108 protein-coding genes and 2 pseudogenes (2 of these 110 cut by a window edge) are annotated in these 114,399 nt (G+C 69.0%); 35 read left to right on the top strand and 75 right to left on the bottom strand.

All coding sequences use genetic code 11. The features are described from left to right. From ACFSXZ_RS10500 to ACFSXZ_RS10485, 4 genes are all read right to left on the bottom strand, one after another. On the bottom strand, positions 1-373 hold the 5' end (the start) of the coding sequence (locus ACFSXZ_RS10500; RefSeq protein ID WP_378263828.1) for an enoyl-CoA hydratase family protein. The gene continues 374 nt to the left of window position 1, outside the view; the window shows 373 of its 747 coding nt (coding positions 1-373); the start codon lies at positions 371-373; the stop codon falls past the left edge of the window. Beyond that, the gene (locus ACFSXZ_RS10495; protein WP_378263826.1) at positions 373-1,278 is read right to left on the bottom strand and encodes an SDR family oxidoreductase; all 906 of its coding nucleotides are present in this window, start codon (positions 1,276-1,278) and stop codon (positions 373-375) included. Before ACFSXZ_RS10495 ends, ACFSXZ_RS10500 begins: the two co-directional genes overlap by 1 nt. A 49-nt stretch (positions 1,279-1,327) precedes the next feature. Further along, positions 1,328-2,095 carry an SDR family oxidoreductase gene (locus tag ACFSXZ_RS10490; protein WP_378263824.1) on the bottom strand — a complete coding sequence of 256 codons (768 nt, stop codon included), beginning with the start codon at positions 2,093-2,095 and terminating at the stop codon, positions 1,328-1,330. Between the two features lie 101 nt (positions 2,096-2,196). Then, positions 2,197-3,705 carry an FAD-dependent oxidoreductase gene (locus tag ACFSXZ_RS10485; RefSeq protein WP_378263822.1) on the bottom strand — a complete coding sequence of 503 codons (1,509 nt, stop codon included), beginning with the start codon at positions 3,703-3,705 and terminating at the stop codon, positions 2,197-2,199. 135 nt (positions 3,706-3,840) lie between these two features. Here ACFSXZ_RS10485 and ACFSXZ_RS10480 point away from each other — a divergent pair, with 135 nt between their 5' ends. After that, entirely contained in the window at positions 3,841-4,452 is a 612-nt protein-coding gene (locus tag ACFSXZ_RS10480) for a TetR/AcrR family transcriptional regulator (RefSeq protein ID WP_378263820.1), read from the top strand. On the opposite strand, the gene ACFSXZ_RS10475 is transcribed toward ACFSXZ_RS10480, so the two are convergent. Beyond that, positions 4,449-6,605 carry a transglycosylase domain-containing protein gene (locus tag ACFSXZ_RS10475; protein WP_378263818.1) on the bottom strand — a complete coding sequence of 719 codons (2,157 nt, stop codon included), beginning with the start codon at positions 6,603-6,605 and terminating at the stop codon, positions 4,449-4,451. The two genes, ACFSXZ_RS10480 and ACFSXZ_RS10475, sit on opposite strands and share 4 nt — an antisense overlap. A 137-nt stretch (positions 6,606-6,742) precedes the next feature. On the opposite strand from ACFSXZ_RS10475, the gene ACFSXZ_RS10470 reads away from it, so the two are divergent. Then, complete coding sequence (locus ACFSXZ_RS10470; protein WP_378263816.1) at positions 6,743-7,909, top strand: glycosyltransferase 87 family protein; 1,167 nt, start codon at positions 6,743-6,745, stop codon at positions 7,907-7,909. Positions 7,910-7,999: 90 nt separating this feature from the next. Here the strand turns inward: ACFSXZ_RS10470 and ACFSXZ_RS10465 are convergent, their stop codons facing one another. After that, the gene (locus ACFSXZ_RS10465) at positions 8,000-8,362 is read right to left on the bottom strand and encodes a hypothetical protein (RefSeq protein ID WP_378263814.1); all 363 of its coding nucleotides are present in this window, start codon (positions 8,360-8,362) and stop codon (positions 8,000-8,002) included. Then, the gene (locus tag ACFSXZ_RS10460; protein WP_378263812.1) at positions 8,359-8,814 is read right to left on the bottom strand and encodes a DUF4383 domain-containing protein; all 456 of its coding nucleotides are present in this window, start codon (positions 8,812-8,814) and stop codon (positions 8,359-8,361) included. Before ACFSXZ_RS10460 ends, ACFSXZ_RS10465 begins: the two co-directional genes overlap by 4 nt. A gap of 111 nt (positions 8,815-8,925) precedes the next feature. Here ACFSXZ_RS10460 and ACFSXZ_RS10455 point away from each other — a divergent pair, with 111 nt between their 5' ends. The 4 genes from ACFSXZ_RS10455 to ACFSXZ_RS10440 all read left to right on the top strand — a co-directional run bounded on the left by ACFSXZ_RS10455 (position 8,926) and on the right by ACFSXZ_RS10440 (position 11,187). After that, on the top strand, positions 8,926-9,297 hold the full coding sequence (locus tag ACFSXZ_RS10455) for an ArsR/SmtB family transcription factor (RefSeq protein WP_378263810.1): 372 nt from the start codon (positions 8,926-8,928) through the stop codon (positions 9,295-9,297). Beyond that, positions 9,294-9,767, top strand: coding sequence for an SRPBCC family protein (locus ACFSXZ_RS10450; RefSeq protein WP_378263808.1), 474 nt, complete (start codon positions 9,294-9,296; stop codon positions 9,765-9,767). The genes ACFSXZ_RS10455 and ACFSXZ_RS10450 overlap by 4 nt, the downstream gene beginning before the upstream one ends. A gap of 66 nt (positions 9,768-9,833) precedes the next feature. Continuing rightward, on the top strand, positions 9,834-10,505 hold the full coding sequence (locus ACFSXZ_RS10445) for a type IV toxin-antitoxin system AbiEi family antitoxin domain-containing protein (protein ID WP_378263806.1): 672 nt from the start codon (positions 9,834-9,836) through the stop codon (positions 10,503-10,505). 154 nt (positions 10,506-10,659) lie between these two features. Beyond that, on the top strand, positions 10,660-11,187 hold the full coding sequence (locus ACFSXZ_RS10440) for a nucleotidyltransferase domain-containing protein (protein WP_378263804.1): 528 nt from the start codon (positions 10,660-10,662) through the stop codon (positions 11,185-11,187). Positions 11,188-11,794: 607 nt separating this feature from the next. On the opposite strand, the pseudogene ltrA reads toward ACFSXZ_RS10440, so the two are convergent. The 4 genes and pseudogenes from ltrA to ACFSXZ_RS10420 form a co-directional block, all read right to left on the bottom strand. Further along, positions 11,795-13,099 (bottom strand): annotated as a pseudogene (gene ltrA / locus ACFSXZ_RS10435) (group II intron reverse transcriptase/maturase); the annotation flags it as partial. 134 nt (positions 13,100-13,233) lie between these two features. Continuing rightward, positions 13,234-13,911: a nuclear transport factor 2 family protein gene (locus ACFSXZ_RS10430; protein ID WP_378263802.1), complete on the bottom strand. Its 678-nt coding sequence runs from the start codon at positions 13,909-13,911 to the stop codon at positions 13,234-13,236. Between the two features lie 17 nt (positions 13,912-13,928). Continuing rightward, positions 13,929-14,981, bottom strand: coding sequence for an amidohydrolase family protein (locus ACFSXZ_RS10425; RefSeq protein WP_378263800.1), 1,053 nt, complete (start codon positions 14,979-14,981; stop codon positions 13,929-13,931). Next, the gene (locus tag ACFSXZ_RS10420) at positions 14,981-16,441 is read right to left on the bottom strand and encodes a carotenoid oxygenase family protein (RefSeq protein ID WP_378263798.1); all 1,461 of its coding nucleotides are present in this window, start codon (positions 16,439-16,441) and stop codon (positions 14,981-14,983) included. Before ACFSXZ_RS10420 ends, ACFSXZ_RS10425 begins: the two co-directional genes overlap by 1 nt. A gap of 83 nt (positions 16,442-16,524) precedes the next feature. Between ACFSXZ_RS10420 and ACFSXZ_RS10415 the strand changes: the two genes are divergently transcribed. From ACFSXZ_RS10415 to ACFSXZ_RS10405, 3 genes are read left to right on the top strand one after another with little or no spacing between them, the layout of a single operon-like run. Further along, positions 16,525-17,307, top strand: a complete 783-nt coding sequence (locus tag ACFSXZ_RS10415; RefSeq protein WP_378263796.1) for an IclR family transcriptional regulator — start codon at positions 16,525-16,527, stop codon at positions 17,305-17,307. Positions 17,308-17,316: 9 nt separating this feature from the next. Continuing rightward, on the top strand, positions 17,317-18,675 hold the full coding sequence (locus ACFSXZ_RS10410) for a carboxylesterase/lipase family protein (protein WP_378263794.1): 1,359 nt from the start codon (positions 17,317-17,319) through the stop codon (positions 18,673-18,675). 44 nt (positions 18,676-18,719) lie between these two features. Continuing rightward, entirely contained in the window at positions 18,720-19,811 is a 1,092-nt protein-coding gene (locus ACFSXZ_RS10405; protein WP_378263792.1) for a glycoside hydrolase family 3 N-terminal domain-containing protein, read from the top strand. A 24-nt stretch (positions 19,812-19,835) separates the two neighbouring features. Here ACFSXZ_RS10405 and ACFSXZ_RS10400 read toward each other — a convergent pair whose 3' ends face one another. Next, positions 19,836-20,741 carry a proteasome assembly chaperone family protein gene (locus tag ACFSXZ_RS10400; RefSeq protein WP_378263790.1) on the bottom strand — a complete coding sequence of 302 codons (906 nt, stop codon included), beginning with the start codon at positions 20,739-20,741 and terminating at the stop codon, positions 19,836-19,838. A 258-nt stretch (positions 20,742-20,999) separates the two neighbouring features. On the opposite strand from ACFSXZ_RS10400, the gene ACFSXZ_RS10395 reads away from it, so the two are divergent. After that, positions 21,000-22,508, top strand: a complete 1,509-nt coding sequence (locus tag ACFSXZ_RS10395; protein ID WP_378263788.1) for a prenyltransferase/squalene oxidase repeat-containing protein — start codon at positions 21,000-21,002, stop codon at positions 22,506-22,508. Between the two features lie 44 nt (positions 22,509-22,552). Here ACFSXZ_RS10395 and ACFSXZ_RS10390 read toward each other — a convergent pair whose 3' ends face one another. From ACFSXZ_RS10390 to ACFSXZ_RS10375, 4 genes are all read right to left on the bottom strand, one after another. Beyond that, a complete protein-coding gene (locus tag ACFSXZ_RS10390) occupies positions 22,553-23,329 on the bottom strand; it encodes an SAM-dependent methyltransferase (protein WP_378263786.1) in 777 nt (258 codons plus the stop codon). 299 nt (positions 23,330-23,628) lie between these two features. Continuing rightward, positions 23,629-24,516 carry a homocysteine S-methyltransferase gene (mmuM, locus tag ACFSXZ_RS10385; protein WP_378263784.1) on the bottom strand — a complete coding sequence of 296 codons (888 nt, stop codon included), beginning with the start codon at positions 24,514-24,516 and terminating at the stop codon, positions 23,629-23,631. Next, positions 24,477-25,106, bottom strand: a complete 630-nt coding sequence (locus tag ACFSXZ_RS10380; protein WP_378263782.1) for a TetR/AcrR family transcriptional regulator — start codon at positions 25,104-25,106, stop codon at positions 24,477-24,479. The genes mmuM and ACFSXZ_RS10380 overlap by 40 nt, the downstream gene beginning before the upstream one ends. Positions 25,107-25,328: 222 nt before the next feature. Continuing rightward, positions 25,329-26,456, bottom strand: coding sequence for a glycoside hydrolase family 1 protein (locus tag ACFSXZ_RS10375; protein ID WP_378263780.1), 1,128 nt, complete (start codon positions 26,454-26,456; stop codon positions 25,329-25,331). Positions 26,457-26,670: 214 nt separating this feature from the next. On the opposite strand from ACFSXZ_RS10375, the gene ACFSXZ_RS10370 reads away from it, so the two are divergent. From ACFSXZ_RS10370 to ACFSXZ_RS10355, 4 genes are all read left to right on the top strand, one after another. Then, positions 26,671-27,723 (top strand): terpene synthase family protein, encoded by a 1,053-nt coding sequence (locus tag ACFSXZ_RS10370; RefSeq protein ID WP_378263778.1) that lies wholly within the window; start codon positions 26,671-26,673, stop codon positions 27,721-27,723. 192 nt (positions 27,724-27,915) lie between these two features. Next, positions 27,916-29,013 (top strand): hypothetical protein, encoded by a 1,098-nt coding sequence (locus ACFSXZ_RS10365; protein ID WP_378263776.1) that lies wholly within the window; start codon positions 27,916-27,918, stop codon positions 29,011-29,013. A gap of 19 nt (positions 29,014-29,032) precedes the next feature. Next, positions 29,033-29,686: a YdcF family protein gene (locus ACFSXZ_RS10360; RefSeq protein ID WP_378264772.1), complete on the top strand. Its 654-nt coding sequence runs from the start codon at positions 29,033-29,035 to the stop codon at positions 29,684-29,686. 12 nt (positions 29,687-29,698) lie between these two features. After that, positions 29,699-30,409, top strand: a complete 711-nt coding sequence (locus tag ACFSXZ_RS10355; RefSeq protein ID WP_378263774.1) for a WbqC family protein — start codon at positions 29,699-29,701, stop codon at positions 30,407-30,409. A gap of 402 nt (positions 30,410-30,811) precedes the next feature. On the opposite strand, the gene ACFSXZ_RS10350 is transcribed toward ACFSXZ_RS10355, so the two are convergent. Together ACFSXZ_RS10350 and sthA are read right to left on the bottom strand one after the other, a co-directional pair. After that, entirely contained in the window at positions 30,812-31,072 is a 261-nt protein-coding gene (locus tag ACFSXZ_RS10350) for a DUF6924 domain-containing protein (RefSeq protein WP_378263772.1), read from the bottom strand. Positions 31,073-31,117: 45 nt separating this feature from the next. Continuing rightward, the gene (sthA, locus tag ACFSXZ_RS10345; RefSeq protein WP_378263770.1) at positions 31,118-32,530 is read right to left on the bottom strand and encodes a Si-specific NAD(P)(+) transhydrogenase; all 1,413 of its coding nucleotides are present in this window, start codon (positions 32,528-32,530) and stop codon (positions 31,118-31,120) included. 546 nt (positions 32,531-33,076) lie between these two features. Between sthA and ACFSXZ_RS10340 the strand changes: the two genes are divergently transcribed. Continuing rightward, positions 33,077-35,149 (top strand): transglycosylase domain-containing protein, encoded by a 2,073-nt coding sequence (locus tag ACFSXZ_RS10340; RefSeq protein ID WP_378264770.1) that lies wholly within the window; start codon positions 33,077-33,079, stop codon positions 35,147-35,149. Here ACFSXZ_RS10340 and ACFSXZ_RS10335 read toward each other — a convergent pair. Then, on the bottom strand, positions 35,136-36,329 hold the full coding sequence (locus ACFSXZ_RS10335; protein WP_378264768.1) for a phosphodiester glycosidase family protein: 1,194 nt from the start codon (positions 36,327-36,329) through the stop codon (positions 35,136-35,138). The two genes, ACFSXZ_RS10340 and ACFSXZ_RS10335, sit on opposite strands and share 14 nt — an antisense overlap. Before the next feature lie 79 nt (positions 36,330-36,408). Further along, a complete protein-coding gene (locus tag ACFSXZ_RS10330) occupies positions 36,409-36,789 on the bottom strand; it encodes an SsgA family sporulation/cell division regulator (protein ID WP_378263768.1) in 381 nt (126 codons plus the stop codon). Positions 36,790-36,916: 127 nt separating this feature from the next. Between ACFSXZ_RS10330 and ACFSXZ_RS10325 the strand changes: the two genes are divergently transcribed. Continuing rightward, a complete protein-coding gene (locus tag ACFSXZ_RS10325; RefSeq protein WP_378263766.1) occupies positions 36,917-38,395 on the top strand; it encodes a YibE/F family protein in 1,479 nt (492 codons plus the stop codon). A 32-nt stretch (positions 38,396-38,427) separates the two neighbouring features. Next, positions 38,428-38,712, top strand: coding sequence for a hypothetical protein (locus ACFSXZ_RS10320; protein ID WP_378263764.1), 285 nt, complete (start codon positions 38,428-38,430; stop codon positions 38,710-38,712). Here ACFSXZ_RS10320 and ACFSXZ_RS10315 read toward each other — a convergent pair. Continuing rightward, positions 38,684-39,361 carry a hypothetical protein gene (locus ACFSXZ_RS10315; RefSeq protein WP_378263762.1) on the bottom strand — a complete coding sequence of 226 codons (678 nt, stop codon included), beginning with the start codon at positions 39,359-39,361 and terminating at the stop codon, positions 38,684-38,686. The two genes, ACFSXZ_RS10320 and ACFSXZ_RS10315, sit on opposite strands and share 29 nt — an antisense overlap. A gap of 99 nt (positions 39,362-39,460) precedes the next feature. Here ACFSXZ_RS10315 and ACFSXZ_RS10310 point away from each other — a divergent pair, with 99 nt between their 5' ends. Continuing rightward, a complete protein-coding gene (locus tag ACFSXZ_RS10310) occupies positions 39,461-40,315 on the top strand; it encodes a peptidylprolyl isomerase (protein ID WP_378263760.1) in 855 nt (284 codons plus the stop codon). 59 nt (positions 40,316-40,374) lie between these two features. Here ACFSXZ_RS10310 and ACFSXZ_RS10305 read toward each other — a convergent pair. The 13 genes and pseudogenes from ACFSXZ_RS10305 to pdxS all read right to left on the bottom strand — a co-directional run bounded on the left by ACFSXZ_RS10305 (position 40,375) and on the right by pdxS (position 53,552). Next, a pseudogene (locus ACFSXZ_RS10305) lies at positions 40,375-41,141 on the bottom strand (enoyl-CoA hydratase/isomerase family protein). 250 nt (positions 41,142-41,391) lie between these two features. Then, on the bottom strand, positions 41,392-43,719 hold the full coding sequence (locus ACFSXZ_RS10300; protein ID WP_378263758.1) for a RelA/SpoT family protein: 2,328 nt from the start codon (positions 43,717-43,719) through the stop codon (positions 41,392-41,394). A gap of 132 nt (positions 43,720-43,851) precedes the next feature. Beyond that, positions 43,852-44,370 carry an adenine phosphoribosyltransferase gene (locus ACFSXZ_RS10295; RefSeq protein ID WP_378263756.1) on the bottom strand — a complete coding sequence of 173 codons (519 nt, stop codon included), beginning with the start codon at positions 44,368-44,370 and terminating at the stop codon, positions 43,852-43,854. A 40-nt stretch (positions 44,371-44,410) separates the two neighbouring features. After that, a complete protein-coding gene (gene secF / locus ACFSXZ_RS10290; protein ID WP_378263754.1) occupies positions 44,411-45,613 on the bottom strand; it encodes a protein translocase subunit SecF in 1,203 nt (400 codons plus the stop codon). Between the two features lies 1 nt (position 45,614). Next, positions 45,615-47,192, bottom strand: a complete 1,578-nt coding sequence (secD, locus tag ACFSXZ_RS10285; RefSeq protein WP_378263752.1) for a protein translocase subunit SecD — start codon at positions 47,190-47,192, stop codon at positions 45,615-45,617. 196 nt (positions 47,193-47,388) lie between these two features. Continuing rightward, positions 47,389-47,784, bottom strand: coding sequence for a preprotein translocase subunit YajC (gene yajC / locus ACFSXZ_RS10280; protein WP_378264766.1), 396 nt, complete (start codon positions 47,782-47,784; stop codon positions 47,389-47,391). Between the two features lie 278 nt (positions 47,785-48,062). Beyond that, on the bottom strand, positions 48,063-49,118 hold the full coding sequence (gene ruvB / locus ACFSXZ_RS10275) for a Holliday junction branch migration DNA helicase RuvB (protein ID WP_378263750.1): 1,056 nt from the start codon (positions 49,116-49,118) through the stop codon (positions 48,063-48,065). Next, the gene (gene ruvA / locus ACFSXZ_RS10270) at positions 49,115-49,708 is read right to left on the bottom strand and encodes a Holliday junction branch migration protein RuvA (RefSeq protein WP_378263748.1); all 594 of its coding nucleotides are present in this window, start codon (positions 49,706-49,708) and stop codon (positions 49,115-49,117) included. Before ruvA ends, ruvB begins: the two co-directional genes overlap by 4 nt. Continuing rightward, positions 49,705-50,310 (bottom strand): crossover junction endodeoxyribonuclease RuvC, encoded by a 606-nt coding sequence (ruvC, locus tag ACFSXZ_RS10265; protein ID WP_378263746.1) that lies wholly within the window; start codon positions 50,308-50,310, stop codon positions 49,705-49,707. Before ruvC ends, ruvA begins: the two co-directional genes overlap by 4 nt. A gap of 99 nt (positions 50,311-50,409) precedes the next feature. Further along, positions 50,410-50,931 (bottom strand): DUF4262 domain-containing protein, encoded by a 522-nt coding sequence (locus ACFSXZ_RS10260; protein ID WP_378263744.1) that lies wholly within the window; start codon positions 50,929-50,931, stop codon positions 50,410-50,412. A gap of 112 nt (positions 50,932-51,043) precedes the next feature. Continuing rightward, positions 51,044-51,793, bottom strand: a complete 750-nt coding sequence (locus ACFSXZ_RS10255) for a YebC/PmpR family DNA-binding transcriptional regulator (RefSeq protein WP_378263742.1) — start codon at positions 51,791-51,793, stop codon at positions 51,044-51,046. A gap of 90 nt (positions 51,794-51,883) precedes the next feature. Further along, a complete protein-coding gene (gene pdxT, locus ACFSXZ_RS10250; RefSeq protein WP_378263740.1) occupies positions 51,884-52,495 on the bottom strand; it encodes a pyridoxal 5'-phosphate synthase glutaminase subunit PdxT in 612 nt (203 codons plus the stop codon). A 142-nt stretch (positions 52,496-52,637) separates the two neighbouring features. Then, positions 52,638-53,552: a pyridoxal 5'-phosphate synthase lyase subunit PdxS gene (gene pdxS, locus ACFSXZ_RS10245; protein ID WP_378263737.1), complete on the bottom strand. Its 915-nt coding sequence runs from the start codon at positions 53,550-53,552 to the stop codon at positions 52,638-52,640. Between the two features lie 182 nt (positions 53,553-53,734). On the opposite strand from pdxS, the gene ACFSXZ_RS10240 reads away from it, so the two are divergent. Together ACFSXZ_RS10240 and ACFSXZ_RS10235 are read left to right on the top strand one after the other, a co-directional pair. Beyond that, positions 53,735-55,852 (top strand): elongation factor G-like protein EF-G2, encoded by a 2,118-nt coding sequence (locus ACFSXZ_RS10240; RefSeq protein ID WP_378263735.1) that lies wholly within the window; start codon positions 53,735-53,737, stop codon positions 55,850-55,852. A gap of 33 nt (positions 55,853-55,885) precedes the next feature. Further along, positions 55,886-56,410: an XdhC family protein gene (locus tag ACFSXZ_RS10235; RefSeq protein ID WP_378263733.1), complete on the top strand. Its 525-nt coding sequence runs from the start codon at positions 55,886-55,888 to the stop codon at positions 56,408-56,410. A 49-nt stretch (positions 56,411-56,459) separates the two neighbouring features. Here the strand turns inward: ACFSXZ_RS10235 and ACFSXZ_RS10230 are convergent, their stop codons facing one another. The 8 genes from ACFSXZ_RS10230 to ACFSXZ_RS10195 form a co-directional block, all read right to left on the bottom strand. Beyond that, complete coding sequence (locus ACFSXZ_RS10230) at positions 56,460-57,164, bottom strand: alpha/beta fold hydrolase (RefSeq protein WP_378263731.1); 705 nt, start codon at positions 57,162-57,164, stop codon at positions 56,460-56,462. Between the two features lie 68 nt (positions 57,165-57,232). Then, entirely contained in the window at positions 57,233-57,808 is a 576-nt protein-coding gene (locus ACFSXZ_RS10225) for a TetR/AcrR family transcriptional regulator (RefSeq protein ID WP_378263729.1), read from the bottom strand. Between the two features lie 51 nt (positions 57,809-57,859). After that, a complete protein-coding gene (locus ACFSXZ_RS10220; RefSeq protein ID WP_378263726.1) occupies positions 57,860-58,927 on the bottom strand; it encodes a glycosyltransferase in 1,068 nt (355 codons plus the stop codon). A gap of 188 nt (positions 58,928-59,115) precedes the next feature. Then, positions 59,116-59,610: an NUDIX hydrolase gene (locus ACFSXZ_RS10215; RefSeq protein WP_378263724.1), complete on the bottom strand. Its 495-nt coding sequence runs from the start codon at positions 59,608-59,610 to the stop codon at positions 59,116-59,118. Then, complete coding sequence (locus tag ACFSXZ_RS10210; RefSeq protein WP_378263722.1) at positions 59,607-60,755, bottom strand: glycosyltransferase family 4 protein; 1,149 nt, start codon at positions 60,753-60,755, stop codon at positions 59,607-59,609. The genes ACFSXZ_RS10215 and ACFSXZ_RS10210 overlap by 4 nt, the downstream gene beginning before the upstream one ends. Beyond that, the gene (locus ACFSXZ_RS10205) at positions 60,752-61,645 is read right to left on the bottom strand and encodes a phosphatidylinositol mannoside acyltransferase (protein WP_378263720.1); all 894 of its coding nucleotides are present in this window, start codon (positions 61,643-61,645) and stop codon (positions 60,752-60,754) included. Before ACFSXZ_RS10205 ends, ACFSXZ_RS10210 begins: the two co-directional genes overlap by 4 nt. Then, the gene (gene pgsA / locus ACFSXZ_RS10200; protein ID WP_378263718.1) at positions 61,642-62,250 is read right to left on the bottom strand and encodes a phosphatidylinositol phosphate synthase; all 609 of its coding nucleotides are present in this window, start codon (positions 62,248-62,250) and stop codon (positions 61,642-61,644) included. The genes ACFSXZ_RS10205 and pgsA overlap by 4 nt, the downstream gene beginning before the upstream one ends. 148 nt (positions 62,251-62,398) lie before the next feature. Continuing rightward, positions 62,399-62,938, bottom strand: coding sequence for a MarR family winged helix-turn-helix transcriptional regulator (locus ACFSXZ_RS10195; RefSeq protein ID WP_378263716.1), 540 nt, complete (start codon positions 62,936-62,938; stop codon positions 62,399-62,401). A gap of 110 nt (positions 62,939-63,048) precedes the next feature. Here ACFSXZ_RS10195 and ACFSXZ_RS10190 point away from each other — a divergent pair, with 110 nt between their 5' ends. Then, positions 63,049-63,597 (top strand): YceI family protein, encoded by a 549-nt coding sequence (locus ACFSXZ_RS10190; protein WP_378263714.1) that lies wholly within the window; start codon positions 63,049-63,051, stop codon positions 63,595-63,597. A gap of 104 nt (positions 63,598-63,701) precedes the next feature. Here the strand turns inward: ACFSXZ_RS10190 and ACFSXZ_RS10185 are convergent, their stop codons facing one another. From ACFSXZ_RS10185 to ACFSXZ_RS10075, 21 genes are all read right to left on the bottom strand, one after another. Continuing rightward, the gene (locus tag ACFSXZ_RS10185) at positions 63,702-64,247 is read right to left on the bottom strand and encodes an HIT family protein (protein ID WP_378263712.1); all 546 of its coding nucleotides are present in this window, start codon (positions 64,245-64,247) and stop codon (positions 63,702-63,704) included. After that, a complete protein-coding gene (gene thrS / locus ACFSXZ_RS10180; protein ID WP_378263710.1) occupies positions 64,244-66,280 on the bottom strand; it encodes a threonine--tRNA ligase in 2,037 nt (678 codons plus the stop codon). Before thrS ends, ACFSXZ_RS10185 begins: the two co-directional genes overlap by 4 nt. Before the next feature lie 89 nt (positions 66,281-66,369). Further along, positions 66,370-66,996, bottom strand: coding sequence for a malonic semialdehyde reductase (locus ACFSXZ_RS10175; protein ID WP_378263708.1), 627 nt, complete (start codon positions 66,994-66,996; stop codon positions 66,370-66,372). Positions 66,997-67,109: 113 nt separating this feature from the next. Beyond that, positions 67,110-67,931: a glycoside hydrolase family 16 protein gene (locus ACFSXZ_RS10170; protein ID WP_378263706.1), complete on the bottom strand. Its 822-nt coding sequence runs from the start codon at positions 67,929-67,931 to the stop codon at positions 67,110-67,112. Between the two features lie 123 nt (positions 67,932-68,054). Continuing rightward, positions 68,055-68,891: a glycosyltransferase family 2 protein gene (locus ACFSXZ_RS10165; RefSeq protein WP_378263704.1), complete on the bottom strand. Its 837-nt coding sequence runs from the start codon at positions 68,889-68,891 to the stop codon at positions 68,055-68,057. Positions 68,892-68,961: 70 nt separating this feature from the next. Beyond that, a complete protein-coding gene (locus tag ACFSXZ_RS10160; RefSeq protein WP_378263702.1) occupies positions 68,962-69,192 on the bottom strand; it encodes a hypothetical protein in 231 nt (76 codons plus the stop codon). Further along, the gene (locus ACFSXZ_RS10155) at positions 69,189-69,767 is read right to left on the bottom strand and encodes an acyltransferase (protein ID WP_378263700.1); all 579 of its coding nucleotides are present in this window, start codon (positions 69,765-69,767) and stop codon (positions 69,189-69,191) included. The genes ACFSXZ_RS10160 and ACFSXZ_RS10155 overlap by 4 nt, the downstream gene beginning before the upstream one ends. A gap of 107 nt (positions 69,768-69,874) precedes the next feature. Then, positions 69,875-72,937, bottom strand: coding sequence for a hypothetical protein (locus ACFSXZ_RS10150; RefSeq protein WP_378263698.1), 3,063 nt, complete (start codon positions 72,935-72,937; stop codon positions 69,875-69,877). Further along, the gene (locus ACFSXZ_RS10145) at positions 72,934-74,142 is read right to left on the bottom strand and encodes a lipopolysaccharide biosynthesis protein (RefSeq protein WP_378263696.1); all 1,209 of its coding nucleotides are present in this window, start codon (positions 74,140-74,142) and stop codon (positions 72,934-72,936) included. The genes ACFSXZ_RS10150 and ACFSXZ_RS10145 overlap by 4 nt, the downstream gene beginning before the upstream one ends. After that, on the bottom strand, positions 74,139-74,603 hold the full coding sequence (locus ACFSXZ_RS10140) for a hypothetical protein (RefSeq protein WP_378263694.1): 465 nt from the start codon (positions 74,601-74,603) through the stop codon (positions 74,139-74,141). Before ACFSXZ_RS10140 ends, ACFSXZ_RS10145 begins: the two co-directional genes overlap by 4 nt. Positions 74,604-74,634: 31 nt before the next feature. Then, on the bottom strand, positions 74,635-76,809 hold the full coding sequence (locus tag ACFSXZ_RS10135; RefSeq protein WP_378263692.1) for a glycosyltransferase: 2,175 nt from the start codon (positions 76,807-76,809) through the stop codon (positions 74,635-74,637). After that, a complete protein-coding gene (locus ACFSXZ_RS10130; RefSeq protein WP_378263690.1) occupies positions 76,806-77,693 on the bottom strand; it encodes a glycosyltransferase family 2 protein in 888 nt (295 codons plus the stop codon). Before ACFSXZ_RS10130 ends, ACFSXZ_RS10135 begins: the two co-directional genes overlap by 4 nt. Positions 77,694-77,923: 230 nt before the next feature. Next, positions 77,924-78,943 (bottom strand): NAD-dependent epimerase/dehydratase family protein, encoded by a 1,020-nt coding sequence (locus ACFSXZ_RS10125; protein ID WP_378263688.1) that lies wholly within the window; start codon positions 78,941-78,943, stop codon positions 77,924-77,926. Then, complete coding sequence (locus ACFSXZ_RS10120; RefSeq protein WP_378263685.1) at positions 78,940-79,737, bottom strand: glucose-1-phosphate cytidylyltransferase; 798 nt, start codon at positions 79,735-79,737, stop codon at positions 78,940-78,942. The genes ACFSXZ_RS10125 and ACFSXZ_RS10120 overlap by 4 nt, the downstream gene beginning before the upstream one ends. A 223-nt stretch (positions 79,738-79,960) precedes the next feature. Next, entirely contained in the window at positions 79,961-81,277 is a 1,317-nt protein-coding gene (locus tag ACFSXZ_RS10115) for a class I SAM-dependent methyltransferase (RefSeq protein ID WP_378263683.1), read from the bottom strand. A gap of 193 nt (positions 81,278-81,470) precedes the next feature. Continuing rightward, the gene (locus ACFSXZ_RS10110) at positions 81,471-82,550 is read right to left on the bottom strand and encodes a class I SAM-dependent methyltransferase (RefSeq protein WP_378263681.1); all 1,080 of its coding nucleotides are present in this window, start codon (positions 82,548-82,550) and stop codon (positions 81,471-81,473) included. A gap of 169 nt (positions 82,551-82,719) precedes the next feature. After that, a complete protein-coding gene (locus ACFSXZ_RS10105) occupies positions 82,720-83,376 on the bottom strand; it encodes a PIG-L deacetylase family protein (protein WP_378263679.1) in 657 nt (218 codons plus the stop codon). Between the two features lie 9 nt (positions 83,377-83,385). Beyond that, positions 83,386-84,867 carry a sugar transferase gene (locus ACFSXZ_RS10100; protein ID WP_378263676.1) on the bottom strand — a complete coding sequence of 494 codons (1,482 nt, stop codon included), beginning with the start codon at positions 84,865-84,867 and terminating at the stop codon, positions 83,386-83,388. A 251-nt stretch (positions 84,868-85,118) separates the two neighbouring features. After that, the gene (locus tag ACFSXZ_RS10095) at positions 85,119-85,964 is read right to left on the bottom strand and encodes an LLM class F420-dependent oxidoreductase (protein WP_378263674.1); all 846 of its coding nucleotides are present in this window, start codon (positions 85,962-85,964) and stop codon (positions 85,119-85,121) included. Between the two features lie 34 nt (positions 85,965-85,998). After that, the gene (locus tag ACFSXZ_RS10090) at positions 85,999-86,688 is read right to left on the bottom strand and encodes a response regulator (protein WP_378263672.1); all 690 of its coding nucleotides are present in this window, start codon (positions 86,686-86,688) and stop codon (positions 85,999-86,001) included. Continuing rightward, positions 86,685-88,283, bottom strand: coding sequence for an ATP-binding protein (locus ACFSXZ_RS10075; RefSeq protein WP_449224272.1), 1,599 nt, complete (start codon positions 88,281-88,283; stop codon positions 86,685-86,687). The genes ACFSXZ_RS10090 and ACFSXZ_RS10075 overlap by 4 nt, the downstream gene beginning before the upstream one ends. A 384-nt stretch (positions 88,284-88,667) precedes the next feature. Between ACFSXZ_RS10075 and ACFSXZ_RS10070 the strand changes: the two genes are divergently transcribed. Genes ACFSXZ_RS10070 through ACFSXZ_RS10060 form a run of 3 tightly spaced genes read left to right on the top strand, consistent with a single transcriptional unit; the run spans position 88,668 to position 91,371 of the window. Next, the gene (locus ACFSXZ_RS10070; protein WP_378264760.1) at positions 88,668-89,429 is read left to right on the top strand and encodes an ABC transporter ATP-binding protein; all 762 of its coding nucleotides are present in this window, start codon (positions 88,668-88,670) and stop codon (positions 89,427-89,429) included. Continuing rightward, a complete protein-coding gene (locus tag ACFSXZ_RS10065; protein ID WP_378263670.1) occupies positions 89,426-90,286 on the top strand; it encodes an ABC transporter permease in 861 nt (286 codons plus the stop codon). The genes ACFSXZ_RS10070 and ACFSXZ_RS10065 overlap by 4 nt, the downstream gene beginning before the upstream one ends. A gap of 47 nt (positions 90,287-90,333) precedes the next feature. After that, positions 90,334-91,371, top strand: a complete 1,038-nt coding sequence (locus ACFSXZ_RS10060) for an ABC transporter substrate-binding protein (RefSeq protein ID WP_378263668.1) — start codon at positions 90,334-90,336, stop codon at positions 91,369-91,371. A gap of 31 nt (positions 91,372-91,402) precedes the next feature. Here ACFSXZ_RS10060 and ACFSXZ_RS10055 read toward each other — a convergent pair whose 3' ends face one another. From ACFSXZ_RS10055 to ACFSXZ_RS10045, 3 genes are read right to left on the bottom strand one after another with little or no spacing between them, the layout of a single operon-like run. Continuing rightward, the gene (locus tag ACFSXZ_RS10055) at positions 91,403-91,564 is read right to left on the bottom strand and encodes a hypothetical protein (RefSeq protein WP_378263666.1); all 162 of its coding nucleotides are present in this window, start codon (positions 91,562-91,564) and stop codon (positions 91,403-91,405) included. 41 nt (positions 91,565-91,605) lie between these two features. Next, on the bottom strand, positions 91,606-92,655 hold the full coding sequence (locus tag ACFSXZ_RS10050; protein ID WP_378263664.1) for a YeiH family protein: 1,050 nt from the start codon (positions 92,653-92,655) through the stop codon (positions 91,606-91,608). Further along, positions 92,652-94,016, bottom strand: a complete 1,365-nt coding sequence (locus ACFSXZ_RS10045) for an MBL fold metallo-hydrolase (protein WP_378263662.1) — start codon at positions 94,014-94,016, stop codon at positions 92,652-92,654. The genes ACFSXZ_RS10050 and ACFSXZ_RS10045 overlap by 4 nt, the downstream gene beginning before the upstream one ends. A 92-nt stretch (positions 94,017-94,108) precedes the next feature. Between ACFSXZ_RS10045 and ACFSXZ_RS10040 the strand changes: the two genes are divergently transcribed. From ACFSXZ_RS10040 to fxsT, 5 genes are all read left to right on the top strand, one after another. After that, positions 94,109-94,900, top strand: a complete 792-nt coding sequence (locus tag ACFSXZ_RS10040) for a GntR family transcriptional regulator (RefSeq protein WP_378263660.1) — start codon at positions 94,109-94,111, stop codon at positions 94,898-94,900. Between the two features lie 213 nt (positions 94,901-95,113). Next, positions 95,114-96,178, top strand: coding sequence for a lysylphosphatidylglycerol synthase transmembrane domain-containing protein (locus ACFSXZ_RS10035; protein WP_378263658.1), 1,065 nt, complete (start codon positions 95,114-95,116; stop codon positions 96,176-96,178). 204 nt (positions 96,179-96,382) lie between these two features. After that, complete coding sequence (locus ACFSXZ_RS10030; protein WP_378263656.1) at positions 96,383-98,158, top strand: VMAP-C domain-containing protein; 1,776 nt, start codon at positions 96,383-96,385, stop codon at positions 98,156-98,158. Positions 98,159-98,171: 13 nt separating this feature from the next. Then, on the top strand, positions 98,172-99,272 hold the full coding sequence (locus ACFSXZ_RS10025) for an AAA family ATPase (RefSeq protein WP_378263654.1): 1,101 nt from the start codon (positions 98,172-98,174) through the stop codon (positions 99,270-99,272). Between the two features lies 1 nt (position 99,273). Then, on the top strand, positions 99,274-103,662 hold the full coding sequence (gene fxsT / locus ACFSXZ_RS10020) for an FxSxx-COOH system tetratricopeptide repeat protein (protein ID WP_378263652.1): 4,389 nt from the start codon (positions 99,274-99,276) through the stop codon (positions 103,660-103,662). Positions 103,663-103,669: 7 nt separating this feature from the next. Here fxsT and ACFSXZ_RS10015 read toward each other — a convergent pair whose 3' ends face one another. The 3 genes from ACFSXZ_RS10015 to ACFSXZ_RS10005 all read right to left on the bottom strand — a co-directional run bounded on the left by ACFSXZ_RS10015 (position 103,670) and on the right by ACFSXZ_RS10005 (position 106,504). Next, positions 103,670-105,475, bottom strand: coding sequence for an HEXXH motif domain-containing protein (locus ACFSXZ_RS10015; protein WP_378263650.1), 1,806 nt, complete (start codon positions 105,473-105,475; stop codon positions 103,670-103,672). 30 nt (positions 105,476-105,505) lie between these two features. Continuing rightward, positions 105,506-105,703: a hypothetical protein gene (locus ACFSXZ_RS10010; protein WP_378263647.1), complete on the bottom strand. Its 198-nt coding sequence runs from the start codon at positions 105,701-105,703 to the stop codon at positions 105,506-105,508. Positions 105,704-105,844: 141 nt separating this feature from the next. Continuing rightward, a complete protein-coding gene (locus ACFSXZ_RS10005) occupies positions 105,845-106,504 on the bottom strand; it encodes a peroxiredoxin-like family protein (protein ID WP_378263645.1) in 660 nt (219 codons plus the stop codon). Positions 106,505-106,600: 96 nt separating this feature from the next. On the opposite strand from ACFSXZ_RS10005, the gene ACFSXZ_RS10000 reads away from it, so the two are divergent. Then, positions 106,601-107,236: a TetR/AcrR family transcriptional regulator gene (locus ACFSXZ_RS10000; RefSeq protein WP_378263642.1), complete on the top strand. Its 636-nt coding sequence runs from the start codon at positions 106,601-106,603 to the stop codon at positions 107,234-107,236. A 7-nt stretch (positions 107,237-107,243) separates the two neighbouring features. On the opposite strand, the gene ACFSXZ_RS09995 is transcribed toward ACFSXZ_RS10000, so the two are convergent. Together ACFSXZ_RS09995 and ACFSXZ_RS09990 are read right to left on the bottom strand one after the other, a co-directional pair. Continuing rightward, positions 107,244-107,648 (bottom strand): hypothetical protein, encoded by a 405-nt coding sequence (locus tag ACFSXZ_RS09995; RefSeq protein WP_378263640.1) that lies wholly within the window; start codon positions 107,646-107,648, stop codon positions 107,244-107,246. 26 nt (positions 107,649-107,674) lie between these two features. Next, positions 107,675-108,340, bottom strand: coding sequence for a class I SAM-dependent methyltransferase (locus ACFSXZ_RS09990; RefSeq protein ID WP_378263638.1), 666 nt, complete (start codon positions 108,338-108,340; stop codon positions 107,675-107,677). A 76-nt stretch (positions 108,341-108,416) separates the two neighbouring features. Between ACFSXZ_RS09990 and ACFSXZ_RS09985 the strand changes: the two genes are divergently transcribed. Next, positions 108,417-109,313 (top strand): helix-turn-helix transcriptional regulator, encoded by an 897-nt coding sequence (locus tag ACFSXZ_RS09985; RefSeq protein ID WP_378263635.1) that lies wholly within the window; start codon positions 108,417-108,419, stop codon positions 109,311-109,313. Here the strand turns inward: ACFSXZ_RS09985 and ACFSXZ_RS09980 are convergent. The 3 genes from ACFSXZ_RS09980 to ACFSXZ_RS09970 all read right to left on the bottom strand — a co-directional run bounded on the left by ACFSXZ_RS09980 (position 109,310) and on the right by ACFSXZ_RS09970 (position 111,747). After that, on the bottom strand, positions 109,310-109,822 hold the full coding sequence (locus ACFSXZ_RS09980) for a DUF5990 family protein (protein ID WP_378263633.1): 513 nt from the start codon (positions 109,820-109,822) through the stop codon (positions 109,310-109,312). The genes ACFSXZ_RS09985 and ACFSXZ_RS09980 overlap by 4 nt on opposite strands. Positions 109,823-109,831: 9 nt before the next feature. Further along, positions 109,832-110,407 (bottom strand): chorismate mutase, encoded by a 576-nt coding sequence (locus tag ACFSXZ_RS09975; RefSeq protein ID WP_378263631.1) that lies wholly within the window; start codon positions 110,405-110,407, stop codon positions 109,832-109,834. Positions 110,408-110,676: 269 nt separating this feature from the next. Further along, entirely contained in the window at positions 110,677-111,747 is a 1,071-nt protein-coding gene (locus ACFSXZ_RS09970) for a hypothetical protein (RefSeq protein WP_378263628.1), read from the bottom strand. Positions 111,748-112,144: 397 nt separating this feature from the next. Here ACFSXZ_RS09970 and ACFSXZ_RS09965 point away from each other — a divergent pair, with 397 nt between their 5' ends. From ACFSXZ_RS09965 to ACFSXZ_RS09950, 4 genes are read left to right on the top strand one after another with little or no spacing between them, the layout of a single operon-like run. Next, positions 112,145-112,420: a hypothetical protein gene (locus ACFSXZ_RS09965; RefSeq protein WP_378263626.1), complete on the top strand. Its 276-nt coding sequence runs from the start codon at positions 112,145-112,147 to the stop codon at positions 112,418-112,420. A 14-nt stretch (positions 112,421-112,434) separates the two neighbouring features. Continuing rightward, positions 112,435-113,316: an NAD-dependent epimerase/dehydratase family protein gene (locus tag ACFSXZ_RS09960; RefSeq protein WP_378263624.1), complete on the top strand. Its 882-nt coding sequence runs from the start codon at positions 112,435-112,437 to the stop codon at positions 113,314-113,316. Positions 113,317-113,358: 42 nt separating this feature from the next. Beyond that, positions 113,359-113,796 carry a hypothetical protein gene (locus ACFSXZ_RS09955; RefSeq protein ID WP_378263623.1) on the top strand — a complete coding sequence of 146 codons (438 nt, stop codon included), beginning with the start codon at positions 113,359-113,361 and terminating at the stop codon, positions 113,794-113,796. After that, positions 113,793-114,125 carry a transcriptional regulator gene (locus tag ACFSXZ_RS09950; RefSeq protein WP_378263622.1) on the top strand — a complete coding sequence of 111 codons (333 nt, stop codon included), beginning with the start codon at positions 113,793-113,795 and terminating at the stop codon, positions 114,123-114,125. Before ACFSXZ_RS09955 ends, ACFSXZ_RS09950 begins: the two co-directional genes overlap by 4 nt. 18 nt (positions 114,126-114,143) lie before the next feature. Here ACFSXZ_RS09950 and ACFSXZ_RS09945 read toward each other — a convergent pair whose 3' ends face one another. After that, a protein-coding gene (locus tag ACFSXZ_RS09945) for an oxidoreductase (protein WP_378263621.1) crosses the window boundary here: on the bottom strand, positions 114,144-114,399 show its 3' portion. The gene runs 683 nt beyond the window's last position; only the last 256 of its 939 coding nucleotides appear in the window; the start codon falls outside the window, past its right edge; it ends in the stop codon at positions 114,144-114,146.

Here is a 114,399-nt window from a genome sequence, read left to right as displayed (position 1 = left end):
CGTCGTCGGAAGCCACCACCACGTCGGCGTTGCCCACCAGGCCGATCCCGCCGCCAAGGCAGAAGCCGTGCACCGCCGCGATCACCGGCACCGCGCATTCGTAGACCGCGCCGAACGCCGCGTAGCAGCCCTTGTTCGCGCCGACCAGGGCGTCGAATCCGGACGAGCGCTGGATTTCCTTGATGTCCACGCCCGCGTTGAACCCGCGGCCTTCGGCCCGCAGCACCACGGCGTGCACCTCCGGGTCCTCCCCCGCCCGCCGCAGCGCGCCGGCCAGATCGAACCAGCCGCGCACCGGCAACGCGTTCACCGGCGGGAAGTCCACGGTGATCACTTCGATGTGGGCGTCCACCCGCTCGCACGAAATCGCCATCAGCTCGCTCCGTACACAGGTTCGGGTTCCGGTGCCTTCGCCAGCAGTTCGCCGACCACCGGGCCGAGCTCGGCCGGTTCCCACCGGGCGCCCTTGTCGGCGGCGGGGCCGTGCTCCCAGCCCCGGGCGAGGGAGACCTTCCCGCCCTCGACCTCGAAGACCCGGCCGGTCACCGCCGCCGACTCCTCGCTGCCCAGCCACACCACCAGAGGTGACACGTTTTCCGGCGCCATCGCGTCGAAGCCCGAATCCGGTTTGGCCATGTCGGAGGCGAACACCTCCTCCGTCATGCGGGTCCGCGCGGAGGGCGCGATCGCGTTGACCGTCACGCCATAGCGGCCCAGTTCGACGGCGGCCACCACGGTCAGCGTGGCGATCCCGGCCTTCGCGGCCGAATAACTCGACTGCCCGACGCTGCCCAGCAAGCCGGCGCCGGAGGTGGTGTTGATCACGCGGGCCTGGGGCGTCCGGCCCGCCTTGGCCTCGGCGCGCCAGTACGCGGCCGCGTGCCGCATCGTGGCGAAGTGGCCCTTCAGGTGCACGCGGATCACCGCGTCCCACTCCTCTTCGCCGAGGTTGACCAACATGCGGTCCCGCACGAATCCGGCGTTGTTCACCAGCACGTCCAGCCGGCCGAATTCCCCGATCGCGGTCCCGATCAGGTCGCGGGCGCCGTCGAAGTCGGCCACGTCGTGCTTACTGGCGACCGCCCGGCCGCCGCGTTGTTCGATCTCGGCCACGACCTGGTCGGCCGGTCCGTCCCCGGTCACGCTGCCGTCCAGCGCGACGCCGATGTCGTTGACCACCACCAGCGCGCCCTCGGCGGCGAAGGCGAGCGCGTGCGCCCGCCCGATCCCGCGGCCCGCGCCCGTGACGATCACGACCCGGTCCCGGCACAAGCTCATCGCTGTCCCTTCCTCTTTCCCGCGAGTTCGTCGCCGCGGCATGGGGCTCTCATGGCTGCTCCTTGTTGACATCGCTGGCCGCCAGGAAGGCGGGAACCTCGCCACCGCCGTGCACGAGCAGCGTGGCGCCGGAAACGTAGGAAGCCAGTGGTGAAGCCAGAAAGACGGCGCAGTCACCGATCTCGCCGGGTTCGGCGAGCCTGCCCAGCGGCACGGTCGCCCCGACGGCGCGCACCCCGGCCTCGCTGCCGTAGTGCGCTTCGGCCCGCTCCGTGCGCACCATCCCGACGTCAAGAGCGTTCACCCGCACCTTGGGCGCCCACTCGATGGCAAGGCTCGCGGTCAGGTTGTCCAGACCGGCCTTCGCCGCGCCGTAGGCCGCGGTCCCCGGCGACGGCCGGGTGCCGCTGACGCTGCTCACCATCACGATCGAGCCGCCCGAGTCCTGGCGCTGCATCACGGCGTTCGCGTGCTGGGACACCAGCAGCGGAGCGAGCAGGTTGAGCCCGACGATCTTGTCGTGGAAACGCGGCGACGCCTCGGCCGCCCGCGCGAACGGCGCACCGCCCGCGTTGTTGACCAAGACGTCCAGCCGCCCGTAGCGGGCCACGATCGCGCCGATCAACTCTTCCACCTGGCCGGGGTCGCGCACGTCACAGGCGTGGAAATCGCCGAGCGGCCGCTCCGGCGGGGTACGCGCGCAGGTGACCACGGTGGCCCCCCGCGCGAGGAACGCGCGGGTTATCCCGGCGCCGACGCCACGGACGCCGCCGGTCACCAGTACCACGGCACCGTCCTGCCGAAGGTCGCTCACCACCCCCCAAAACTAGAACACGTTCTCAAAATGAACAAGGCCCGCCCGCGCGGGTCGCACGCCATCATGCGACCGGCTGAGCGGTGGGGAAACTGGAACACGATCTACCGTGACGTCAGCTGAAGGCAGTCCGCTTGGCCGATCGCGGCGAGATAGCGCGATACCGCCGAGGCATCACCGGCGTCGGAGATCAACGCCACATAACCATCGGGACGGATCAGCACGAGGGTGGCCTCGCCCGCGCCGTAGGCATCGGCAAGATGGCCTTCGGTGTCGGCGATGTCGTCGGGGCCGGTCGGTCGTCCGACGACATGGAGAGTCCTGGTGCCGGCTTCGACCGCAGGCGTGGCCCCGAAGTTCAGCAAGGTGAAGCGCCCATCGCGCGTCAGGTCGAACAACCGGCTTTCGCCTTCTACTGTCATCAGATGGGTCGCATCGGGGGCGCGGTCGCCGGCGCGCAGCAGCGCGGTCTCGTCGCGATCATCGCGCGCCAAGACAGAGCCACGATAGGTCAGGTGGAGCTGTAACGTACTCGCATCGCGGCGGGTGTCGACGCCCTTCTGGTCCATCCAACGCTTGAGGAGCGTGTTGGAGAGCGGTATCACATCGCGACCGGCGACGGATCGCCGTTCGGCCTCGTAACTGTCGAGTAGCACCGGCGAGGCGCCCTTCGCGACCGCCGCGAGCTTCCAGCCAAGGTTGTGCGCATCCTGGATACCGGTGTTCATCCCCTGGCCGCCGGCCGGAGAGTGGACGTGCGCCGCGTCGCCGGCGAGGAACACCCGGCCCACCCGATAACGGTCGGCGAGGCGGATGTTGGCACGCCACAGCGTCGACCACTCCGGCTCGTGGAGACGGATGTCGGTGCGGCCACTCCGCCGCTCGAGGATCGCCTGCAGGTTCGCGAGGCTGAGCCTGGAGTCCTGTTCCAGCCCGATGGTGGCCTGGTATTGGAAAACGGTGGTCGAGGGCAGCGGGCAGAGACCGCAGAAGCCCTCCTCGTGCCGCCACATGTGCCAGGCATCGCGATCGAGGCCGTCGACCTCGACATCGGCGACGATCATCCGGACCTCGTCGCGGGTCTCGCCCTCGAAGGCGATACCGGCGTGCTTGCGGACGGTGCTGCGGCCACCGTCGCAGCCGACCAGCCAGCACGCGGTGACCGTCTCGGCATCGCCGCCCTTGACGACCACCGCCGACACGCCCTCGTCCGACTGCTCGAAGCCGACCAGCGTGGTGCCGAACTCGACCGTCCCGCCGAGCTCCGCGAGCCGCGACCTCAGCGCTTCTTCGGTGCGCCATTCGGGGGTGATCAGGCTCGTCGTATACGGGATGTCGGGACGATTTCTCAACGACTCGGGTTCCTCGCCACCCACCGTCACGCGACCATCGACACCGGTCGAACGCAGCGGCATAGCCATCCGGCCTCCCGCGAGGACACGGTCGACGATGCCGAGATTGGTGAACACCTCGAGCGTACGCGGCTGGATGCCCTTGCCCCGCGAGCCGGGCTGCGGCCCGGAACAGGCATCGATCAGGCGGAAGGCGACGCCGCGGCGGGCGAGTTCGCACGCCAGCGTCAGGCCGGTTGGGCCCGCGCCGACGATCAGCACCGTCGGTCCGTCCTGGGTTCGCGGCGAAAGTTTCGTTGTCTCGGTCATGACCTCAACCCCAACTAAGAAAGGAATCACTTTCTAACCACGATAGACCCGGTTGCCAAGAAAGGAAAGACTTTCTACCGTGAGGCGATGGTCACCGAGGCGCCCGAACCCGCCCGCCGTCGCCGGCACGGCAAGGAACTCGAAGCCGCGCTGCTCTCAGCCGCTTGGGACGAGCTGGTCGAGGCCGGATACGCCCGCCTGACCATGGAATCGATCGCCGTACGCGCGCGCACCAGCGAGGCGGTGCTCTACCGCCGTTGGGCCAACAAGGACCAGCTCGTGCTCGCCGCGATCGAGCACCACCGGAACGCCAAGCCGGTCGCGATGCCCGACACCGGCACCCTGCGCGGTGATCTGCTCGCCTACCTGACCGCCGTCAGCGAAGCCCGTGCCGCCTTCTTCGCCGTCGCCGCGGCCGCCGCCTTCTCGGGGCTGAGGGCCGACACCGGCCTGACCCCCGCGCAGGTCCGCGAGAAGGTCATGGGCGGCCGGCGGCTCCCGCACGAACGAACCATCTACCAACGCGCGCACGAGCGCGGCGAAATCGACCTGACCCGCATCCCCGCCGCGGTCCTCGCCATGCCGTTCGACCTGGTGCGCCACGACCTGCTCATGGACCTCGAACCCCCGGAGCCCGCGCGCGTCCGGTCGATCGTCGACGAACTCTTCCTGCCCCTCGTGCGGCCCCGAGACCGCTAGCCCCGGTGCCGCCGTCCGCTGGACGTCGTCGAGGACGGGAAGCAGTCGAACTGGAAGGCGCAACTCGGGAACGCCGAGTCCGGGAAGGACGGGAACGTCGGCCCACCGTTGCGGCGGCTGGGCGACGGCTGGCCGGTCGTGCTCGGCTGGCCGGACCCGTCGTCGGTCTGGTCCCCGTTGTCGCCCTGCCCCGGCGTCCCCATGATCAGGTTCCCTTCGGGGAACTGCTTGGCCGGCTTCCCGTTCAGGTACGAGTCCATGAAGGCCTGCCAGATGTAACCCGGCTCCTCACGGCCGTAGACGTCGTACCCGTGTTCCTTTCCGATGCCATTGTGGTAGTTGCCGTAGATCGGCGCGGGCTGTTTCTTGTTGCCGAACCACACCGCGGTGACCACCTGCGGGGTGTACCCGACCATCCACGCCTCCGAGTTGTGGCCCGTGTTCTGGAACTGGGCCGTGCCGGTCTTGGAGGCGGTCGGGCGGCCGCCGGACAATCCGTCCTTGGAGTGGGTCGCGACGTCGCTCATCGACGCGGTCACGGTCCGGGCGATCGCGGAATTCGTCGAGGCGTCGGTGCTGAACGCCGGTTTCGGCGCGGCGACGAACTGGAACAGACTGCCGCCACCGGCGTCGGTGATCCGGCTGACCAGATGCGCGGGAACGTATTTTCCGTCGTTGGCGAAGGTGGCGTAACCCTGCGCCTGATCCAGCGGGCGCACCGGGTACTGCCCGATCGAAATACCGAGTTCGGTGTTGCCGGTGCCCTGGCCGGTACGGGGATCGGTGTTCTGCAGGGAGTCGAAAGTGGACCCGAGCGAGGAGGTGATCTGTTTCGGGATACCGGCCGACCACGCCGCCTGCCGCACCGTGCCCACCCCGATCTGGGCACCCATCTGGTAGAAGACCGTGTTGATCGACTGCGTCATGGCGTCCTTGACGCTGACCTGTTGCGCGCTTTCCCCGTCGGAGTTGTGCACCACCTGACCCTGGATGGTCTGGTTGTCACTGCCGTCGTACATGGTGTTCAGGCCGATGGTGTCCGGGCTCTTCTGCAACGCGGCGGCGAACACGTAGGGCTTGAACCCCGATCCCGGCTGTTGCGGCGTCTTCGCCAGGTCGTAGGAGGTCGACCCGTCACCGCCGTAGTAGGCGAGGATGCCGCCCGTGCCCGGATCCACCGACACCAGGGCGGAACCCTCGTCCGGGTACTCCTTGTCCGCCGCCATGATCTTGTTCACGGCGTCCTCGGCGTCCTGCTGGGCCTTCGGGTTGATGGTGGTGTAGATCTTCGCGCCCGAGTTGTAGAGTTCGTCTTCCGGATGACCGCTGGCCGCCAGTTCGTCGAACACCGCGGAGACGATGTACTGGCGGACCGGCGAAATGCCGGAACCACCGCCGGTGTCCTGGATCGGCGTGGGGAACTGGGCGGTGTCGAACTCGGCCTGCGTGATCCAGTGGTTCGCCAGCAACCTGCCCATGACGTAGTCGTAGCGCCGGTGCTGATACGTGGCGTTGTTCGCGGCCGCCGGGCTCTGCACCATCCCGGCGAGGAACGCGGCCTGCTCGGTGTTGAGCTTGGCGACGTCGATGCCGTAGAAGGCATGCGCGGCCGCCTGGATGCCGTACGCCCCGCGTCCGAAGTAGACGGTGTTGAGATACGCGGTGAGGATGTCCTGTTTCGAGTAGGTGCGGGTCATCTTGAACGACTCGACCATTTCGACGAACTTGCGCTGAAGGGTGTCCTGGGCATTGCCGGTGGCGTTCTTGACGTATTCCTGGCCGATGGTGGAACCACCACCGGTGCCGCCGGAAAGCCGGTTCCACACGGTCCGGAGAATCGCCGACACGTCGAAGCCGTTGTTCGTCATGAACGTGGCGTCCTCGGCCGCCATCTGCGCGTTCTTCATCGCGTCCGGGATCTGGTCCCAGGAGACCATCTGGTGGCTGCCCGACGCCGACTTGGTGTACATCACCGAGCCGTCCGAGTAGTACAGGGTCACCTGCTGGTTGTGGCTTGCCGCCAGTGAACTCGGGTCCGGCACGACCACCGACGAGTAGGTGATGAGGAACGCGACCACGGGCACCACCAGCCCCACGCCGGTCAGCACGTAGAGCGTGCGGCGCGCGCGACGCCAGAACACCTTGTTCCGCATGGCCGAAGACTCTAATGGCGACCGGGTGGGATCGGCGTTGGGCGGTGGTGTAGAACAACAGCAGGGAAATCCGGAATTCCACGGGCGGGCCATTGACCTCGGTAAACAGACGTGGCGTACGAACGCGCGCTGACGTTGTGCTCACCGCGTTGTTACTGATCGTGCTCGGCTGTCTGGCCAACGGACTGCCCAAACTCTACGCCGATGTGGACGTCTACCGGCTCGGCGCGCTGACCTTTCTCGACGGCCACTCCGTCTACCACCAGCTCCCGGTGTCGGACATCGGCGGGCCGCTCCCCTACACCTACCCGCCGTCGTCGGTGCTGCTGTTCGTGCCGCTGGCGCTGGTACCCACCTGGCTCGGGTACCCGCTCGTCACCGCCGTCACCGCCTACGCGCTGGTCCCGCTGGTGAAGGTCTACGCCTCCGGCGCGCCCGAACTGCGCCGGCTGCTCGGCCGCCCGTGGGTGGTGGCCCTGGCCGCGATCGCCCTGCTGCTCGGGCATCCGGTGGCGAACACCGTCTACTGGGGCCAGATCAACGTCGTCCTGATGACGATGGTCGCCCTCGACGTACTCTCACCGAACCCGCGCTGGCCACGCGGCCTGCTGATCGGCGTGGCCGCGGCGGTCAAGCTGACCCCCGCCGGGTTCGTGCTGATCTTCCTGCTGCGCCGGGACCGGCGCGCGCTGTTCACCGCGGCCGCCGGTTTCGTGGGCGCCACCGCTCTCGCCTTCGTCTTCATGCCTGCCGATTCGGTGTTCTACTGGACCGACCGCGTGTTCAACGCCACCTCCATGCGGATCGGCGGCCCGCTGGCCAACGAGTCCCTGTTCGCCAGTCTGGAGAAGCTGGGCCTGGACGGTCTCCCGCTCACCGTTCTCGGTGCCGTGGGCCTCGTGGCGATCCTGGCGATGACCTGGTTCGGCACCCGGCGCGCGCTCGCCGACGCGGACCCGGCGATGGCGCTGGCCGTGACCGCGGCCGGGGACCTGCTGCTGTCGCCGATTTCGTGGTCGCACCACTGGGTGCTCGCGCTGCCCACCGCCGCGCTCGTGCTCGTACGCGGCTACCAGCGCCACGACGGCCCCCTGCTGCTCGCCGGATGGCTGGCGGTGGTGATCGTGTGGCTCGCGCCCCACTACGCCCTGCCTCCGGTGGCCCAGTGGGGCACACTGGAGAAGATCGTCGGCAGCAGCTACCAACTGCTGGCGCTGGCTTTGCTGGCCGTGATGGCGGCGCGCTGGTTCACCCGCAGGCCCGGCCCCACGGTGACCCGTTGGGACCTGGAAACCGTGGCCTGACGGCAGGGCTGCGGTACCCCCGTCATCCCCTAGCGTTATCTTGTTCGAACAGTCGGCGCGACGGAAAGGGATGCTCATGGACCGGGGCCCTCAGCGTTCGCCCGCGCGAGGAAAGAAGTTCGGCCGCATCGACCCGTTCTGCTGGATTCCGGTCGTCTCGCTGGTGACCATCGCGGCGCTGATGATCGTCAGCGGCGCCGCCCCCATCGGTGCCGCTCTCGTGGGCGTCGCCGGCCTGCTGCTGCTCTTCGACTCCTGGGTCAACCGCCCGGATCCGGAGGCGGACGCCCGTCCCGCGCGCGCCAGCCGTCCCCCCGCTCGCCCCCCGGCCCGGCCGGAGAGCCGTCCTCGGCCCCCGCGCGCCGACCCGTCCCGCGGTGCCGCGCCTCCCCCGCCTCCGATGCGCAACCGCCCGCCGCACCAGCCGCCCCGCGCGGACGGCAGGCCGGTCACGCGTCAGGTTCCGCCGCCTCCTCCACGTCGTCCCGGTCCTCGCTCGGGCGCGGGAGCCTGACCACTCCCACGCCGACCAGGAGTGCCCCCGCCAGCACGTGCAGCACGTTGTCCGGGTGGTTCACGGCGAGCAGGTTGACCGGCGCGTGGAGCAGGAAGAACCCCGCCAGCCCGACCAGCAGGTAGACGCCGCCGATCAGGGTGTTGGCCGCCTTCGCCCAGCCCGCCCCGATCCCGGCCGCGCCCGCGAGCGCGATCCCCACCCCGGCATGCACCAGGTCGTGCGTCGGATTGAGCTCGAAGAAAAGCAGCATCTTGCCGTGAGTGGCAGTGAAGGGCGTCTCCGTGGTGATCGCGAACCCGATCACACCGACCAGCAGGAAAACCGCCCCGAAACCGAAGCCGGCGATCCGGTTGACCGTGCCACTCGCCGGAACCGTGGTGGTCGTCATGCCGAGAGTACGGCCCGCGGAACGTGTGGGTTCAACCTCGGCAGAGACCTTGACACAGGTCACAGCGGCGCTGATACTCAACCAGAAGGTTGATTAACCAGAAGGTTGAATATGACCGAGGACGAGCTCAGCGCGACGTTCGCCGCACTCGCCGATCCCACCCGGCGCGCGATCCTGGCTCACCTGGCCAAGACCGGCGAGGCGACGGTGAACGAACTCGCGGCCCCGTTCGAGGTCAGCCTCCAGGCGATTTCGAAGCACCTGAAGGTGCTGGAAAACGCGGGCCTCATCACGCGAGGCCGGGACGCCCAGTTCCGGCCGTGCCGCCTCGAAGCGGCGCCGCTCGAGGTGGCCTCCAGGTGGATCGAGAGCCACCGGCTGCTCTGGCAGGGCCGCTACGACCGGCTGGAGGAGAAGCTTCGCGAACTACAGGGAAAACCGAATCACCGGGCGCCGAAGCCCGTGGGAAACGAGGAGCCATGAGCCGCACCAGAATCGTCGCAGAGCCCGGCAAGCAGGAGATCGTGCTCGTCCACGAGTTCGACGCTCCGCGCGAGCTGGTGTTCGCCACCGCGAACGACCCGGAACTGCTGCCCGAGTGGTGGGGCCCGTCGTCCCTGACCACCATCGTCGACCGGATGGAGGTCCGGCCCGGTGGCTCCTGGCGCGTCGTGCATCGCGACGCCGACGGCAACGAATTCGCCTTCCGCGGTGTGCATCACGATGTCACTGAACCCGAGCGGGTGATCCGTACCTTCGAGTTCGAAGGCGCACCGGGTCACGTCTCGCTGGAAACGGCCGTTTTCGCCACCGTGGCCGGAAAGACCCGGCTGACCACGACATCGGTGTACCAGTCGATCGAAGATCGGGACGCCGTGCTGGCCTCCGGCATGGAGGGCGGCGCCCGGGAGACGATGGAGCGACTCGCGGCGCTCGTCGCGAAAGTGCACTAGTTGTGCAGCGTCGGGGGACTTGTCAACGGCACGCCGTGTCCTTACCCTCAACCGAGGGTGATGAAAATGACACGTGCAGTGTACGATCCGTTGCCTTCCCTCCTCCGCCGCGCCGTGAGGGTGGTCGCGCTTCAGGAAGCCGCCACCGAAGCACCTCCCGCGAATCCGGAAACCCCGGATCTCCGGGAGGCGATGCCCACGCATCAGGCCTACGCCACCCTGGTACGGCGTGGTCTGCTCCACCGCATCGCCGCCGGGTATTACGCCCTCGTGCCCGGCGACGAAGTGGGTAAGTCCTGGAAACCCGTCCTCGAAGCCGCCGCCTGGGGCATCGCCGCCGCGGACGACGGACCTCGCTCGGTATCCCTGATGGGCCTGTCCGCCGCCAAGGAATACGGTGCTCTCGACGAAACCCTGAGCACCGCGGTGATCGCGACCACCCGCAACCGGCCCGCGATCCGTTTCACCGACCGCCAGGCGACGGTCTCGTTCATCCGGCGGGATCCGAACCGGATGCGCATCAAACGGCACACCACGCAACTCGGCCAGGGCTGGATCACCACGGTCGAGCAGACGATGCTCGATCTGGCCCAGTATCCGCAACTGGGCGGGCGCCCCGACCTCGCGACCGCCGCGATCAGCGGCCTCGTCGACCAGGCCGACCCGCACGTGCTCAACAGCCTCGCCATCGCGCACCGACGGCAGGGCGCACTGGACCGCATCCTGGAAATGATCTGACCGCTTGCCTGCCGCTGTTCGCCGATTCCAGCACACGGTCGACACCCGATCGCGCGGGGAAGAAGGTGGGTTCACCGCGGATGGTCCGTAGTGAACCCACCTGGGAATCGCCATGTCCCACCACCACGACGGCCGGCCGGCACACGACTCGGCCATGATCACGCCCGAACGCGCCGCGGAAATCAAGGATGTCGTCCACCGCGTCACACGCTGGGTCTCCGACCGCAGCGACGTCGTCGGCCTGCTGCTGGTCGGCTCCTGCGCCCGCGGCGCCGCACGGCCCGACTCCGATATCGACCTCGTCCTGCTCACCCGCGACACCACCCACTACACCGACAGCACGTGGACCGACAGCACCTGGACCGGCGAACTCGGCATCGGCGAGCTGATCAGAACCCGAACCTGGGGCGCCATCACAGAACAACGATTCGTCACAGCCTCCGGGCTGGAAGTCGAGATAGGCATCGGCCACCCTCGCTGGGCCAGCGTCGCTCCCGTCGACCCTGGCACGCACCGCGTCGTGAGCGACGGAGCCCGCATCCTGCACGACCCCACAGGAATCCTGGCCGACCTGTTGCGCGCGTGCCGGCGCCATGCGACCCGTTCCTCTGATGAGGACGCTATTCGGCGAACGTCCGATGGGCAGTCGGAACTGCCATCCCGAACGCGGGGGCCGCAGTGAGCGGCCACCCTGAGGGGCCTTGCGGGACAGACCCGGCCTTGCCCACCGCTGGGATTCCGAGACCGAGACGGGGCACGGCCTGTGCTCGTAGCGGATGGCGAGGCGCCGATATCCGGGCAACCACGCGATCGTGCTCTCGATCACGCAGGGCGCGTGCAGCTTGCCGGGTTTGCTGCGGCGAGGACCGCGTGATAACGACGCGGAGGCCTTTGTCCACATGCGACGGTTCTAGAATCGTGGGTCGTCAGGGGGATTGTCGTTGAAGGGGTTGGTGCGGGGTGGGTGGAGTGGCTCGGGGTTGCTGGTGTAGTGGTTGTTGGTAGGGGTGGTCACTGTGAAGGTCCCGGTGTTTTTGTTCAACTGGTAGGACCAGCCGGGGAGGTCTTTGGTGTGGTGGTCTCGGGTGCATAAGGCGGTGAGGTTGGTGTCGGCGGTGTCTCCGTGGAGGGCGTACCAGTCGTCGACGTGGTCGGTTTCGCAGTGCTGGGCGGGCCGGTGGCAGTAGGGTCGGCCCTGGGCGCGTTACCCGGATTTCTCCGGGCACGTTTCCCAAGGCCGCCCGCCGAACCGGACGTGCGACTTTCACCGCATCCGGCTCTCCACGGAGTTATGCCTGCTGGGCTGTGTCCAATAGTTCCGCCAGGCTGGTCCATGGTGTTGGGATCGAGTAACCCCGCCATTTGTAGCGTTCGATCGCTATTTCGCCTGGGTTATAGAGCTGGATCCCGTTTTCCGTTGGATAGGAGCACGGGCCGGTGAGAAATCGACGTTTGATCGCTCGCCAGCCCAGTTTGGGGTGTCGTGCGTAGAGCCATTTGACCACCCGTTGCCACGTGGAATGGCCCAGGTAGCTGAACGTGGCCGAGGACACCCCGTGCCGGAAGTAATGACACCATCCCCTGATCACCGAGTTGAGGTGCATCAGAAGTTGCCTGAGAGAAACATAGGGTGACCCTGATCTGCGGGTAATCACACGCACCTTCCTGGTGATCGCTTTCAGCGATTTCTTGGATGGATACGTGTAGACCTTCTTCGAGGTTGTCCCCGCCTTGAAGCGCCGCTGGATGCGCCACCCCAGGAAGTCGAACCCCTCATCTATGTGCACGACACGGGTTTTCTCCGCCGACAGGGACAACCCGATCGGCGCGAGAACCCGGGCGACCTCGTCCCACAGGCCCTCGGCATGATGCCGCGACCCGCTGACAAGCACCACAAAATCATCCGCGTAGCGGACCATCTTGAACACCGCCCCACCCGCACGGCGAAGACGCTTCCTCCGCTGCCCCGGCGTTTTCGTGCCGACACCGAACGCATCCCACTTCGCTTGGAAGTGTTCGTCCAGTACCGACAACGCGATATTCGCCAGAAGCGGTGAAAGAATCCCGCCTTGCGGGGTACCCGTGAGGGTTTCCTGATCCCGGCCGTCCTCGGTGAAAATCCCGGCCTTGAGGAAAGCCTTGACCAGCGCCAGAACGCGTTTATCCCCGACCCGCCGACGCACCCGCTCCATCAGGAACCGGTGATCGATGTTGTCGAAACACGCCTCGATGTCCGCCTCGAACACCCACTCATACCGCCGGGAGGTGAAATGATGGACATCAGCGACCGCGTCCTGCGCCCGATGCTTCGGACGGAACCCATGACTGGACGGGGTGAAATCCGCCTCGAACACCGGCTCCAGCACCAGCTTCAGCGCCGCCTGCACGACACGGTCCGCCGCCACCGGAATACCCAGCCGCCGCTTCTTGATACTACCCGGTTTCGGGATCAGCCGTTCCCGCACCGGCAACGGCCGGAACGTCCGATCCTTCAACTCCAGCCGTATACCGGCCAGGAGATTGACAGCCTCCCGCGGAAGATCGAGCGGGACAACCCCGTCAACCCCCGCGGTCCGACCACCCTTGTTTCCCCGGACCCGGCTGCCCGATCGATTACTTCCGTTACGGGATCTGGCGGCTGAACACCGCCCGTGCCGTCACCGCCCCGTGCCGTGCCTTTCTGCCGCCCCATCCCGTGCTGTGGCACGCGGTCTCCCAATCACGCGAACTACGCTCCCACCGCCTTCCCGGTCACCGGGTGCGGGTAGTGGAACGGGACGGTCTCCGTCTCCGGGAACATCCGCCAGTCGCCGACGATTTCGTCCGGGCCGTAAGGATCCTTGGGATAAGGGGTCGAAAGGTAACCGTCGTAGTCCGGATTCGCCCTCATCCAGCCCTCGTCGAACTCCGCCCGCCAGACCGGCCGCCAGTTGAGCACCTTGATCTTCCACACGTCGCCCTCGCGGACGTAGGTGTTCTCGTAGACGCCACCTTCCCACCACTGCCTCGGGGACTTCAGTGTCTGATGGCTCCCCGCCTGCATGATGGACCGGAACCGTCCGTTGGCGCTGAGCAGGTCCGGCGCGACGGTGATCACCGGTTGCATCTGGGGGTGGTCGAGCAGGCGGCCGTAGGAGGGACCGTTGACGGCTTCGGTGAAGCGCTTGGCGAACCGGCCCGCGTAGAGGCGTCGTACGCCATCCTTGCCGTTGAACAGACCGTGGAGGAAATACACCGAAGGATCGTCGTCGGTGAACAGGTCCACCACCTCGTCGTAAAAACACTTGTCGAGGTAGTAACCGTACTGGTGGTGCAACCGCTCGACCGCGTGGGCGGCTTCGAGCGTGCCCAGCCGGTGCTCCAGTCGCGATATCCGGTCCAGCAGTTCCGAAGTCGTCGTGCTCACCGATCCCCTCCTCGTGCTCAAAGGTGGAAAAGCCGCTCCGCGTTGGTCTGGAAGAATGCCTTCTTCTCCTCGGCGGAAAGGGGCAGCGCGTCCTGGGTGACGACCTCGTCGGCCTCGTATTCGTAGGGATAGTCCATGGAATACAGCACGTGGTCCGCACCCAGTACCTCACGGCAGAACTGGATCGCGGGCGCCCAGGCCATTCCGCTGGTGGTGAACCACACGTTCTCACGCAGGTATTCGCTCACCTTGCGGCGCAACGGCTTCATGCGCTCGTACCGCTTGGCCCGCACCGTCGCGGCGTGCATGTAGTCCAGCCGGTACATCCAGAACGGCAGCGCTTCGCCCAGATGCCCGACGACCATCTTGAGGTTCGGGAACCGGTCGAACACCCCCGAGGTGATGATCCGGAGCAGGTGCATCCCCGTCTCCACCGCGAAGCCGTAGATCGCGCCGTCGAGCCCCGCCTCCAGCAACGGGCCGATCATCGTCTTCGGCGGTGTGGTCGGATGCAGGTAGATCGGGGCGTCCAGCGCCTCGGCGGCCTCGAAGATCGGCCAGAACTTCTCGTCGTCGAGGTACTCGCCGTGGGTGTGCGAATTGATGATCACGCCCTTGAGCCCGAGCTGCCGGACCCCTCGTTCGATCTCCTTGGCCGCGTGCGATGGATCCTGCGGCGCCACGGCGGTCAGCCCGGTGAAGCGGTCGGGATGCCGGCGGCACGCCTCGGCGAGCTGGTCGTTGGCCAGGGTCGCGAAGCCGACGGCGCGGTCGGCGCCGAAGACCTGCGTGCCCGGCGCGGTCAGCGAGATGACCTGCCGGTCGATCCCGGTGGCGTCCATGTCGGCCAGCCTGCGCTCCCCCAGGTCCTGCAGGCGCTCGCTGATCGCGAGGGCACGCTCACTGGAATGCGTCTGGTAGAAGCCGACCAGGCTGACGAACCCCGGATCGTCGGACTCGCCCCCGGCGATCATCTCCCGCCAGGCGGCCGCGATCTCCGGTGGGCAGAACGCCTCCTCGGTGGCGATCCGGAGATAACCCTGCCCGCCGCCGGTCTGAAGTTCCGTCATCAAGCTCCCTTTCTCAACTCGGTCGCCGTAACCCAGTTTCCGTGCAGTCCATAGGGAATGCGAATCGGCAGCTTCACGGTCGCCACCGGGGGCACGTCGATCCGTTTCGCGTCGAGGATCAGCAAATCGCTCCGGTTCTCTTCGTGCCGCCCCACGACCGCCATGACATAACCTTCGCCTGGCCCCGCCTCGTCGTGAGCGGGCACGAACAGTGGCTCACCGGTCGTCGAGGCGTCACCGACGTAGTGGGTCCTGGTCGTCCTGGCCGCGAGATCCACCGTGCCGATCCACCGGAAGCCACCGCCGGGGCGCCGCTGTCCCGGCACCTCGTACATGCCCAGCACGCCCCACGAGTAGGGCAAGGTCTCGAACCGGTCGTCCATCCGGGGGAATTCACCGGCGTGATCGGTCAACCGCTCCTCGGTGAAGGTCCGCGACTCCCCCATCGTGTCGATCGTCCACCGCGACAGATATCCCTTGACCCGTTCGGGATCACGGGGAGCGCCGCTCACGTCGGGAAAGAACGGGAAGTAGTTCGACTCCGACACCGGGGTGTCGACGAAGATGTGCCTGCCGTCGTCGTAGGCACCGAGAATGTGGCTCGCGAACCGGGTGGAGGCGCGGTACCAGCGCAGGTCCTCCGTCCGGCCCTTGCGCGGCAGCACACCGAGGTAGACGTCCTTGCCCGGGTCCCACGCGAACAGCGGCTGCCCCACCCGGAGCCGGTCCGCGTCGGCGACCAGCGGGATGATCGGGAAGATCACGAAGTTCTGGGTGACCGCGAAGTCGTGCAGCATGCTCGAATACGGTGCCTGGAACCAGGTTTCGTGCACCAGGTTCCCGTTCCGGTCCGCCTCGTAGTAGACGATGTCGGGCGTCCCTTCGCCTTTCGCGGCGTAGCCGAAGAACACCATCTCGCCGGTGCGCGGATCGAACTTCGGGTGCGCGGTCGAGGTCGGTGACGTCAGGGCACCGTCGAAGGTGTGCATGCCGACGGTTTCCAGCGTGTCCGGGTCGATCTCGAACGGCAGGCCGTCCTCTTTGGACGCCAGCAGGCGGCCCGCGTGCCAGAAGACGTTCGTGTTCGCCAGCGTCCGGTTCATCCCCGTCACCGACGGGTCGTCGGTGTAGGCATTGCGGTAGGCGCCGAACAATGCCCGCCGCGCCTCGCGTTCGGCCTTGAACCGGGGTGTGCGCACATACCGGCTCCTGAAGTCGACATGTCCCCCGGTGAACCGGAACGACATCACCATGCCGTCGGCGTTGAACGGGATGTCGTCGGCCGACCGAGGGGGCCATTGCCGGTCGGCCACCACGCGGTAGTAGGTTCCGTCCAGCTGACCGGGAACCTCGCCCTGAGCGACTTCGAGATCGTAGATCTCGGCTTCCACCCGCATCGGCGCGTTGAAGCCGGCGAAGAGGGGTTCGTCGGGAAAGGTCGTCGGCACCTGGGACACCATTGTCTCCTTCGCCTCGGGCGAACGTGGCTCAAGCGAAGCACCGGATCTCGCGTAGCGGCAAGGACGTCCGATAACGTTCCGCTATGAGGAAATCGGGTCCTCAGGTCCTGCGCTCGGCCGAACACGCGCTGCGCGTGGTGATGCTCGTGGCCGCCCGCGGGTCGGTCACGGTCAGCGAGGTGGCGGCGGAACTGTCGGTGGGCGTGTCCACCGCGCACCGGCTGCTCGCCACCTGCAAACACGCCGGGTTCGTCCGCCAGGACCGTGCCGGTGGTCCCTACCTGATCGGCCCCGCCATCCACGAGCTGACCCTGGCCACCACCGCCGCGGTTTCGCTCAAGGACGCGGGCGGTCCGGTCCTGCGCGATCTGCGCGACGAAATCGGCGAGACGACGAGCATGCTCATCCTGGAAGGGCGCAACGTCCGCTTCGTCGAGTCGCTGGCGGGACGCGGCCGCGCCCGGCTCGCGGCTCCTCGTGTCGGCGCCGTGCTGCCCGCGCACTGCACGTCGGGCGGCAAGGCGATGCTTTCCTGCCTGCCGGGGGACGAACTCCGCCGCCGCCTGCCCGGCCAGCGGCTGGAAGGTGTGAGCGAACGCTCGATCCGCACCTGGCCCGCGCTGGCCGCCGAGCTGACCCGGATCCAGCGGCGTGGCTGGGCCGCCAACATCGGCGAGGCCTCCCCCTCGATCGGCGCGGTGGGCGCCGCCATCCGGTCCGGGACCGGCGAGCCCCGCGCCGCGGTGGTCGTCGCGGCACCGCTGTCCCGGCTCGGCACCGCTCCCGAGCTGTCCGCGCTGGCCCCGGCGGTGATGGCCGCCGCCGCGCGCGTCCAGGAAAGGCTGCGCGGAGCGCCGGGCGATTAGAGTTGCCCTGTGAACACAGAGCTACAACTCGCCTCGGGCACGATCCGTGGTGAACGAGGTGCCGACGGGCTGACCGTCTTCCGGGGGGTGCCCTACGCCCACGCGGCACGGTTCACGCCGCCCAAGCCGGTCGAACCCTGGACGGGGGTGTTCGACGCGACCCGGCCCGGGCCGATCAGCCCGCAGCCGCCGGTTCGCCCGGACGCCGTGATGGGTCCCCCGCAGGCCGGCCTGCGGCAGGACGAGGACTGTCTGAACCTCACGGTGGTCACGCCCGGTGTGAACGGTCCGCGCCCGGTCATGGTCTGGATCCACGGCGGCGCGTATGTCACCGGGGCGTCGTCGTTCGGGTTCTACGAGGGGCGGCGGCTCGCGGCCGAAGGCGGCATCGTGTTCGTCGCGATCAACTACCGGCTCGGCGCGCTGGGTTATCTGAAGCTGCCCGGTGTCGCGCCGGGCAATCTCGGGCTTCTCGACCAGGTGGCCGCGTTGCGCTGGATCCGGGAGAACATCGGGAACTTCGGCGGTGACCCGGACCGGGTCACCGTGTTCGGGCAGTCGGCGGGCGCGCACTCCGTCGCGTGCCTGATGGCTGCCCCGGCCGCGCGAGGGCTGTTCCGGCAGGCGATCCTGCAGAGCGCGCCGCTGGGGCTCAAGCTCGCGACCCCGGCCAGGGCGGCCCGGGTCGCCCGCCACTTCACCACCGCGCTGCGGGCGGAGGTGACCACCGCGCCGGTCGAGGCCATTCTCGCCGCGCAGGACGCCGCCATCCAGCGGGTCTCCGGTCCCGGCGGGCTCGCGTCGCCACCGTTCTGCCCGACCGCGGGCACCGATGCGCTGCCCGGCGCCGACCGCTGGACGGCCGAGGCCGCCGGTGCCGGAGTGGACGTGATGATCGGAACCACGAGCGCGGAGATGAACGGCTTCCTCAACGGCAAACCGTTCAGCGAGCGGATCGAGCGTGTCCCGCTGGTGGGGCGGCGCGGGCTGGAAACGGTCAAACGGCTGGCCACGCGGCGGGTGTTCGAAACACCGTCGCTGCGCTTCGCCGACACGCTGGCCCGGGCAGGCCGCCGGGTCTTCACCTACCGGTTCGGCTGGGCGGCGTCCGGGTCGATCTTCGGGGCGTGCCATTGCGTCGAGCTTCCGTTCCTGCTCGGCGAACGCGAGGCGTGGGCCGGGGCGCCGATGCTGGCGGGCGCGGACTGGGACGACATCGAGGAGATCGGGCGGCCACTGCGGCAGGCGTGGATTTCCTTCGCCCGTGGCGGTTCTCCCGGTTCGGCGGCCCACGTTCCGGGCTCCGGACCGGGCCGGATCTGGACCGGACCGGTTCCTTCCCCCGACAGTCCGGCGGAGGTAATGTGACGTATTCACCCATTATCCGCTGGATTGGGGGAGTACTGACCACAATGGGACTCTATCTTCGGTCGACCGTCGCGGCGCTGCTCGCGGCCACCTGCACCGTGCCCGTGGCGGGGACCCCCCACGCCGCACAGCTGGATCCGCAACAGCTCGCCGGGGAACGGGTGATCTATTCCTATTCCGGCCTGACTCCGCCGCAGAGCCTGCTGGACCGGATCAGCGCGGGCGAAGCGGCCGGGGTGATCTTCTTCCGCGACAACATCTCCAGTCCCGCGCAGATCTCCTCGGTGATCGGGCAGCTGAAACAGGCGAACGCGACGAGCCCGGTGCGGGCGCCGCTGCTGCTCATGACCGACCAGGAAGGCGGGCAGGTCCGGCGGCTGCCGGGTGAACCGGCGCTGTCGGAAAAACAGATCGGTGAGTCCGCCGACCCGCGAGCCGCCGCCACCCAGGCGGGCAACGGAGCCGCACAGAACCTGTCCGGTGTCGGCATGAACGTCAACCTCGCGCCCGTGCTCGACGTTTACCGCACCGAGGGCGACTTCGCCGACCAGTACCAGCGCTCCTACAGCAAGGATCCCGCGGTGGTCTCCGACCTCGGTCAGGCGTTCATCTCCGCCCAGCAGCAGGGCGGGGTCGCCGCGACCGCCAAGCACTTCCCGGGTCTGGGATCGGCCCCAAGAGGCGCGAACACCGACAACGAGCCGGTCACCCTGAACGTGCCGCTGTCCACCCTGCGCTCGGTGGACGAGGCACCGTATCCGGCGGCGATCGGTGCGGGCGTGAAGCTCGTGATGATGTCTTGGGCGATCTACCCGGCGCTGGACGCGGCTCGTCCGGCCGGGCTTTCACCGATCGTGGTGCGCCAGGAACTGCGGGAGCGCCTGGGCTTTCCCGGCGTGACCGTGACCGACGCGCTGGAAGCGGGCGCGCTCCGGCAATTCGGCGACACCGGGCAGCGCGCGGTGTCCGCCGCCTCGGCGGGGATGGACCTGATCCTGGCCTCCGGCCACGACCCCGCCCAGGGCGACGCCGCCGCGAACGCCCTGGCCGTGGCCTATCAGTCCGGCAAGCTCGACCAGGCCGACTTCACCGCCGCCGCCGACCGGGTCACCACCCTGCGCTCATCCCTGCGCTGACCCGCCCGGTCCCTCCCCCCGGGCTCAGTCGCCGCGTTCCTGACGCTCGGCGAGGAACCGCTCGAACTCCGCGCCGAGTTCCTCGGCGGTGGGCACCGCCATGTCCTCGGCGAGCAGGCTCCGGCGGTCCATCGCCTCGACGAAGGTGTCGTACTGCTGTTCCAGCGCGCGCACCACGTCCGCCACCTCGTCGGATTCGGCGACCTGCCGCGCGATCTCGTCGTCGGTGCGACGGGCGGCCTCCCGCAGCTTTTCGTCCGGCAGGGACAGGCCGGTGATCCGGGAAATCGAACCCAGCAGCGTCAGGCCCGCCGCCGGATAGCGTGACTGCGCCAGGTAATGCGGCACATGCGCGGCGAACCCGGCCGCGTCATGGCCCGCTTCGCCGAGCCGCAGTTCGGTCAGCGCGGAGGCGGATCCGGGCACCTGAAGACGGTTGAGCACCGGATCGAACTCACCGATCAGCTCGGCGCGGGTCGCGTGGGCGGTCACGCCCAGTGGCCGCGTGTGCGGCGCGCCCATCGGAACGCCGTGGTAGGACACGGTCATCCGCACGCCCCAGCGTTCGACCAGGCCACGCACCGCGGCGGCGTAACGTTCCCACTCGTGGTCCGGTTCGGGGCCGGTCAGCACCAGGAACGGCGTCTCCCCGTCGTCATGGCACAGCCGCACGGCCAGTTCAGGGGTCTCGTACCCCGCCCAGTGGTCGGCCTCGAAGGTCATCATCGGCCTGCGGGACCGGTAGTCGATCAGCCGGTCCACATCGAAGCGGGCGACGACCTGGCTCTCCCGCCCGGACAACAGATGTTCGGTGACGATCTTGGCGGCGCCGCCCGCGTCGATGAAACCGTCGAGTTGGTGCAGCAGTACCGCACCGTCCAGTTCGGGCAGCCCGGAATCCACCTCGTAGAGATCGTGCGGGTCTAGCACCTTAGCCTCCTGCTGCCTTTGTGTCTGTCTTCCCCGAGAGTGAACGTCGCAGGGCGGTGAATCCATCCCGCTCACGTCATCACCGCCGAGACCGCCAAGCGAGCGAACAGGCTCGGCCGTCCGGACGAAACCCCGCTCCGCAGACAGGTCATCATGATACTTTTGGTGAACTTTCCCACTGTCGTTCGCGGTTGATCCGATATCGGGGGGACACCGATGGATGGAACAGCCGGCGTTTGCGCACGTGTGCTCGCCGACATGTCAGCAGACCCGCATGGACAGTTCTCCCCTTCCGTCTACGAAACGGCCAGGCTCGTCACGCTGGTTCCCGGCCTGGCCGGCCACGGGGGCCGGATCCGGTTCCTGCTCGCCGAACAGAACGCCGACGGAGGATGGGGCAGGCCGGATTCCTACGGACTGCTGCCGACGCTGAGTGCCACCGAGTCCCTGCTCGCCGAGTCGCGCCGTGCCCGGAACCCGGTCGTGGGCCTGGCCGCGGGCCGTGGCCTGCAAGCGTTGTACACGCGCTGGTCCGATGGCGAAATCACGCTTCCGGACACGGTAGCGGTGGAAATCCTCGTGCCCGCCCTGATCGCCGACATCAACGCGCACCTCGAAGCGCTCGACGCGGAATCCTCGCCGGTACTTCAAGGACGTCGTCTGCCCGATCCCCCGGGCACGAATTCGGAACTCCTGGCCGGCCTGCGGGAAACAGTCCGGCGTGGACAACCGTTGCCCCCCAAGGTCGTGCACTCCCTGGAGGCGGTCGGCCCGGCGGCACAAGGGGTTTCGTTCGCGCGAGCCGGCGAAGACGGTGTCGGCTGTTCTCCTGCCGCGACAGCGGTCTGGCTCGGAAACCCCGCCCCGGAAGGGCCGGCACGGCGATACCTCGAGACGGTGCAGGCGCGGCACGACGGGCCGGTCCCGGTGGCCGCACCGCTCGACGTCTTCGAGCGGTCATGGGTGCTGGCCACCTTCGCCGGCGCGGGAATCGACGTCCCCGTTCCGCCCGGGATCGTGACCGGCCTGCGGAACGCCTTCGGAGAATCCGGTGTGCCCGGTGGTGCCGGCCTGCCGCCCGACGCGGACGACACGGCCACCGCGCTCTACGCGCTGGCCGCCCTCGGCCGTCCGCGCTCACTGGACTGCCTCTGGCCGTACCAGCAGGACGATCACTTCGTCACCTACCCCGACGAGCGCACGCCGTCGGTCACCACGAACGCGCATGTGCTGCAAGCCTTCACCAGCACCGAGACCACGAAGCCCGGCGTCGGAGAAACGATGCGCGTCCTGGCCGCGTGGCTGTGCGGGCAACAGCGCGCCGACGGGTCTTGGATGGATAAGTGGCACGCTTCCCCTTACTACGCCACGTTCTGCTGTGTCGCCGCACTGTCCGGATGCGGGGAAAGCACGCCGGCGGTACGCAAGGCGATGCACTGGGTCGTCGGTACGCAACGCCGGAACGGGTCGTGGGGCCGCTGGGAGGGCACGTCCGAGGAGACCTCCTATGCGGTGCGGATCCTTTTACAGGCCAACGGAAACCGGCCGGACCCGACGGTCGAGCAGGCCGCGGCCCGGGGCTGCGCGTACCTGCTCGGCAAGGACGGCGAGGCCGACCCTCCGCTGTGGCACGACAAGGACCTCTACACCCCGGGCAGGATCGTGCTGGCCCAGCGGATCGCGGCGCTGCGGGCCGCGGACGCGAACCCGCGGGTCGGCCGGCTCGTCGGCCCCTGGATCTCGGTCGGCGCGGGCCGGACGGCCTGACCCGCCAGCATTGTCCTTTGTGGACAAAGGGAGTCCGGGAGGACTCAGGGTTTACGGCCGAGACCCACGAACATGCCGCCGAGTTCGGCGTTGTGGTCGATCTTGGTGCCGGGTTCGGGCTTCCACAGTTGCACCGGGGTGATACCCGGCTCGACCAGCTCCAGGCCGGTGAAGAACTCGGCCTGCCTTTCCCGGTCGCGGAGGAAGACCGACGGCGGTGCGAGGTTGAACATCCGTTGCGAAAGGGCGAGCGCTGATTCGAGCGCTCGCGTACTGTTCGCCTGCGAGACCCCCACATAGCTACCGGAAGTGAGGGCGTCGGAGTAGGCGGCGACCAGCCCGTACGGGTCGTCGGTGTCCGGGAGGAGCGTCAACGACTCGATGAACAGCAGGGCGACGGGACGGCCGAAATCGATCAGCCGGCGCGTTTCGGGAGCATCGAGAACGTCGGCCGGGCACCGGAAGTCGACACACAGGTAGGCGACCTGGTCGTCGCCCGCCACCAGATCCCGGCCGTCGGCGGCGATTTCGGGCTCGCGGTCCACGTACACCACGCGGCTGTCCGGGGCGGCCCCGCGGGCCACCTCGTGCACGTTGCCGCGGGTGGGCACGCCGGAACCGAGGTCGAGGAACTGCCTGATCCCCTGGCTCACCAGATAGCGGACCATCCGCCCGAGCATCGCACGCTGAGCGCGCACCAGATACGGGATGTGCGGCGCGACCAGCTCCACCTGCTGGGCGAAGTCCAGGTCCGCCTTGGTGCTGCGGTAGGTACCGCCCAGCCAGTGGTTCATGACCCGCGCGATCATGCCGAAATCCATGCCATGCTCACCTGGAGCTATGGGCGGCGCCACTCCTGGTTCGCCTCCTCGCCATGCTGTCCCTTGACGCCGACGGATTCACCGACCGCGCCGGGCGCCGAGTCTACTGTAAGTGCCGCGCCATGACGCACTCGGAAGCGGCGGGTCTCATCGGGTGTTTCCGCAGCGTGCAAGGGGTTTGCGCCGAATCAGCCGATCAGGCCACTCGCCCGCCCGGGCAGCTACCCTCAGCAACTGGGCTCGCCCACAATGATCGCGCTCGCGGCCAGGGTGAACCCTCCACGTGATCACGGATTTCACTACGCGGCGTAACTGTCCACCGTGCGCCGGACCATCGCGATATCAGCGGGACGAATCCGGCAGCAACCGCCCACGAGGTCGGCCCCCGCCCGGATCCAGCGCGGGACCAGCTCCGCGGTGAAGCGTGACGGAGGTGTCCAGGCCCTCCGGGTGGCGTCCCACTCCTCGCCGCTGTTCGGATAGACGATGACGGGCTTCCGCGCGGCCCGGCGGGCGAGCCTGATCGCCGGTTCGACGTCCCCGGGCGCGCAGCAGTTCACCCCCAGTGCCACGAGCCCAGGGTGGTCCGCCGCCACGGCGAAGGCCTCCCCGAGCGGCTGGCCCGCGCGCGTACGATCACCGGAGATCGTGTAGGAGAGCCACGCCGGGATGCCGATGCCCTCGATCGCGGCGAGGAGCGCGGCCGCCTCGTCGATGTCGGGAACGGTCTCCAGCGCCAGCAGGTCGGGCCCCGCTTCGGCAAGCGCTTCCATCCGGGGCCGGTGAAACCGGGTCAGCTCGGCGACGCTCAGTCCGTACCGGCCGCGATACTCCGAGCCGTCGGCCAGCGTCGCGCCGTACGGACCCACCGAAGCCGCGACCCAGCGCCGCCCGCCGACCCGTTCGCGGGCCACCTGCGCCAGTTCGACACTCCGCCGCATCATCGCGGCGGCGTTCTCACCGAACGCTTCGAAGCTCGCCTGGTAACTCGCCGTCGTCGCGACTTCGGCACCGGCCCGGAAGAACGTCTCGTGCGCCGAGACGATCTCCTCGGGCTCGTCGGCGAGCAGCCGCGCCGACCACAACGGGCCGGACAGGTCGTGACCACGCGCCTGCAGTTCGGTGGCCAGGCCCCCGTCGAGCACGATCACGGGCCCGCGCGCAGAAACTCCAGTTCCCGGAACCATAGATCAGCGAGGATATCGAGCATCATTTCGCGGTCGTGGGGGACTCCACGGACGAGCCAGTGGTAGCACAGCCGTTCCAGTTGCAGGATCAGCAGGAGCGCCCGGGTCAGGGCGACCTGCTCCTGCGCCCCGGTCCACTTCTCCAGGTAGGGCCGCAGTTCGCGGGCCGCGTCCACGCCCCACTGGTAGTGCCGCGCGGCGACGCCCGGGTCCGCGGCCATCGCGTCGTTGACGACCATGACCTCGACGTCGTACCGGGACCAGAACCCCAGCACGTGCTCGTCGAGCCAGGCGCGGACGGCGGCCCGGGTCAGTTCGGGGAATCCGGCCGCGAGGCGGTAGATCTCGGCACCGGCGGGCAGCGCGCGCTCGAACAGGCCCGCCGCGATATCGGCCTTGTCGCGGAAATGCGCGTAGAAGGTGGCACGGCTGCCGTTGGCGGCCTCCACGATGTCGCCGACCGTCGAGGCGTGATAGCCGGACCCGGCGAAAACCTTGCGGGCGCAATCCAGATAGCGCTCATGCGCCTCACGCCACTGCTGCTCGCGGAAGGCATTGCGTGGCGACAGTTCCGTTTGGGTGCCGGTCATCTTTTCCATCATAGTGTCGCCGGCCCGGGCGCTAAACCGTCCACCCGGGCAAAGCCGTTCCGGCATGTCATCGCCATCCGGGCGGAGCCGGTTTCGCACAACGAACGCGCTTTACCAGCGCCGCGCCCGGGAAATAAGGACCGCGGCACGGCGGAAACCCGGCCGGTCCGGGCGCGGATTCCACCCACAGAAACGTTGCTCCCGGACAGGAAAACGTGAAACTTACGCGACCACTCCGCCGTCGGCGATGATGGCGCGGAAGGTCTCCACGGCCTCGGTGGGACGGCGGGTCAACTGGGGATCGGTTTCGACATCGACGGCGTACAGACCGAAGCGGGGACGGTAGGAACCCCATTCGTAGTTGTCCGTCAGTGACCAGTACAGGTATCCGAACACCGGCACTCCTTCGTCACGGGCGCGCTGGAGCCAGTAGACGCTCGCGGCGAGTTGCGCCGCGCGGGTCCAGCCGTCCGCGCGCGGGCGGCCGTTGTCGGTGGCCATGCCGTTCTCCGTCACGACGAGCGGAAGCCCCCGGTAGCGACGCGCGTAGTACCGCAGGACCCGATACAGGCCGCGGGGCCGGTACGGGACCCGCCACGGTCTCGATCGGGCGAGATGCGCCAGGCCCGCGGGCCCGAGGTCCTGGTAGTAGTAGTCGATCGCGATAAAGTCGATCTTGTCGAGGACACGGTCGAGGAAGAACCTGTCGGCGAAGGCGCGCGCCGCCCGCGGCAGGTTCGCGGTGGCCTCGGTGGAGGACACCATCGCGCGGGGATCGGCCCGGTGGATCAGGTCGTAGACGCGACGATGGGCCCGGACCAGGTGGTCGTACATGCGCCGCACGCGGGCGCGGCGGAACCGGAACTCGAGCATCGCGTAGACGCTGGGCTCGTTGAAGATCAGCCAGGAGCCGCACTGGTCGGCATACCGCTCGACGATCATTCCGGCGTAGCGGACGAATGCGCCGACGGTGGCCGGATCGTCCCAGCCACCGAGCCATTCCGGGTAGACGAAATGGTCCAGTGTGATCATCAGCCGCAGGCCGTGACCACGAACGCTTTCCACGAGGTCGTCGTAAAAGGCCAGCTCGCGCTGATCGATCTCACCCCGTACGGGCTCGATTCGGGCCCAGTCGACACTGATGCGGAAGGTGTTGAGGCCCAGGCGCACGGCGAGTGCGATGTCTTCCAGATAGCGGTGCCGGAAGTCGGCCGAGGTGCCGTAGGGGGCGAGCCCGTTTCGCTCGACGTAGGCGTGCCAATTGCTGTTCAGCCGGCCGCCTTCCGCTTGGAAGGCCGACGTCGCGGTCCCCCAGAGAAAGTCGTCGCTGAGCGGGCTCACCGGCTTCATGCCGACACTGTAGTTCGCGGAAGGGCATTCCTCGCGCACTCTCGTGACTCCGCGAGCGGCCGTCCGTCGCGCATCACACGATCGTGAGTTGCTCCTACCTGTTCGGCCCTTCCCGAGGGTTTCCCACAGCCGGACACTCGGAAAGCATGGGCCCACCCCCGAGTTCCGCCGCCGGAGACGCGGCAGGCCCGTGTGGCCCCCGGCGCGGTGCCCGGTGATCGCGCCGTTGCCGAGGTTCTACTGCCCGATCGAACCGGCCGTGCATCCGCGGGCCGCCGCCATCGAGCGGCGCGCGATCGACTGGATGGACCAGACCGGCCTCTACCGCGACGCGCGCGAGCGCGCCTGGGGAGTGGCCACACGCAGCGCCGAACTGGCGTGCCGGGTCCTGCCCACCTGCCCGGAGGACAAGGCATGGCTGTTCGGTGCGTGGAACTACTGGTCCTTCGCGCTCACCGACCGGATCGAAGACGAACGCGAGCCCTCGGCGCGCGGCATCGCGGACCTCACCGTCCACGTGCTGCGAGCACTGGAAGAACCCGGCTACCGGCCGCCGCGGAACCGATGCGGGGAGGCGCTGGCCGACCTCGTCGACCGGACCCGCGGCTGCACCACCACGGTCCAGTTCCGCCGCTTGGCCGACGGCGTGCGAGACTGGTTGCTCGCCGCTTCCTGGCGAGTCGCCAACGCGGCCCGCCACACCGTCCCCCCGCTCGACGACTTCGCGGCGATGCTGCCCTCGCTGGCCGCCGCCCGGCTGTTCGCCGCATGGCTGGAAATCGCCGAGGGCACCGAAGTGCCGGCGAAAAGCCGGTGGTCGAACGCGGTCCAGGCGCTGACCTCCGCGGCGGGGTTCGTCGTCGGCTGCGACAACGCTCTCGTCGGTCACCTCACCGGCCACGCGGGCACCGACCACGGACCGGACATGATCACCGTGCTGATGACCCACCGGCAATGCTCCGCCGCGGCGGCGGTGGCCGGAACGATCTCCGCTCGCGACCGCGTCCTGACGCGTTTTCTCGGTCTGCGAAATCGGCTGGCGAAAGGCGCGACTCCCGGTCTCCGCCGTTACCTGAAAGGGCTGGGTCATTATGTGCGCGGCTGCCTGGACTGGATGAATACCGCACCGCGTTATGCCACCCCGAGCCGGCACCATGTCCTGCCGGTGACCGGCGCGAGCCTGAATTTGGTGATCAGCCGTTTTCCGGGGGAGCTGGCCATCGAACCTCCCGGGATGGCACCGGTGGACCAGTGGTGGCGACTATGAGGCCGAACGGAGCAACGTATTGTGCGGCAAATGGTGGAACGGCACCCGGCGTCGGGGATCGGCCCGGGACAAAGGAGTCAACCCGGCGTCGGATGCCTGACTTCGATATTGGCGGATCAATTTGGTGACGGAAATGAACCAACGTTGCACTTTTGGTGTACTTGGCCCATCCGGACGAGTTAACCTCGTCAGGTGTCCGTAGGGGACGGAAATCACTTCGCCGCGACCGCCCATCATTGGAGTGGTCGCGAAGCACGATTGCTGAGACGCGCGCTCCGGCTGTCGGTCCGCGCCTTCGCCGGCTATCTCGGCGTGGCGCCCCGCACCGTGGCGAAATGGGAAAGCGGCGGCACCGCCACGGTGCCGCGGCCCGACACCCAGGCGATCCTCGACACCGCACTGGCCCGCGCCGATCCCGACGCCCAGCGCCGCTTCGATCTGCTGCTGCACGCCGGTGGCGAGGACGCCACGACCGAGCAGCCGCAGTCGGCGCTCTATGACTACGAAGCCTGGGCCGACGACCTCGACCGCACGCTCGCCTGCCTGGGGCGCCAGGAGTTCCCGCAGGCGCGCATGCTGCTCGACCGGTGGCTGAACCGGTTCGAGCCGCGCAGCAACGACACCCGCGGCATGTATCTCTACGGCCGCTCGCTGCGCCTGTTCGGGGAAATCCAGCAGGATCAGGGCGCGATCCAGGGTCCCCTGTCGGCGCAGCAGACCTACCGCAAGGCGCTGAACGTGTTCAGCGAACTCGGTACCACGCGGCGGGTGGCACAGCTCGAACTCCAGCTCGTCGTGCTCGACGAAATGTCGGGACGGCTGGAATCGGCGGCCCGGCGTTACGAATTGCTGACCAACGACGATCGGCTGAGCGAGCACGACCGGGCCCGCGCCCGGCTCTGGGTCGGCACCGCGCTGAGCAAACGTGGTCTGAACGAATCCGCCACCCGGCACATCGTGCCGGCCATCCACAATTTCGAGGCCATGGAAGAACCGGCGGACTGGTCGATCGCGCACCAGAAACTCGCCCTGGCCCACCGGGGTGCCGGAAAGCTGGGTGACGCTTCCCGCGCCATCGAAGTCGCCCTCGAACACCGGGTCGGTGACACCCCCATGCAGAAGGTGCGGCTGGAAACCGCGCACGCACATATCCTGTTGTCCGACCGGGCCACCGCGGAAAGCGGAATAGCACTGCTCGAACGGTGCGCCCAGATTTCCTCGGATTATGGCATGATGCATCAACTGCAGAGCATCGACGGAATTCGCCGGAACTATGAACGGCAGGCGTGAAGAAATAAACATCGAAACCATGCGGAAAAACTCGATCGATAGTTTCTGGGACGATGCCGAGACCATCTGGGAGTACCACCGCCTTGGCCACCCGCTCCGGCGGTGCAGCGCGGCCGTCGCCCTCGGGTGCAACGACCTCGGCGTCGCGGCCTACGCGGCGGAGCTCTATCACCGGGGAATCTTCCCGGTCATGGTGTTCACCGGAGGCAACAGCCGGGAAACGTCCCGGGCCTTCCCGCGGGGCGAGGGGGTGCATTACCGCGAACGCGCGCTGGAACTCGGCGTCCCCGACGACGCCATCCTGGTCGAACCCCGGGCGTCCAACACTGGCGAAAATATCGCCCTTTCTCGTGAAGTCCTCGCCGCCGCGGGAATTCGGGTGACGTCACTTGCGCTCGTGTCGATGCCGTACATGGAAAGAAGGGCCTACGCGACGACCCGGAAAGTGTGGCCGGAAGTCGAACCGATCTGCTCGTCGGCGCCATTGTCGCTGGCCGAGTACGTGGCCGTGCGCCGTCATGGCACGGAACTCATCGACATGCTTGTGGGTGATCTCCAACGGGTGATTGAATACCCCGGTCAAGGATTTGCGATCCCTCAGGAAGTTCCCCCGATCGTGTATGAAGCTTATCACAGACTCGTGTCGGCGGGCTTCAAAAGCCGGATGCTGTGATGTCATCCGCGCGTGATTTCCTGTGCTATTCACCAGCCGAATTTCTTCCCCCGGCCGTCCACCCTGGCCAAGCTTCTCCAAGCCGACGTCTGGGTAGTGCTCGACAACGTCCAGTTCAACGCCCGCGACTACCAGCACCGCACCCGCCTGGCCGCCCTGGCCGACCCCACCGCCCAACAATGGCTGAGCCTGCCCGTGTCCCGCCCGAACGGCCGCGCCAGCCTGATCAGTGAACTGCGCCTGGCCGACCGGGAAACCGGCCGGCGCCGTGTCGAACAGCTCATCCGCCAGTACTACCGCCGTGCCCCGTACTGGTCCGCCATCGGCGACTGCGTCGAAAAGGTCGGTTTCGCCCTCGAATTCGTGGACGGGCTGTCCGAGGTCGCCGAACAGTCCACGCTCGCGCTGCTTTCCCTGCTCGGCTGGCAGGGCCGGGTCGAGCGCAGCAGCGCGCTCGAAGCCCGGTGCGGCAGGTCGGTACGGCTGGCCGACCTGACCAAGGCGGTCGGCGCCGAAACCTATGTCTGCGGCCCCGGTGGGTCCAGATACCTCGACAAGCGTCCGTTCACCGAACTCGGCATCTCGGTTTCGTTCCAGGCGCCGCCACCCTGGACACGCAAGCCCGAAACCCGTGCCGTCAGCGCACTACGGGTGCTGGCGTCGTACGGGCCCGAAGCGGTCCGGGAGTGGCTGGCGCCGCCCGTCCACCTCTCGGCCGTCTGACCGGCATGCCCTTCGTGGTGCCGCGCACCGCATCGCCACGGAGGGCTTTCCCCCGCACGGAAAATCCCGATACCACGAACCGGACGGGCCGGCAAAACCCCTCAAGCCACCGGACATCGGCGATCATGGACTGCCAGGCTGAACGGGTGATCGCGGGAGACGACTACGCGCTCGTGTTGTGACCGGGCGAGCACCTGACCCGGCGGGCGGTGAGCTGCCCCACCGGCGAACACAGCGAGCGACCGGGCCCCCAAGCGGTGGGATGGCTGGAACAACGTGACGGACGGCAGGCGGCTGCGGCGCGGCCAGTGCCTGCGAAACGGTTCGCTGGTCTCCGACAACGGCGAATACGGATCTCCGAGTCCACCGCCGCGGCCGCGCGTTCCCGCGGGCGTGCCACCGCTACCCGACCATGAGCAGGTGACGCTCCGGCGAGGCCATGGTCCACGCGTCTGCCACGACGAGCATCGGCCATTGGTCGTTCGACGCCAGAGCCGCCACTTGCTCCGGTGTCAGGTTCGCATAGCGCGGATCGTCGATCGGCGTCACGTCGATCGACCACGGATCATCATCCATAAGCTCATCCCGGTACTCCGCGCTCACCCGCGCGACGGCCTCCTGCCAGGCGGCGTCGTCGGAGAAGTCCGTGCGCACCACGGGCACGGACTCGGCATTTCCGGCGCCACCGGCAGCCGTTCCCCGCGGGGGTCAGGGAGCGAACCGGTCCAGGGCACGGATCTTGTTCGTCGCGTCCAGGGCCGCCACCTTGTAGGCCTCGGACAACGTCGGATAGTTGAACACCGCGTCGACCAGATAGTCGACCGTGCCGCCACAGCCCATCACCGTCTGTCCGATGTGGACGAGATCGGTCGCGCCGGTGCCGAACACGTGCACCCCGAGCAGCTTGCGGTCCTCCGGGGAAACCAGCAGCTTGAGCATTCCGTAGGAGTCACCGGCGATCTGGCCGCGGGCGAGTTCGCGGTAGCGCGCCGTGCCGACCTCGTACGGTACGGACGAGGAGGTCAGCTCCGCCTCGGTCGAACCGCAGTAGGAGATCTCCGGAATCGTGTAGATGCCGATCGGCTGCAGCGCGAGCATGTCGTGGGCCGGTTCGCCGAAAGCGTGGTAGGTGGCCAGGCGTCCTTGGTCCATCGACGTCGCGGCGAGCGCGGGAAAACCGATCACGTCGCCGACGGCATAGACGTGCTCGACCGCCGTGCGGTAGTGCTCGTCGACGGTGAGCCTGCCCCGGTGGTCGGCCTCCAGCCCGGCCGCGGCCAGGTCCAGGTCCTCGGTCATGCCCTGCCGTCCCGCCGAATACATCACCGCGTCCGCCGGAATCCGCTTGCCGCTGACCAGTGTGGTGACCGTGGCGTGGTCCGACACGTCGACGTTGGCCACCTTTTCCCCGAAACGGAAGGTCACCGCGAGATCGCGGAGATGGAATTTCAGTGACTCGACGATTTCCGGGTCGCAGAATTCCAGCATCCGTTCCCGTTGCTCGACCACGGTCACCCGGGTGCCGAGCGCGGCGAACATCGACGCGTACTCGATCCCGATCACTCCGGCACCGACCACGACCAGCGACGAAGGAATGTCCTCCAGCCGCAGGATTTCGTCGGAGTCCAGCACGCGGGCCGCGTCGAAGTCGACGTGCGCCGGCCGGGCGGGCCGCGTCCCGGTGGCGATCACGATGAACGCGCCGGTCAGCGAGGTCCGCTCGCCGCGAGCGCGGCCCTCGACCACCACCGTGTGCTCGTCGTGGAAACGGCCGGTGCCCTGGATCAGGTCGACGTGGTTGCGCAACAGTTGCGCCCGCACCACCTGCACCTCGCGCCCGATCACGTGCCGGGTGCGGGCGAGCAGGTCCGAGATCGTGATGTCCTGTTTGACCCGGTACGCGTCGCCGTAGAGCTCGCGCTGGTTCATACCGGTCAGGTACAGCACGGCCTCACGGAGGGTCTTCGACGGGATGGTGCCGGTGTTGACACAGACCCCGCCGACCATGTCCTGCCGGTCGACGATGGCGACCCGCTTGCCCAGTTTCGCGGCGGCGATGGCCGCCTTCTGCCCGCCAGGGCCGGACCCGATGACGATCAGGTCGTAGTCGTACTCAGTCACTCAATTCCTCCGCCAGTTTGCGCGCCTCCGCGATCATGTCGACAGGGCGCTCCTTCCCAGCGCACGTCACTTCGGACGGACGGGCGCCCTGCCGCCCCGATAGCGGGCTTCGCCGGGGCGCGCTCTGTGGTCGCCTTGACAGCCGCGAGTCGCCACCGGGGTATCACGGGGTAACTCTGCTCACCCGCGGTGCGCCGCGCAAGCAACCTTGGTGAGGACTTGACCTCCGATGTCCGATTTTTCCCTTCGCGACACACCGGCAGGCCGGGCGGCCCGTACCGCCGCCGCGAGTACGGTCCGCACGAGAAGGTGGCCCGGCGGATCCATAGTGGACTTTTCCGCCGCGCGTTCGTCCTTACCGGGCAAAAAATCCACCCGCCCCACGAGAGGCGGTTTACCGGCTCTTTACGTTGAATTACCGTGAGTCAAGAAAATATCGACCACCGGTAACGTGCCGGGTGCGGTTCGCAGGGGCGAAAGTCCTTGGATATCTTCGGAATCGTGCGATATTCGAGTGGAGTGGCGAGATTCGTCGGTTACTGCGTGATGGCCGGGGTCCTCCTCGCGGGCCTGCTCGCACCGGCGAGCCTGGGCGCCGGCGCGCTGTCCAACCAGGTCAGCGACGCGGTGCAGGGGATCTCCGCGACCTTGGCCACGAACGAGCAGCCGCGGGTCACCACGGTCACCGACTCCGCCGGTCACCCGATAGCCACGCTGTACGACCAGTTCCGGCTCCCGGTCACGATCGACCAGATCTCCCCCGCGATGAAGGCCGCGATCGTCTCGATCGAGGACCGGCGTTTCTACGACGAAGGCGGCGTGGACGTCAAGGGCATGATCCGCGCCGCGCTGCACGACACCTCGGGCTCCGGCTCACAGCAGGGCGGCTCGTCGATCACCCAGCAGTACGTGAAGAACTACCTGATCAACGTGGTCGACCGCGACGACAAGGTGGCGCAGGCGGCCGACCGCGCGGACACCATCGCCCGCAAGCTGCGCGAGGCCAAGCTCGCGGCCCAACTCGGCCAGAGCATGTCCAAGGACGACATCCTCTCCGGTTACCTGAACGTCGTCGAGTTCACCGGAAACATCTACGGCATCGGCGCCGCCGCACAGGCCTACTTCCACACCACCACCGACAAGCTCAACGTGCAGCAGTCGGCCCTGCTCGCGGGCATGGTGAACAACCCGAACACCTACAACCCCTACGCCCATCCCGAGCGCGCGCTCCAGCGACGCAACACCGTGATCGACGCGATGGTGACCAACCGGACGCTCGATCCCAAGGACGCCCAGATCGCCAAGGCGAGCCCGCTCGGGGTGGTCGGCGACAGCCCGGAAATCCCGTCGTCGTCCTGCCTCGGCTCCGCGCCCGACGCCGGTTTCTTCTGCCAGTACGCGGTGATCTACCTCATGGAAGCCGGGATGAGCCTGGACCAGATCAAAACCGGCGGGTACACCATCCGCACCACGATGGACCCGGGCGTGAGCCAGACGGTGAAGAACGCGGTCGACACGAACGTGCCGCCCACGCAGGACGGCGTGGCCAACACCTTCGCCGTGGTCCGGCCGGGCAAGACCGGCCACGACGTGCTGGCGATGGTTTCCAACCGCAGTTACGGCACCGACGTGAGCAAGGGCGAGACCAGCACCAACATCGTCAGCGAGCCGAGCAACGTGTTCGGCTCGGGATCGTCCTACAAGATCTTCACCGCGGCGGCGGCGATGCAGGCGGGCAAGGCCGGGCTGGACACCCGCATACCCAACCCGGGCAGCCAGTGCTTCACCCCGCCCAACGCCAACCGGTACACCAGTTGTTATCCGGTGAAGAACGACGGGACCTACGCCGATCCGATCTCCCTGCGCGACGGCCTGGCGACCTCGCCGAACGTCGCGTTCGTCAACCTGGAGACCCAGGTCGGGATGCCCGCCGTGGTGGACATGGCCCGCCGCCTGGGTCTGCGGAAGACCCTCACCTACAGCGACGGCGGCCGCGAGCCGATCACCGACCCGAAGAACCCGCTGTCGAAGGACGAGCAGTACAACGAGCCGCAGTCGAAGTTCTTCCAGGACAAGCTGTCCTTCACCCTCGGCGACAGCCCGGTGAGCACGCTGGAGATGGCCAACGTGTCGGCCACCCTGATGAGCGGCGGGATGTGGTGCCCGCCCAACCCGATCGCCTCGGTCACCGACGCCGCCGGCAAACCCGTGAACGTCAAGCACGAGGCGTGCGAACAGGTCGTGCCGACCGGGCTGGCGAACACCCTGATGGTCGGCCTGAGCCAGGACACCAAGACGGGCACCTCGGCGCAGTCCGCGCGCGCGGCGAACTGGAACCACGCGGACATCGGCAAGACCGGTACCACCAACGAAAGCGAGTCCGTCGCGTTCGTCGGTGGCGTGGACGACTACGCGGTCTCCTCCATGGTCTTCGCCGACGGGCCGCATCCCCAGGAGATCTGCCCCGGCAACCCGGTTCACCTGGGCAACTGCGGCAACGGCGCGTTCGGTGGCACGGTCGCCGCGCCGCCGTTCTACCGGGCGTTCAGCCAGATCCTCGGCAGCCGTCCGGACATCCCGATCCCGCCCGCCGATCCCACCTACCTCAACGCGCGGTGAACACGCCCACGCCGTTGGCGACCGCGCGCTCGGTGCCGTCGGACGGGACGTTGCGCACGGTGACCCGCTGCCCCCGCCCACCGACGACGACGGTGGTCGAGCCGCCGCCGTCGAGGTTCACCGCGTCCCGCGCGCCGTAGGAGCGCAGGAGGCCGGCGAGTTCGGCCACGGTCATCCCCGTGCTGGCGGTGCTGCGCCCGTCGACCGCGACGAGGTACACCGTCCGTCCGTCGGCGCCGGTGCCGGCCGCGGTGCGCGGGGCGAGCGTGACGCTGTCCAAACCGGACAGTGGAACGCCGTCGGCGAGAATCCGGAAACCGCCGACCGCGAAGGCGAACGGCGGTGCCTGGCCGCTGTCCAGTCCGGTCCTGATCTCGACGTGGTCGCCCGGCTGGAGTGCTTTCAACCGCTCCGCGCCGTTTTCCCGGCCCAGCAACACGAAGGTGCCCGCCGGAATCGCACCCGCGCCCGGTGACGGTGCCTCGGACACCACCACGCCGTCGTGGACCACGACTTCTTCGGTGTCCGATGTGCACGGTGCGGCACGGCTGGTGTCGGTCCCGCAGGCCGCCCTGGCCCGGGACACCGCTCCCCAGTCATGGGTGAACACGCCGATGCCGTTCACCGGTATCGCGTACTGGTTCAGACCTCCCAGCTCGAAGGTGCCCCTGCCGGTGCGGACGGATCCGTGCAGCGTGACCGCGCCGGTCCGGGCACGGCCGTCGACGCCGACCCCGAACACGTCCCTGGTCGACTCGCCGGCCGGCGGGAAGGGCCCGAACGTCTGCCCGTCCGGGACGGCCGCCTTGAGACCGCGCCCCGCGGTGATCTCCGGCCCGACCGAGGAACCGGTGGCGGCCACGCCGGGATGGTCACGCTCGCTGATGTCGAAGAAGTCGCCGTTCACCCCGGCCACCGCGTGCTGCGCCGCCGCCATGTCCGACACCCGCTCCGTTTCCGCGATGACGGCGGGGTGCAACAGGTCGAGCCGGGTCCGGGCCTCCAAATGGATTTCGATCAGATAACCGACTACGTCACCGTGGGCGGTCGTTTCGGTGAAGGTCCCGAAGGTGACTCCGGGCGCGACCGCCGACGTCCCGGCGGCGGATGCCGCCGGCGCGGCAACCGAAATCAGCGAAACGGCCGCCACCGTGGCGAAACCACGACGAAGGAATGTCATCACGGCACGAAATCATGCCACGATTTGGTTAATGGTTAACAGAAACCGGGTGAAGATCGAGCCGTTCGGCCGAAGGTTTTCAGACTTTCATGACCTGGGCGATGAGGGCGTCGATGTCGATACGTTCCGTGCCCGGAGGAACGGCTTCCATGGTCCTGGCGACAAAGGTTTCGGCGTCTTCGCGCGCCATCTCGATCACCGCGTATCCGTGCGGCGACTCGAGTTCGATCACCAGAATGTCCGAGCACTCGGCCAGATCCGGCCGGACGCGCACGTCGCCGAGTCCCGCGGGCTGGGCCAGGCCCTCGATGACGAGGTCACGCGCGAACCGCCACACCACCCAGCCCTGATCCTCGCCGAAGGCGAGGGTGATGGCGTAGGGGTCGGCGGAGTCGAACGACCAGCGGGAGTAGACGGGTGTGGCACTGCCGTCCAAGTTCACGTACTGATGTTGCTCCACGGCGGCCTCCTGTCCTTCCCTTCGAAAGACGCGCGTGCACGCAGCGTGTTACACGAACGAGGGGGTGAGTTTGGAATAATCCCAGCCCCTCTCCCCCCGGACGGGCGCACGGTGCACCATGTCCGTCGTGCCCCACGACCCCCTGGCCGAGGAAGAAACCGGCCCCATCCTCCGGATTCCGGGCGAACCGGACTCCGGTCGCCGCAAGGCCCGCCGGGTGCCCGCGGGCGACGAGACGAAGACCACCCGCGCGAAAAGCACTACTTCGCGCGATGACCGCAGGTCACCGGCCGACCGGACGACGACCGGCGCGGGCCGCGAACCGGCCCGGCGCCGCCGGCCCGCTGACGCACACGGACACGGGCACGGCCACGGACATGGGCACGGCCCGGCCGCACCCGCGTCCCGCCGGGTCCGGACATTGCTGTCCTGGCTGCTCATCCCGGTAGCCGTCCTGGCTGTCGCCGGCGGACTGTGGCTCTACCCGTGGGGCCAGCCGAAACCGGCCACCACCTACCCGTCGAGCACACCCGTGCACGGAACCATCACCACCGCCGCGAGCGGTCCGTGCCTGGGCCCGGGCCAGGTCCAGGTCGGCAACGCCGACGGCGGAAAACCGTGCCTGACCGTCGAAGTGACGATGACCGACGGTGCCGCGAGCGGGTCGGCGGTCAAGCTGACGGTGCCGATCGAACCGAGCACACCCCGATTCAGCGCCGGCGACAAGGTGGTGCTCGCCTACAACGGTGGCAATCCCCGGGAACCCGCGTCCTACCAGGTGGTCGATTTCCAGCGCGGGATCCCCCTTTCCGTGCTGGCGGCACTGTTCGCGATCGCCGTGGTGGTCCTCGGCCGCTGGCAGGGACTCGCCGCGCTCGGCGCGCTGCTGCTGAGTTTCGTGGTCCTCGTGACCTTCGTGCTGCCGTCCGTTCTGGCCGGCCGGAATCCGCTGCTGGTGGCCATCGTCGGCGCGAGCGTGATCATGTTCGTCGCGCTCTACCTCACGCACGGGTTGTCCGCCCGGACCTCGGTCGCCGTGCTGGGCACGATGGTCAGCCTCGCGCTGATCGGCGCGCTGTCGGCGATCTTTTCCGCGCTCGCCGCGCTGACCGGCCTCGACGACAGCACGAGCACGCTGATCGCCTCGTTGGGGCACGGCGTCGACGCACGTGGCCTGCTCCTCGCCGGCATCGTCATCGGCGCCCTCGGAGTGCTCGACGACGTCACGGTCACCCAGACCAGTTCCGTGTGGGAACTCCGGCGCGCCAACCCGGAGCTCGGCTGGCGGGAGCTTTACGGGGCGGGCATGAGGATCGGCCGCGACCACGTGGGGTCCGCGGTGAACACGCTCGTCATGGCCTACGCCGGCGCGGCCCTGCCGGTGATGCTGTACTCGTCGATCTCCGGTGTGGGCCTCGGCGCGGTGCTCGGTTCCCAGGACGTCGCCGAGGAGATCGTGCGCACGCTCGCCGGCAGCATCGGCATCGTGGCCGCCGTGCCGGTCACCACCGCCCTCGCGGCGCTCATCGCGGGGCAGGAAAGCATTACCACCGGCACCAACCGTCACAGCAGTGAACAGGCGTCACGGCGCCGAGCCCCGGTGTGAAGATCGCCTTTTCGGTGGGGTACCAATTGCCGGTGCCCCCCTTCGCCGCCCCGCGCTGCCTGAGCCGCGTCGTCGAGGGCACACTCGGCACGCTGAAGGCGGTGCCGCTGCTGGGCACCGTGCTGGGGGAACTCCGAGACGCCGTCCGGCACATCGAGCGGCTGGCCGCGTTCGCCGCCACGGAGCTTCCGGAAATCGTCTACCAGCTCGAAAAGATCCGCGAACACCTCGCCGCGATCGAGCGGAAGACCGACGCGGGCGCGGAGAACGGCGCCGAAAACACCGCCGTCAGTCCAGACGGGCGACGAACCGGCTGACCGCGTCCATGGTGAACCGCTGGGTGAACTTTCCCTGCGGCGCCGAGGAAGCCAGCCGGTACAACGGCCGGTCCGGCGCCGCCTCGCCCTTCGCCTCCGCACGCAACTGCGCGACCAGCAGTTCGGAAAAGATCATCCCGTTGGCCTCGATGTTGTTCATCAGCGCGTTCGCCAGCCGTCGCAACGCGAGCACCCCCAGTTCCCGGCCACCGGTGCCGGCGTAGACCGCGAGATCGACCTTCGCGCTCCGGCCGCGCCGCCGCGCGTTGAACAGCAGGCTGATCGTCCGCATCCCCCGCACGTCGGTGACCAGGAGATCGATCCGCTCGGCCTGGGCGATGTCCACCCGGCGGGTCCGCCAGACCCGCACGAGGACCACCCCGTCCTCCAGCCAGACGCGGCGGCGCACGGTGAAGAGCACGAGATAGGCCAGCAGCAACGACACCACGAGCGCGACCGCGAGTCCCACGATCTCGCCGCCGGCCAGCGCGGCGAAGAAACCGAACGCGGCGGCGATGACGACCGCGGTGACCAGGCCCGAGACCAGCCTGCGGCGCCGTGCCGCCGCGTCTTCCTGGTGCAGCGGCAGGCGATCGGGCTGATCTTTCCGGGCGGGTTTTTTCGACTCGTTGCTCGGTTCGGTCACCACCGCTCACACCCTAACCGGCCCTCTACGACGTTCTCACAGGCTGTGGCCATAGACTGCCGCCAGCCGATCGGTGACGTCGAGAGGATTCGGGAGGGGCCGGTGCCGACAAACCAGCAACGCCGCGAGGCCGCCAAGCGCAAGCTCGAACGGCAGCTCGTCCGCCGGGCGGAACGCGCGCGCCGGCGGAAGATCGTCGGTGTCGGGGTGACCGTCGGCGCCGTCGTCGTGATCGCCGGGCTGGTGGTGTACTTCGTGACCACGAAGGACAGCGGTACCACATCTCCGGCGGCTTCGGCATCCAGTTCACCCTCCGCGGCGCCGATCAACATCCCCACCCAGCGCGTGCCCATGCCCAAGCGGACCACACCGCTGCCCGCCCAGGTCAACTGCGACTATCCGGCGACGCCGAAAGAGCCGACCGCGAAACCGGCCAAGGCGCCGGCCGGGGCGAACACCCCCGCCACCGGCACGGTGAACGTGACCTTCAAGTCGACCGCGGGTGATATCCCGCTGACGCTGGACCGGGCCCTCGCGCCCTGCACGGTCAACAGCTTCGTCAGCCTCATCCAGCAGGGCTACTTCACCGACACCTCCTGCCACCGCCTCGGTACCACGGGCCTGCAGATGCTCCAGTGCGGCGACCCGAGCGGTTCGGGCAGCGGCGGCCCCGGTTACTCCTTCAAGGACGAGACCTTCCCCGAGCTCAAGTACGGCCGGGGGATCCTGGCGATGGCCAACGCGGGCCCCGACACCAACGGCAGCCAGTTCTTCATGGTCTACGGGGACGCCCAGCTGGACCCGAACTACACGGTGTTCGGCTCCATCAGCGACGCCGGCCTGCAGGTCCTGGACAAGGTCGCGCGGGCCGGCGACGACGGCAGCTTCGACCCCTCCCCCGGCGGCGGCAAGCCGAACATGCCGGTCAAGTTCACCGCCGTCACCGTCGACGGCTGACTCGGTGCTCTTCAAACGCGCCCACCCGGCCAGGCACTCCGCGGTTTGAAGACAGCCTGTCAGGCGATAAAGCCAGGGGGTCGGCGTTCGAGGAAGGCGGCGACCCCTTCGGCGTAGTCCGGCCCGTGGATCGCCGCGGAACGGATCGAGTCCACTTCGGAGTCGGCTTCGGTGTGCCCGGCCAGGATCTTGCCGATGATCGCGTTGATGCCGCGGACCGAGGCCTGGGAGCGCCGGGTCAGGGTGTCCACAAAGGACTTCACCCGTGCCTCCAGCTCGCCGTCCGGGAAAACGTCGTTGACCAGGCCGATTTCCCGGGCCCTCGCGGCGTCCACGAGTTCGGCGGAGAGCAGGAGGTAGCGCGTGTGCGCCGGGCCGATCAACGAGACGAGCTGCCGCGTCGAGGGAAAGTCGTAGACGATCCCGAGTTTGGCGGGCGTGATGCCCAGCCGCGCCCCGGCGGAGGCGAACCGGAAGTCGCAGGCGACCGAGATCTGCAGCCACCGCCGATGCAGTTGCCCCGGATCATCGCGATGCTGGGCTTGCGCATCCCGGTCAGCGCACCGACCGCGGCTTCGACCGCCCTGTCGTAGCTCGCCGCGCCGTCGGCGGTCGACCGCAGCCGCCCGAACTCGCTGATGTCCGCGCCCGCCGAGAAGTCCGGCCCGGCGCCGGTGATCACCAGAGCCTTCAGCGCGGGATCCGCCTCGACACCGGCCACGATCTCCGGCAGGGCCGACCACATTTCGTAGGTGATCGCGTTCTTCTTCTCCGGCCTGGTGAAGGTCAGCGTGCCGACCGCCCCCTCCGCCGCGAACTCCAGCACAGTATCCTCCGCGAGTTTGCGCGCCCCCGCGATCGTGTCGACAGGGCGCTCTTTGCCAACGCAGGTCACGTCGGGCCGATCGGCGCCCTGTCACCCCGATGAGGGGGTCTGGGGGCTTGCCCCCAGCAGGGGTGTGGGGGCCGTGCCCCCACAAAGCACCGGACAAAAAGAGCGCGCTCTGTGGTCGGCTTGACAGTCGCGAGTCGCCATTATGATCGCCATGCCGGGAACCCTAACGGCCCCGAGTGGCTCAAGAAGCGGACGTGACCCGGTACACGTCGTAAACGCCCTCGACGCCCCGCACCACCTTGAGCACGTGCCCCAGATGCTTGGGATCGCCCATCTCGAAGGCGAACCGGCTCACCGCCACCCGGTCGCGCGAGGTCTGCACCGACGCGGACAGGATGTTGACCTTCTCGTCGGCCAGCACCTTCGTGATGTCGGACAGCAAGCGGTGCCGGTCCAGGGCCTCGACCTGGATGGAGACCAGGAACACCGAATTCTCCGACGGCGCCCACTCCACTTCGACCAGGCGCTCCAGCTGGGTGCGCAGGTCGTCCGCGTTGGTGCAGTCGGTGCGGTGCACGCTGACCCCGCCACCGCGGGTCACGAAGCCGAGGATCTCGTCGCCGGGAACCGGCGTGCAGCACCGGGCCAGTTTCGACCACACGTCGGTGGCCCCCTTGACCACCACGCCGACGTCGTTGGAGCCCCGGCGCCGCGTGACCGTCGACGGCGTCGACCGCGCGGCCAGTTCCTCCTCGGCCTCCTCGACCCCGCCGATGAGCGTGACCAGCCGCTGCACCACGTGCTTGGCGCTGGTGTGCCCTTCGCCGACCGCGGCGTAGAGCGAACTGATGTCGGGATGCCGCAACTCGGCCGCGAGCGCCCCCATGTTCTCCGCGGACACCAGCCGCTGCATGGGCAGGCCGACCTTGCGGACCTCCTTGGTGATGGCCTCCTTGCCGGCCTCGATCGCCTCGTCGCGGCGCTCCTTGGCGAACCACTGGCGGATCTTGGCGCGTGCCTTGGGCGACTTGGCGAAGGTCAGCCAGTCCCGGCTCGGCCCCGCGCTCTCGGCCTTCGACGTGAAGATCTCCACGACGTCGCCGTTTTCGAGCTTGCGTTCCAGCGCCACCAGGCGTCCGTTGATCCGCGCGCCGATACACCGGTGCCCGACCTCGGTATGCACCGCGTAGGCGAAGTCCACCGGCGTGCCCCCGACCGGCAGGGTCACCACGTCGCCCTTGGGGGTGAACACGAAGATCTCACGGGCCGCGAGCTCGTAGCGCAGCGAATCCAGGAACTCACCCGGGTCCGCCGCTTCCCGCTGCCAGTCGAGAAGCTGCCGCATCCACGCCATCTCGTCGATCTCGACGGCGTTCGCGCCGTTGCCGCCGTGCGTGCCCCGGGTCTCCTTGTAGCGCCAGTGCGCGGCGATCCCGTACTCGGCGGTGTGGTGCATCTCGTAGGTGCGGATCTGCACTTCCAGCGGCTTGCCGTCCGGGCCGATCACCGTGGTGTGCAACGACTGGTAAACCCCGAAGCGCGGCTGCGCGATGTAGTCCTTGAACCGGCCGGGCATCGGCTGCCACAGCGCGTGCACCACACCCATCGCGGCGTAGCAGTCCCGCACGTCCTCCACCAGGATCCGGACGCCGACGAGGTCGTGGATGTCGTCGAGGTCCCGGCCCCGGACGATCATCTTCTGGTGGATCGAGTAGTAGTGCTTCGGCCTGCCCTCGACCTTGGCGGTGATCCGGGAACCGGCCAGCGTGGTGGTCAGCTCGTCGATCACCTTGCGCAGGTAGATGTCCCGCGACGGCGCGCGATCGGCCACCAGGCGCACGATCTCGTCGTACTTCTTCGGCTGCAGGATCGCGAAGGCGAGGTCTTCCAGCTCCCATTTGACCGTGGCCATGCCCAGGCGATGCGCCAGCGGGGCGAGGACCTCCAGGGTCTCCTTCGCCTTGCGCGCCTGCTTTTCCGGCGGCAGGAACCGCATCGTCCGCATGTTGTGCAGCCGGTCGGCCAGCTTGATCACCAGGACCCGCGGGTCCCGCGCCATCGCGATGACCATCTTGCGGATCGTCTCGGCCTCGGCCGCGGTGCCCAGCTTGACCTTGTCCAGCTTGGTGACGCCGTCGACCAGCTGCGCGACCTTGTCGCCGAAGTCGGCGGACAGCTTTTCCACCGAGTAGCCGGTGTCCTCGACCGTGTCGTGCAGCAGCGCGGCGACCAGCGTGATGGTGTCCATGCCGAGTTCGGCGAGGATGGTCGCCACGGCCAGCGGGTGGGTGATGTAGGGATCGCCGGACTTGCGCCGCTGCTCCCGGTGCAGTTCCTCGGCCACGTCGTAGGCCCGCTGGAGCAGACTGAGATCGGCGCCGGGGTGCAGTTCGCGGTGGATCGCCGCGAGCGGTTCGAGCACCTGCTTGACCGACGCGGCTCGCTGCGCGGTGATCCGCCGTGCCAGCCGGGCACGGACCCGGCGGGTCGCCGAGGGTGCCCTGGTCACCCCGTGGTGCGTCACCGTGCCGTCCGGGGTGGGCGCCGCGGAATCGAGTTCCTGACTCACCCCCACCTCCTGCCGTTCAGCATGACCCCTACGGCAACAAGCGTAACGCGCCTACGTCCACCCGCCCGTCGTCGGCTCGCCACATCGGGTTCAGCGCCCGTTCTCGACCGCCCTGAGCAGGAATTGCGTGCTTCAGGCGACCAGCAGCGAGCGTATCTTTCGCCCCGAGAGCGCCGCCCGGCCATCGAGCGCGGCCAGCTCCATCACGACCGAGATCCCGGCGACCTCCGCCCCCGCTCGCTCCAGCAGCTGACAGGTGGCGTCCACCGTGCCACCGGTGGCCAGGACATCGTCGACCACACCGACCCGCGCGCCGGGGCCCGCCACCCCGGCAGGCAGCTCCAGCGAGGCCGTGCCGTATTCGAGCGCGTAGTCGATCCGCTGCGCGACCAGCGGCAGCTTGCCGGGTTTGCGCACCAGTACGACGCCCAGCCCCCGCGCGTAGCCGACCGCCGAGGCGAGCATGAACCCCCGGGCCTCGACGGCCGCCAGCAGCTCGGTATCGGGCTCGATGGTCTCCGCGAGGGCGTTCACCACCGTGGCGAACCCTTCGGCGTGCGCGAACAGCGGCGCGAGATCGCGGAAGAGCACGCCGGGCTCGGGGAAGTCCGGAACCTCCACGATCAGGTCGAGCGCGCCTTCGAGATCCATGGTTTCCCCGCTCCCCTGCCCGGGATGTGTGCCTGGCGTGTCAGCGCTTGCGTTTGCCCGAGGGCCGCCCACGACGCGGGGCCGCTTTCTGGGTCCTGGACGGCACGCTCGCCGCCGCCGCGTACGCCCTTTCCCTGCGGGAAGCCGATTCCCGAGAGGAAACTGTCTCGTCGTCGGTGTCGTCGAAGTCCTCCAGCGCGTCGCGCTCGGCCGCCTTGCGGGCCAGGTTCGCCCGTCGCGCGCGGACGCGCTCCGCCTGCTGGCGGAACTTCGGATCCCGCATCTTGAGGTCCACCAGCAGCGGCGTGGCCAGGAACAGCGAGGACAGCACACCGGCCAGCATGCCGGTGAGCTGCACGAGCGCGAGGTCCTGCAACGTGCCCGAGCCGAGCAGGAAGTACCCGACCACGAGCAGCCCGAGCACCGGCAGCAGCGCGATGACCGACGTGTTGATCGAGCGCATCAGGGTCTGGTTGAGCGCCAGGTTCGCGGTCTCGGCGTAGGTCCGCCGCGTCAGCCCGAGCAGGCCGCGGGTGTTCTCCTTGACCTTGTCGAACACCACCACCGTGTCATAGAGCGAGAAGCCCAGGATGGTGAGCAGACCGATCACCGTCGCCGGCGTGACTTCGAAGCCCACCAGCGAGTAGATGCCCGCGGTGACGAGGATGTCGTGCACCAGTGAGATCAGCGCCGCGACGGCCATCCATCGTTCGAAGTAGATCGCCAGGAAGATGGTCACCAGCACGATGAACACGGCGAGCGCGATCAGCGCCTTCTGGGAGATCTCCTGCCCCCACGACGCGCTCACCGCGCTGTCGCTGATCGACTGCACGCTGGGCTGGCCGGTGGACCCGATCGGCTGCAGCTGCTGGAAGAGCGCGTCCTTGACCTTGGCGACCGTGGGCGGGTCCAGCGCCTCGGACCGGATCTGCACGGTGGCGGCGTTGCCGACACCGACCGTCTGGGTCGACGAGGGCTGCCTCCCGGCCGCGTCGGTGAACACCTGGCCGGCGTCACCCGGGGTGATCACGCCGTGGACGCCGTGGCTCGGCAACTGGATCTGCGTCCCGCCCTCGAACTCGATGCCGAGGTTGAAGCCCCGGATGCCGATCGAGGCGAGAGACACCAGCACCAGCACGCCGAAGAAGATGTACCAGCGCTTGCGTTTGCCGACGATGTCGAACGCGCCCGTGCCGACGTAGAGCCGGTGGAAAACGCTGGCCTTCTTTGCATCCTCGGTCATGTCACGCCTCCTTCACGGCCGCGCCCGCGGCTTTCCGGGCGGCACGGCGCTCGGCCGCGACGCTCTGGACGCCACCGAGACCGGTGAGCCTGGGGTTGGACAGCGCCTTGGACGTCGAGGCCATCGCCACCAGCGGATGCGTCACCAGGAACACCACGACCAGGTCGAGCACGGTGGACAGACCGAGGGTGAAGGCGAAGCCCCGCACATCGCCGACCGCGATCGCGTACAGCACCGCCGACGCGAGGAACATGACCGCGTCGGAGGCCAGGATCGTGCGGCGAGCCCGCGCCCAGCCCCGGGGCACCGCGGAGCGGAACGTCCGCCCGCCTTCGCGGATCTCGTCCTTGAGCCGTTCGAAGAACACCACGAAGGAGTCCGCGGTGACACCGATGGCGATGATGAACCCGGCGACCCCGGCCAGGTCCAGGGTGAACCCGATCCACCGGCCGAGCAGCACCAGCATCGCGTACACGAGGAGGCCGGACAGCGCCAGCGACACCACCGTCAGCGCGCCCAGCAGGCGGTAGTAGAACAGGCAGTAGACGAAGACCAGCGCCAGCCCGACACCACCCGCGATCAGCCCGGCCTCCAGCGAAGCCAGGCCGAGGGTGGCGGACACGGTGAGCGCGTCGGACGGGGTGAACGACAGCGGCAGCGAGCCGTACTTGAGGATGTCGGCGAGATCCTTGGTCTGCTGCTGGGTGAACGAGCCGCTGATCTGTGTGTTGCCGTCCACGATCGCGTTCTGGATGGTGGGCGCCGACACGACCTGCGTGTCGAGCACGAACGCGGCGCGCTGCTGGACGTTCTTGGAGGTGAAGTCGGCCCAGATCTGCCGCCCGGCCGACTTGAACGTCAGGTCGACCGTCCAGCCCGGCTTGCTCTGCGCCGGGGGCGACGCGGCGGCGCTGTCGATCTCCGTGCCCTGCAGGAAGACCGGGCCCAGCAGGTACTTCTCGGTGCCCTGCTGATTACAGGCCAGCAGCGGGGCGTTCGGGTCGTCGTTGCCGCGCAGGGGATCCTGGGCGGAACAGGTGAAGGCGGCCAGCGCCTGCTGCTCGGCGGGCGAGGCGGCGAGGCTGTCCCCGGTGCCGGTGACCAGTCCCGGGTCCTGCCGGGTCTTCTTGGCCTGCTGGATCGCGGCGGTGGACTGCTCGTCGGTGGTCGCGGGCGGGGCCGGCGCGGGCGGGGTGGTCACCTGCTGCGCGTCGAGCACCTTGCGGAAGCCCAGCTTGGCCGTCTGGCCGATCTTCTTGGCCTGGTCGCCGTCCGCGCCCGGCACCGTGGTGACGATGTTGTTGCCGTCCAGCAGGACCTCGGTGCCTGCGACCCCGAAGCCGTTGGCCCGGGTCTCGATGATCTGGCGGGCCTGGTTGAGCGACTCCTTCGACGGCGCGGACCCGTCCGGGGTGCGCGCGGTCAGCGTCACGCGCGTGCCGCCCTGCAGGTCGATGCCCAGCTTCGGGGTGGGCTTGCCGCCGCCGGTGAAGAAGACCAGCACGTAGAGCAGGACCACGATGAAGGCGAAAAGGCCGAGATAGCGTCCCGGGCGGAAGCGCCCGGCGGATGGTGCCACGGTCGTCTTTCTCCTCGAAGTGATCTTGCGCTACGACAGGTCCCCCCAGAACACCCGAGACACTACTCGACGTGTTGACAGCACAGCGTTCAGCCCCGGCATCACTGCGCGACGCTAGTCCTTTTCACGACCGTCCGCGGCCGCCGCCGTCCCGGGGTGAACGCGGGCGCCGGTGAAGCGCCCGCCACTTACCCGCTTACTTCTTGCCGTGCTCCAGGGGCGGCGCGATCTGCGGCCCGGCCTTCTCCTCGACCGGCTCCGGCTCCGAAGAGGCCGTCGCCGTGGGCTCCGAAGTCTCCTCGTCCTCGACGGGCTCGTCGGCCTCGATCTCGGGGGCGACCTTCTCCCGCACCGCCGCACGCAGCCACGTGGTCACCACACCGGGCGCGATCTCGATGTCGATGGTCGTCTCGCTGCTGGTGTCGGCCACCGTGCCGTAGAGGCCGGAGGTCGTCATCACGCGGTCGCCCTCGGTCAGGGTCTTCTGCAGCTGCTGCTGCTCCTGCGCGGCCCGCTTCTGCTTGCGGGTACCCATCACCAGCGGGATCGCCACGACGAGCATGAGGAGCAACGGCAGGAAAAGCTGGTTCATGATTCTCCATTCGGCGGGCGCCGTGCCCGCCTCCTCGTCTTTTCCTTCGCGACGCGGGGCCGCGAAGCCGACACCAAGGGCGTTTTCCGGCCCTACTGTAGGTGTCACCGGTCGGCCACCGGGTCCCGCCTCCGGCTTCTGCTCCACCGTCACCGCGCCCGGCCGCACAGCTTCATCGGTCACCGCCGTCGAAGATTGTGCTCTTTCGAGTGTGCCAGGCCCGGCCGGAAACCTCAGCACCCGGTACTCGGTGGGGCAGGCACCCTACGCCGAAAGGCTCAGTCGAACAGGCTCGACTGCTCGGTGCGGCCGTAGTCCGGCGGCGGCCGGAGGCCCAGGTGTTCCCAGGCACCGGCGGTAGCCACCCGGCCCCGGGGCGTGCGCGCCAGCATACCGGCGCGGACCAGGTAGGGCTCACAAACCTCCTCGACGGTGGCCGGCTCTTCACCGACGGCGACGGCGAGGGTGGACACACCCACCGGTCCGCCGCCGAAGGACCGCACCAGCGCGCCCAGCACCGCCCGGTCGAGGCGGTCGAGGCCCAGTTCGTCCACGTCGTAGACCTCGAGGGCCGCGCGCGTCACCTCCCGGGTGATCCGGCCGTCGGCGCGGACCTCGGCGTAGTCCCGTACCCGGCGGAGGAGCCGGTTGGCGATCCGCGGTGTGCCCCGGGACCGGCCGGCGATCTCCGCGCTGCCCTCGGCGTCGATCTCGATGCCGAGGATCATGGCCGCGCGCCGGACCACCCGGTCCAGTTCGTCGTCGGCGTAGAACTCCATCTGCCCGGTGAAGCCGAACCGGTCCCGCAGCGGCCCGGTCAGCGCGCCCGACCGGGTGGTGGCGCCGACCAGCGTGAACGGCGCGATCTCCAGCGGGATGCTGGTGGCGCCGGGGCCCTTGCCGACCACCACGTCGACCCGGAAGTCCTCCATCGCCAGATAGAGCATCTCCTCGGCGGGGCGCGCGATGCGGTGGATCTCGTCGATGAACAGCACGTCGCCCTCGGCCAGGTTCGACAGCATCGCGGCGAGATCCCCGGCGCGCTCCAGCGCGGGCCCGGAGGTGATCCGGATGGCCGCGTCCAGCTCGGCCGCGATGATCATCGCCAGGCTGGTCTTGCCCAGCCCCGGCGGGCCGGACAGGAGCACGTGATCGGGGGGAACCCCGCGGCGCCGGGCGCTCTCCAGCACCAGTTCGAGCTGCTCACGCACGCGGGGCTGGCCCACGAACTCCGCGAGCTTGCGCGGCCGCAGCGTCGTCTCGACCTCGCGCTCACCCTGCTGCGGCAGCGCGGACAAGGTCTCGTCGGCCTCCGAGTCGGCCGCCCCGCTCACTTACGCCCCAGTGCGGACAGCGCCGCGCGAAGCACCGCGGAAGTGTCGGCCGCCTCGCCCGCGGCCAGTACCTTGTCGACCGCCGGTTCCGCCTGGCGGGCGGGAAAACCGAGGCCGGTGAGCGCCTCGACGACCTCGGCGCGAACCGCGCCCGCCGCCACGGGCGCCGCCTGCCGGCCGTCGGGCGCGGCGGCGATCACCTTGTCGCGCAGTTCGAGGCTGAGCCGCTCGGCGCCCTTCCGCCCGATACCGGGAACCTGGGTGAGCACCGTGATGTTGCCTTCCGCGAGCGCGGTGCGCAGCTTGTCCGGATCCAGCACGGCCAGCGCGGCGAGCGCGAGCCGCGGCCCGATCCCGGAGACGGTCTGCAGCAGCCCGAACAACTCGCGCGCGTCCGCGTCGGCGAAGCCGAAGAGGGTCAGCGAATCCTCGCGGACGACCAGCGCCGTGTGCAGCCGCGTCTGCTCGCCTCGGCGCAGCGTGGCCAGCGTGGACGGGGTCGCCTGCACCGCCAGGCCCACGCCTCCGACCTCCACCACCACGTGGTCGAGCCCGACCGACAGCACTTCTCCCCGCACCGACGCGATCACCGTGCCGCTCCTCCTTCCGCGCTCCCCCGGCGCTTCCCTTGCGCGCTTTTGGCGGCCGCCGCCAGCCGCGCCCGATGCGTCTTCGCCAGCTGGGCCGCCCGCTCCTCCGCCTCGGCGAGCCGGGCCCGCATCGGCTCCCGCCACAGGTGGCAGATCGCCAGCGCGAGCGCGTCCGCCGCGTCGGCGGGACTCGGCCGCTCCGCCAGCCCCAGCAACCGGGTCACCATACCGGTGACCTGGGCCTTGTCCGCCCGGCCCGACCCGGTGACGGCCGCCTTCACCTCACTCGGCGTGTGGAACACCACCGGCAGCCCTCGTCTCGCCGCGCCGAGGGCGACCACTCCCCCGGCCTGCGCGGTGCCCATCGCGGTGCGGACATTGTGCTGGCTGAACACGCGCTCCACGGCCACCGCTTCGGGACGATAACGGTCGAGCCATTCCTCCACCGCGTCCGACACCCGCAACAGCCGGTCGGCCAGCGAAGCGTCGACAGGGGTACGCACCACGTCCACGGCGACGCAACGGACCGCGCGGCCCGTGCCCCCGTCCACGACGCCCAGCCCGCACCGCGTCAATCCCGGGTCGACACCGAGGACTCGCACCGGCCCACCTCTCCCGAACCACACCGAACACCAGTTCGGGAGATTACCGGGTGTACCGCGCGCTCGCCGGGAGGACGCGCCGAACGGGACGAGTGTCCACTATGGACCGTCGACGCCGGGGGTCCAGCTCTCCGGCCGCCCGCTTTCGGTGAGCACCGGCTGCCATTCGGCGAAACCCTCGGGAGCGTCGTGGTCCCACGGCCATTTCCCCTCCGGGGTCGCCACGATGATCTGCAGCGCGGGAAAATCCCCTTCGGGATAGACCAGAAACGCGCTGCCGAGGAACTCGGTGTAGTAGCCGCGGGCGACCCGTTCGAAGGTCACCGGCACGCCTTCGAAGAAATCGTCGTAGATCCGGCCGGGGACGAACGCCTCGCCGGTGGCCGCACGATCGACATAGGCGTCGAGCAGAACCGGCGCCATGTGCTCGGGAAGACCGATCACGACCGCTTCCGGGATCTGGTGCAGTGCCCACCCGCACGCGGTGAAGCAGTAGCCGGATCCCTTGTCGTCACGGGGAACCTGAATGACCGCGTTGCCTCGCCGCTCCGCCTCGGCGACGATCCACTCGAGCAACTCCTGATCTTCGGGTGCCAGGGTCTCGGTCTTCATGGCGGGCATTCTGCCGGATCGGCCCCGTCTGGCCCAGACCGGTCGGCGAAAAAGTCCCGGCGTGGACGCACGCCGGGACTTTCGTGGTGGGAGGATGTCCCGCCACGCTGAAAGGAACGGCTCAGCCGACTTCCGCCAGAACCTCATCGGGAACATCGAAGTTGGCGTAGACATTCTGGACATCGTCGCAGTCTTCGAGCGCGTCGATCAGCTTGAAGACCTTCTTCGCCCCGTCGGCGTCCAGCGGGACGTTGACCGAGGGCAGGAAGCTCGCCTCAGCCGACTCGTAGTCGTACCCGGCCTCCTGCAGCGCCTTCCGCACCTCGACCAGATCACCGGCCTCGGACACGATCTCGAAGTTCTCCCCGAGATCGTTGACCTCCTCGGCGCCGGCGTCGAGCACGGCCATCAGGACGTCGTCCTCGGCCAGCCCGTTCTTGGGCATGATCACCACGCCCTTGCGGTTGAACAGGTAGGACACCGAACCCGGGTCCGCGAGCGAGCCGCCGTTGCGGGTCAGCGCGGTGCGCACCTCCGAAGCGGCGCGGTTGCGGTTGTCGGTCAGGCACTCGATCAGCACGGCGACCCCGTTGGGGCCGTAACCCTCGTAGTTGATCGTCTGCCAGTCCGCGCCGCCCGCCTCTTCACCGCCACCGCGTTTGCGCGCGCGCTCGATGTTGTCCTGCGGTACCGAGTTCTTCTTGGCCTTCTGGATCGCGTCGTACAGCGTCGGATTGCCATCCGGGTCGCCCCCGCCGGTCCGCGCGGCGACCTCGATGTTCTTGATCAGTCTCGCGAACAGCTTGCCACGCTTGGCGTCGAGGGCGGCCTTCTTGTGCTTCGTAGTTGCCCACTTGGAGTGGCCGCTCATCTCTCTTCCGACCCTTCGTCTCTAACGGGAGGCTTCGTGGTGACCACTGTGTGGTGGCCGCACGGCTCTCCTTGTCCGTCTTCGTCTCTTCTACGTCCCCCGCACCATGCCGACGAACAGCCGGTGCACGCGCTCGTCCCCGGTGAGCTCCGGATGGAACGCGGTGGCCAGCACCGCGCCCTGCCGGACCGCGACGATCCTATCGGCTGCCTCACCCGCCTCCGGGATGTCCGGGATCCGAGCCAGTATCTCGACCCCGTCACCGGCCTTCTCCACCCAGGGGGCGCGGATGAACACCGCGTGGAGCCGGCCGGCACCGGTGAAGTCGAGAACGCCCTCGAACGAGTCGACCTGCCTGCCGAAGGCGTTGCGCCGCACCACGACGTCGAGCCCGTCGAGCTGGCGCTGATCGGCCCTGCCGTCCAGCACCTGCCGGGCCAGCAGGATCATCCCGGCACAGGAACCGTAGGCGGGCATGCCCTCGGCGATGCGCTCACGCAGCGGTTCCAGCAGCTCGAAGGTGCCGAGCAGGTGCGACATGGTGGTCGACTCGCCGCCCGGCAGCACCAGGCCGTCGACACGGGCCAGCTCCGCCTGCCGCCGCACGGGGACGGCCTTCGCGCCCGCGCGTTCCAGCATCGCGACGTGCTGAGCCACGTCACCCTGCAGGGCGAGCACTCCGATGACCGGCGTCCCTACCACCTGACCTCCTCATCGACCACTCTAAGGACTCACACCGCGCGAGCGCCGCACGGGCTCCCGGGGCACCACGAAAGAGAGGAAGGCGGCTTACCGGGTAAGCCGCCTTCCTCCGAGAAGCCATGAGCGCGGGGACGCGCCCGGGTCACCAGCCGCGTTCGGCCAGACGGTGCGGCTCGGGCACGTCGTCGACGTTTATGCCGACCATCGCCTGTCCCAGTCCACGGGAGACCTTCGCGAGCACGTCCGGGTCGTCGTGGAAGGTGGTGGCCTTGACGATCGCCTCGGCCCGCTTGGCCGGGTCGCCGGACTTGAAGATCCCCGACCCGACGAACACGCCCTCGGCACCGAGCTGCATCATCATCGCGGCGTCGGCCGGCGTCGCGATCCCGCCCGCGGTGAACAGCACCACCGGCAGCCTGCCGCGCTCGGCCACCTCCTTGACCAGCTCGTACGGAGCCTGCAGCTCCTTCGCCGCGACGTAGAGTTCGTCCTCGGGCAGCGACGAGAGCCGCTTGATCTCGGCGCGGATCTTCCGCATGTGGGTGGTCGCGTTGGAGACGTCACCGGTACCGGCCTCGCCCTTGGAGCGGATCATCGCCGCGCCCTCGGCGATCCGGCGCAGCGCCTCCCCGAGGTTCGTCGCCCCGCACACGAACGGCACGGTGAACGCCCACTTGTCGATGTGGTGGGCGTAGTCCGCCGGGGTGAGCACCTCGGACTCGTCGACGTAGTCGACGCCGAGCGCCTGGAGGATCCGCGCCTCGACGAAGTGGCCGATCCGGGCCTTGGCCATCACCGGGATGGACACCGCCTCGATGATGCCCTCGACCAGGTCGGGATCACTCATCCTGGCCACCCCGCCCTGCGCCCGGATGTCGGCGGGCACGCGCTCCAGCGCCATCACCGCGACGGCCCCGGCGTCTTCGGCGATCTTCGCCTGATCGGGGGTGACGACGTCCATGATGACGCCGCCTTTGAGCATCTCCGCCATGCCTCGCTTGACACGCGCGGTACCCCGTTCGGGCTGGGCGGAAGCAGGAGTCTCGACTTCGGGCATACCACGATTCTAGGCTCGGGTGGACCGCTTCCCCAGTCCAGTATGGCGCTATCTCAGCAGGCCACTTTCCCGCCTGGACCTTCCGGAGGTGAACGCGGGGTTGCCGGGCCGGGTCCAACGGGTGTGTGATCGAAGGCACACCCAAAGCAAACGCAGACACCGACGTCCCGGGAGGCCTCACCATGGCCGACAAGCAATCCAGAAACGGTGATTCCGGGGCCGCGGTCGCTGTGGACGACCCGCGCAACGTGCGCAACGTCGTCCTCGTGGGGCCGTCCGGTTCCGGCAAGACCACTCTGACCGAGGCCCTGCTCGCGGTGTCCGGCACCGTGTCGCGGGCCGGTTCCGTGGTGGAGGGCACCACGGTCTGTGACCACGATCCGGCGGCGGTCCGCCAGCAGCGGTCGGTCGGCCTGGCCGTCGCGCCCGTGGTGCACGACGGCACCAAGATCAACCTCATCGACACCCCCGGTTACGCGGATTTCGTCGGCGAGTTGCGCGCGGGGCTGCGCGCCGCCGACGCGGCCTTGTTCGTGGTGTCCGCGGCCGAAGGCGTGGACGCCGCCACCGTCGCGCTGTGGGAAGAGTGCGACGCGGTCGGCATGCCGAGGGCGGTGGTGATCTCCCGGCTCGACCATCACCGCGCCGACGCGACGGCCGAGATCGCGGCGTGCCAGGAGGCTTTCGGCGCCGGCGTGCTGCCGCTGTACCTGCCGGCGAGCGGGGACGGGCCTGGTCTGATCGGCCTGATCACGCAACGGCTTTTCGACTATTCGGGCGGATACCCGCCGGTCATCGGCGAACCCGGGGCAGGCGATCTCGAACGGATGACCGAGGCGCGCAACGAACTGATCGAGGGGATCATCGCCGAAAGCGAGGACGAGACCCTGATGGACCGGTACCTCGCCGGAGAGGAGATCGCCGAGTCGACGCTGATTTCGGACCTGGAAACCGCCGTGGCGCGCGGCGCGTTCCATCCGGTCGTCCCGGTGTGCGCCACCACCGGCGTCGGCCTCGCCGAACTGCTGGACGGAATGGTGCGCGCCTTCCCTTCCCCGCTGGAACATCCGGTCCCGCCGGTCAGCTCGATCGACGGTTCGCAGCGCATCGAACTGCGGGCCGATCCCGGCGGCCCGCTCGCCGCCGAGGTGGTGCGCACCGCGGTGGACTCCTACGTCGGGCGGGTTTCGCTGGTCCGGGTGTTCTCCGGGACTCTGCGCCCGGAACGCCCCGTGCACGTGTCCGGGCACGGGCTCGCCGAGCGCGGCCACGAAGATCACGACGCCGACGAGCGCGTCGCGCACCTGTACTCGCCCCTCGGCGCCACCCTGCGCGAAGTGCCCTACTGCGTGGCCGGGGACCTCTGCGCGCTGACCAAGGTCGGCTCGGCGGAAACCGGCGACACCGTGTCCGCCCCCGAACATCCGCTGCTGATGAGGCCGTGGACGATGCCCGAGCCCCTGTTGCCGGTCGCGATCGTCGCGCACAACCGCAGTGACGAGGATGCCTTGGCGCGCAATCTTTCCCGGCTCGTGGCCGGGGACCCCACCCTACGGCTGGAACGCAACGCGGAGACCGCGCAGCTCGTGTTGTGGTGCATGGGCGAGGCGCACGCCGACGTGGTGCTGTCCCGGTTGCGCGCGGGCGGCGCCGAAGTGGACACCGAACCGGTCAAGATCAGTCTGCGGGAGACCTTCACCGCCCCCGCGAAGGGACACGGAAGGCACGTCAAACAGTCCGGCGGGCACGGTCAGTACGCGGTGTGCGACATCGAAGTGGAGCCGCTGGAACGCGGCGCCGGTTTCGAGTTCGTGGACCGGGTCGTCGGCGGGGCTGTTCCGCACCAGTTCATCCCCAGCGTGGAAAAGGGCGTGCGGGCCCAGCTTCAACGGGGACTCGCGGCAGGCCACCCGGTGGTCGACATCCGCGTCACGCTGGTGGACGGCAAGTCCCACAGCGTCGATTCCTCGGACGCCGCGTTCCAGACCGCCGGCGCGCTCGCGCTGAAGGACGCCGCCGCCAACGGGCGGATGACGCTGCTCGAACCGCTGGACGAAGTCGAGGTGAGCCTGCCCGACGACCACCTGGGCACCGTCCTCGGCGACCTGTCGTCCCGGCGGGGCCGGGTGCTGGGCACCGAATCGTCGGGTGGCGGCCGGACGGTGATCCGGGCCGAAGTGCCCGCGACCGAGTTGCTGCGCTATGCGACCGACCTCCGTTCACTGACCTCGGGCACCGCGACCTTCACCCGTCACCACGCCCGGTTCGACCCCCTCCCGCAGGCCCTCGCGCCGTCGTGACGGGAATCGTGCTCCCGGTGGCAGACTCGACCTATGACAACCGAGCATGACCCGACCTGCGCGGTCGCCCACGGCGAAGGCGAGATCCGGCACCAGGCCACCGGACTGACGCTGGTGGCGGTCTTCGCCTCGCCGGTGGCCGGTTTCCTGCTCAGTTTCGGGCGCGGCCTGGGTTACCGCACCGTGCTGTACGAGCCGGATACGGCCCGCGCCGGCGCGGTGGCCGACGCCGATCTCGGAGTGACCAGTGAGCTGCCGGAACTCGACGGAACCACCGAAGTGGTGGTGACCGACCACCACCGGCCGGAGCTCGGCCCGGCACTGCGGGACGTCCTGGCCTACCCGGTCCGGTGGGTCGGCCTGATGGGCAACCCGCGCGTGCCCGGACCGCACATCGAGGCGCTGAAGGAACTGAACGTCAGCGCCGACGACATCGCCCGGGTGCACCGGCCCGTCGGGCTGAACATCGGATCCCGCACCCCGCCGGAGATCGCGCTGGCGACGCTCGCTGGTCTCCTGGCCGACCGCACGGGCCGGCCAGGCGGCTTCGAGTTCTGAGCCGGCTACCGAATCGGCCCGGCGGCACGAAGATCAGAACGCCATCGCCTCACCCCGCCACCGTGTCCGTGCCGCCAGGTGCGGCGGCGTCGAGCAGGATCCGCGCCAGTTCATGAGGCCGCGAGAACATCGGCCAGTGACCGGTGTTCATCGTGACCAGCCGCCAACGCTCGCCGGTCAGCAACTCCGCCACGGTCGCGCCGGGATCGTCGCCATCGAGGAGGCACTTGACGTAGGTCGCCGGGAGCTCGGCGAGCGGCCGTGTCAGCACAGCGGGCTCGGTCAGGCTCGCACCGGGATGCGGTGTCGAGTCGCGCACGATCCTTTTGATCTGCTCGTCCGTGAGCCCCTGGCCTTCGAACTCCCCCGGCGGCCACGGCGGCCAGAACCCACCGTGTGCGCTGATCTCGGCGGCTTCGGCAGGCCCGGCGAACGCCTCACCGTCGACCGGGACGTTGGCATCGACGAACACGACGTGGGCGAGCCGATCGCCGATCCGCCCGGCGGCCTGGCCGACCGGGATGCCCGAGTAACTGTGCCCGACCAGAACCACCTCGCGCAGGTCGCCGCGCTCGACCTCGCCGACGATGTCCTGGACGTGAGTCCGCTGCCCGGCGGGCATGCCTTTCTTCTCCGCGAGACCGGACAGCGTCACCGGATGCGCGCCGTGGCCGGCGGCGCGCAGTACCGGCACCACGTCCTCCCAGGCCCATGCGCCGAGCCAGGCGCCCGGGACCAGTACGAATTCCGACATGAACGCACCGTAGCGCGGGCGTACGACAATTCCGGCCCGGTCCGCGACTGCTCTCGGACCACCGAGTGCTAGGCGTCGGCGAGCAACTGGAGCAACGTGCGTTCGAAGGCTTGCGGGTCGACCGGCGACTCGGTGGCGACGAGTGCGGCGAAACCGATGAGCGCCGCCAGCAGAACCTCCGCCAACGCGGATTCGTCGCGGTGCCCCGCGGTGCGCTTGCGGCGGGTCGCCCGCAAACGACCGGCGAGTTGATCGACCAGCGCGCCATGCCGCTCCCGGACCTTGGCCGCGAAACCCGGATTCACCGCGGCGTCGCCCCAGATCTGCGCGGTCAGCCGGGCTTGGGAGGTGCCTGCCGGTGTGCCGGGCGCGACATAGCAGAGCAAGCGGCTCAACAGTTCGCCCGGACTTTCGCTGTCGTCGTACGAGCCGTCGACAGTGCCGTCCCGGCCTTCGACCACTGCCATCACGAGATCGGTCTTGCTCGGAAAGTAGCGGTACAGCGCCCCGATCGACAGGCCGGTGGCGCTGACCAGATCGGACATCGACGTGCCGGCGAAGCCCTGCTTGGCGAAGAGAGCACGGGCGGCATGCAGGATTTCCTGCCGCCGTGACTCCCGGTACTCCGGGCTGACCTTCGGCAACCGCCCTCCGCTCTCCTCGTCACACCTCGCTTCGGCGCTCCGTGATGAGCACTACCGTACGGTACGGCCGCTTCGGGAGATCAGTTGCCGCAGCACCTCGTCCGGCGAGTTCAGCGACGCCAGCTCGGTCGCGACCGCCGCCGCGGATTCCCGGTATTTCGGGTCCTTGACCAGGTCACCGGCCGCCGTGCCCGCCTCGGTCGCGTCCTCGACGACGATCGCCGCGCCGGCACCGGCGGCTCTCGCGGCGTTCCACGGTTGGTCGGCGTGGAACGGACGGATCACCATCGGCAGACTCCGGGACAGCGCCGCGAGAACGGTCCCGGTTCCCCCGGCGGTGACGACGACATCGACCGACGGCAACAGCGTTGCCAGCGGGACGAAACCGACCGGGTGCACGTGCCGGCGATCGACTTCCGGGGAGAGGGCCAGAGCTTCGGCTTCCGCTGTCACGATCACGGTGAACCCGGCCGCCGCCACCGAAGAGACCATTTTGGACAGTTCATCGTCATCACTCACGGTGGTACCCACGGTGACGAGCGCGCTGGGGCGTTCGGAACGGGGCAGTGACGGGGCCTCCCGCCCCATGCCATGTTCGTTGGCCGTGGGACGCAGCGTTATCCGGTCCTCGGCGGTGCGCTCCGCGGGGTCCCTCAGAAGATCGGGGTAGGGGTCGACGAACCCGATCGGCGGCACCGGAACCAGCGACCGTTTTTCGTACTCCGAAGCCACCCGTTGCCCCATCGCCCGCACCAGCTCATCGGGAACCGGGCCGGAGATTCCGTGCGCGGCCCACGGCACACCCAAGGCCGAAGCCACGACCGGACCGGCGTAGTCGAACGCTTCGCACACCATCAGGTCGGGATCGAAGGAGCGGGCCTGCCGGAGGGATTCGTCGAGAGCGAGCTCCACGCGGATCCCGGCGAACATCTCGACCGCCGCGGGACCCGGCTGGGCGGGATCGGACCCGGTGAGCCGGATGGTTTCCGCTATGACGTGCTCGACGGTGGGGCCGGCCGGGAACACCGGTAGCGGAGCGACCAACGGAGCCATCTCCGCCGCCGTCAGAACGGCCGTCTCGTGCCCGGCGGCACGGGCGGCGTCCGCGACCGGCAACATCGGCAGAACATGGCCGGGCGTAGGGGTTCCGCTGAAAAGGATGCGCACATTGACCTCGGTTGCTGGGTTGCGTCGGAAACGCGGCACCCGCCTCCCGGTACCGCGTCGATCGACCGCAGCCTATAAGAAAACGAACCCTCCCTCTCTTTCGGGTGGGCAATGGTCCAGTCCAGATCGTCCCGCGTGACCTACAGATCGGGTTCGGCGATCTCGAAGTACTCCGGCCGGGGCGCGGTCCCGGCAAGGCGGAAGTAGCGGACTTTCCGGCGTTGCCGCAAGGTAAGAGTGTCGCGCACGGCATCGTTGTGGACTCGGCGCGCGATCACCACGCGCTGCTCGGCATCGGCGAGTTCGTCGGCGAGCCGGGATGGGAGCGCTCGGCGATCGATCGCCGTGAGCACCCGGGTCAGTTCGTTCTCGGCCGCTTCCCGTTCCTGCCGTGGCGCCTTTTCCGCCGCGTCCGCCGCCTGGTGCAGGCATGCCGCCTGGTCGTGGTCGAGGGCCGCGGCGGCCACCGCCCGGGCGACCACCGCCCGTCGCGCCAGCGCCGCGTCGAGCGCGGCCCAGCCCGCGTCCAGGCGGACGTGGAGGCGGTCCAGCCGGTTCGCGGTGGCGAGCAGGAACAATCCGCCGAGCACGACCACCGCCGCCACCGTGGCGGCGAGGTAGACGAACCAGTTCATCGCCCGGCCCGTTCTTCGACGGCGGCACCGACCCGCCGGGGGTCGGCGGCGACCGCCGTTTCGTAGACCCGCAGCACCTGGGTCACCACGACCTGCCAGTCGTAGATCGCCACCCGCTCGGCGGCCGCGGCGGCCAGCGACGCACGTTTCACCGGGTCTGAAAGCACCTCGCCGAGCGCGCCGGCGAGCGCCGCCGCGTCGCCCGGCGCGGCCAGCAGACCGGCCTTGCCGTCGTCCAGCACCCGCCGGAAGGAGTCGAGCCCGCTGGCCACCACCGCCGTGGCGGCCGCCATCGCCTCGGTGAGGATCATGCCGAAGCTCTCGCCACCGGTGTTCGGCGCGCAGTAGACGTCGACGCTGCGAAGCACGCGAGCCTTCGTTTCGTCGTCCACCTGGCCGAGAAGTTCGATGTGCGGGGCGAGCGCGGACCCGGCCATGCGGTGCAGGTCATCCGCATCCCCGCGACCGACCACCACCAGCCGCAGGCCGGGAAACCGGGGCAACAGCCGGCGGCAGGCATCCAGCAGCACCGGCATTCCCTTGCGGGGCTCGGTGAACCGGCCGACGAAGCCGATGGTGCCGCCCTCCCGCGGATAGCCCTCCAGCGGCACGGCTCGCGAGAAGAACGCGACGTCCACGCCGTTCGGGATCTCGACGGCATCGCCGCCCGCGTGCTCGACCTGGACCCTTCGCGCGAGCGCGGACACCGCGATCCGTGCGGTGATCTTCTCCTGCAAGGGACGCAGCACCGGCTGGAACGCCGACAGCGTGCGCGATCGCGGGGTCGAGGTGTGGAAGGTGGCCACGATCGGACCCTCCGCGACCTTCAGCGCGAGCAGCGACAGACTGGGCGCGGCGGGCTCGTGCAGGTGCAGCACGTCGAAATTGCCTTCCCGCAACCACCGTCGCACCCGCGCATAGGACACCGGGCCGAACTGGAGCCGGGCCACCGAGCCGTTGTACGGGATGCCGAGCGCTTTTCCGGCCGGCCGGACGAATTCCGGCATGCCGTCGTCCTCGTCCCCGGGCGCCAGCACCGACACCTCGTGTCCCCGCGCCAGCAACGCCTTCGCCAGATCGACGACGTGGCCCTGCACACCGCCGGGCACGTCGAACGAGTACGGGCAGACGATCCCGATCTTCACGCGGCGTCCTCGAAATCGGCGGTCCACAGCTTCTGCATCATGTGCCAGTCCGCCGGGTGCGCGGCGATGTCCCCGGCGAAGATGTCCGCCAGCGCCTGCATGGCGGCGGGCACCTCCTCGCGGGAGTTGACCCTGATCGGCGGGTGGATCCGGATGGCCCAGCCGCCCTCGGTGAACCACGATCCGACCGGGAGCAGCGCCGCGCCGGTGACCGCCGACAGCCGCGCCGCGCCGCCGGGCATCGTGGTCTGGTGACCGAAGAACATGACCGGGACACCGTTGCGGTTGAGGTCGCGGTCACCGACGAGGCAGAGCACCTTGTTCTCCCGCAGCCGTTGCAGCAGAAGCCGGAAAGAGCCCGTGCCACGGCTCGCCGGAACGATTTCGAACCCCAGCGATTCGCGGAAGGCCACGAACCGCTGGTACACCGACTCGGGCTTGAGGCGCTCGACCACCGTGGTGAACGAGCCCGCGTAGTCGACCATCCAGAGCCCCGCCGCGTCCCAGTTGCCCGAGTGCGGCAGCACCATCACCGCCCCGTTGCCCTCCTCGAGCGCGGCGTCGAGGTACTCCACGCCGCTGATCCGCTCGGCGACGTTCTTCCGGATCACGGCGTGGTCCATCGCGGGGAGCCGGAACATTTCCTGCCAGTAGCGCGCGTACGACCTCATCGCGAGGCGGGTCAGCTCGTCGAGCTCCGTCTCGCCGGCCTGCGGGACGACGCGCGAGAGGTTGCGGCGCAACTGCCGTACGCCCGGCCCGGCCCGGCGCGCGGCGAAGTCCGCGCCCAGCGAGAACACGGCGGTGGCCAGGCCTTCGGGTACTCGCCGCACCAGCTGCCAACCCGCCGCGTACCCGAGTTCACTCATGCTCCGGCCGAAACCACTCACGCGGCCTCCCGTGCGGATGCGGCGACGGCGATCATCCGCTGTGCCAGCGTGATCGCCGACAGCACCGCGAGCAGCCACAGGGAGGCTTCGACGGCGTAGGGAACGCCGAAACCCTGCAGCCCGGTACCGGTCAGCCCGATGATCAAGCGCTCGGCCCGCTCGATCAGGCCCCCGTCGGCCTGCAGGCCCGACGCCTCGGCGCGGGCCTTGACATAGGAGATCACCTGGCCCAGCACGAGGGAGATCAGCGCGGCCGCGGCGGCCCGGAGGTCACCGGCGGAGACGAAGCACCACCAGGCGATCGCCGCGAACACGGCACCGTCGACCAGCCGGTCACAACTGGCGTCCAGTACCGCGCCGAAGGCGGTCCCGTACCCGCGCGCCCGGGCCATCGCCCCATCGAGCAGATCGAGCATCGCGAAGCCCCACACCGTGAAGGTGCCGGCGAGCAGCATCCCGGCCGGGAAGAACACCACGGCACACACGATCGCCCCGGCCGTACCGATCACGGTCATCGCGTTCGGCGTCAGCCCGGCGCGCACCAGCGCGTGACCGAGCGGGTCGAGAAGACGGGAGACGGATTCGCGCGCGAAGATGTTCAGCATCAGATCTGCTCGGAGCTGTCGGGCATGGAGGAGTTCACCTAGCTGCGTGTCGGGTTTGCCGACCGCAGCCTATCCACCGTCGCCCCGGGTGGTCCGACGCGGCGCGCAGAAGACGCCGATAAGACATCTGCCCGTCCTCGGGCGGACATCAGCCGAGGGGCGCCGGATCGCCGTCTTCGGCGGGGTCGAGGACCGGATCGTCGGCCTCCAGTTCGGCGCGCGCCGCGGCACATCGCGGGGCCAGTTGGTAGCGGATCGCGCGGCTGATTTCCCCGAGAGCACGCACCTGTTCCGGCGTGAGTGCGTCGAAAAGCGCCTCCCGCACGGCTTCGACGTGCCCCGGCGCGGCGGCCTCCAGCGCGGCGAAACCCTGCGGGGTGAGCGAAGCGAAGGAACCGCGCTTGTCGGTCGGGCAGGAGTTCCGGCGGACCCAGCCGTTTTCCTCCAGGCGGGCAACGGCGTGGGAAAGGCGGCTGCGGGAGGAACGGCAACGGTCGGCCAGGTCGCTCATCCGCAAGGTCCGCTCCGGCGCCTCGGACAAGACGACCAGGACCTCGTAGTAGGTCTGCGGCATTCGGGCGTCGCGCTGGAGCTGACCCTCGACGTGCGCGCGGAGCATGTCGACGGCCCCGGAGAACTCACGCCACACGCGCTGTTCAGCCTCGCTGAGCCATCGTGTCCCGGACATGCCCTCCATCCTACCCCTAGTTGAACCCTCAATCTCCCTTCGCTACAGTGGGCGGCGGGCCTTTGATTGAGGGTTCAACCAAGCTTACGAACGTTCCGAAGGAGTCAGCCATGAGCGCGCCCACCACGGAGATCCCTGGATACACCGCCGGCACCTGGACCATCGACCCGGTGCACTCCCACGTCGCCTTCACCGTCCGCCACCTCGGCGTGTCGAAGGTCCGCGGCAGCTTCGACCAGGTCGAGACGAGCATCACCACCGGCGAGAACATCCTCGACTCCAAGGTGACCACCACCATCCAGGCCGCCAGCATCAACACCCACAACGAGCAGCGCGACAACCACGTCCGCAGTGCGGAGTTCCTCGACGTCGAGACCTACCCCACCCTGACGTTCACCTCGACGGGTGTGCGTTTCGAGGACGGCGACTTCTTCATCGACGGCGAGCTGACCATCCACGGTGTGACCAAGCCGGTGTCCCTGGAGGCCGAACTCGGTGGCTTCGGCGACGGCATGGCCCCCGGCAGCAAGGTCCTCGGCGTGTCGGCCCGCACCGAGATCAGCCGGAGCGACTTCGGTGTCGGCGCGGGACTGCCCACCGCGGTGGTCTCCGACAAGATCAAGATCGAGCTGGACATCGAGGCCGGTCTCCAGGCCTAGCGCGTAGTTCAAAGGCGCCCGTCGGGCGCCGATGCCCCCCGACGGCGACCGCCCCTGGTGGTCGCCGCGGCGGCGTCGGCCCGGCGGGTTTTTCGTGCGTCGCGTCAGGCTTCTCGCCACGCCGCGGCGAGCAGGGCCCGGGTCTCCCCCAGCAACTGCGGGAGCACCTTCGTGTGCCCGATGACCGGCATGAAGTTCGCGTCCCCGCCCCAGCGGGGAACGACATGCTGGTGCAGGTGGGCGGCGATCCCCGCGCCGGCCACGACCCCCTGGTTCATGCCGATGTTGAACCCGTGCGCCCCAGACACCGACCGCACCACGGTCATGGCGCGCTGGGTGAAGTGGGCGATTTCGATGGTTTCCTCGTCGGTCAGGTCCGTGTAGTCCGCGACGTGCCGGTACGGCAACAGCATCAGATGCCCCGGGTTGTACGGATACAGGTTCAGCACCGCGAACACCTGCTCACCGCGGGCGACGATCAACGCCTTGTCGTCGTCCATCGCGATCAGCCGGCAGAAGGGGCAGCCCTCGGGCTCGTCGCCCTCGGAGCGGCCCTGGTCCTGGATGTAGGACATCCGGTGCGGGGTCCACAGCCGCTGGAGCGCGTCGGGGACGCCGACGCCGTCCTGCGGCACGGTTTCCGGAGTCATCCCAGGACCGCCCCGACGGCCTCGGCGGTCGGCGAAGCGTTCTCGCGGCGCGCGATCCAGCCCGCGATCGCCTCGACGGCGTCGGTCACCGGCACGCCGTTGATCTGGCTGCCGTCCCGGAACCGGAACGACACCGCGCCCGCTTCCACGTCCCGTGGCCCGGCCAGCAGCATGAACGGCACCTTCTGCGTGGTGTGGGTCCGGATCTTCTTCTGCATCCGGTCGTCACTGGTGTCGATCTCGACCCGGACTCCCTTGGTGCGCAAGGCCTTCTCCACCCCGCGCAGGTGCTCGGCGTGCTCGTCGGCGATCGGGATGCCGACCACCTGGACCGGCGAAAGCCATGCCGGGAACGCGCCCGCGTAGTGCTCGGTGAGCACGCCGAAGAACCGCTCGATCGACCCGAACAGCGCGCGGTGGATCATCACCGGCTGCTGCCTCGTGCCGTCGGCCGCCTGGTAGGACAGCTCGAACCGCTTCGGCTGGTTGAAGTCGAGCTGGATGGTGGACATCTGCCAGGTGCGGCCGATCGCGTCCTTGGCCTGCACCGAGATCTTCGGCCCGTAGAACGCGGCTCCGCCGGGGTCGGGCACCAAGTCCAGGCCGGAGGCCTCGGCGGCCGCGCGCAGCGCCTCGGTGGCCTCCTCCCACTCCCCCGGGTCACCGATGAACTTCGGCGAATCGTCCCTTGTGGACAGTTCGAGATAGAAGTCGTCGAGGCCGTAGTCGCGCAGCAGGTCGAGCACGAAGGTCAGCAGCGAGCGCAGTTCGCCCGGCATCTGCTCCTTGGTGCAGTAGATGTGCGAGTCGTCCTGGGTCATGCCCCGGACGCGGGTCAGCCCGTGCACCACGCCGGACTTCTCGTACCGGTAGACCGAACCGAACTCGAACAGCCGCAGCGGCAGCTCGCGGTAGGACCGTCCGCGGGAGCGGAAGATCAGGTTGTGCATCGGGCAGTTCATCGCCTTGACGTAGTAGTCGGCGCCCTCGAACCGCATCGGGGGGAACATGCTCTCCGCGTAGTGCGGGAGGTGCCCGGAGGTTTCGAACAACCCGCCCTTGGTCACGTGCGGGGTGTTGACGAACTCGTAGCCGTTCTGTTCGTGCTTCTGCCGCGAGTACGCCTCGAGTTCGCGCCGGATGATGCCGCCCTTGGGATGGAACACCGGCAGGCCCGAACCCAGCTCCTCGGGGAAGGAGAACAGGTCCAGCTCGGCGCCCAGCTTGCGGTGGTCCCGCCGCTCGGCTTCGGCGAGCATCTCCAGGTAGGCGTCCAGTGCCTCCTGGGACTCCCATGCGGTGCCGTAGATCCGCTGCAGCTGCGGGTTCTTCTCGTCACCGCGCCAGTAGGCGGCGGCCACCCTGGTCAGGGTGAAGGCCGGGATGTACTTGGTGGTGGGCACGTGCGGGCCGCGGCACAGGTCGCTCCAGACGACTTCCTTGGTGCGCGCGTCGAGGTTGTCGTAGCTGGTCAGCTCTCCCCCGCCGACCTCCATCACTTCGGAGGTGTCGACGTTCTCGTCGCCGGATTTGAGGTCGACCAGTTCGAGCTTGAAGGGCTCTCCGGCGAGTTCCTCGCGGGCCGCCTCGACGGAGTCGAAGACCCGGCGCGAGAACTGCTGGGAACTCTTGATGATCTGCTTCATGCGCTTTTCGAGCGCGCGCAGGTCTTCCGGCGTGAACGGGTCCTTGACCGCGAAGTCGTAGTAGAAGCCGTCCTTGACCGGCGGGCCGATGCCGAGCTTGGCCTCGGGGAACTGCTGCTGCACCGCCTGGGCCAGCACGTGCGCGGCCGAGTGGCGGATCACCGAGCGGCCGTCCTCGGTGTCCGCCGCGACCGGCTCGACCTCGGCACCGGATTCCGGCGCCCAGGACAGGTCGCGCAGGCAGCCATCGCCGTCGCGGACCACGACGATGGCACCGGGCCCCCGCGTCGGCAGGCCCGCCTCGCGGACGGCGCTGCCCGCCGTGGTCCCGGCCGGCACCACCACGCGCGAGGCGGGTGTGGTTGCGGCGGGCGACGGCTGGTTCACGATGGGCTCCTTCGACGGCGAATCGGGTTCGAGGGGGTTACCCGACGATGCTATCCGCCGCCCGCCTGCCTCTTTCGAGACCTCCGGGATTAGAGGGTCTCGACGACCTCGTGGTAGTCCAGCCGCGGCAGGCGGTCGAACCACGGGTTGTCGCCGGGCTTGCCGATGTTGATCACCACCAGCGAGCGCCACTTCCTGTCGGCGAAGAACTCGGCGTCCACCCCGGCGCTGTCGAAGCCGGTCATCGGCCCGGCGGCCAGGCCCGCGGCACGGACGCCGATGATGAAGTAACCGATCTGGAGCAGCGAGTTCAGCCGCGCGAAGCCCTCGCGGCCGGCCTCGTCGGTGAAGAAGTTCTTCGCCTCGGGCTTGTGGGGGAAGGTCTTCGGCAGGTTCTCGTGGAAGTCGGTGTCGGCGGCGAGCACGACGGTGACCGGTGCGCTCTCGGTCTTGGCGCGGTTGCCCTCGGACATGTGCGGCAGCAGGCGCCGCCTGCCTTCGGCGCCGCGGATCACCAGCGCGCGGAGCGGCTGGGTGTTCATCGAGGTGGGCGCCCACTTGACCAGGTCGTAGATGGCCTGGAGCTGCTCGTCCGAGACGGGCTCGTCACTGAAGGTGTTGGCCGTCCTGGCCTCGCGGAACAGCAGGTCCTGCACGTCGCGCGGAAGATGCAGCGCGTCGGCCACAGGGGCCGGAGAGGTGGTCGTGGAGGTCATCGGAATGCCTTCAACTCCTAGGTCGGGAAGGGTCGTTCACCGTCTTCCCGATCAACGTGATTGAGCGCTTGACTATTTCCGGTGTGGGCCCGATCACTCTCGCGGGCGGACCCTCAGCGGTAGATGTGCACCCAGTCGACGTCCACCGTCGACCGGATCGGCGGCACGTCGGCCGCGGTCCTCGGCACGAAGTTCTGCTGAAGCACCAGGTGCATCGGCTGGTGCGGCACGTTCTTCGTGTCGGTGAGCGCCAGCCAGGCCACGCCGTCGATGTAGCAGGTGATGTGGTCGGGCTGCCAGTCGACCGCGAAGTTGTGCCACTTGGTCAGGTCGACGTACTTGCGCCAGTAGCCGGCCTGCACGTTGCCAGGACCATGCATCCAGCTCTCGATGTACTGGCGGTTCGGGTCGTACTCCTCGGCGAAGTCGATCTCGCCGATCGACGTCCAGTGTTCGTCGTCCTCTGGCCACAACAGGAAGACCGGGTCGTAGGCGATCGCCGCCGGGGCGGGGAACCGTGCCCGCACCTCCCAGCGGCCGTAGGTCTGATTCTCGCGCCAGGCCATGCCGCACGTGGTGCCGACGCTGTCGTGCGCTCCGGCGATGGTCAGCACACCGTTCCGCACGGTGCACTGCTTCGCGCTCCACGTCATGTTCGCCGCGTTGTCGCGACCGTCGTAGACGCTCCAGTTGTCCGGGTTGATCCCGTTCGAGTCGAACTCGTCACCGTCGGTCCGCTGCCAGCCGAAGTTCTTGGCGGCTTCGTCGGACGTGGGTGCGTTCCCCGCGATGGTGGGCGTGCTCACCAAAGGCGTGTCCGCCCCTCCGGAAGCCGTGCCGGCGCCGTCGAACCGTCGCGTGCTGACCACCACGGCGACCACGGCCCCCACGATGAGAACCAGACTGCAGACAATGATGATCGCGCGACGGTTCACGGGCGACAAAATACCCCGCCCTTCCGCCGCTGTTTCACCGGCTCTCTTCTTCGGTCGATTTCGCCCGCTTTCGAGAAAGTTACCTGTTGCCGTGCGGGGCGAAAGATCCGTACATCCGGTGCGTCAGTTCCGCTGTGCCTGGCGCCGAGCCACGAAGAAAGCAGCCTGCCTCCTCAGCCGCGCACCCGGTGCCTTCGCCGCCCCGACCAGCCGGTCGAGGCGTGGCACCGCCCACTCGGGCGCGGTCGCGACGCGTTCGGAAAGCGCGCGCTGCTCGGCGTATTCGGCCCGCTGTGCCTGTGCCGACAACGATCCCCGGCCGATCCGGAACGCGGCCAGCGATTCGGCCATGCCGTGAAAATTCCCGTGCTCGAGCAGCCGGATCCACAACGCGAGGTCCAGCGGGAACCGCCATCGCGCGTCGAACCCGCCCACCGCGTCGAAGTGCTCGCGACGGAACAGGGCGCACGCCGGTTCGCCCAGCGGATTGCCGCCGTGGCGCACGATCTTGCGGATCACCGACCGGGCCTCGTGACGACCGGTCAGGCCCCGCAGTCCCCGGCCGCGCGCGATCGGCACCGCCTGTTCGTTGACCAGATCGCGGCGGCTGCACACCAGCGCGAGACCCGGGTCCGCGTCGAGAACCGTGTGCTGGCGTTCCAGGCACCGCGGGTGCACCAGGTCGTCGGCACACACCAGTTTCACCAACGGCGCACGCGTTTTCTCCACGGCGCGGTTCCAGTTCGCCGCCAGCGGCAGCACATCGGCATTGCGCTCCACCCGCAGCCTCGGATCGTCGAAGCCGCGCAGGATTTCGGCGGTCCCGTCGGTGGAGGCGTTGTCCAGGACGAGAAGCTCGAAGTCTTCGAAGGTCTGCGCGAGAATGCTCGACAACGTGTCGGCCAGGTAGCGCTCGGCCTGATAGGCCGGCACGCAGACGGCGACTGCCGGTGTGCTCACCGCGATTCTTCCCCTTTCGTTCGCCCGCTCGTGGCCGCTTTTCCGCGAATGCGACTTACGCCGTCTTTTATTAAGGCATCAGGCCTACCACGATGCGCCAAATGGCTCCGGCCACGGTCAGGAACGTCAGCGACACCGCGACCAGGTCCAGTACCCGCACCCGGCCTGTGCGCGCGGCCGCGGAATCGGTCGACCGGCGCCCGACCGCGAGTTCCTTGAGGACCGTGCGCACGACGAGCACCACCAGCAGGGCCACCCCCAGCACGGCGGTGACCAGCGTGAGGACGTCCGCCGCGCTCAAGCCCCCTCCACCGCCCGGATGTCTCCGCCCGCCCCGACCAGCCTGGCGGGCACCCCGGCGTAGACGCCCGCGACCTCGCAGTCGCGGCTGACCACCGCACCGGCCGCGATCACCACGTCATCGGCGATCCGCACCCCGGGCAGGATCTGCGCGCGAGCCCCGACCCACACCCGGTCACCGACGACCACCGGCTTCGGCTCGGCGACCCGCGAGACCGTGCCGTCGGGGAGCCGTTCGTGATGCGAGGTCACGATCATGACCTGGGGCCCGAACTGGCAGCCGTCGCCGATGGTGACCCGACCGACGGTCTCCAGGTAGCACTCGCAGTTGAGGAAGGTCCGGCTGCCGATTTCGAGGTTGCGCATCGACCCCACGACGCGCAGCCCGGGGAAGATGTTGCCCGAGCGGACGCGGGCACCGAGCGCGCGGTAGCCGAGCAGCCGCAGCGGCCGCGGCACCAGCCAACTGCCCAGCACCCCGTTGACCACCACGCCGACGGTCACCGTCCACAGGTCGATGTAGACCTGCCCGGCCAGCCGCCGGATCAGGGAGTTCCGTCCCGTCGTCTCGTCCAACCCCGCTCCTCCGCCGGCGCCCACAGTTCCCCCGAACGTTGAGCACAAGATAGGGCGCGGCCGGAGGGACCCCGGTCACCGGGTTGACGTCACGCGCGGCGTGCCGGTCAGCCCGCACTCCCGTCGCCCGCCGGCCTGTCCAGCGCCGGGGCGGTACGGGCGAGCACCGTGGCGTCGCCGTCGATGAAGACGCCGCGGTACAGGCCCGTCTCGGTCAGCTCCTTGATGAACTGGCCGCCGAAGTCGTAGGGCACCTGATCGAAGATCCTCAGGTAGGCGAACTGTGGTCCGCTGAGGACCAGATAGTCGGGTCCGTTGGTCCGCACGCAGCCGACGAGTTCGCTCAGGCTGTCCAGCTTCGGGCAGTAACCGTCCACTTCGTACTGCTGGACCTCACCGACCCGCGAGAACGACAACGGCACCGAGTTGACCAGCGCGTCCACCCGCTGCCCGTCCTGGGCCTGCTGGATGGCCCAGGACGCGGCGGTGACGTCGGACTTGGTGAAGCTGGTGTAGGCGTCGTTGCCGCCCCGCGCGGTGATCGTGGTGGCGATCAGTCCGGTGACCACCAGCCAGGGCACCGCGGCCAGCGCGATGGTGCGCCCGGGCTGGTTCCGCCAGCGCCACCGTCGCGCGGCGGTGGCGGAACGTTCCAGCGCGATCGACGCGGGGAGCGCGAGCAGTGGCAGCGCGAACAGGAAGCAGCGCATGAACACTTCGCCGCCGTAGGGCTGCGCGACGGCGATCCCGAAGGGCGCGACGCACAGCACCGGCAGCAGCCAGGACCGCAGCGAGTCCCGGCGCATGAACACGATGCCGACCGCAGCGAGGGCGACCATGAACACGGAGATGACGACCCTGGTCAGCAGAACGACGAGGTGCCCGACGTCACCGGTGAAGCGGTCCACGATGCCCTGGTCCACCGACGAACTGATGTCGCCGAGCGGGCTGAGGATCATCTGGATGAGCTGACCGCTCCAGAATTCCGAAGCCCCCAGCGAGAACCAGACCACGGCGGCGCCGAACACCACGAAGGGCAACCAGGCGGGCCAGAGCCTGCCGAACACCAGGACCAGCAACAACAACGCGCCGAGCAGGAACGGGGTGAGCTGGTGGGTGACCGCGAGCGCGAGCCCGATCAGCACCACCGCGCCCTGCGCGACGAGCCGGGCCTTCGGGCTCGATCGTGGCGCGAGGCGGGCACGCAGGCGGGCGCGCACCGGCTCGGTCAGCCGGGGACGGACCAGATGGCGGAACGTCAGGGTGAGCGCCGCCAGCAGCATCACCATCGCCGTGCCCTGTGGCGAAAAGTAGTCCTGCTCGGTCCAGTTCGCGGCGAGGAACAGCCACGGCGCGATCCAGGAGGCACGCCGGTTTCCCAGCGCGGACACCGCCAGCGCCCGCACCCCGAGCACGGACATGCCCGACAGCACCGTCGGCGCCCAGTTCAGCAAGGGCACCGCGCTGGGAATCCCGGCGGCCTTGGTGATCAGCGCGATGAGCGAGAAGAACCCGGCCCAGGAGAAGCGGGCGTCGTAGTTGTGCAGGATGTCGCCGTGGTCGGCGATGTAGCCGGAAAAACCCACGTGCAGCCAGGCGACCGGGAGCCGCGCGACCTGTTCGACCGCGGGCTGGAGTCCGTAGACGCCGAGCACGCCGAGCGTCGTGTAGACGCCGAGGACCCAGTTTCTGGGCTGGTACCGCAGCAGTTCCAGCACCACGGCGCCGACCAGCAACGGGAACGAAAGCAGCAAAGGGATGGACAGCTCGGCCACGATGCCGGCGCCGCCGATCTGCTCCGGTGCGATCGGATGCAGGCCGACGATCCACAGGATGATCGCGACCCCGGCCATGCCCGGCCCGAAAAACGGGTCGGTGAGCAGGCCCGATCCCGCGACGGCGGCGCGGCCGGGCGGTTTCGCGGCGTCTCGCGCGGGAGGCGCCTCCGGGGCGGGTTCGGTCAGGGCGGGCGGAGCGGCGAGGCGGGCGACCCTTCCCGCGGCGGGGATGTAGCGGGTCGGCGGTCCGTCCGGCGGAGCGTCGTAGTGCATCGGCCGGTTCGGCCCGGCGAAGCGGCGTACCGGACGGTTTCCGGTCAGGGCGCGCAGAAACCGGGTAGGCGCGTCCATGTTCGCTTTCGCGGCTTCGGTTTCCGGTTTCCCGTCGTGCGGCTTCGGGTCGCTGGCCTTTCCGGTCACCGCGGGCAGAAACTGGGTCGGTGCCTCGGAGTCCGGCTTGGGCGGGGCGGACTTCGCCGCGCCGGTGTCCGCCTCCGGTTTCGGCTTCACCGCGGGCAGGAACTGGGTCGGCGCCTCCCCTTTGTCAGCCTCGGTTTCCGGTTTTCCGGTGTTCTCCGGCTCTTTCTCGTTCTTGTCCGGCACTTTCGGATGGACGTCGGTATCGCCCTTGTCCGTCTTGGGCAGAAACCAGGTCGGCACCTGCCGATCCGGCTTCCCTTTTCCGGCATCCGCCCGCGCGTCGGCCTTCGGCTTCGCGTCGGCCTTCGCGACGGAAACATCAGCGGCCACGGCGGGCAGCAACCGGGTCGGCGACTCCGCATCCGGCTTGGGCGCGGTGGACTTCACCGCGCCGGTGTCCCCCTCCGGCTTCGGCTTCACCGCGGGCAGGAACTGGGTCGGCCCCTCCCCTTTGTCAGCCTCGGTTTCGAGTTTCCCGGTGTTCTCCGGCTCTTTCTCGTTCTTGTCCGGCACTTTCGGATGGACGTCGGTATCGCCCTTGTCCCTCTTGGGCAGAAACCAGGTCGGCACCTGCCGATCCGACTTCCCTTTTCCGGCATCCGCCCGCGCGTCGGCCTTCGGCTTCGCGTCGGCCTTCGCGACGGAAACATCAGCGGCCACGGCGGGCAACAACCGGGTCGGCGACTCCGCATCCGGCTTGGGCGCGGTGGACTTCACCGCGCCGGTGTCCCCCTCCGGCTTCGCTTTCACCGCGGGCAGAAACCGGGTCGGTGATTCGGGGCCGGAAGTCTCGGGAGCCTTGGAAATCTTCGTGCCCGGATCCGTCGAGTCCGAATCGGGCGAATTCGGGGGCTCGGCGCCGTCCAGGATGCGCATCAGCCGGGTGGGCGCCTCCGCGTCCGCCTTTTCGGCGTCCGCCCTGGATTCGCCCGCGTCCGTGCCCCGCGCGGGGTCGGTGCGGCCCTCTTTCATGCCCTCCCCCGAGGATCCAGCAGGGCCACGAGGGCGAGTACGGACTGGACGACGAGCATGCCGACGCCGAAGGCGGTTTCGCTCGGCATCACGAGGGCCAGCCCGACGGCCAGCCCGGCCGTGGCCGCCTGGAATCCGGCGACCGAACCACCGCGTCCGGCGGCCAGGTGCACCGCGACCCCCACGATCACCGCGAGGCGCGGGAACTGGGCCACGAGCAGGATCCGGAGCAGTCCGGCACCCTGCGTGTACTCCGGTCCGAAGATCGCCAGCAGGACCCCGGCCAGGAGCACGCCGAGCAGTAGTACGGGGGCGAAGACCAGCGCGAGGCGCCGGGATGCCGCCGTCACCAGGGCCCGCGAGGGGCCGGGCTCGCCGGACAGACGGACCACCAGCGGGTTGACGAAGACCGTCGCGGCGAGATCGAGCGCGCTGATCGCGGTCCAGACCACGAAGAAGACCGCGTTCGCCTCGGCACCGAAGCGGTGCAGGACGATGATCGGCATCAGGTTGTAGAGCACCACCACGCACACCGTCGCCGGGTACGTGGGCGCCAGCAGCCGTACGACCTCACGCCGGTCCGGGAGCGTGCCGGGCACCGGGCCGGGCCGTACCCGGTGGAACACCAGCGCGCTCACCACCAGCACGCCCAGCACGGTCGGCACCACCCACGACGTGATCAGGCCCAGCGAGCCGGTCAGGGGCGCGAGCACGCCGAGAAGGGCCAGCCGCAGGACGCTGAACGAGGTGTTCTCGACCGGAACCCAGCGCGCCTGGCCGAGCCCGGTGAGCACCGAGTCCTGGAACTGGAACAGTGTCCAGCCCACCGCGGCGGGCAGGAAAAGCGCCGCTCCGGCGGGCAACCGGTGGACGACCTCGCCGCCGGCGGGTACGAGGATGAACACCACGGCGCCCGCCAAACCGCCCAGCAGCACCGCGAGGTAGCCGCGGCCGAGCAGCCGGCGGCGCTGGGAACCGGCCCGTGGAAGCCATCGCAGCACCGCTGGGCCCAGGCCGAGTTCGGCGATCCCGGCCACCAGAAGGAATCCCGAGACGAACGCCGAGGTGTCACCGACCTCGGCGGGCGGCAGCAGCCGCGCGGCGAGGATCCAGCCGGCCATCCCGGCCACCGCGGTGATCGCCGCACTGGCCGACAGCGCGAGCCCGTCGGCCACCATCCCGCGCCCGGCGGTCTTGGCCGTCACCGTGGACCGGCCTCGGTGCCCGTTTTCGACGGTTCCGCGGCCGGCGCGGCGCTCGCCTGGTCCGATGGCACCTTCGCGGGCGGCCTGCTGCGCAGCACGTGGTGCGCGAGCAGGGGAACCGTGAAGAGCACGAGCACGAGCACGGCCGTGATCGGATGCCACGCCTTGGTCAGCACCATGACCTGCGCGATCACGATCGCGATCGAGAGCGACAGGCCGATCGCGCTGATCCACGTCACCGACAGATGCCGCACGTTGACATAGGAAATCAGCGCCCAGCCGGGGGCCGCGCCGACGAACAGCAGCACGGCGACGGTGCGGACCGGGTTCTCCCAGCCCGTGACGATCGTGCCGACCACCATCAGGCACACGGCAAGGAGGCAGTACGCGGTGATCCGGCGGATCCGCAACTGCTCGCCCACGCGTGCCCCTTCCCCGACCAAGCCCCGGAACATGGTCACCGCGAGCCGAAGCGTAACCCGCTGCCGGGGGTCATGGGGCGTGCCGCCTCCTCCACCGTGACGACCGCGCCACCGCCCATGACCGGCTCAGTGCCACCGGGCCCTCCAGCATGCCGTATCGCTCGTCGCGCCTGAGCTGCCGGAGCCTGGCCCGGGCCGCGCGGTCGGCCAGGGGGAGTTCGGGAGTGCGTGAGGACAGCCGCGCCAGGCCCCGCGGAACCCGGCGCAGGATGGAGAAGACGACCACCGGCCGCCGCGCCACGGACAGCAGCAGCATCGCCGACAGGCCGACCCCGTACCCGCGCATGCGTTCGCGAAGCTCGAGCCAGTCGGCACGGTGGGTGTGCCGCGCGACCGCGTGCGGGGTGTAGACGACGGTGCCGCCGGCGCGGGCCAGCCGCACGAACAGGTCGAGGTCCTCCCCCGCCATCGACGGCGTGCCCGCGCCGAGGAGCGGGTCGAAACCACCGAGTCCCTCGAACGTCGAGCGCCGCCAGGTGGTGCAGCTTCCCGGACCGTAACGCGCCATCGACAGCGGGTAGAGCGGGTCTTCCCGGACCGTTTCGCGGTCCAGACGTTGGCGCCGCACCGTGTGGCTGTAGCCCTTGAGCCGTTCGAACAGGACTTCGGCATCGGTTTCCAGGCTCGCCGGGAGCACCAGCGCGGTCACGCAGCCGACGGAGGGATCCGCGACGAACTCCTCGGCCACCGCGTCGAACCAGCCCCGTTCGACACTGATGTTCTCGTCCACGAAGGCGATCAGTTCGCCCTTGCTCGCCCGGGCCCCGGTGTTGCGCGCGACGCTGACACCCTTGACCGGCTCGACGAGGTACCGGGCGCCGAGGGACTCGACCTCACGTCGCAGCCACGGATCGCCGACCTCGTCCGGCCCATCCGGCGGGAAGTTGTCCACCACCAGGATTTCCAGGTGCGGATAGCCGGCCGCGAGCGCGGCCCGCACGCTGGTGACCGCCTGCTCCTTCCGGTGCGCGGTCGGGATGACGACGCTGATCAGCGGCCGCTCGAACGCCGGGCGCGGACGGCTGTGCCCCCGCGCGATGATCTCGTCGAGCCGCACCACCCCGCCGGAGACCGGCAGCAGCACCACGTCCAGCGTGCGTTCGCCGTCCCGCACCAGCACCTGCGCCGCGCGGTACCGGCCGACGGTCCTGGCAGGCACCGGGATTTCGCCCCGCGCCACGGAAGCGTCCACGGAAAGGTCCACAGTGGACACATGGATCGGGCCGTGCACCAGGCGCGGCATCGCCGGGCGGATGCGCAGCCGCTGGCCCGCGACCGCGCCGCGCAGGTACCCGGCGGCCGTCGCCGACACCACCGCGCCCAGCGCGAACACCCCGGGCAGGCTGCCCCGCACGAGTTCCCGCGCCACCGCGGCCGGGATCACCTTGCGCAGATAGTCCCGCTCGGTGGCCAGCGCGGCGTCCGCGCCGACGGTGCGCGACACCTGGGCCTTCGAAATCCCCTCGCCCCAGCCCCGCCGGCCCAGATACGACCAGGTGAGCCGGTCCGGGGTGACCCGGTGGTGCACGAGCGCCTCCGGACGGAACAGGATCACCGAGCCCGGCGACGCCTGCCGCAGGCGGATGCACAGTTCGGTCTCTTCGCAGCCGAGCGGGGTACGGCCGACCCGGCCGAGGTCTTCGGCGAACCGGCCGGCCAGCCCGAAGGCTTCCCGCCGGAAGGACATGTTGCAGCCGATCAGGTTCCGGACCGGAGTGTCCACCTCTGGTTGTCCGACATAGGTGCAGCCGACCACCCAGTCCAGTTCGCCGGGCAGCAGCGCCGGCCTGGTCCCGTCGGGCCACCGGGGCCGCGCCGCGCCACCGACGGCGAGCACGCGCGTGTCGCGGTAGCCCGCCAGCAACTGTTCGAGCCAGTCGGGCGCGGCCACGGCGTCGTCGTCGAGGAACGCGATCACGTCGCCCTTGGCGAGGTCGATCGCGGTGTTGCGGGCCCCGGAAAGCCCGCGCTTGCCGGTGTTCTCGGTGACCGTGACCCCGACGAACTCGGCGGCCGCCCGCTCGGCCAGTTCCGTGTTGCAGTCGATGACCACGATGATTTCGCCCGGCGGCACGGTCTGCTCGCGCACCGAGGCGACGGCCGCGACGAGGTCGTCCCAGCGCCGTTCGGTGTAGGCGCAGATGACCACGGAGGTGGCCAGGTCCCGTGGCGCGGCCCGGGTCATATCGCGCCTTCTGCTTCCAGTAGCGGTGCAGGCAGGAACGGTCCAAACCGCCGGGTACGGCGCTGCCGGCCCACTCGCTGCCACTCGGCGACCAGCGTCCGCAGCACGCGGCCGCCGTCGCTGAACGTGCGCAGGTTCGTCTCCCCGTGCAACCGTCTCCGCTCGACGCTGGGCACCTCGGTGATCCACAGGCCCAGCGCCGCCACGCGGCAGTTGATCACGGTCTCGATCTCGAACCCGTCGCCCCACAGCATCGTCTCGCCGGGCGGCGTGAAGACCGGGGGCAGCGACAGCATCGGGACCAGGTCACGCCAGAAAGCGTTGTAGCCGTAGCACAAGTCGGTGAAACCACCGCTGAACAAGCTGTTGCTCAGCCGGTTCAGACCCAGATTGCCCGCCGCCCGAAGACCGGTGATGTCGTGGCTGCCGCCGCCCGGCGCGAACCGCGTGCCCTTGGCGAAATCCGCTCCCCCGACGAGCGCGCCGACGAACGTGGCGATCTCCGCCGGATCGGCCGAGCCGTCGGCGTCGAACATCACGATCACGTCGCCCGAAGCCGCGAGAAAGCCACAGGCGAGCGCGTTTCCCTTGCCCCGCCGGGTCTGCCGGATCACCCGGACCCCGGGCAGTGCGGCGCGCGCGACGGCGGCGGTGTTGTCCCGGGAATGCCCGTCGACGACGATCACCTCGTACACCGGAGGCAGTTCGGGCAGGACCTCACGTAGGTTGGGCGCCTCGTTCTTGGCCGGCACCACAACGGACACGCGGGGTTCGGGGCCCCGGCGTGGCGGGTGGGCGGCCGCGTAGGCGAGCGCGTCGCCCAGGTTCTCGAATTCGTCGGCGTCGGTGGCGCCGAGGGGTCTCGGAGTGTCGATGATGGTCACGCTGTTCCCTCCGCGACTCTGCGCGCCCCCGCGATCGAGTCGACGGGGCGCTCCCTATCAACCCAACTCACGTCGAGCGGCTGGGCGCCCCGCCGCCGCGATAGCGAATAAAAAGGGCGCGCTCGGTAATCACCTTGACAAGTGCGAGTTGCCGTGAAGGTTGTCACTCGTAGTCCTCACAGGGATCGGGGGGAGGGTTAGAGCGGGTGCGGGACTTCCCGCGGGGTGGTTCAGGTTCCTCGAAGATCGGGACTGAGTTTTCCTCGGTCCTGCTGTTCTTTCAGCCAGGCCAGCCTCGTGTAGCGCTGAGTGAAGGCCTCGCTGGTCAAGCCGTGTTCGGTGTAGGCCTTGGCGAGTTCGGCGGCCCCCGCCTCGACGGTCCACCGCGGGTGGAAACCGGGCAGCGCGGCGCGGATGCGGGAGAAGTCGACGCGGTACGAACGCGGATCCGCACCGGCCTCACCGGTGATCACCAGGCGCGAGCCGGGCACCGCGGCGACGACCGATTCGGCGATCTGGCGCACAGTCAGGTTGTTGGCCTCGATGCCGACGTTGAAGGCGCGATCGTGGACGGCCTCGACCGGAGCCGTCAGCGCGGCGGCGAACGCGGCGGCGATGTCGAGGGCGTGCACCAGGGGTCGCCACGGCGTGCCGTCGGAGAGCACCCGCACCGCGGAGGTGAGTACGGCGTGGCCCACCAGGTTGTTGAGCACGATGTCCGCCCGCGGCCGGGGAGAAAACCCGAACGCGGTCGCGTTCCGCAGGTACACCGGGCTGAAGCCGGGCCCCGCGAGGTCGTGCAGATCGTCCTCGACGCGCACCTTCGATTCCGCGTAGGGCGTGACCGGCCGCAGCGGCGCGTCCTCGTCGACGAGACCATCGCCGGCCGCGCCGTACACCGAACACGTCGAGGCATAGAGGAAACGGCTGACACCCGCGTCCTTGGCCAGCTTCGCCAGCTGGACGGAGGCGGTGTGGTTGATCTCGTAGGTCAGTTCCGGCCTCAGCGAACCCAAGGGGTCGTTGGACAACGCGGCCAGGTGCACCACCGCGTCGACACCGGCAAGGTGGTCCGCCGTGACGTCCCGTAGGTCCAGCGCCTCGCCGGGCGGATCATCGGGGTGAGGGCCGAGAACGCATGCGGCGAACAGTCCCGAGTCCAGACCCAGCACCTCGTGCCCGGCCGCCCGCAGCACCGGCGCCATCACCGACCCGAGATAACCCTGATGCCCGGTCAGCAAAACCCTCATGCTCGTGCCTCCGCCATCACGTCCGGCCGTTCCCACACCATCCACGGGCGGGCGCCGCTTTCGTAGGCGGCATCGAGCGCCGCGCGTTCCTTGAAGGTGTCGGCAGGCTGCCAGAACCCTCGGTAGGGGTAGGCGATCAACCGTCCCCGCTCGGCGAGCGAGCCACATCCGTCCTCGACGAGATCACCGTTTTCCGGGATGTGGTCGAAGATCTCCTGCCGCAGCACGAAGAATCCGGCGTTCTCCCACACCGGGAGCGTTCTCGCGGAACTGATCGACTGGACGCGGTTGCCGTCGAGCTGGACACAGTGGAACGACACCTGGGGCGGCACCACCATCATCGACGCCCCGGCATCACTCGTGGCCAGTGTGTCGATCATGGCGTCGAGCGGCGCGTCGGAGAGCACGTCGGCGTAGTTGGCCAGGAACAACTCCTCGCCGTCGACGTACTCGCGCACGCGTCGCAGCCGCTCGCCGATCGAGGACTCCAGCCCGGTGTGCACGAAGGTGATCTGCCAGTCGCTGATGTCGGTGGACAGCAGTTCGACCCGGCCGCCGCGCAGCACGAAGTCGTTCGAGGCGGTTTCGGTGTAGGAGAGGAAGAAATCCTTGATGTGGTGCGCGCCGTAGCCGAGGCAGAGCACGAAGTCGGTGTGCCCGTAGTGGGCGTAGTAGCGCATCACGTGCCACAACAACGGCCGCGGGCCGACCATCTGCATCGGCTTGGGCACGTCGTCGGCGGGGCCGTTGCGCATGCGCATCCCGTACCCCCCGCAAAAGAGCACGACCTTCATTTCTCCCCCGCGAGCTCGCGCGCCCCCGCGATCGTGTCGACAGGGCGCTCCTTTCCAGCCCGCCTGACACAGAACCGATGGGCGCCCTGCCGCCCCGATGAGGGGGTCTGGGGGCTTGCCCCCAGCGGGGGTGTGGGGGCCATGTCCCCACAGAACACCGGATAAAAAGGGCGCGCGCTGTGGTCACCTTGATTGCCGCGCGTCACGTTCGTCATCCCGATCGTCACGGGCTCACCACCTCCAGCCGGGGAATCGGGAAGACCAGCCTGCCGCCCCACTCCGCGATCGGGGCCAGTTGGCGGGTCAGTTCGGCGCGCAGATTCCAGGGCAGCACCAGAACATAGTCCGGCCGGTCCTCGGCGATCCGCGCGGGATCGAAAATCGGAACGCGGGTTCCGGGCGTGTACCGGCCTTGCTTGTAGGGATTGCGATCGACCGTGTACGGCAGCAGGTCCGGCCGGATCCCGCAGTGATTGAGCAAGGTGTTTCCCTTGCCAGGCGCGCCGTATCCCACGACCCGCTCGCCACGGCGGCGGGCTTGGACGAGGAAGTCGAGCAGGTCCACGCGCACGTCGCTCACCCGCCGGGCGAAACCGGCGTAGCCGGACAGTTCGTGAAGGCCCGCGGCCTTCTCCTCGGTGAGCACGGCGTGCACGCGCTCACTCGGCGGACCGGCGACCGCGTCCGGGCGCGCCCACAGCCGGATGGAGCCACCGTGGGTCTCCAGGCGCTCGACATCGACCACGGACAGCCCGGCGGTGGCCAGCGCGCGCCGCGCGGTCGCCACCGTGTAGTACTGGAAGTGCTCGTGATAGATGGTGTCGTACTGGTTCAGCTCGAGCAGGCTCAGCAGGTGCTGCACCTCGATCGACACCCAGCCGTCGTCGGCCACCAGGGCACGCAGACCCGCGGTGAAGCCGAGGATGTCGGGGATGTGCGCGTAGACGTTGTTCGCCACGACGAGATCGGCCGCGCCATGGTCACGCCGCACCGCCTCGCCGGTGGCCGCGTCGAGGAAGGCGGTCAGCGTCGGCACCCCCGCCTCGCGGGCGGCTTCGCCGACGTTGACCGACGGCTCGATGCCGAGGCAGCGCAACCCGCGCCGGACGATGTCACGCAGGAGGTAGCCGTCGTTGCTGGCGACCTCGACCACGAAGCTGCCCTGGTCCAGTCCGAGCCGGGTCACCGCCTCGTCGGCGAACTTCCCCGCGTGCGCCAGCCAGGACCGGGAAAAGGACGAGAAATAGGCGTATTCCGTGAAGGTCTCGACCGGGTCGATGAGCGGCGGGATCTGCGCCAGACGGCAGTCCGCGCAGACGCGCAGATGCAGCGGGTAGGTCGGCTCGGGCCGGTCGAGTTCGGCCTCCGACAGGAAGGACTCGCAGGGCGGGCTCGCGCCCAGGTCCACCACGCTGACCAGGTCGGCCGACCCGCACAAACGGCAGGCGAGCGCGGCGCGGGAGTCGCCCGCCGTCGTCTGACCGCTCGTCCAGCGGTCTGAAGACAGTCTCGCCGGATCCTCTTCGGAATCGCCCGCCATCCTCGCGATGACACCTCTGTCGGATAGTGCCCCATGGAACCGGGGTTTTGTACGTCACGAGGACTATAGAAGGACCCCCCTTCCGTGTTACGGACAACCGGGGGATTAAACGGGGTCATCTGGGGCAATCTTGCAACAACCGTGCGTCCGAACGGGGGAAGATCAACGCAGAAATCGCCCTGACCAGGGGATATTAGGCCAGGATCCAATCACAGCTCGTGTCGTCCAGCGCGGGGAACGCGGTCCGGACCTCGGCGAGAAGATCGGGCACGAACAACAGGACGGCACCGGGCGGATCCCCGGTGAGGACCTCGGGTCCGACGATCGGGATATCGCCCGCGGGCATCCGCCGCCCCCGCTTCGCGGGCGAGGCGTCCACAATCGCGGGGAGGAGGTCGGTGCCGATGCCTGCCTGCCGGAGCAACACCACGGCGCGGGAGGCCGCCCCGTAACCGACGACTCGCTTGCCGTCCCGCGCGCAGTCCGCCAGCCGGTCGCGCAGACGCTCGCAACCGCGAATGGCCTCGCGGCCGAGTTCCGAGGCCCGGGCCGGTGAGCTCACGCCCGCCGCGAGTTCCGCGCGCACCACGCGTTCGGTCCCGGGGTCTCCTTCGGCGGAGGCACGAAGTTCGAGCAGCACCGTGCCGCCGTAGAGAGGGAAGGTCCAACTGCGGCCCGGCGCGAGGCCCGCCGACGCGGCCAGCGTGATCGCGGCCGGAGTCGAGTAGTACGCGAAATGACCGTGCCGCAAGGCGTTCCACTGCCGCTGCGCGAGAATGGAGGCCAGCGAGTGGAACTGCATCAGCAGTGCGCCGCCGGGCGCGAGACGCGCCGCGCGTTCGGCCATCGCCGCGCGTTGATCGGCCTCGTGCATCAGCCCGAAACAGTCCAGCACGACATCGGCCGGTTCGCCGTCGCGTGCTTCACACATCCCGGCCTCGCGCAGCAGCGGAAGCCACGAGCCGCCATGCGGGCTGCCGAACTCGGTCACCGTTCCGCCGGGACGCAGCAGGCCCGCCTCGCGCAAGGTGCGCACCGCGGCGGCGGCCTGTTCGGTCAGCGCCCGCGGTTCCACCCCGGCCGGTTCCTCACGCGTCCCCGGGTCCTCCATCAGTTGAGCCAGCGCACATCCGGCACACATCCACATCCGCAACGGGAACAGCGGGTCCGGCCCGGGATCCGTGGCGGGCGGGAACAGGTCACACGGGGGCTGCGACCCCAGATCGAGCACGATCGTGCCGTCGGTCCCCCCGCACGCGCGGCAGGTCATCATGCTCGCTCACTTTCTTCCGCGAGTTTGCGCGCCCCCGCGATCGTGTCGACAGGGCGCTCCTTACCAGCACGTGTCACGTCTAGTGGGTGGGCGCCCTGCCGCCCCGATAGCGGAAAGAGAGGGCGCGCTCTGTGGTCACCCTGATAGCCGCGGATTGACGCTAGGCGGTTCACTGCTGACCCGAGGCGAGGGTGACCGCCAGCTTCTCGACGTGGAAAGCCTCGGCATAGCCGGTGTGCTGCTGGATGCCCCGCAACCGGGCCAGTCCCAGGAACGCGTCCTCGGTGTACCAGTCCTTGCCGTGCTGCGACGGATAGTGCTTGGCCAGCAACTCGGTCTTGCGCTTCGCCATCGCCTCCGCCAGCGGCTGGTACACCGAAGGCTGGACCAGATCACCGTCCCACTTGGCGATCTCGTAGCCGAGCACCAGATGATCGCGGAAGACCTGGGGCACGATCTCGGCCACGAGCCGGTGATCCTGGTGCCGGTCCCCGCGATGCGGAGCGAACACCAGGTCGGGGTCGACCCGTGCCCGCAACGTGGCGACGGCGTCCTTCACCTGGCTCCAGTGCGCCGGCATCCGGCCGTCCGGCAGGTCCAGCACGGTCACCTCGACGGCGGCGGGAGCGCAGAAATCGGCCAGCGCCGCGCGTTCCTCGTCCTCGCGGACGGTGCCGGCGCCGCTCAGCACGAGGGCGTGGACGCTGAGGTCCGGCCGCCCCGCGCACAGCGTCAGCAGGCTGCCGCCGGCTCCGATGGGCAGGTCGTCGCAGTGCGCGGCGAGGAGCGCGACCCGGCTGATTCCGGGCAGTTCCAAGGAAAGCACGACGGCAGCCTAGTAAGCGCCACGGCCGCCGAGCACGGCCCGCGCGGTCTTCCACAGGATCGCCACGTCCAGCGCCAGTGACCAGTCCTCCACGTAGCGCAGGTCGAGCCGGACGCTTTCCTCCCAGCTGAGATCGCTCCGGCCGCTGACCTGCCACAGCCCGGTGATGCCGGGCTTGACCAGAAGCCTTCGTTGCGCCGCGCGCTCGTAGGTCACGGTCTCCTCGGGCAGCGGCGGTCGCGGACCGACCAGGGACATGCGGCCTGCCAGCACGTTGAACAACTGGGGAAGCTCGTCGAGGGAGTACCGGCGCAGCACGGCACCGACCCTGGTCACCCGGGGATCGCGACGCATCTTGAACAACGGGCCCGCGGCGTCGTTGGAAGCCAGCAACCTGGCCCGCACCGCGTCCGCGTCGACCACCATGCTGCGGAACTTGATCATGGTGAAGGTGGTGCCGTCCCGGCCGACCCGGCGCTGCCGGTAGAACACCGGGCCGCCGTCACCGCACTTGACCAGCAGCGCGATCGTCAGCAGCAGCGGTGAGAGCAGCACGATCAGGCACGCGGCCACCGCGCGGTCGACGACTTCCTTGATCATCCGGCGGCCCCCGCCGAAGGAAGGCGCGCTGACTCGCAGCAACGGCATGCCCAGCACGCCGGAGAAGTTCAGCCGGGGCCCGGCGACCTCCATCAGCACCGGCGCCACCACCATCTCGGCGCCCGTGCCTTCCAGGTCCCAGGCCAGCCGGCGCAGACGGTCCGGGTTCCAGTACGGGTCGGCGGTCACCGCGACCACCCGGTAACCGCCGCGTCGCACCTGGTCGGCCACTTGGTCGAGCCGCCCGGCCACGGCGACCCCGGCGATCTCCCCGGTACCGCGCTCCCCCGTGCACACGGCTTCGACCCGCCAGCCGACGTGCGCGTCGGCGCGCGTGCGGTGGACGAGTTCGGCCACCGTGTCCGGCGCGCCCGCGGCCATGACCGGGAGCATGCACTGGCCACGACGGCGGGCCCGGTGCAGCGCCTGCCGTAACAGGTAGCGCTGGAACAGGGCGAGCACCGCGACCGTGGGCACCACGAGGAAAACCCACGGTTGCACGTCGAGCGCACCGAACAGGAGACCGGCGAGCGCGACCAGGATGGCGGAGGCGGCCAGGCCCCGGATCAGGCGCCGGTACTCCTCGGCTCCCTCACCCAGCACATGCTGGTTCCACGCGCGGCTCATCGGCAACACGCACACGATGGTGGCCGCGGTGCCGGAGGCGTGCAGGAAATACGGCTGGCCGGTGATCCGGAGAATGACGAACGCGGCCACGGCGATCACCACGGCGGTGGCCGCGACATCGCTGGAAATCACGACCGCCCGGTACCGCCGTTCCCACCGCGCCGCGTCCACCTTGGACGGTTTCGGCCGACGGGACACCGGTGTCGGACCGACCCGCACCAACGCCTCGCCGAAAGGGGACGGTCTGTCCTCCGGCTCGTCCATCCGACCTCCCGCGTCGTCCGGCCGTGGAAACGGCGTGCGAAACACGCCGAACAACCACCGAAAGTAATCATTGCGTGAAACTCGCCCACCATGCGGTGAACGATGCTGACCTGGAGTCGGCCGCGCTCGGCACCGCGTTACAGCAGCGGTTATGACATTTTCGCGCGAAAGCCGGACACGGTGCGAAAAACCATGACCACACGACGTCATGGTTGCCACGCGTCGACAACTACGGAAAGTAGTCGGTTACTTCACCACGAACGGATTTTCTCGCCGATCCGGCCGATATAGCCCGCCACCGCGTCGGCGGCGAGATCCGGCAAACCGAAGAGTACTTCGGTGACCCCGGCTTCGGCCCAGCGTCCGAGCTGATCACGGTCGGGTTTACCGGCGAGCGCGACCACCTCGGGCGCGCCGGGCCGGCCGGCGTCCTGCCAGATCTGGCGCAGCAGTGCGGTCTTGGCGGCGATACCCCGGTCGGCAGGCGTGGTGAGCCAGCCGTCGGCCGACCGCGCGATCCAGGCGAAGGTCTTCTCGGTCCCGCCCGCGCCGATGACGACCGGGATCGGCGACTGCACCGGCTTCGGCCACGCCCACGAAGGCCCGAACTTCACGAAGTCCCCTTCGTAGGCCGCTTCTTCGTCGGTCCACAGCGCCCGCATGGCCTCCAGGTACTCGCGCAGGACGGTTCGCCGCCTGCCGAGCGGGACGCCGTGGTCGGCGAGTTCGTCGGTGTTCCAGCCGAAACCCGCGCCGAGGGTCACGCGCCCGCCGGAGAGATGATCGAGTGAGGCGATGGTCTTGGCCAGGGTGATCGGGTCGTGCTCGGCCGGCAGCGCCACCGCGGTCGAGAGCCTGATACGGCTGGTCACCGCGGCGGCCATGGCCAGCGCGACCCACGGATCCAGGGTGCGCATGTACCGGTCGTCCGGCAGGCTCGCGTCACCCGTGCCCGGATGAGCCGCGTCGCGCCGCACCGGAATGTGTGTGTGCTCCGGAACGGACAGCGAATCGAGCCCCGCCTCTTCGGCCGCTCGCGCCGCGTCGGCGGGCGTGATGCCACGGTCGCTGGTGAACAGGACCACCCCGTACCTCATAAGTAGAACATGTTCTAGTCATGGGCCGTTCTTGTCAAGCCGGGCCGTAGCGGTGGACCGGGCGCCCGGCGTTTCCGTATTCCAGGTGGAGTTCGAGCGCGCCTCGCCGGTGCAACTCGCTCAAGTACCGTTGCGCGGTGGGCCTGCTGATGCCCAGCCGCTCCGCCAGCGTGCTCGCCGCCACGGGTTCGTCCGAAGATCGCACGGCTTCGAGGACCTTCCGCATGGTGGGCGGCAGATTGCCCGGCTGGGTGGCGGGACCACGGAGCAGGCTGTACAACGCGTCGACCGTTTCCTGGTCGGCTTCGCCGTCGCCGCTCGCGTGCTGCCGCCACAGGCGATAGGCCTCCAGCTGATTCCGCAACTGCCGCAAACCGAACGGCTTGACCAGGTAGTAGACCGCTCCGAGCTGCATCGCGGCGCGCACGGTGCCCAGGTCCCGCGCCGCCGTGACCACGATGCAGTCCGGCGCCACGCCGGTGTCCGTCCTTTCCCCGCCGTCGCCGCCTTGCGCGTTGAGCCCACGCAGGACGGAGATGCCGTCCTCGTCGGGAAGGTAGATGTCGAGCAGAAGGAGTTCGGGTGCGAGTTCACGGACCGACTGCCGCGCCTGCTCGGCGGTGTGGGCCTGACCGACACAGACGAAGCCCGGCATCCGGTCCACGCTCGCCGCGTGGATGCGCGCCACGCGGTAGTCGTCGTCCACGACGAGCGTCCTGATCACGGCACCCGCTCCAGTCTCGCCCGGACCGGCGCGTGGGGTAACCGCACCGCGAAACGGGCCCCCGGCCCCGGCGTGACGTCGACGGATCCGCCGGCCCGGTGCACGAGCCGGCGGACCAGGGCCAGTCCGAGACCTCGCCGCATTCCTTCGCGCGCCGGCTTGGTGCTGTAGCCGTCGGTGAAGATCCTTTCCAGGGCGCCGGGCGCGACCCCCGGCCCGGTATCGGTGACCACAATGGACACTTCGCCGCCGGCATCGGAAACGTGCACGTCGACGCGGCGCGGGTCCGGTCCCCCGGCGACCGCGTCGACCGCGTTGTCGATGAGGTTGCCCAGCACGGTGAGCAGGGACCTGGTTTCCAGTGAGGGAACGTCCAAATGGGACTCCGGACTCACCACGAGCCGGACATCCCGTTCCGCGGCGATGGTCACCTTCGCCAGCAACAGGGCGGCCAGTTCCGGTGGCGCCATCCGGGCGCGGAGATCACGCCCCTGCGCGAAGGATTCCTGCGAGATCTCCGCGAGGTAGCGAGCGGCTTCGTCCGGCTCGCCGAGACCGAGGAGTCCGGAAAGGACATGCAGCCGGTTCTTGAACTCGTGCTCCTGTGCCCTCAGCGCGGTGGTCAGGCCGGTCACCGCGTGCAGTTCCCGCACCAGCCCTTCCATCTCGCCGCGGTCCCGCAACGTGATCACCTCGCCCGCGTCACGGCCGGCGAGCACGACCGGCATCCGGTTCACCACCAACAGGAAATCATCGGTCAGCACGACTTCGTCGGTGCCGTCCCCGGCACCGGTCATCGCCTCGCGCAACCGTCCCGGAGGCAGCAGGTCGGCGATCCGCCGCCCTCGCGCGGCGACACCGATCCCGAGCAGCCGGCACGCCTCGTCGTTGATGACTTCGACGCGGCCGGCATTGTCCAGCCCCACCACACCTTCGCGGATCCCGTGGAGCATCGCTTCGCGTTCTTGGAGCAGGGCGACGATTTCGGAGAGTTCGAGACCGAAAGTGGCCCGCTTGATCGTATGGGCGAGCCACCACGACGCCCCCACTCCCCCGGCCAGCGCGAGCGCGGAATAGAGCAGCACCCACAGGATCTTTCCCATCAGTTCGCTCGACACCTGTTCTTCGAGAATGCCGACCGAGATCTGCCCGTCGACGGCGCCGTCCGGGCCAAGCAGCGCGACACGGGCGTTCGCCGACCGGCCGAGGCTGCCATTGTCGATCCCGGTGTGTCCCCCGCCGTCGAGGACCGCGACCGGTTCTTCGAGGCGCTGCCCGATGAGTGCGGGATTGGGATGGGAATAACGCAGCCCGGTCCGGTCGGTGACCACGACGTACGCGGCCCCGGTGGCGCGGCGGATCTGTTCGGCCATGGGCTGGATGGTGTGGCCGGCGTCGCCGGAAACCAGTGCGTCCCGCACGGCCGGCATCTGGGCCACCGTCGTGGCGATGCCCAGCGCCCGCTGCCCGTACTGGTTGTCGAGTGTCTCACCGGTGAGCTTGACGTAGAGCAGAGCGCCCGCCGAGACGGTGGCGACCAGGATTCCCAGGACGCCGTAAAGGATCTGGGACGCCAGCGGGCGCGATCGCCACATGCCTGCTCCGCTCTGCCACTCACCATGGGGGCCCTGCTTGGGATGACACCACGTGACCTGCCGGTTGCCAAGCGATCACCGGCGAAAAGACCGAAACGTCCTGTTGGTTACGAACTTTATCGATCCGGCTCAAAGTAGGCGGATGCGGTCCGCAGCGGATCCGCCCAGAGAAACCCGTTTCCGCCGTGACTGCCGTCGGACCGATAAAGGACTGCACAGAATGAGCAGAAACCACAAACCGCACAGAACGTTGTCCCGCGCGTGCCGCGCTTCCTACCGTCCGGGTACGGCGGTCACGGCGAAGGGAGCAACGGCGTGCAGAAGGACAGGCCTGAAGCGATCGCGGTGCGCGGCGTGACGAAACAGTTCACCACCGAGGACGGCATGGTCTACACCGCCTTACGGGACCTCGACATCACGGTGGGGCCTGGCGAGTTCTGCGCTGTCGTCGGGCCGACCGGGTGCGGCAAGTCGACCACCCTCACCTTGATCTCCGGCCTCGAGCACCCCTCGGCGGGTACGGTCGAGGTCCACGGCGAACCCGTCACGTCGATCGCGCCCGGCGTCGCGTTCATGTTCCAGACCGACGCGATCCTGCCCTGGAAAACGGTGCTGGACAACGTGTCCGCGGGCCCGCGTTTCCGGGGTGTGCCCAAGCGCAAGGCCTTCGACGACGCGCTCGACTGGATCCGGCGCGTCGGGTTGAGCGGGTTCGAGGGCCGCTACCCGCATCAGCTTTCCGGCGGGATGCGCAAGCGCGTCGCGCTCGCGCAGAACCTGATCAACGAGCCGGAAATCCTGTTGATGGACGAGCCGTTCAGCGCCTTGGACGTGCAGACCCGTGCCAAGATGTCGGACGAATTGCTGGGGCTGTGGGAGCTGACCCGGCCCGCGGTCGTGTTCGTCACGCACGACCTGGAAGAGGCGATCGCGCTCGCCGATTCCGTCGTGGTGCTCACGGCGGGCCCCGCGGCGACGGTGAAGGCCCGGTTCACCGTCGACCTTCCCCGGCCACGCGTCGTGCAGGAGATCCGGTTCGAACCGCGGTTCGTCGACCTCTACCAACGGATCTGGGAAGCGCTGCGCGCCGAAGTCGACCTCGCCTACTCGCAGACCACCCGGCTGGCCGGGACGGAGGAACGATGACCACCGGCAGGACGACCACCGCCCCGGCCGAGACACCGGTCGACACCGCGCGGCGCGCGAAACGACGCCGTCGGCAGGTCCTGGTGCACACGACGCAGGTGGCCGTGCTGGTCGTCGTGATCGGCGGCTGGCAGCTTCTCGTGCAGGGCGACCAGCACGCGATCATCCTTTACGGGGTGCCCTCGGGCATCGTCTCGCGCTTGCGGGACTGGGTGAGTCAGGGCACCGCGATCGGGTCGCTCGGCGCCCAGATCTGGACCACGGTGGCCGAAGCGCTGCTCGGCTTCGTCATCGGGACCGCGCTGGGCATCGTCTGCGGTATCGCGCTCGGCCGGATCCGGTTCCTCGCGGACGTGTTCGGCCCGTTCATCAAGGTGTTCAACGCGATTCCGCGCATCGTGCTCGGCTCGGTCTTCGTGCTCGCCTTCGGGCTGGGCCTGGAGTCGAAGATCCTGCTGGTGATCGTCCTGGTGTTCTTCGGCGTCTTCTTCAACGCCTTCCAGGGCACGCGCGAGGTCGACCGGAACTTCGTCGCCAACGCCACGATCCTCGGCGCGTCCCGCTGGCAGGTCACCCGGCAGGTCGTGCTGCCCTCGGCGTTCACCTGGATCATCGCGAGCCTGCACGTGAGCTTCGGGTTCGCGCTCATCGGCGCCATCGTGGGCGAGTTCCTCGGTGGCTACGCCGGGCTCGGCGTGCTGATCAAGAACGCCCAGGGCACCTTCGACGCCAACGGCGTGTGGGCGGCGATGGTGATCATGGGAATCGTCGCGCTCGCCGCGGAGTTCCTCATCACCCGGGCCGAACGCAGGCTGCTGCGCTGGCGTCCGGCGCAGTTGACCGGCCCCGATCTCTGAAGCACCCGACCCACAGCGCCCATCCTGCGAAAGCAAGGGAGATCACCGTGTCCGGACGGAAATGGATCGCCGCGGTGCTGGCCGCGGCACTCGGCCTGGCGGGCTGCGCGGACAACGCGAGTCACAACGGCACCAGTTCCAGCGGCGGCAACGGCACGCCGGTGAGCATCATGGTCGGCGGCCTGAACAAACAGATCTATCTGCCCTTCATGCTCGCCCAGCGGCTGGGGCTCTATCAGAAGCAAGGGCTCAACGTGACGCTGCAGGACGAGGGCGCCGGCGTGGACGCCACCACCAACATGATCGCCGGCAAGGTCGACGGGGTGGGCGGCTTCTACGACCACACCATCGCGATGCAGGGTCTCGGACAGTCACTGGAGTCCGTGGTGTCGATGCTGAGCACTCCCGGCGAAGTCGAACTCTGCCGTAACGACGTGAAGGGGCAGATCCACTCGCCCGCGGACTGGGCGGGGCGCAACCTCGGCGTCACCGACCTCGGCTCGTCCACCGACTTCCTCACCCAGTACCTGGCCCAGAAAAACGGCGTCGACCCGGCGAAGATCCACCGTGTCGGAGTGCAGGCGGGCAACACGCTGATCGGTGCGCTGCAGCACGGAAACGTCGACTGCGCCATGACCACCGAACCGACGGTCTCGACGCTGCTCGCCAGTGGGTCGGCTTACGTCCTGCTCGACATGCGCACCGCCGCCGGCACCACGCAACAGCTCGGCGGGCAGTATCCCGCCACTTCGCTGTACATGACAAGGTCCTATGTAGACAGTCATGCGGACGTGGTGCAGAAGCTGGTGAACGCCTTCGTCGAAACGCTGAAGTGGATCCAGTCCCACACCGGGGCGCAGGTCGCCGACCAGATGCCGGCCGACTACTACGCGGGTTCGGGCAAGGACGCCTACGCCAAGGCCTTCGACAACGAAAAGGGCATGTACAACCCCACGGGCATCATGCCCCCGGACGGCCCTCCGACGAACCTCGCCGTTCTGCGGGCCTTCAACCCGGATGTCAAGGGCAAGACCATCGACCTTTCGAAGACCTTCACCGACAAGTTCGCGCTGGCGGCCCAGTGATCTCCGGGCTTCGGCGCCACGTGACGAAGGGTCAGCGCCGGAACAGGGCGCGCAGACGGGTGCCGAGGGACGGCTTGGGCGGGCAGTCGCAGCGCTGCGAGTCAGGCACCCCGGCCAGGACCTGCTCGACGTGCTGTCCGCAGCCGACGTAGGTGGCCTTGCCGCAGGTCCGGCAGGTGACGCGCTGGCACATTCGTCCTCCAGTTGTTTCCGTCTGACGTTCCGGTCAGGGGTTCACAGAGTTCCGGTCAGGTACTGCAGGCCGATGCTGGACGCCGCGACGGCCGTCCACAGCGCGCCTCCCAGCAGGAGCGGCCGGGCTCCGGCGGCGCGCAGGTCCTTCAGACGCAAGGACAGGCCGATGCCCGCCAGTGCGGTGGTGATCAGAAAGGTTCCCAGCCACGACAGCGGGGCATGCCAGGCGACGGGAATGATCCCGAAGCTGTCCAGCGTGGCCGCGGCGAGGAATCCGAGCAAGAACGGTGGCACGAGCTTACGCCAGGGCAGCCCGCGCAGAGCCGGCCCGCCACGTCCGGCTTGCCGGCGAGCGTTGAGTACGGCCAGCACGAGAACGATCGGAATCAGCGTGAGAGTGCGGGTGAGCTTGACGACGAGGGCGTAGGGACCGGCGTCCCCGCCGTAGGCGTAAGCGGCGGCCACCACCGACGACGTGTCGTTGATGGCGGTTCCGGCCCACAGGCCGAAGGCGTGCGGGCTCATCCCGAGCAAATGGCCCAGCGGTGGGAAAAGGAGCACGGCGGCGATGTTGAACACGAAGATCGTGCCCACCGCATAGGCGACGTCGGCCTGCTTCGGTTTGAGCACCGCGCTGGTGGCGGCGATGGCCGAAGCGCCACAGATTCCGGTGCCCACACCGATGAGGGTGCGGGTGTCCCGGTGGACGCCGAGCAGACGGCCGAGCAACCACGCCCCGCCGAGGGCGACGCTCAGCGTGCCCAGCATCACCGGCAATGAGGAACCGCCGACCTGGGCGACCTCACGCAACGACAAGCCGGTCCCGAGGACCACAATGGACAGTTGAAGCACGGGCCGGGCGGCCGTCGCGTAACCCGGAGCCAGCACGTTCGCGCGCAGGGCGGGGACGAGATTCCCGGCCAGCGCGCCGAGAACGATGCCGAGCACGGGACCACCCACCAGGGGAACGAACCTTCCGGCGACGGTCGCCACGGCGGCCACCGCCAGCGCGACGGCCAGCCCGGGCACCCCCCGCCGCGCCCGCTCGACGGGGGTGGGCGGGAGGGAACGGTCCAGGGTGGCCGTCATGGCGTGGTCGCCGCCTGATCGGTGAGCCCCAGTGCGACGGCATGGGCGAACTCGTCGTCGACGCAGACCACATCACGTCCGGCCCGCGCCAGCAGGCCCGCGGCGATGCTCGCGCGATAGCCGGCGGCGCAGTGCACCCACAGCGTTCCCGCCGGGAGTTCGTCGAGGCGGGTCAGCAGTTCCCAAAGCGGGACATGGGTCGCGCCGGGGATGTGCCCGGACTTCCACTCGTCGGGGCGGCGTACGTCGAGCACCGTGGTCGTGGCGGGGTCACGCTCGAAGAGCGCGGCGAAGCCCACGACCGGGTAGGCACCGCGCTCCTCCGGCGCGGCGAGGTCGGCCGGCGTCCCCAGCGCCTGCCCGGCCGGACGGTCGATGCCGATCCGGACGAGCTGACGCTGTGCCGCCGCGACCTGCTCACGGTCTTCCCCGATCAGGGTGACGGGGGTGCCCCAGGGGATGAGCCAGCCCAGCCAGGTCGCGAACTGCGCGCCCAGCGCGATGCCCACCGTTCCCCGGATGTGGTCGGCGGCGTAGGCGGCGCGGTCGCGCAGGTCGACCACCCACTCCCCCGCCGCGATCCGTTCGCGCAGGCGTTCCGGGTCGACGAGCGTGGGGGCGCTGAGGTCGATCGGCCCGGCCCCGGCGCGGTTGCGGGCGCCCATGTGCGCGTAGTAGGCCGGGTAGGCGGTGAGCCCGCCGACGAGGTCGGCCACGAAACGGTCCTCGTCGGGTTCGGTCAGCGCGGTGTTGGTGGCACGCTGTTCGGCCACGGTGCTCTCGTCCGGGGTCGCGGTGCTTCGCGCAGCGCAGAAGCTGCCGAAGCCGTGCGTGGGATAGACGCGGGTGTCCGCGGGCAGGAGGGCTGCCAGCGAGCGCACCGAGCGGTATTGGGAGCGGGCCAGTTCCTCGGTGCGGGCCTCGTCGACCAGGTCGGTCCGGCCGACGCTGCCGTAGAGCAGCGAGCCGCCGGTGAACGCGGCGGGCGGCCCGTCCCCGTCACTGACCACGTAGGACAGGTGATGGTCGGTGTGGCCGGGGGTCGCCAGCACCCGGACCGTCAACGCGCCGACGGTCAGCCGGTCTCCATCCGCCACGGGGAAGCGGGCGAAGTCCACCGTCTCGTGGGCGGAGACCACGTAACGGGCCTCGCAGACCCGGGCCAGCTCGGCTCCGCCGCTGACGTAGTCGTTGTGGATGTGCGTCTCCAGCACCATCTCGCAGCGCACGCCCAGCCTGCCGAGCAGGGCCCGCACCCGGTCGATGTCCCGCTGCGGGTCGACGACCAGGGCCCTCCGGCCGTCGTGGACCAGGTAGCTGCGATCCCCGAGCTCACTGGTTTCGATCACTTCGACCCGCATGATCACCTCCCAAATGTTCGTACATTTAGCCTACGATACGTACGGACATTCGCCAAGACCCGGCCCGGGATAGCGTGGGGACAGGAGGTGACATGGCGAACCCGATCACCGAGCGCACCGAACGGGCCGAGCTGGACCGCGCCGATCCGACACCGCTGTGGCGGCAGTTACAGGGGCGGTTGCTGGCCCGGATCCGCGCCGGGGAGTTCGCCGACCGGTTCCCGGGGGAACTCGCGCTCACTCAGGAGTACGGGGTCAGCCGGCAGACAGTGCGCCAGGCCCTGCGCGCGCTGCGGGCCGACGGCACGCTGGTGGCCGAGCGCGGCCGCCAGCCGAGGGTGGCCCCGCCGGCGGAGATCACCCAGCCGATGGGCGCGCTCTACAGCCTGTTCGCCGCGGTCGAGGCGGCCGGCCTGACCCAGAACAGCGTGGTGCGCACGCTCGACGTCCGCGCCGACGCTGTGGTCGCGGAGCGCCTGGATCTGGAGGCCTCCACACCGCTGGTCTACCTGGAGCGGGTGCGGCTGGCCGGGCAGGAACCGCTCGCCCTGGACCGGGTGTGGTTGCCGGCCTCGTTCGCGAAGCCCTTGCTGGAGGCGGACTTCTCGCACACCAGCCTCTATCACGAACTGAACGTGCGCACCGGGGTGCGCCTCGACCGCGGCACCGAGCAGATCCAGGCGGTGGTGCCCACCGCGGCCGAACGCGCGCAACTCCGTTGCGGCCCGGATGCCGCGGCGTTCTCGATCTGCCGGCTCGGTCACGCGGCCGGCACCGCGGTGGAGTGGCGGCACACCCTCGTGCGCGGCGACCGGTTCACCCTCACCGCCGAGTTCTCCGGCCGCACCGGGTACCACCTGCTGGGCACGAAGCCCCGGCCCTGAAGAGTCCGAAGAATTTTTCTTCCGCATCGGGTCCCGCACTTTCGGTGAGCACCCGGAGGTGGCGGGGCGCTTTTTCGCTCGCCCGCCGCGCCTCCCGAGTCCCCAGAGGCCGTCTGACCTGGCACTTTCCCTCGGATACGGCCGTGTCTCCGCCTACCATGGCGAAGGTGAGTTTTTCCGCGGGTGCCGCGCCCGGCGCGAGAGGGGTCATCGGTGTCCGCCTGGCGTGAGGCGGGAAAGCGCTGGCGGCAGGCAGCACACTGGGTGATCGTCGGAGGGGCGATCGCCTATCTCGCCTGGAAGGTGCCGGGCTTCGTCGGTGACGTCGCCCGGTCCGGCGGGATGACCTACGACATGCACTGGGACTGGCTGGCGGCCGCGGTCGTGTGCAGCCTGGGAGCGCTGGTCCTCTACGGAGAACTACACCGGCAACTGCTCTTGGTCGGGAACGCGCGGCTGCCGGTGCGCACCGTGCAAGGGATCAACATCGTGCAGAACGCGGTGTCCAGCACGATCCCGGTGGTCGGTGGTGCCGGCGCGCTGGTCTACGGGATCGACCAGTTGCGCCGTCGTGGCGTGGACACGGCGCTGGCGTCCTGGTCGGTCCTGATCGCCGGACTGGTCGACGCACTCACCCTGGCGGTGCTCGCCGCACTCGGGCTCGGCTGGGCGGGCCGGATCGATGCCATCACCGCCGTGGTGCTCGCGCTGCTGGTGGTGCTGGTCGCGCTCTGCGGGTGGACGTTGCTGACGCATCCGGTCGTCCTGCGAAGCGGTCTGCGCGGCCTGTTGAAGGTGGGGGGCCGGATACCGGGTTTCTGTCCGCCGTGCCGGGACGCCTGGCTCACACGCACCGAGCAGGCCGCGGGACGTCTCTCCGCGCGCATCGCGTTGCTGCGGCCCGGCGGTTCACGGTGGCTGCTGGTGATTTCGCTGGCGGTCGTGAGCTGGGCGCTGGACTACTTCGCCCTCGCCGCCACGGTCGTGGCGGTGGGTTCCCCGGTGCCCTGGGCGGTGCTCGCGGTCGGTTTCCTGGTCGTGCAGGGCAGTATCGCGCTGCAGATCTTCCCGGGCGGGGCGGGCATCGCCGAGACCGGGCTCCTGGGTGTGCTGCTGGCCGCCGGGATCGCGGCCGGGCCCGCCGCGGTCAGCGTGCTGACCTACCGCGCGATCAGCTGGCTCGGCCTGTCGCTGCTGGGATGGGCGATCTACGCGGTGTGGATCCACACCAGCCCGGTCCGTCTCCACCGGCACGTGCCCGAACTCACCCAGGTGTGAGCGAAAGACGAAAACGATCTCCTGACCGCGTCCGGCGCACAAGGAAAACGCGGGGCCACTTCCGGTGCCCGCCGGTCACCGGCCCGTCCGCATCTCTTCGCGATATCTATTCCCGCAATTGGTGCGAACCACTCGCCGACGGCCGATAATCGTACTTGTCCGGGGGCGGCGCGCCGCGCCGATGTCGGGGTCTGGGAGGGACTCGTGCCACAGCTGTCGCCGACCGTGCATCGGACCATTCTCATGGTCGACGTGGCCGACTTCACCAATCCGAGCCGCATTGTGGCCGACCTGATGGATGTGCAGGAAGGCGTGTACGAAGTCCTGCGCACCGCGTTCGCCGAATCCGGCGTCGATTTCGACTCATGCCAGTACGAGGACCGGGGCGACGGTGCGCTGATCCTGATCCCGCCGGAATTCTCGAAAAGCAAACTCGCCGACCTCCTGCCGGGCCGGCTGGACGCGGAACTGCGCCGGCACAACTCCACCCGCTCGCCCCAGTCGCGGTTCAAGCTCCGGGTCGGCATCCACGCCGGAGACATCCGGCGGAACGCCCACGGCTGGGTCGGCCACGCGGTGAACCTCACCGCCCGGATTCTCGAAGCCGCCGAAGTGAAATCGGCACTCACCCGCTCGAACGGCCTGCTCGCGCTGGTCACGTCGGACTACTTCTACACCGAAGTGATCGCGCAGGATCCGGGCATCGCGCCGGAGACCTACCGCCGGATCGACGTCGCGGTCAAGAAGTTCTCCGGCGCCGCCTGGCTACGGATACCCGGCGAGTCCTCCGCCCCGTCCCAGACAGCCCCTGCCCGGCCGGCCGGCACCTCGCCGGACCGGGACGCCGAGGAGGTACTCGCGATCGTTCCCGAAGAGGAACTCGCCAAGCTGCGCGGCCTGCTTTCCGGCCTCCAGGTGGCGCACCCGGCGACCCTGGTCGCCCGCGCCGCCGGACAGGCGATCCCACCGCCGCGGAGTTCCTCGGCGTGGGACATTTTCTGTTACCTGCTGGATTTCAACGCGAACGCCGACGGCCTCCCGCCGGCCCTGGCCTATCTCAAGCTCCTGGCCGGGCAGTGGGGCGGAGATATCGAGACCGAAGTGTCGGCATGGGTGGACCAGCAGACCCGGCGCATGCGCATCGACGCCGCGCTGGACGAAGTCACCGCCGAATCCGCGCCGATTCCGGAAATTCCGCGCCTGTACCTGATGATCGCCGTGGAACCGGATGCCGTCGATGCCGCGCGCTGCGTGCTTTCCTTCTGGCGCCAGGACGATCCGCTGAGCTGGCCGCCCGTTCGCGGCGGGATCCGCGAAGTCGCCCTCGACGAACTCGAATACCGGGTGGACGAAACCATCCTCGCCGCCGAACAGGCCTGGGCGGACCAGGCGATTTCGGTCGTGGTGGAGTTCGTGCTCGCCCGCGGCATGCTCGGCCTGCCGGTGCACCGCTGGTGCAAGGAACATCGCTCCGGTGAGCCACGGCCGCTGGCGTTCGACTACCAGATCGGCCTGCGGTCACTGGAGCGAATGCGCACGAAATACTGGCACCGCCGGTGGAAGCAGCGGTGGCGTTCCCTGCCGGAGCACCTGGAGCTGGAACGGATTCATCCCTTCGGCACGGCGGAGACGAGCGGGGGGATCGACGCCGTGCTCAGCGATCCGCGCTGGGCCGGCCTGGTGATGGAGGGGCCACCGTCCCCGCGTCCCGAACCCGGCACCGACCCGGACGAGTTCACCGCCGCGCTGCGCGCCGGACTGCCCCTGATCTGCTGGCATCCGGCGGCCCGGCCGGAGGACTTGCGAAAACACCTCGGCTGGCTGATCGGCGGCGAGGGCGGTTTCGCCGACATACCGCAACGCCGGCAAAACGCGTTGAGATCGAATAGACATGATCTGGTTTACGATTTGGCGGTAATGTGGGAAGATCCGTACCGGGTAATAGACTTTGATCCTCCGTCAATCGCGGGCAGGCGCTGAGGGGATGCCGCGGATGAGCGCCAACGAGCAGGACTCGGGGACGGCCGAAGAGCGCTCATTTCGGTTCACCGCCCCCGATTGGTGGGTCTACCGCGGAACCGGACGGCCTCTGCACGACATCGACCTGAGCCAGGTCCTGCCGCCGCCCCCGCCGTGGCGTGATTTCCGCGGCGGCCCGCTGCCCGACCCGGACACCCCGCCCGCCGACGACGGCGAAACCGAACGGCGGCTGGGGCCGGAGTTCCACCTGGCCGACCACGACGTCAATCCGCACGAGCTGGATATGATCAACACGGCGCTGTACTTACGGCGGCCGCTGCTGGTGACCGGGAAACCCGGGGTGGGAAAGTCGAGTTCGGCCTACCGGATCGCGCGGGAACTGGCGCTGGGACGCGTACTGCGGTGGCCGATCACCAGCCACACCACGCTGGCCTCCGGCCTGTACGACTACGACGCGATCGGACGCGTCCAAGCCGCCGCCACCGAACAGGCACAGCGCGGAACGACCTCCGGGCCGGGGGCAGGCGAGCCACCGATCGGCGACTTCGTCCGGCTCGGCCCGCTCGGCACGGCATTCCTGCCCAGCAGGCTGCCCCGGGTATTGCTGATCGACGAACTCGACAAGAGTGAGGCCGATTTACCCAACGACCTGTTGAGCATTTTCGAGGATGCCGAGTTCCTCATTCACGAATTGGCACGCGTCCGACAACGGACCCCCGAGGTCACCGTGCACACCGATGATCCACGGCGCACCGCGACGGTCGTGGAAGGACGGGTCCGCTGCCACGCCTTCCCGATCGTGGTGATCACCAGCAATGGGGAACGCGAATTCCCGCCCGCTTTCCTGAGACGATGCGTGCGCCTGGAGATCGAAGACCCCGATGTCGGGCAACTGGCCGCCATGGTCGCCAGCCACCTGCTCGACCCCGCCGGCGAACACCGGGACAGACTGGTCCAAGAGTTCGTCGAACGAAGTCACGCCGAAGGCGGACTGCCCGTCGACCGGTTGCTCGAGGCCGTCTATCTCGCCACGTCCGGCGCCTATCAGCCGGACGACGTGGCCTGGCCCCGCTTGCTGAATGCCCTGTGGCGCCGATTGTCGACGGTACGGTGAGATGTCCCGGGCGGCCGGTGTACCCGACCCGAGCCCCGCGCGGCTCGCGGATCCGTCGGCGAACGGGCAGTCAGCGGGGCGACGACGGCTCGACATCGACGAGCTCACCTGGGTCGATATCGCCGACATCGTCTGGCTGGCCTCGGCCATACGACCCGCCTCGCCCGAGCACGACCGCCCCGGTCAGGAAGAACGGCCTCCGTCCGTGCCGCCACCGGAGCCGGAACCCACCGGAAGCGCGCCGCCCGCCGAGTCCCTCCCCGAACCCGCGCCGCCCGAGAAGAAGCGCGAACCAGCCCGTTCACCGGACACCGAGATCCCGCCGGAACCAGGAAACCGGATCCGTCCCGGCGGCGAGGCGCTCGTCCCCGTGAGCGAGTCACCGGACTCGTTGGGGTTCTTCCGCGCGCTAAGACCGCTCAAACGGATGGTGCGATCTCACCGCGACGGTGCGGTCCGGCTCGACGAAGCGGCGACGGCCGACTGGATGGCTCAAACGAAAATGTGGTGGCCGGTCACCCGGCCGATCCGCGAACGCTGGCTCGACTTGACCGTGGTGCTCGACAATGGCCCGTCCATGGCCTTGTGGCGGGCCCAGGTCACCACCTTCGTCACGCTGCTCGGCCGGCTGGGCGCGTTCCGGTCGATTCAGGTGCGCCTGCTCGAAACCGCCGGCCCCGGCGAGCCGGTCCTGCGCGGCGGGACGGCCGGAACACCAGCGCGGGAACCGGCCGAAATGCACGACCATTCCGGCCGTCGCACCCTGATCCTGCTGACCGACGCGGTGGGTGAGGCCTGGCGGCGTGGGGCGGTGCTGCCGATTCTCGCCCTGTGGGGACGGCGGATGCCGGTCAGCGTCATCCACCTGCTGCCCCAGCATTTGTGGCGCCGATGCGGCATGGCGTACGGAAGAGGACTGCACAACGCCCGGCTCGGCGTGCCCGCACCGCTGCGTCCCAACAACCGGTGGACGCTCGAACTGCCCGATGCCTGGGCCGAGCCGGACCCGTCGTCGCTGGCGCCCCCGGGGACGGTGCCGGTTCCCGTCCTCGAAGCACAGCCGCGCTGGCTGTCCTGGTGGGCACGGCTCCTCACCGGGTCCGGCGGCGAACCACTCCGGAGCACCGTCCTTCTCGCGGAGGACAGCCCTCCGGTGCCCGAGCCCCCGGGTGACTCGCCGCCCCAAGCGGCCGAGGTGGTGAAACGCTTTCGCAGCCTCGCCTCCCCGCCCGCGTTACGGTTGGCCACGCTACTGGCCGCGCTCCCCGTTCACCCAGAAGTAGTAAATTTCGTGCGCCAACGCTTGTCGGCGGACAACGCGGTCCTGGTGGAGTTGTTCCTTAATGATCTTCTGCGGTACGCTCCCGCGCGAGGGGATGATGAGTCCACTTGGGACACAAGGGCATTCGTCTTTCCTCAGGCAGTCCGTCAACAGCTGCTCAACGGCGCACGGCGTTCGGAGACCGCCGGTGTGGTGCGAGCGGCCGCCGCGCACCTCGGCGAACGGATTCCGGTGCTCGGCCACCTCCGAGACGCCATCGCCGACCCGCACAACACGCCGGACCCGGTGCCGACCCCGGAGAACGAGGCCGACGTGGCCCTGGAGGGCGCCATCATGCGCGCACTCTCGGGACCGTACCTGTCCCGCGCCGACCGGCTGAGAAACGCGGCGCGCAGTGCCCACCCGGCCCTTGGATCGATCAAGCCCTCTCCAGAACAACCCGACACTGCGAGCGACGATATGCACGAGCCCGCCGAGCGCCTGAGCGAGGCAGTCAGATCCACGACGTCCCTGCGCCCGGCGCCCGACGGCTATCCGACCCCGCAGGAGTCCGAGCCGCCCGGTGACCGCCCGGGGTACGCGGCGGGGGTGTTCACGACGCACGAGCGGCGGCTCGAAGACCCACCACCGGTATGGGGCAACGTACCCCCGCGCAACCCGAACTTCACCGGCCGCACGGAACTGCTCGATCAGCTGGGCAAACGGTTGACCGCGGGCGGCACCACGGCCGTGCTGCCGGCGGCCCTGCACGGCATGGGCGGTATCGGGAAGACCCAGATCGCGACCGAGTACATCTACCGCCACCTGCAGGACTACGACGTCATCTGGTGGATCGAGGCGGCTCGTCAGACGCAGATCCGGGCCAGCCTCACCGAACTGGCCCGCGAACTCGGCGTCGGCGGCGGCGGGGACGCGAATTCGGCCGTGCGGGCGGCACGGGAGGCGTTGCGCACCGGCCGGCCGTACCGCCGGTGGCTGCTGGTGTTCGACGCGGCGGACAGCCCGGACGAGGTGCGCACATTCTTCCCCACCAACGGGCCTGGCGCGGTGCTGATCACCTCGCGCAACCCGGAGTGGGCGGGGGTTTCCCGGCCGCTGGAGCTGACGGTGTTCCGGCGGGAGGAAAGCATCGAACTGCTGCGCAAGCGCGGCCCGGAAATCGACACCGCCGACGCGAACCGGCTGGCCGAAAAGCTGGGTGACCTGCCGTTGGCGATCGAGCAGGCGGCGGCGTGGCGCGCCGTGACCGGAATGCCGGTCCGGGAATACCTCCGGCTGTTCGACGAGTCGGTTTCCGAAATCCTCGACACGTCGACACCGCCGGATTACGAGGTGTCCGTGGCGGCGGCGTGGAACGTGTCGTTCGACGAACTGAAGACCCGCAACCCGGCTGCCCATCAGATGCTGCACATCTGCGCCTTCCTTTCCCCCGAGCCGATTTCCCGTGATCTGTTCACCGGAGTGAGCCGGGTGTCCATTTCTCCCGAACTGGACGCGGCCCTGCGCGACCCGATCAAACTGGCCCGCGCGATCCGCGACATCAACCGGTACAGCCTGGCCAAGATCGACCACGGCAACAACACCCTCCAGTTGCACCGCCTGGTCCAGCTGGTGCTGCGCAACCGCGTGGTGGCTCCGCACCTCCAGGCACGGATGCGGCACGGCGCGCACCAGCTGCTGGCCAGCCTCGACCCCAACGATCCCGAGTCGAGCCGCCATTGGCCCCGCTATCGCGCACTCCTGCCGCACGCCTACGCCTCCGACGTGGTCTCCTGCGACGACGGCTGGGTTCGGCAACTTGTCATCAACCTCATGCGCTACCTGTTCCAGTGGGGCGATCACGAGGAAGCCGCGAACCTCGCCTCGCGGGCCAACGCGGTCTTCGAGGACAAACTTGGCCCCGCCGACCCGCAGACCCTCGACGTAGCGCAGCGGCTCGGCCTCTACCTCTGGGGGCTGGGCCGTTACGACGAGGCCGCCCGCATAAACCAGCTCACCCTGCAGCGCCGCATCCAGGAATCGGGTGAGGAAAACGAGGAACTCTTCGCTCTCCAGACCAATATCGTGATCGACTACCGGGCGCAGGGCGACTTCGCCGGAGCGAAAAAGCTGAGCGAAGAGATCTACCAGAAGTCGCAGCGGCTCTTCGGCGATGACGATCCCGAGACGCTCAACGCGGCATTTCAGCACGCGCTGAGCCTGCGGCTTTCGGGAGAATACCAGGCCGCAGCGAAACTGGACGAGGACACGCTCCGTCGGCGAATCGAGGTGCTGGGTCCCGACCATCCGAAGACCATCGGCGTCAACGCCGGCCTGATCATCGATCGCCGCGAAGCCGGAGAATACACGCGTGCCCGGATCGAACAGGAAAAACTCGCCGAATTCGCGCGTTCCCGGCTCGGCGAGGACAAGCCGAACTTCATGGCCCACCTGAATCTTCTGTCCATAGCCCGCCGCAAGGACGGTGATCACGAGCGCGCGTTCGGCCTTTCCCGTGAAGCCTACGAAAGGTTCATACTGGTCTACGGTCCGGATAACCCCACCACCGTCGCCTGCGCACTGGCGCACTCGATCGATGCCCGGCATTCCGGCGATTTGACCGCGGCCAAGAAATTGGGGGAGCAAACCTTCGAGGGCTATCGCCGTTCGCTGGGCGAGCATCATCCCCACACTCTCGCGACGACCGTCGACCTGGCGGTGACCTTGCGCTTGCGGGGTGAGACGGCGGAGGCGCGCGAACTCGACGAGCGGGCTGTCGAACAGCTCCGGGCGGCCATCGGACCGGACCATCCCTACACCATCGTCGCGACCATCAACCTGGCCAGCGACCTCGCGGCGCTGGGTGAGACCGAGGCGGCGCTGGAACTGGGTCGCGACGCGATCGAGCGTGGGAACCGAATACTCGGCGAAAACCATCCCACGGTGCTGGCCGCGGCCCACAATCTCGGTCTCGACCTGGTCACCGCGGGGCGGCCGGAAGAAGCGGAACAGTATCAAGAACCGATCCTGAGCAGGTACCGGAAGGTGCTGGGGGAAGCACATCCCGCGACCACCGCGGCGGCCCAGGGAATACGCGCGAACTGTGACATCGACCCGATGGGCATGTAGCGCCGGCCTATTCCGTCACGAGTTGACCGAGCCAGGAGGCGACCCCTTCGGTGGTCGTGGCGGCCCCGCGACTGCCCCTGAGTTCCCGATGCACTGCCCGTACCAACTCCGGGCAGTAGAGCAGAGCGCGGCTCGCGGAATTGGGGCCCGTCTCCGCGAGGGCCAGTCCGAGGCCGACCAGCGAAGCCGGTCGGTCGGGTGTTTCGGCGAGTTCGGCGCGATATCGCCGGGTGGCGTCGTCGTAACGACCGGTCGCGTAGGCGAAATCGGCCGCCGTTGCACCGGGAACGGTCGGCCACACGTCCTCGAGCTCGGCGTCACCGGCCCCGGTCAGGGCGAGCCGCACCAGGTCGGCACGGGCATGTGACCATGCTCCGTCCGGCACCGGCGTCGGCGAAAGCTCGTCTCCTATCAGGCTGACCGGCGGCCGGGACTCCCCCGCCAGCCAGCAGTCGACCAATTGCCCGACCACGCCGGGGCTCGGCCGCAGATGCCGGCTCCGCCAGCCCGCACGGTGGTCTGCCATGGCGGCGCCGGCCAGAACCGCGATGTCTTCCTCGATTCGCTCGTGCCGCCACGGACCGAGTGTCCCGGCCACGCCGTCGAGGAACCGGCGTCCGGCTGCGGTGAGAGAAGCGTCGCCGCGAAGCGCCTCCAGGGTCCGCCAGGTTTGAGCCCGCCAATAGGCGAACTCGAACCAGGCACGCCGGATCGCCGGGCCGGGCCCGACGCTCGCGAGACGGCGCCAGAAGGCGGTGACGCCGAGAAACGCGTAGGTACCCTGAATGGCACCGGCAAGCGGTCTCGGGTCGTCCCGCCAGGGCACATAGAACCGTTCTCGCGGGTCCTCGTCGCACAAGCGCGTCAGATGCAGTACGCCTCCGAGTACCACGTGCTGGAATTCGTGCACGAGGGTGGCCGCCAGCGATGCCGTGTCCGTCGGCCGCCCGAGTACCGCGCTTCCGAACGCCTCCCCCGTCGAGGCGCTCGGATTCCGGAACAGCACCGGGGGCCTGGGCACCAACGAGTTCAGCCCCGCCGAAAGCAGACTCGAATAGTCCGGCAGTGCCTTCACGAGCAGTCGCCACGCTTCGACGAGCATGCCACTCCATTCACTGAACTCCGTGCTGCTCAACCGCTGTGGCGGCACCGGCTCGTACAGCCCCCGGTAGGGATCGAGATCATCGAGCGCCACGGAGAATCGCCGGTCACCGGCGGCGGTGCGAAGGCGGCGGAGGCCCCACCACCCGGGACCGTCCGTACCGGCCCGATCGGGCACGCGCACACTCCGGGCGCCATGACGGATAACGTAGTTTCCCGGACCCCCGCCCACTTCGGCTACCGAGAATGGTGACGACGCGCGTAACCTGGCCATTCCCAGCGTCGGCAGCGCGACGTTGCCCTTCCACAGCGGCACCGCGATGTCGAACCTGAGGCCTGCCCGGATCGCCGCGGCGGCGGCGATCGTGTAGGCATGCCCGAGGTGAATCCACAGTGGACCGACACCGTTCAGGTCGTTGCGCAACAGGCGCGTGGTATAACCGGCCCAGGAACCGGTATAGGGGTGGTCCAGCAACCGATCGAAGGCAGCCGGTGACGCCGCCTCCACCCGTGCGAGCAGTTCCCACAGGGTTTCCGCCGAGGGCAGCGGACCGAACTGCTCCGGAGCCTTGGCGACCGCTTCGAGCAGCGCGGACAGAAGTAACTTTCGCCGGCTTCGCTCCGCCGAGCGCAGTCGGCGGACAATCGGTTTGCCACCCTTCATCTGGGCGATCGCGTCGAAATCGGCCCAGGGCAAACGATGGAACGCCACGCCGGATGTATTGCGCCCCATACCGGAGCCTCAGTCGACCCGCTCGCCCGTGCCAGCGGCGGGGTCACCGCTTCGGTACCGCGCCCGAAGCCGCAGCGTGCGGTCCACGACGTGGTTCGTGGCTTCTCGAATGGTTTCACCGCGCAATTCACGCAGTTCCGTCAGCGAAACCCCGTCGAGGTCGACCAATCGGGATTCGATGCCCGGCTCGGTCCTGGCCGCATTCATGATGCCGGCTCCTTTCACCTGATACCCGGTCAGGGCAGTCGTTTCCATGATGGACCATGGCCCGCCGATCGGGAAGATGCGAAAGGATCGTCGTCGCGTCGCTGAATTCCTCTCTTTTCCGGGTTTCCTCGCCGCTGCCCGCTAGAGCGAGTCGACGGCGGCGAGAATGTCGGCGGGCTCGGAACGGGTGGTGTAGTCGGCGCGCGCGTCGATCCAGCGGATCGTGCCGGCCGCGTCGACGACCACGGCGGTGGCCAGCGGTAGTTCGTGCGTGCCGTCGGCGTTGACCGTGGTGAGGTCCAAGCCCATTTTCGCCTGGACGGCATGCAGTTCGCCGCTGTGGGAGAACACGACACCCAGTCCACGGGCGACCTGGTTTCCCGGGTCGGAAAGCACGGGATACTCGAGGTTGTGCTTTTCGGCCACGGACAGTGAACCGTCCGGCTTCTGCGGGCTGATGGCGACGAGCGCCACACCGCGGGAATCGAGTTCGCCGGCCAGCGTCTCCTGATAAAAGCGCAGCGCGACGTTGCAGTAGGGACACCACACCCCGCGGTACAGGATGACGACGGCCGGACGGCCGGCCCGCGTCTCGGTCAGCGTGGTCGGCTTGCCGTGCGCGTCGAGCAGATCACCGTCCGGCATGGCGGTGCCCGGGGTCGCCACCCCGGCGGGGAGGCCTTCTTGGGCCAGGCGGGCCACTTCGGCCTGCAATGTGGCTTTGATGTCGGCCGGAAGTCGTCCGACGCTCTCGCGCACCTCGGCGAGCCGGTCGTCGACCGTCGTGTTCTTGTCCGGCATGGGAAAGCTCCAATCGGAGTGGAATGGATTGCGCTATCCACTCTTGCCGATCATCGAGTGGATAGTCAAGTCCAGAATTTTTGTAGGATCGTCCGCATGGTCACCAGACCCGAACCGGACACACAGCCGCTCACCGCGAAGGGGCAGGCGACGCGGGAACGGATCGTGCACGCCGCGGCCGAGCTGATGTTCCGGCACGGGGTCGCGGGCACCAGCACACCGGCCATCCGGGACGCGGCCGGGGTCAGCTCGTCGCAGATCTACCACTACTTCGCCGACAAGGAGGCGCTGACCAGGGCGGTCATCGAGTACGAGACGCGAAGGATCGTGGGCGCCCACGAGCAGCTCCTGCTCAGGCTGGACAGCCTCGCGGCCCTGCGGGCCTGGCGCGACGTCGTGGTGCGGACCGTACGGGGCACGCACTACGCCGGCGGGTGCCCGCTCGGGTCCCTGTCCAGCGAACTGGCCGAGCACGACCCGGACGCGCGCGAGGCCCTCGCCGCCGGTTTCACACGCTGGTCGGGCGCGATCCGCGACGGGCTCCGGCACATGATCGAGCACGACGTGCTGCGCGCCGACGCCGACGCCGACAAGCTGTCCCTTGCCATGCTCGCGGCATTGCAGGGAGGCCTGCTGCTCACTCAGGCGCAGCGCGACTGCGCCGCCCTGGAGGCCGCGCTGGACACCATGATCGAACGGATCGAGCAGTACGCCGTCGGTTCCGCCGGGTGAACCCTCGCTAGCGACGCCGGGCGGACCGGGTCATCGCACCCACGATCGCACCGAACGCCAGATGGTCGGCCACCTGGGGGCCGACCGGAAGCGCCCGTACCCGAGCGGTGCGGCGACCCGGCAGGCGAAGGTCGATCACCGCGATGGCGAGCCCGGCGACCGCGCCCCACCGTACGGTCGCCCGCCGGGGCAGCACGGCGGACAGCACCACTGCCCAGCCCAGCGAAAGAGCCACGTGCACCGGCACCGCGGCCACCAGCAACCGGCTCACCCGCTCCTCGTCCGGCAGAAGCAGGGCGCCGGCGGCCCGGGTGGCGGCGAGCGCATCCCGCCGCGTGAGCAGGGCGTGCATCGTCGACGGCACGCCACTCAACGCTCCGGCGACAAGCCCGGCACGGATCCCGGTGCGCATCACCGTGCCATCCTGGCTCGCCTCCGTCAGGTGGGCAAGGTCGCTCGGTAGTAGGTGATCCGGCCCATGACCGGGTGGCGGCTCGAGGCGACTTCAGCGCATTCGAGCCCCGCCGCGTTCAGCAGTGCCGGGATGCCGTCCGGTCCGGTTCCGGCCAGGTGACCGGACTTCACCACGCGGTGGGCCAGGAATCCGTGCAGCCCATGCTGTTCTCCGGCGAAGTCCACCAGGTGCAGGCTGCCACCAGGCCGCAGCACACGCGCGATCTCCGACGCGGCCGCGGTCTTCGTGGCCGCGTCGAGATGGTGCAGCATCAACGCCGACAGCACGCGGTCGAAACTCCCGTCGCGATAAGGCAACCGCTGCGCGTAACCCCGCTCGAACCGTATTCCGCTCAGACCGCGCGCTTTGCGTCCGGCACGGGCGAGCGCCAGCGGATCCGGATCGGAACCGATGATCTCCACGCCGGGGTGGGTGCGTTTGACGCGGACAGTCAGGTTGCCGGTGCCACAACCGATCTCCAGTACGCGCGCGCCGGGGGCAAGCGCGGCCTGATCGATCAGGGTGCGGTGCACCTTCGTGACGCCGAGCGCGGCCGTGAACAGGTCGTAGAACGGCAGGAAGGCATCGCGCCCGGCGGCGGGAAGATAGTCGTGGAGCTGCCGGGTGGTCTTGCTGGGAGAATTTTCCATCACGTGTTCCATCGTGTGCCCTTGTCAGCCAGGGCAACTGGTCGATTGTCGGTGAAATTGGGACTATCTTCGAGTGATGACCGAGATGGCCAGGCCGGTGCGTTACCGGGCGGGAGTGCCGGTTTACCGCTACGGGACCGCACCCGAGGTCCCACCCGTTTCGGTGCTCCGGTTCCACGCCGGAGCCCCACCTGGCCACGGGCAGCGGCACATTCACGACTTTCCGGTGCTCACCTATGTCGCCCGCGCCGTTTCTTCACCGGAGGACGGCTCGGCACGCGACGGTGACCTGTACGTGCTGGCCGCGGGCGCGGTGATCGATCCCGCCGTCATGACCAGGATCGCCGAAGGCTATGGGGTGTTCTTCGACCCCGCCGCGATCGGCGGTGAGGGTGCCGCGTCATGGTCGTCCTGGCGCGCTCACCCGCTGCTTTTGCCGTTCCTGCACGGGATCCCCGGCGGACTCCTCCGTCTGCGTGTCCCGCCTGAGCGGCAGCCGGCGTGGACGACCACGATCGCGGCGATCGAAACGGAACTGGCCGGCCGCGCCGAGGGTTACCGGCGGGCAGCGGTCGCCTATCTGACGTTGCTGCTGGTCGACGTCGCACGACTGGCCACGGACGTGGTGGGTGATCTGCGGCGCAGCAACGAGACTCTGCTGGCCCAGGTGTTCGAGGTGATCGAGCGGCGCTTCGCGGAACCGCTGTCCCTGCGCGACGTCGCCGGGAGCGTCGGCATGACGCCCGGCTATCTGACCACGGTGGTCCGGCAACGAACCGGGCGCACGGTGCTGGACTGGATCACCGAACGGCGCATGGTGCAGGCTCGTCACCTGCTCGCCGAGACGGATCTGCCGGTCGGCGAGATCGGCCGCCGTGTCGGCATACCCGATGCCGGTTACTTCGCGCGAACTTTCCGGCACAACAACGAAACATCGCCTCGGGCATGGCGGCGCGCGTTCACGGGAGCTTAGTCAACCGCCGCGGACCACTCGATCAGCGGCGGCCGGACGGCGGCGCAAAGCGGGTTTCCCTTGGTGTCGGTGAGTTTCAGCCGGCCCGTGAGACACCCCGACCGCGTCGCGGCCTGGAGGGTGCCGGGGTCGACGGCGTCGAACATCAGCTTCGCTCGCCGGAACAACGTGAAGACACCGTCGTCACCGACGGTGCCCCAGGACAGGTAGAGGAACCGGTTTCCCGGGCGACCCTGGACGTACGGGCCCTTGATATCGATTCCCGCCGGAGTCGTGGCGGCGGTGCAGTCGAGAGTCCAGGTGACCGCCGGAGTGTCGCCAGGGCGCAGGCCCAGCAGTTCGTCGCGTCGCTCGCGCCGCTGGACCCCCACGTGAATATTGCGGTAGCCCGGGAAGTTGCCGGAAGGGCCGCAGTCGCGGCCGGGAAGGTGCGACGCTTTGATGACTACGCGGACGGCGGCCGGTTCGGCACCCGCGGCACCGCGGGCGTTCTCTCTACCGCTTCGCATGTCTTCCTTTCACGGGCACACCGATGCCAGGGCCACGGACAACGCACGACGGTGCAGACGGTCGAGGCGCTCGAATATCTCGCCGGTCACCTTCGCCTCGGCCAGCCGGACCCGGCACAACGGCCCCCGCTGGACGTCTCGCACGCGCACCAACTGCCGCAGCAATTCGGTGGTCAACGCATCCAGCTCGGTCCGGATCGCTGTCAGATCGGGGCGGACGACCGGCGCCAGGTCCGGATGCGCGGTCCACAGCGCGAAAAGGCCACGCTGCACCACCTTGCTCGCGGCGATCTGGTCCTGGAAGAACCGCACCGTGGCATCCGGGTCGATGCCCACCGTCACCGCGTCCTGCCGCACCTGAGCCAGTTCCTGCGCTTCCCTCGCCGGATCGTCGATCGGTTTGCCGGTACCGAACTTCGCCGCCGCCACCTGATCGCCGACCCGCAACCGTTGAATGACCACGTCGGTCAAGCCGCCGAATGGGCCCGTCACCGGTGGCCGCTGATCGGCACCCGGAGTCACCACCCGCCGTGACGCGGCCATTCCTTCGCCCGTCCCGGAGACCATCAGCGTCGCCGAAACCACGCAAATCACCGCTAACGACCGGCACAGCACTTTCCCGGCAGACATCCATTTCCCCTCTCGTGCGCCCGCCACGCACTTTACCAATCCGACCCAAAAGCAGGCGGAGACGGACCGCGGCCAATCTGGCTGTATAGACCCGTTTCCGCCGTGGCTGTGGCCGGATTGGCAACGATCGGCACGGTACTTCGGCAATGGCGAAACACGCCGTATCCGCCGCCCGCGCGCCCGGACCCGGGTGCCGCGCGGACGGCGGCACCATGGGAAACTCCTCAGCCCGTGACCGGAGTGAGCAGGACGGCGAACTGGAGGTTGAGCTGGCCTCGCCGGGCCGCGGACGCCACGATCTGCCCGGCATCGTTGATGCCGTAGGCCGCGGTGATGGTCAGGCCGGTGTTCGGCGGGATCAGGGTGTCGAGGTCGGTGCGGACACCGTTGCTGTACACCCATCCGTCGCGACCGTCACCGACGATCGTGCCGGCGCTGTTGATCGCGTTGGCCGTGCCGGAGGTGCTCCCGCCGAGGTCCGGCCACAAATCGATCACCTTTCCGCCGGTGAACATCACCGGGTGCCGGGGTGCGAACGCCCCGCCTGCGCCCACTCCGGAGGCGCCGACCACGACGCCGCCCGCGTTCATGGCGTGCGCTTCCGACCACGTGCTGCCGCGCAGAGTCCCGAGGCCGGCCGGGACGCCGTTGCGCCACACCGTGGCCTCGGCGTTGTCGACATCGGCCGAGGTCGCGGAAAAGCCGAGCACCTGGCCGCCACCACTGATGCCCAGGGCCTGCGCGGCCTGGCCACCGGGTAAGGGGGGCAAGATGGTGGTCTTGCCGTTCTGGTAAAGCCAGGCGACACCGGTGTCGACGCCGCTGCCCGCGATCTGACCGGCGTCGTTGATCGCCCGTGCTTCGACGTCCTCGTCGCCGGGAAGGATGCCGAGGTCGGTCGGCACGCCGTTATGCCAGACCACCGCGGTCTGGCGGATCGGGAGGGTGGCGAACGCGGTGCCGACGACGGTGTCGGAGGAGTTGAGGCCGAACGCCTCACTGGTATCGGCGAGGTTCGGATCACCGGTGGCGACGCCGGGCAGTTCGGTCAACTGCGCCGGGGTGGTGCTGAAGTAACCGGTCTGGGTGCTGCTGTCCGGAAAGGAACCCACGCCGACGGTATGACCGGCGGCGTTGATCGCGAACGGCACGTTGCCGAACGCGCCGTTCATGGCCTTGATCATGGTCAGCTGATAGTGGACCGGCGTCGCGGCGGTGGCATGGGCGTTGGGGATGGCCGCGAGCCCGAGTGATGCCACCAGCGCGGTAAGGGCGCGCGCTATTCTTTTCCGCACGTTTCTCCTCCTCGAAGGACGATTGAGTCGACACGTACGGGTAAGCGCGCGGGTTACAGCGACCGCTTATTTTGGCCGCGGCTCGTCAAATTCCCGTCACGGTCGCCGATGGTGGTCGCCCGATCCGGCGTCGAACCCGGCGGTGCGTTCAGTCCGCACCGGTGCCGGACCGATGGAGGGGAACGAGCATCGTGCCGCAATCGCTTGTACGAAGAAGGTTTTCGCCGGTTTACCGACGGTTCCATCCGACGTAAGGCCTTCGCAGCGGAAGGCCAGAGTCCGAATCGGTGGTATCGAGACAGTAGATGCCGGTGGTGGTAATGCCGTTCACCGCGCCGCCTGGTACGAGAACCATCTCCATGTCGCGGACAATCAGCGTGGTCTCCTGGTCTTCGATATGGGAAACATCCTGGATCTCGGCACCAGGAACGACCCGCGCGCGTCCGGCTACCAGTACGCGCTTCCGTTGGTCGGCCGCCTGCGGGCACAACCCGGCCCCTGCACGAGCGGCAGTCCACCCGGAGGCCCCAGAACCTACAATCCGCTGGCGACACACCCGTGCTGCAACTACGTTTCGGTGCAGCGTTACCCCGCCGACGGGTCGTCGTTCATCACCGGTGAGTACTGCACTGGTGGTCCGCGGATCGTCCGGGGGCCGGTGTCCTTGACTTGAGTACTGTCGACCTCGTGGCGTCCCCCGAGGTGCTGGTAACCGGATCTTCCGGCGTGGTCGGTGCGGCAATCGCTCAGGAACTGGACTGGGCGGGGTGGACCGTGCGTGGGTGGGATATCCGGCCAGGGAGGTGGACCACCCACCGAGGCGACCTTCGCGAGCCCGCGTTGCGGGCACACGTCGTCGCCGGAGTCGAGGGCATCGTGCATGCGGCCGCGCTCCACGCGCCGCACGTCGGCAAGGTGCCGAACGAAGAGTTCCGTTCGGTCAATGTCGACGCCACGGCCGCTCTGCTGGAGCAAGCGGCCCGGTCCGGCGTTCGGCGCGTGGTCTACACGAGCAGCACTTCGGTGTACGGGCATGCCCTGGTGCCCCGCGACCGGGCCGTGTGGGTGAACGAGACTCTCGCCCCACGGCCTCGCGACGTCTACGACGAAACCAAACTCCAAGCGGAAACGCTGATCGGCGGTCATCACGGCGATGGACTGTCCACAGTGGCGTTGAGAATCGCTCGCTGTTTCCCCGAGCCCCCGGCGATTCAGGCCGCGCACCGGCTCTACCGTGGCGTCGATCCGCGGGATGTGGCCCGAGCGCATCGCCTGGCGCTGGAGCGCCACGACGTGGGCGGTGTGTTCACCATCGCCGGACCGTTGATGTTCTGTCCCGCGGACACCGAGGCATTGTGGCGCGACGCGGCGTCGGTACTCGCGCGGCGAGCGCCTGGGGTCACCGCGCTGTTCCGACGCAGCGGCTGGCCGCTGCCCGCGCGGATCGACCGTGTCTACGACTCGAGCGCGGCATCCGGGCGACTCGGCTACCACCCCGTCCACGGGCCTGAGTCCGTGGCAGGCGGCGAGCCGTCATCTCCGCGGAGGGTCGCGCCGCGGCCTTGCTGAGCCCCCTTGTGTTTCCAAGGCGGCAACCGTAGAGTTTCCGACATGGAAACCAACGAACCCACGGGACCGGACGACGCCTCGGAGGCGCTCGCGTCGGTCAAGCGCAGCCGGGCACGTGTGGCCTGGAGCGGATATCCCGCGTGGTACTGGCTCGTGACAGGAGCGAGCTTCGGTGCGTTTTGTTACGCGATGATGTTGCCGCCCGAGTGGGACATGGCGGCCGCGATCGTGATCGCGGGGCTGCTGATCGTCGTCGCCCGCGCGGCCGGCCGGGCTCGCGGAATCTGCGAGGGCTGGGTGAACACCGCCATGACGGTGCGGGAGAAAACGGTGCTGTACGGCCCGGCGGCCTTACTGGTCATCGCCAACGCGGTCGCGTCGAAGTTCGTGTCGTGGTCCTCGATCGTGGCCTCGATCCTGGTCTTCGTGCTGTTCGCCGGTACCGGGCTCGCCTTCGGCGTCCGAACCGCTCGCGCGTGACCACACCACACGGAACCGAGCAGGCCACCGAGGCGCTCGAGAACGGGTTCGACAACCTGATCCACGCGCCGGTCAGGTTACGGATCTGCGCGACCCTGGACCACGCCCGAGAAGTCGAGTTCAGCGCCCTGCTGACCCTGCTCGATATCAGCAAATCCGCGCTCAGCAAACACATTTCCCTGCTCACCGACGCCGGTTACGTCACCCAGCGCCGGGCCGTACGGGACACGCGGCAGCGGGTCTGGCTGCGCCTCACCGACACCGGGCGCTCCGCCTACCGGGGCCATGTCGCCGCACTGCACCGCATCGTCGGTGATCCCCAGGGATGACTTGAGCACGCGCCTGGCTCACGGCAGCGGAAAACGCAGACCGGTGAGTTCCTCACATTTTTCCCACAGCATGGCGCTCGCCGCCCCGTCCCGCGCCACTGCCGCCGGCTCGACCCGGCGCGGCAGTCCTTTGATGCCATGGAATCCGTCGGGACCGTAGAACTCACCGCCTTGGACATCGGGATCGACGGCCGCTCTCAAGATGGGGAGCGCCCCCTCGGTGGCGGTGTTGGCGAAGGGAGCCAGTAGCCACCGCAGTGGTGGCGCGGATATC

It is taken from the genome of Amycolatopsis pigmentata (genome assembly GCF_042684065.1).
Taxonomy (GTDB): domain Bacteria; phylum Actinomycetota; class Actinomycetes; order Mycobacteriales; family Pseudonocardiaceae; genus Amycolatopsis_E; species Amycolatopsis_E pigmentata.
This window is presented reverse-complemented; position numbering and strand designations above follow the sequence as displayed.

Bases quoted from the DNA above. Each gene is read 5' to 3' on its own strand.
- ACFSXZ_RS10230 (WP_378263731.1), bottom strand. From the start codon at position 57,164: ATGTCGGAATTCGTACTGGTCCCGGGCGCCTGGCTCGGCGCATGGGCC.
- ACFSXZ_RS10235 (WP_378263733.1), top strand. From the start codon at position 55,886: ATGACAACCGAGCATGACCCGACCTGCGCGGTCGCCCACGGCGAAGGC.
- ACFSXZ_RS10475 (WP_378263818.1), bottom strand. From the start codon at position 6,605: ATGCGGAACAAGGTGTTCTGGCGTCGCGCGCGCCGCACGCTCTACGTG.
- ACFSXZ_RS10070 (WP_378264760.1), top strand. From the start codon at position 88,668: ATGGTCTACACCGCCTTACGGGACCTCGACATCACGGTGGGGCCTGGC.
- ACFSXZ_RS10195 (WP_378263716.1), bottom strand. From the start codon at position 62,938: ATGTCCGGGACACGATGGCTCAGCGAGGCTGAACAGCGCGTGTGGCGT.
- ACFSXZ_RS10440 (WP_378263804.1), top strand. From the start codon at position 10,660: ATGATCACGCCCGAACGCGCCGCGGAAATCAAGGATGTCGTCCACCGC.
- ACFSXZ_RS10010 (WP_378263647.1), bottom strand. From the start codon at position 105,703: ATGAATGCGGCCAGGACCGAGCCGGGCATCGAATCCCGATTGGTCGAC.
- ACFSXZ_RS09980 (WP_378263633.1), bottom strand. From the start codon at position 109,822: ATGCGAAGCGGTAGAGAGAACGCCCGCGGTGCCGCGGGTGCCGAACCG.
- ACFSXZ_RS10340 (WP_378264770.1), top strand. From the start codon at position 33,077: ATGGCCGGGGTCCTCCTCGCGGGCCTGCTCGCACCGGCGAGCCTGGGC.
- ACFSXZ_RS10450 (WP_378263808.1), top strand. From the start codon at position 9,294: ATGAGCCGCACCAGAATCGTCGCAGAGCCCGGCAAGCAGGAGATCGTG.
- ACFSXZ_RS10390 (WP_378263786.1), bottom strand. From the start codon at position 23,329: ATGGATTTCGGCATGATCGCGCGGGTCATGAACCACTGGCTGGGCGGT.
- ACFSXZ_RS09985 (WP_378263635.1), top strand. From the start codon at position 108,417: ATGACCGAGATGGCCAGGCCGGTGCGTTACCGGGCGGGAGTGCCGGTT.
- mmuM (WP_378263784.1), bottom strand. From the start codon at position 24,516: ATGGTTCCGGGAACTGGAGTTTCTGCGCGCGGGCCCGTGATCGTGCTC.
- ACFSXZ_RS10220 (WP_378263726.1), bottom strand. From the start codon at position 58,927: ATGTTGCCGGTCGCGGACGCCGCCCGTGCCGCCGGGCACGAGACGGCC.
- pgsA (WP_378263718.1), bottom strand. From the start codon at position 62,250: ATGCTGAACATCTTCGCGCGCGAATCCGTCTCCCGTCTTCTCGACCCG.
- ACFSXZ_RS10150 (WP_378263698.1), bottom strand. From the start codon at position 72,937: ATGAAAGAGGGCCGCACCGACCCCGCGCGGGGCACGGACGCGGGCGAA.
- ACFSXZ_RS10255 (WP_378263742.1), bottom strand. From the start codon at position 51,793: ATGAGCGGCCACTCCAAGTGGGCAACTACGAAGCACAAGAAGGCCGCC.
- ACFSXZ_RS09995 (WP_378263640.1), bottom strand. From the start codon at position 107,648: ATGCGCACCGGGATCCGTGCCGGGCTTGTCGCCGGAGCGTTGAGTGGC.
- ACFSXZ_RS10175 (WP_378263708.1), bottom strand. From the start codon at position 66,996: ATGACCTCCACGACCACCTCTCCGGCCCCTGTGGCCGACGCGCTGCAT.
- ACFSXZ_RS10110 (WP_378263681.1), bottom strand. From the start codon at position 82,550: ATGATGACCTGCCGCGCGTGCGGGGGGACCGACGGCACGATCGTGCTC.
- ACFSXZ_RS10120 (WP_378263685.1), bottom strand. From the start codon at position 79,737: ATGAAGGTCGTGCTCTTTTGCGGGGGGTACGGGATGCGCATGCGCAAC.
- ACFSXZ_RS10190 (WP_378263714.1), top strand. From the start codon at position 63,049: ATGAGCGCGCCCACCACGGAGATCCCTGGATACACCGCCGGCACCTGG.
- ACFSXZ_RS10025 (WP_378263654.1), top strand. From the start codon at position 98,172: ATGAGCGCCAACGAGCAGGACTCGGGGACGGCCGAAGAGCGCTCATTT.
- ACFSXZ_RS10095 (WP_378263674.1), bottom strand. From the start codon at position 85,964: ATGAGGTACGGGGTGGTCCTGTTCACCAGCGACCGTGGCATCACGCCC.
- pdxS (WP_378263737.1), bottom strand. From the start codon at position 53,552: ATGCCCGAAGTCGAGACTCCTGCTTCCGCCCAGCCCGAACGGGGTACC.
- ACFSXZ_RS10405 (WP_378263792.1), top strand. From the start codon at position 18,720: ATGGGACTCTATCTTCGGTCGACCGTCGCGGCGCTGCTCGCGGCCACC.
- secF (WP_378263754.1), bottom strand. From the start codon at position 45,613: ATGACCGAGGATGCAAAGAAGGCCAGCGTTTTCCACCGGCTCTACGTC.
- ACFSXZ_RS10040 (WP_378263660.1), top strand. From the start codon at position 94,109: ATGGCGAACCCGATCACCGAGCGCACCGAACGGGCCGAGCTGGACCGC.
- ACFSXZ_RS10380 (WP_378263782.1), bottom strand. From the start codon at position 25,106: ATGACCGGCACCCAAACGGAACTGTCGCCACGCAATGCCTTCCGCGAG.
- ACFSXZ_RS10260 (WP_378263744.1), bottom strand. From the start codon at position 50,931: ATGCCCGCCATGAAGACCGAGACCCTGGCACCCGAAGATCAGGAGTTG.
- ACFSXZ_RS10075 (WP_449224272.1), bottom strand. From the start codon at position 88,283: ATGTGGCGATCGCGCCCGCTGGCGTCCCAGATCCTTTACGGCGTCCTG.
- ACFSXZ_RS10065 (WP_378263670.1), top strand. From the start codon at position 89,426: ATGACCACCGGCAGGACGACCACCGCCCCGGCCGAGACACCGGTCGAC.
- ACFSXZ_RS10045 (WP_378263662.1), bottom strand. From the start codon at position 94,016: ATGCGGGTCGAAGTGATCGAAACCAGTGAGCTCGGGGATCGCAGCTAC.
- yajC (WP_378264766.1), bottom strand. From the start codon at position 47,784: ATGAACCAGCTTTTCCTGCCGTTGCTCCTCATGCTCGTCGTGGCGATC.
- ACFSXZ_RS10335 (WP_378264768.1), bottom strand. From the start codon at position 36,329: ATGACATTCCTTCGTCGTGGTTTCGCCACGGTGGCGGCCGTTTCGCTG.
- ACFSXZ_RS10295 (WP_378263756.1), bottom strand. From the start codon at position 44,370: ATGGATCTCGAAGGCGCGCTCGACCTGATCGTGGAGGTTCCGGACTTC.
- ACFSXZ_RS10185 (WP_378263712.1), bottom strand. From the start codon at position 64,247: ATGACTCCGGAAACCGTGCCGCAGGACGGCGTCGGCGTCCCCGACGCG.
- ACFSXZ_RS10425 (WP_378263800.1), bottom strand. From the start codon at position 14,981: ATGACGGAACTTCAGACCGGCGGCGGGCAGGGTTATCTCCGGATCGCC.
- ACFSXZ_RS10460 (WP_378263812.1), bottom strand. From the start codon at position 8,814: ATGACGACCACCACGGTTCCGGCGAGTGGCACGGTCAACCGGATCGCC.
- ACFSXZ_RS09955 (WP_378263623.1), top strand. From the start codon at position 113,359: ATGGAAACCAACGAACCCACGGGACCGGACGACGCCTCGGAGGCGCTC.
- ACFSXZ_RS10455 (WP_378263810.1), top strand. From the start codon at position 8,926: ATGACCGAGGACGAGCTCAGCGCGACGTTCGCCGCACTCGCCGATCCC.
- ACFSXZ_RS10415 (WP_378263796.1), top strand. From the start codon at position 16,525: ATGAGGAAATCGGGTCCTCAGGTCCTGCGCTCGGCCGAACACGCGCTG.
- ACFSXZ_RS10420 (WP_378263798.1), bottom strand. From the start codon at position 16,441: ATGGTGTCCCAGGTGCCGACGACCTTTCCCGACGAACCCCTCTTCGCC.
- ACFSXZ_RS10480 (WP_378263820.1), top strand. From the start codon at position 3,841: ATGGTCACCGAGGCGCCCGAACCCGCCCGCCGTCGCCGGCACGGCAAG.
- ACFSXZ_RS10055 (WP_378263666.1), bottom strand. From the start codon at position 91,564: ATGTGCCAGCGCGTCACCTGCCGGACCTGCGGCAAGGCCACCTACGTC.
- ACFSXZ_RS10395 (WP_378263788.1), top strand. From the start codon at position 21,000: ATGTCAGCAGACCCGCATGGACAGTTCTCCCCTTCCGTCTACGAAACG.
- ACFSXZ_RS10005 (WP_378263645.1), bottom strand. From the start codon at position 106,504: ATGCCGGACAAGAACACGACGGTCGACGACCGGCTCGCCGAGGTGCGC.
- ACFSXZ_RS10215 (WP_378263724.1), bottom strand. From the start codon at position 59,610: ATGAACTGGTTCGTCTACCTCGCCGCCACGGTGGCGGCGGTGGTCGTG.
- ACFSXZ_RS10375 (WP_378263780.1), bottom strand. From the start codon at position 26,456: ATGAAGCCGGTGAGCCCGCTCAGCGACGACTTTCTCTGGGGGACCGCG.
- ACFSXZ_RS10240 (WP_378263735.1), top strand. From the start codon at position 53,735: ATGGCCGACAAGCAATCCAGAAACGGTGATTCCGGGGCCGCGGTCGCT.
- ACFSXZ_RS10125 (WP_378263688.1), bottom strand. From the start codon at position 78,943: ATGAGGGTTTTGCTGACCGGGCATCAGGGTTATCTCGGGTCGGTGATG.
- fxsT (WP_378263652.1), top strand. From the start codon at position 99,274: ATGTCCCGGGCGGCCGGTGTACCCGACCCGAGCCCCGCGCGGCTCGCG.
- ACFSXZ_RS10360 (WP_378264772.1), top strand. From the start codon at position 29,033: ATGCGGAAAAACTCGATCGATAGTTTCTGGGACGATGCCGAGACCATC.
- ACFSXZ_RS10050 (WP_378263664.1), bottom strand. From the start codon at position 92,655: ATGACGGCCACCCTGGACCGTTCCCTCCCGCCCACCCCCGTCGAGCGG.
- ACFSXZ_RS10100 (WP_378263676.1), bottom strand. From the start codon at position 84,867: ATGGACGAGCCGGAGGACAGACCGTCCCCTTTCGGCGAGGCGTTGGTG.
- ACFSXZ_RS10000 (WP_378263642.1), top strand. From the start codon at position 106,601: ATGGTCACCAGACCCGAACCGGACACACAGCCGCTCACCGCGAAGGGG.
- ACFSXZ_RS10115 (WP_378263683.1), bottom strand. From the start codon at position 81,277: ATGGCGGGCGATTCCGAAGAGGATCCGGCGAGACTGTCTTCAGACCGC.
- ACFSXZ_RS10495 (WP_378263826.1), bottom strand. From the start codon at position 1,278: ATGAGCTTGTGCCGGGACCGGGTCGTGATCGTCACGGGCGCGGGCCGC.
- ACFSXZ_RS09965 (WP_378263626.1), top strand. From the start codon at position 112,145: ATGGGAAACATCCTGGATCTCGGCACCAGGAACGACCCGCGCGCGTCC.
- ACFSXZ_RS09990 (WP_378263638.1), bottom strand. From the start codon at position 108,340: ATGGAAAATTCTCCCAGCAAGACCACCCGGCAGCTCCACGACTATCTT.
- ACFSXZ_RS10445 (WP_378263806.1), top strand. From the start codon at position 9,834: ATGACACGTGCAGTGTACGATCCGTTGCCTTCCCTCCTCCGCCGCGCC.
- ACFSXZ_RS10135 (WP_378263692.1), bottom strand. From the start codon at position 76,809: ATGACCCGGGCCGCGCCACGGGACCTGGCCACCTCCGTGGTCATCTGC.